General features: G+C 63.3%; 108 protein-coding genes and 1 pseudogene (2 of these 109 only partly in view). 49 read left to right on the forward strand and 60 right to left on the reverse strand.

What is annotated here, in order from left to right:
• The 9 genes from pqqC to F759_RS0100615 all read right to left on the reverse strand — a co-directional run.
• Positions 1-417, reverse strand: the 5' portion of a protein-coding gene (gene pqqC / locus F759_RS0100575; RefSeq protein WP_027798122.1) for a pyrroloquinoline-quinone synthase PqqC. Its footprint begins 336 nt before the window's first position; the window shows 417 of its 753 coding nt (coding positions 1-417); its start codon is at positions 415-417; the stop codon falls past the left edge of the window.
• A 42-nt stretch (positions 418-459) separates the two neighbouring features.
• Positions 460-1380: a pyrroloquinoline quinone biosynthesis protein PqqB gene (gene pqqB / locus F759_RS0100580; protein WP_027798123.1), complete on the reverse strand. Its 921-nt coding sequence runs from the start codon at positions 1378-1380 to the stop codon at positions 460-462.
• Positions 1377-2417: an alpha/beta fold hydrolase gene (locus tag F759_RS0100585; protein ID WP_084534176.1), complete on the reverse strand. Its 1041-nt coding sequence runs from the start codon at positions 2415-2417 to the stop codon at positions 1377-1379. Before F759_RS0100585 ends, pqqB begins: the two co-directional genes overlap by 4 nt.
• Positions 2414-2974, reverse strand: a complete 561-nt coding sequence (locus F759_RS0100590; RefSeq protein WP_027798125.1) for a cytochrome b — start codon at positions 2972-2974, stop codon at positions 2414-2416. Before F759_RS0100590 ends, F759_RS0100585 begins: the two co-directional genes overlap by 4 nt.
• A 15-nt stretch (positions 2975-2989) precedes the next feature.
• Positions 2990-3844 carry a formylmethanofuran dehydrogenase subunit C gene (locus F759_RS0100595; RefSeq protein WP_027798126.1) on the reverse strand — a complete coding sequence of 285 codons (855 nt, stop codon included), beginning with the start codon at positions 3842-3844 and terminating at the stop codon, positions 2990-2992.
• Positions 3841-4800, reverse strand: coding sequence for a formylmethanofuran--tetrahydromethanopterin N-formyltransferase (gene fhcD / locus F759_RS0100600; protein ID WP_027798127.1), 960 nt, complete (start codon positions 4798-4800; stop codon positions 3841-3843). Before fhcD ends, F759_RS0100595 begins: the two co-directional genes overlap by 4 nt.
• A 31-nt stretch (positions 4801-4831) precedes the next feature.
• On the reverse strand, positions 4832-6532 hold the full coding sequence (locus F759_RS0100605) for a formylmethanofuran dehydrogenase subunit A (RefSeq protein ID WP_027798128.1): 1701 nt from the start codon (positions 6530-6532) through the stop codon (positions 4832-4834).
• A complete protein-coding gene (locus F759_RS0100610) occupies positions 6529-7959 on the reverse strand; it encodes a molybdopterin-binding domain-containing protein (protein ID WP_027798129.1) in 1431 nt (476 codons plus the stop codon). The genes F759_RS0100605 and F759_RS0100610 overlap by 4 nt, the downstream gene beginning before the upstream one ends.
• Before the next feature lie 306 nt (positions 7960-8265).
• Positions 8266-9012, reverse strand: coding sequence for a HisA/HisF-related TIM barrel protein (locus F759_RS0100615; protein WP_027798130.1), 747 nt, complete (start codon positions 9010-9012; stop codon positions 8266-8268).
• Between the two features lie 13 nt (positions 9013-9025).
• Here F759_RS0100615 and F759_RS0100620 point away from each other — a divergent pair, with 13 nt between their 5' ends.
• From F759_RS0100620 to F759_RS0100630, 3 genes are all read left to right on the forward strand, one after another.
• Complete coding sequence (locus tag F759_RS0100620; RefSeq protein WP_027798131.1) at positions 9026-10213, forward strand: ATP-grasp domain-containing protein; 1188 nt, start codon at positions 9026-9028, stop codon at positions 10211-10213.
• Entirely contained in the window at positions 10210-11331 is a 1122-nt protein-coding gene (locus tag F759_RS0100625; RefSeq protein ID WP_027798132.1) for a hydantoinase/oxoprolinase family protein, read from the forward strand. Before F759_RS0100620 ends, F759_RS0100625 begins: the two co-directional genes overlap by 4 nt.
• A gap of 151 nt (positions 11332-11482) precedes the next feature.
• On the forward strand, positions 11483-12073 hold the full coding sequence (locus F759_RS0100630) for an amino acid kinase family protein (RefSeq protein ID WP_027798133.1): 591 nt from the start codon (positions 11483-11485) through the stop codon (positions 12071-12073).
• Positions 12074-12255: 182 nt separating this feature from the next.
• On the opposite strand, the gene F759_RS0100640 is transcribed toward F759_RS0100630, so the two are convergent.
• The 3 genes from F759_RS0100640 to pqqA form a co-directional block, all read right to left on the reverse strand.
• Positions 12256-13002: a (5-formylfuran-3-yl)methyl phosphate synthase gene (locus tag F759_RS0100640; RefSeq protein ID WP_027798134.1), complete on the reverse strand. Its 747-nt coding sequence runs from the start codon at positions 13000-13002 to the stop codon at positions 12256-12258.
• 70 nt (positions 13003-13072) lie between these two features.
• Complete coding sequence (locus F759_RS0100645; RefSeq protein ID WP_027798135.1) at positions 13073-13657, reverse strand: DUF447 domain-containing protein; 585 nt, start codon at positions 13655-13657, stop codon at positions 13073-13075.
• Between the two features lie 100 nt (positions 13658-13757).
• Positions 13758-13832 carry a pyrroloquinoline quinone precursor peptide PqqA gene (pqqA, locus tag F759_RS44765; protein WP_013342881.1) on the reverse strand — a complete coding sequence of 25 codons (75 nt, stop codon included), beginning with the start codon at positions 13830-13832 and terminating at the stop codon, positions 13758-13760.
• A 556-nt stretch (positions 13833-14388) separates the two neighbouring features.
• On the opposite strand from pqqA, the gene F759_RS0100655 reads away from it, so the two are divergent.
• The 8 genes from F759_RS0100655 to rpe all read left to right on the forward strand — a co-directional run bounded on the left by F759_RS0100655 (position 14389) and on the right by rpe (position 23654).
• Entirely contained in the window at positions 14389-15888 is a 1500-nt protein-coding gene (locus tag F759_RS0100655; RefSeq protein WP_027798136.1) for a ribulose-bisphosphate carboxylase large subunit, read from the forward strand.
• A 109-nt stretch (positions 15889-15997) separates the two neighbouring features.
• Positions 15998-16426 carry a ribulose bisphosphate carboxylase small subunit gene (locus F759_RS0100660; RefSeq protein WP_027798137.1) on the forward strand — a complete coding sequence of 143 codons (429 nt, stop codon included), beginning with the start codon at positions 15998-16000 and terminating at the stop codon, positions 16424-16426.
• Positions 16427-16495: 69 nt separating this feature from the next.
• A complete protein-coding gene (gene cbbX, locus F759_RS0100665; protein ID WP_027798138.1) occupies positions 16496-17581 on the forward strand; it encodes a CbbX protein in 1086 nt (361 codons plus the stop codon).
• Positions 17582-17606: 25 nt separating this feature from the next.
• On the forward strand, positions 17607-18722 hold the full coding sequence (locus F759_RS0100670) for a class 1 fructose-bisphosphatase (protein WP_027798139.1): 1116 nt from the start codon (positions 17607-17609) through the stop codon (positions 18720-18722).
• A 63-nt stretch (positions 18723-18785) separates the two neighbouring features.
• Positions 18786-19658: a phosphoribulokinase gene (locus F759_RS0100675; protein WP_027798140.1), complete on the forward strand. Its 873-nt coding sequence runs from the start codon at positions 18786-18788 to the stop codon at positions 19656-19658.
• Between the two features lie 59 nt (positions 19659-19717).
• A complete protein-coding gene (tkt, locus tag F759_RS0100680) occupies positions 19718-21778 on the forward strand; it encodes a transketolase (RefSeq protein ID WP_027798141.1) in 2061 nt (686 codons plus the stop codon).
• A gap of 110 nt (positions 21779-21888) precedes the next feature.
• Complete coding sequence (fba, locus tag F759_RS0100685) at positions 21889-22926, forward strand: class II fructose-bisphosphate aldolase (protein WP_027798142.1); 1038 nt, start codon at positions 21889-21891, stop codon at positions 22924-22926.
• Between the two features lie 14 nt (positions 22927-22940).
• Positions 22941-23654: a ribulose-phosphate 3-epimerase gene (gene rpe, locus F759_RS0100690; protein ID WP_027798143.1), complete on the forward strand. Its 714-nt coding sequence runs from the start codon at positions 22941-22943 to the stop codon at positions 23652-23654.
• 25 nt (positions 23655-23679) lie between these two features.
• Here rpe and F759_RS0100695 read toward each other — a convergent pair whose 3' ends face one another.
• The 3 genes from F759_RS0100695 to F759_RS0100705 form a co-directional block, all read right to left on the reverse strand.
• On the reverse strand, positions 23680-25062 hold the full coding sequence (locus F759_RS0100695; RefSeq protein ID WP_027798144.1) for a DUF6513 domain-containing protein: 1383 nt from the start codon (positions 25060-25062) through the stop codon (positions 23680-23682).
• Positions 25063-25213: 151 nt separating this feature from the next.
• Positions 25214-25792, reverse strand: a complete 579-nt coding sequence (locus F759_RS0100700; protein WP_027798145.1) for a flavoprotein — start codon at positions 25790-25792, stop codon at positions 25214-25216.
• Positions 25789-27906 carry a sigma-54-dependent Fis family transcriptional regulator gene (locus F759_RS0100705; protein ID WP_027798146.1) on the reverse strand — a complete coding sequence of 706 codons (2118 nt, stop codon included), beginning with the start codon at positions 27904-27906 and terminating at the stop codon, positions 25789-25791. The genes F759_RS0100700 and F759_RS0100705 overlap by 4 nt, the downstream gene beginning before the upstream one ends.
• Before the next feature lie 453 nt (positions 27907-28359).
• Between F759_RS0100705 and F759_RS0100710 the strand changes: the two genes are divergently transcribed.
• Entirely contained in the window at positions 28360-28911 is a 552-nt protein-coding gene (locus F759_RS0100710) for a dihydroneopterin aldolase (RefSeq protein ID WP_027798147.1), read from the forward strand.
• A 106-nt stretch (positions 28912-29017) separates the two neighbouring features.
• On the opposite strand, the gene F759_RS0100715 is transcribed toward F759_RS0100710, so the two are convergent.
• The 9 genes from F759_RS0100715 to F759_RS0100755 form a co-directional block, all read right to left on the reverse strand.
• On the reverse strand, positions 29018-29437 hold the full coding sequence (locus tag F759_RS0100715; protein ID WP_027798148.1) for a hypothetical protein: 420 nt from the start codon (positions 29435-29437) through the stop codon (positions 29018-29020).
• Between the two features lie 77 nt (positions 29438-29514).
• Entirely contained in the window at positions 29515-30024 is a 510-nt protein-coding gene (fae, locus tag F759_RS0100720) for a formaldehyde-activating enzyme (RefSeq protein WP_027798149.1), read from the reverse strand.
• A gap of 104 nt (positions 30025-30128) precedes the next feature.
• The gene (locus F759_RS36990) at positions 30129-31187 is read right to left on the reverse strand and encodes a triphosphoribosyl-dephospho-CoA synthase (RefSeq protein ID WP_084534177.1); all 1059 of its coding nucleotides are present in this window, start codon (positions 31185-31187) and stop codon (positions 30129-30131) included.
• Complete coding sequence (locus tag F759_RS0100730; RefSeq protein ID WP_027798150.1) at positions 31180-32226, reverse strand: ATP-grasp domain-containing protein; 1047 nt, start codon at positions 32224-32226, stop codon at positions 31180-31182. The genes F759_RS36990 and F759_RS0100730 overlap by 8 nt, the downstream gene beginning before the upstream one ends.
• On the reverse strand, positions 32223-33266 hold the full coding sequence (gene mch, locus F759_RS0100735; RefSeq protein ID WP_027798151.1) for a methenyltetrahydromethanopterin cyclohydrolase: 1044 nt from the start codon (positions 33264-33266) through the stop codon (positions 32223-32225). Before mch ends, F759_RS0100730 begins: the two co-directional genes overlap by 4 nt.
• On the reverse strand, positions 33229-34452 hold the full coding sequence (locus F759_RS0100740) for an ATP-grasp domain-containing protein (protein ID WP_027798152.1): 1224 nt from the start codon (positions 34450-34452) through the stop codon (positions 33229-33231). The genes mch and F759_RS0100740 overlap by 38 nt, the downstream gene beginning before the upstream one ends.
• Before the next feature lie 257 nt (positions 34453-34709).
• Positions 34710-35651, reverse strand: coding sequence for an NAD(P)-dependent methylenetetrahydromethanopterin dehydrogenase (locus tag F759_RS0100745; RefSeq protein ID WP_027798153.1), 942 nt, complete (start codon positions 35649-35651; stop codon positions 34710-34712).
• 254 nt (positions 35652-35905) lie between these two features.
• Complete coding sequence (locus F759_RS0100750) at positions 35906-36934, reverse strand: beta-ribofuranosylaminobenzene 5'-phosphate synthase family protein (RefSeq protein WP_027798154.1); 1029 nt, start codon at positions 36932-36934, stop codon at positions 35906-35908.
• A 368-nt stretch (positions 36935-37302) separates the two neighbouring features.
• Positions 37303-37710, reverse strand: a complete 408-nt coding sequence (locus F759_RS0100755) for a 4a-hydroxytetrahydrobiopterin dehydratase (protein ID WP_027798155.1) — start codon at positions 37708-37710, stop codon at positions 37303-37305.
• Positions 37711-38082: 372 nt separating this feature from the next.
• Here F759_RS0100755 and F759_RS42770 point away from each other — a divergent pair, with 372 nt between their 5' ends.
• The 12 genes from F759_RS42770 to F759_RS36995 all read left to right on the forward strand — a co-directional run bounded on the left by F759_RS42770 (position 38083) and on the right by F759_RS36995 (position 48987).
• Entirely contained in the window at positions 38083-38238 is a 156-nt protein-coding gene (locus F759_RS42770; protein WP_154670895.1) for a hypothetical protein, read from the forward strand.
• 47 nt (positions 38239-38285) lie between these two features.
• Positions 38286-40052: a methanol/ethanol family PQQ-dependent dehydrogenase gene (locus F759_RS0100770; protein WP_407668510.1), complete on the forward strand. Its 1767-nt coding sequence runs from the start codon at positions 38286-38288 to the stop codon at positions 40050-40052.
• Positions 40053-40239: 187 nt separating this feature from the next.
• Positions 40240-40659, forward strand: coding sequence for a c-type cytochrome (locus F759_RS0100775; protein ID WP_027798158.1), 420 nt, complete (start codon positions 40240-40242; stop codon positions 40657-40659).
• A gap of 30 nt (positions 40660-40689) precedes the next feature.
• Positions 40690-41604, forward strand: a complete 915-nt coding sequence (locus tag F759_RS0100780; RefSeq protein ID WP_027798159.1) for a substrate-binding domain-containing protein — start codon at positions 40690-40692, stop codon at positions 41602-41604.
• The gene (locus tag F759_RS0100785) at positions 41601-42419 is read left to right on the forward strand and encodes a hypothetical protein (RefSeq protein WP_027798160.1); all 819 of its coding nucleotides are present in this window, start codon (positions 41601-41603) and stop codon (positions 42417-42419) included. Before F759_RS0100780 ends, F759_RS0100785 begins: the two co-directional genes overlap by 4 nt.
• Positions 42420-42432: 13 nt before the next feature.
• Entirely contained in the window at positions 42433-43419 is a 987-nt protein-coding gene (locus F759_RS0100790; protein WP_027798161.1) for a LysR family transcriptional regulator, read from the forward strand.
• A gap of 52 nt (positions 43420-43471) precedes the next feature.
• On the forward strand, positions 43472-44491 hold the full coding sequence (locus tag F759_RS0100795; RefSeq protein WP_027798162.1) for an AAA family ATPase: 1020 nt from the start codon (positions 43472-43474) through the stop codon (positions 44489-44491).
• Between the two features lie 3 nt (positions 44492-44494).
• Entirely contained in the window at positions 44495-45454 is a 960-nt protein-coding gene (locus F759_RS0100800) for a DUF58 domain-containing protein (RefSeq protein ID WP_027798163.1), read from the forward strand.
• On the forward strand, positions 45451-46386 hold the full coding sequence (locus F759_RS0100805; protein ID WP_027798164.1) for a hypothetical protein: 936 nt from the start codon (positions 45451-45453) through the stop codon (positions 46384-46386). The genes F759_RS0100800 and F759_RS0100805 overlap by 4 nt, the downstream gene beginning before the upstream one ends.
• The gene (locus tag F759_RS0100810; protein ID WP_027798165.1) at positions 46383-47372 is read left to right on the forward strand and encodes a vWA domain-containing protein; all 990 of its coding nucleotides are present in this window, start codon (positions 46383-46385) and stop codon (positions 47370-47372) included. The genes F759_RS0100805 and F759_RS0100810 overlap by 4 nt, the downstream gene beginning before the upstream one ends.
• Positions 47369-47938 carry a hypothetical protein gene (locus F759_RS0100815; protein ID WP_027798166.1) on the forward strand — a complete coding sequence of 190 codons (570 nt, stop codon included), beginning with the start codon at positions 47369-47371 and terminating at the stop codon, positions 47936-47938. The genes F759_RS0100810 and F759_RS0100815 overlap by 4 nt, the downstream gene beginning before the upstream one ends.
• On the forward strand, positions 47935-48987 hold the full coding sequence (locus tag F759_RS36995; protein ID WP_051377027.1) for a vWA domain-containing protein: 1053 nt from the start codon (positions 47935-47937) through the stop codon (positions 48985-48987). The genes F759_RS0100815 and F759_RS36995 overlap by 4 nt, the downstream gene beginning before the upstream one ends.
• A gap of 188 nt (positions 48988-49175) precedes the next feature.
• Here the strand turns inward: F759_RS36995 and F759_RS0100825 are convergent, their stop codons facing one another.
• Together F759_RS0100825 and F759_RS0100830 are read right to left on the reverse strand one after the other, a co-directional pair.
• On the reverse strand, positions 49176-50081 hold the full coding sequence (locus tag F759_RS0100825; RefSeq protein WP_027798167.1) for an ATP adenylyltransferase family protein: 906 nt from the start codon (positions 50079-50081) through the stop codon (positions 49176-49178).
• Between the two features lie 98 nt (positions 50082-50179).
• The gene (locus F759_RS0100830; protein WP_209440468.1) at positions 50180-51001 is read right to left on the reverse strand and encodes a LysR substrate-binding domain-containing protein; all 822 of its coding nucleotides are present in this window, start codon (positions 50999-51001) and stop codon (positions 50180-50182) included.
• Positions 51002-51125: 124 nt separating this feature from the next.
• Here F759_RS0100830 and F759_RS0100835 point away from each other — a divergent pair, with 124 nt between their 5' ends.
• Positions 51126-51977, forward strand: coding sequence for an alpha/beta fold hydrolase (locus F759_RS0100835; protein ID WP_027798169.1), 852 nt, complete (start codon positions 51126-51128; stop codon positions 51975-51977).
• Between the two features lie 44 nt (positions 51978-52021).
• Here F759_RS0100835 and F759_RS0100840 read toward each other — a convergent pair whose 3' ends face one another.
• The 8 genes from F759_RS0100840 to F759_RS0100875 all read right to left on the reverse strand — a co-directional run bounded on the left by F759_RS0100840 (position 52022) and on the right by F759_RS0100875 (position 64216).
• Complete coding sequence (locus tag F759_RS0100840; protein WP_027798170.1) at positions 52022-53245, reverse strand: acyltransferase family protein; 1224 nt, start codon at positions 53243-53245, stop codon at positions 52022-52024.
• A gap of 109 nt (positions 53246-53354) precedes the next feature.
• Complete coding sequence (locus F759_RS0100845) at positions 53355-54356, reverse strand: glycosyltransferase family 2 protein (protein ID WP_027798171.1); 1002 nt, start codon at positions 54354-54356, stop codon at positions 53355-53357.
• A gap of 263 nt (positions 54357-54619) precedes the next feature.
• Positions 54620-55636: an ATP-grasp fold amidoligase family protein gene (locus F759_RS0100850; protein WP_027798172.1), complete on the reverse strand. Its 1017-nt coding sequence runs from the start codon at positions 55634-55636 to the stop codon at positions 54620-54622.
• 312 nt (positions 55637-55948) lie between these two features.
• Positions 55949-58195, reverse strand: a complete 2247-nt coding sequence (locus tag F759_RS0100855; protein ID WP_027798173.1) for an ATP-binding protein — start codon at positions 58193-58195, stop codon at positions 55949-55951.
• Positions 58196-58386: 191 nt separating this feature from the next.
• Positions 58387-59586 carry an acyltransferase family protein gene (locus F759_RS0100860; protein WP_027798174.1) on the reverse strand — a complete coding sequence of 400 codons (1200 nt, stop codon included), beginning with the start codon at positions 59584-59586 and terminating at the stop codon, positions 58387-58389.
• Positions 59587-59852: 266 nt separating this feature from the next.
• Positions 59853-61742 carry a feruloyl-CoA synthase gene (locus tag F759_RS0100865; RefSeq protein ID WP_027798175.1) on the reverse strand — a complete coding sequence of 630 codons (1890 nt, stop codon included), beginning with the start codon at positions 61740-61742 and terminating at the stop codon, positions 59853-59855.
• Between the two features lie 108 nt (positions 61743-61850).
• Positions 61851-63299: an aldehyde dehydrogenase gene (locus F759_RS0100870; protein WP_027798176.1), complete on the reverse strand. Its 1449-nt coding sequence runs from the start codon at positions 63297-63299 to the stop codon at positions 61851-61853.
• Between the two features lie 80 nt (positions 63300-63379).
• A complete protein-coding gene (locus tag F759_RS0100875; protein WP_027798177.1) occupies positions 63380-64216 on the reverse strand; it encodes a p-hydroxycinnamoyl CoA hydratase/lyase in 837 nt (278 codons plus the stop codon).
• 427 nt (positions 64217-64643) lie between these two features.
• Here F759_RS0100875 and mhpT point away from each other — a divergent pair, with 427 nt between their 5' ends.
• Genes mhpT through F759_RS0100890 form a run of 3 tightly spaced genes read left to right on the forward strand, consistent with a single transcriptional unit; the run spans position 64644 to position 68802 of the window.
• Entirely contained in the window at positions 64644-65885 is a 1242-nt protein-coding gene (mhpT, locus tag F759_RS0100880; RefSeq protein WP_027798178.1) for a 3-(3-hydroxy-phenyl)propionate transporter MhpT, read from the forward strand.
• 57 nt (positions 65886-65942) lie between these two features.
• On the forward strand, positions 65943-67085 hold the full coding sequence (locus tag F759_RS0100885; protein ID WP_027798179.1) for a porin: 1143 nt from the start codon (positions 65943-65945) through the stop codon (positions 67083-67085).
• A gap of 10 nt (positions 67086-67095) precedes the next feature.
• Positions 67096-68802, forward strand: a complete 1707-nt coding sequence (locus F759_RS0100890; protein ID WP_027798180.1) for a tannase/feruloyl esterase family alpha/beta hydrolase — start codon at positions 67096-67098, stop codon at positions 68800-68802.
• Positions 68803-68974: 172 nt separating this feature from the next.
• On the opposite strand, the gene F759_RS37000 is transcribed toward F759_RS0100890, so the two are convergent.
• Positions 68975-70177: a hypothetical protein gene (locus tag F759_RS37000; protein ID WP_027798181.1), complete on the reverse strand. Its 1203-nt coding sequence runs from the start codon at positions 70175-70177 to the stop codon at positions 68975-68977.
• A 452-nt stretch (positions 70178-70629) separates the two neighbouring features.
• Here F759_RS37000 and F759_RS0100900 point away from each other — a divergent pair, with 452 nt between their 5' ends.
• On the forward strand, positions 70630-71808 hold the full coding sequence (locus tag F759_RS0100900) for a GGDEF domain-containing protein (RefSeq protein ID WP_027798182.1): 1179 nt from the start codon (positions 70630-70632) through the stop codon (positions 71806-71808).
• A gap of 170 nt (positions 71809-71978) precedes the next feature.
• On the opposite strand, the gene F759_RS0100905 is transcribed toward F759_RS0100900, so the two are convergent.
• The 12 genes from F759_RS0100905 to F759_RS0100960 all read right to left on the reverse strand — a co-directional run bounded on the left by F759_RS0100905 (position 71979) and on the right by F759_RS0100960 (position 83535).
• Entirely contained in the window at positions 71979-72734 is a 756-nt protein-coding gene (locus F759_RS0100905) for an SDR family oxidoreductase (RefSeq protein ID WP_027798183.1), read from the reverse strand.
• 160 nt (positions 72735-72894) lie between these two features.
• Positions 72895-73905, reverse strand: a complete 1011-nt coding sequence (locus F759_RS0100910; protein ID WP_027798184.1) for a LysR family transcriptional regulator — start codon at positions 73903-73905, stop codon at positions 72895-72897.
• Positions 73906-74038: 133 nt separating this feature from the next.
• On the reverse strand, positions 74039-74920 hold the full coding sequence (locus F759_RS0100915; RefSeq protein WP_027798185.1) for an RNA polymerase sigma-70 factor: 882 nt from the start codon (positions 74918-74920) through the stop codon (positions 74039-74041).
• 192 nt (positions 74921-75112) lie between these two features.
• Complete coding sequence (locus F759_RS0100920; RefSeq protein WP_027798186.1) at positions 75113-75466, reverse strand: RidA family protein; 354 nt, start codon at positions 75464-75466, stop codon at positions 75113-75115.
• Between the two features lie 82 nt (positions 75467-75548).
• Complete coding sequence (locus F759_RS0100925) at positions 75549-76721, reverse strand: NAD(P)/FAD-dependent oxidoreductase (protein ID WP_027798187.1); 1173 nt, start codon at positions 76719-76721, stop codon at positions 75549-75551.
• Positions 76714-78120, reverse strand: coding sequence for an FAD/NAD(P)-dependent oxidoreductase (locus F759_RS0100930; protein WP_027798188.1), 1407 nt, complete (start codon positions 78118-78120; stop codon positions 76714-76716). Before F759_RS0100930 ends, F759_RS0100925 begins: the two co-directional genes overlap by 8 nt.
• Positions 78110-78505, reverse strand: a complete 396-nt coding sequence (locus F759_RS0100935; RefSeq protein WP_027798189.1) for a (2Fe-2S)-binding protein — start codon at positions 78503-78505, stop codon at positions 78110-78112. Before F759_RS0100935 ends, F759_RS0100930 begins: the two co-directional genes overlap by 11 nt.
• A 7-nt stretch (positions 78506-78512) precedes the next feature.
• Positions 78513-79661 (reverse strand): NAD(P)/FAD-dependent oxidoreductase, encoded by a 1149-nt coding sequence (locus F759_RS0100940; RefSeq protein ID WP_027798190.1) that lies wholly within the window; start codon positions 79659-79661, stop codon positions 78513-78515.
• Positions 79658-80455: an ABC transporter permease gene (locus F759_RS0100945; protein WP_027798191.1), complete on the reverse strand. Its 798-nt coding sequence runs from the start codon at positions 80453-80455 to the stop codon at positions 79658-79660. Before F759_RS0100945 ends, F759_RS0100940 begins: the two co-directional genes overlap by 4 nt.
• A gap of 16 nt (positions 80456-80471) precedes the next feature.
• The gene (locus tag F759_RS0100950) at positions 80472-81344 is read right to left on the reverse strand and encodes an ABC transporter permease (protein ID WP_027798192.1); all 873 of its coding nucleotides are present in this window, start codon (positions 81342-81344) and stop codon (positions 80472-80474) included.
• The gene (locus F759_RS0100955; protein WP_027798193.1) at positions 81331-82410 is read right to left on the reverse strand and encodes an ABC transporter ATP-binding protein; all 1080 of its coding nucleotides are present in this window, start codon (positions 82408-82410) and stop codon (positions 81331-81333) included. The genes F759_RS0100950 and F759_RS0100955 overlap by 14 nt, the downstream gene beginning before the upstream one ends.
• A gap of 57 nt (positions 82411-82467) precedes the next feature.
• On the reverse strand, positions 82468-83535 hold the full coding sequence (locus F759_RS0100960) for an ABC transporter substrate-binding protein (protein WP_027798194.1): 1068 nt from the start codon (positions 83533-83535) through the stop codon (positions 82468-82470).
• A 157-nt stretch (positions 83536-83692) separates the two neighbouring features.
• On the opposite strand from F759_RS0100960, the gene F759_RS0100965 reads away from it, so the two are divergent.
• Positions 83693-84646 (forward strand): LysR substrate-binding domain-containing protein, encoded by a 954-nt coding sequence (locus F759_RS0100965; RefSeq protein WP_027798195.1) that lies wholly within the window; start codon positions 83693-83695, stop codon positions 84644-84646.
• Positions 84647-84671: 25 nt separating this feature from the next.
• Here F759_RS0100965 and F759_RS0100970 read toward each other — a convergent pair whose 3' ends face one another.
• A complete protein-coding gene (locus F759_RS0100970) occupies positions 84672-85274 on the reverse strand; it encodes a UbiX family flavin prenyltransferase (protein ID WP_027798196.1) in 603 nt (200 codons plus the stop codon).
• 236 nt (positions 85275-85510) lie between these two features.
• On the opposite strand from F759_RS0100970, the gene F759_RS0100975 reads away from it, so the two are divergent.
• Positions 85511-87151: a UbiD family decarboxylase gene (locus tag F759_RS0100975; RefSeq protein ID WP_027798197.1), complete on the forward strand. Its 1641-nt coding sequence runs from the start codon at positions 85511-85513 to the stop codon at positions 87149-87151.
• A 197-nt stretch (positions 87152-87348) separates the two neighbouring features.
• Positions 87349-88440, forward strand: a complete 1092-nt coding sequence (locus F759_RS0100980; protein ID WP_027798198.1) for a porin — start codon at positions 87349-87351, stop codon at positions 88438-88440.
• Positions 88441-88539: 99 nt separating this feature from the next.
• Here the strand turns inward: F759_RS0100980 and F759_RS0100985 are convergent, their stop codons facing one another.
• The 3 genes from F759_RS0100985 to F759_RS0100995 all read right to left on the reverse strand — a co-directional run bounded on the left by F759_RS0100985 (position 88540) and on the right by F759_RS0100995 (position 91337).
• Positions 88540-89376, reverse strand: coding sequence for an ABC transporter ATP-binding protein (locus F759_RS0100985; RefSeq protein WP_027798199.1), 837 nt, complete (start codon positions 89374-89376; stop codon positions 88540-88542).
• Between the two features lie 78 nt (positions 89377-89454).
• The gene (locus tag F759_RS0100990; RefSeq protein WP_027798200.1) at positions 89455-90447 is read right to left on the reverse strand and encodes an ABC transporter substrate-binding protein; all 993 of its coding nucleotides are present in this window, start codon (positions 90445-90447) and stop codon (positions 89455-89457) included.
• Between the two features lie 98 nt (positions 90448-90545).
• Positions 90546-91337, reverse strand: coding sequence for an ABC transporter permease (locus tag F759_RS0100995; RefSeq protein WP_027798201.1), 792 nt, complete (start codon positions 91335-91337; stop codon positions 90546-90548).
• Between the two features lie 447 nt (positions 91338-91784).
• Between F759_RS0100995 and F759_RS0101000 the strand changes: the two genes are divergently transcribed.
• The 6 genes from F759_RS0101000 (at position 91785) to F759_RS0101025 (ending at position 98264) form a co-directional block, all read left to right on the forward strand.
• Complete coding sequence (locus F759_RS0101000) at positions 91785-92621, forward strand: alpha/beta fold hydrolase (protein ID WP_027798202.1); 837 nt, start codon at positions 91785-91787, stop codon at positions 92619-92621.
• A 57-nt stretch (positions 92622-92678) separates the two neighbouring features.
• A complete protein-coding gene (locus F759_RS0101005; RefSeq protein WP_027798203.1) occupies positions 92679-93572 on the forward strand; it encodes an FAD binding domain-containing protein in 894 nt (297 codons plus the stop codon).
• The gene (locus F759_RS0101010; protein WP_027798204.1) at positions 93572-95887 is read left to right on the forward strand and encodes a xanthine dehydrogenase family protein molybdopterin-binding subunit; all 2316 of its coding nucleotides are present in this window, start codon (positions 93572-93574) and stop codon (positions 95885-95887) included. Before F759_RS0101005 ends, F759_RS0101010 begins: the two co-directional genes overlap by 1 nt.
• Positions 95888-95889: 2 nt before the next feature.
• The gene (locus F759_RS0101015) at positions 95890-96390 is read left to right on the forward strand and encodes a (2Fe-2S)-binding protein (protein ID WP_027798205.1); all 501 of its coding nucleotides are present in this window, start codon (positions 95890-95892) and stop codon (positions 96388-96390) included.
• Positions 96391-96482: 92 nt separating this feature from the next.
• Positions 96483-97883, forward strand: a complete 1401-nt coding sequence (locus F759_RS0101020; protein WP_027798206.1) for an MFS transporter — start codon at positions 96483-96485, stop codon at positions 97881-97883.
• Positions 97884-97886: 3 nt separating this feature from the next.
• Positions 97887-98264 carry a RidA family protein gene (locus tag F759_RS0101025; protein WP_027798207.1) on the forward strand — a complete coding sequence of 126 codons (378 nt, stop codon included), beginning with the start codon at positions 97887-97889 and terminating at the stop codon, positions 98262-98264.
• Positions 98265-98274: 10 nt separating this feature from the next.
• Here the strand turns inward: F759_RS0101025 and F759_RS0101030 are convergent, their stop codons facing one another.
• Together F759_RS0101030 and F759_RS0101035 are read right to left on the reverse strand one after the other, a co-directional pair.
• Positions 98275-99888: a class I adenylate-forming enzyme family protein gene (locus F759_RS0101030; protein ID WP_027798208.1), complete on the reverse strand. Its 1614-nt coding sequence runs from the start codon at positions 99886-99888 to the stop codon at positions 98275-98277.
• 4 nt (positions 99889-99892) lie between these two features.
• Positions 99893-100858, reverse strand: coding sequence for a LysR substrate-binding domain-containing protein (locus F759_RS0101035; RefSeq protein WP_027798209.1), 966 nt, complete (start codon positions 100856-100858; stop codon positions 99893-99895).
• A gap of 365 nt (positions 100859-101223) precedes the next feature.
• Between F759_RS0101035 and F759_RS0101040 the strand changes: the two genes are divergently transcribed.
• From F759_RS0101040 to F759_RS0101055, 4 genes are all read left to right on the forward strand, one after another.
• A complete protein-coding gene (locus F759_RS0101040; RefSeq protein WP_027798210.1) occupies positions 101224-101661 on the forward strand; it encodes a PaaI family thioesterase in 438 nt (145 codons plus the stop codon).
• A 212-nt stretch (positions 101662-101873) separates the two neighbouring features.
• Positions 101874-103331, forward strand: coding sequence for a UbiD family decarboxylase (locus F759_RS0101045; RefSeq protein WP_027798211.1), 1458 nt, complete (start codon positions 101874-101876; stop codon positions 103329-103331).
• Positions 103332-103445: 114 nt separating this feature from the next.
• Positions 103446-104078 (forward strand): CoxG family protein, encoded by a 633-nt coding sequence (locus F759_RS0101050; protein WP_027798212.1) that lies wholly within the window; start codon positions 103446-103448, stop codon positions 104076-104078.
• Positions 104079-104159: 81 nt separating this feature from the next.
• Positions 104160-105575: an MFS transporter gene (locus tag F759_RS0101055; protein ID WP_027798213.1), complete on the forward strand. Its 1416-nt coding sequence runs from the start codon at positions 104160-104162 to the stop codon at positions 105573-105575.
• Between the two features lie 200 nt (positions 105576-105775).
• Here F759_RS0101055 and F759_RS0101060 read toward each other — a convergent pair whose 3' ends face one another.
• Positions 105776-106705, reverse strand: a complete 930-nt coding sequence (locus tag F759_RS0101060; RefSeq protein WP_027798214.1) for a LysR family transcriptional regulator — start codon at positions 106703-106705, stop codon at positions 105776-105778.
• Between the two features lie 172 nt (positions 106706-106877).
• Here F759_RS0101060 and F759_RS0101065 point away from each other — a divergent pair, with 172 nt between their 5' ends.
• A complete protein-coding gene (locus tag F759_RS0101065; protein WP_027798215.1) occupies positions 106878-107570 on the forward strand; it encodes an SDR family NAD(P)-dependent oxidoreductase in 693 nt (230 codons plus the stop codon).
• Positions 107571-107604: 34 nt separating this feature from the next.
• Here F759_RS0101065 and F759_RS0101070 read toward each other — a convergent pair whose 3' ends face one another.
• The 4 genes and pseudogenes from F759_RS0101070 to F759_RS0101085 all read right to left on the reverse strand — a co-directional run bounded on the left by F759_RS0101070 (position 107605) and on the right by F759_RS0101085 (position 110724).
• Entirely contained in the window at positions 107605-108000 is a 396-nt protein-coding gene (locus F759_RS0101070; protein WP_027798216.1) for a VOC family protein, read from the reverse strand.
• 257 nt (positions 108001-108257) lie between these two features.
• Positions 108258-108902: a TetR/AcrR family transcriptional regulator gene (locus F759_RS0101075; RefSeq protein WP_027798217.1), complete on the reverse strand. Its 645-nt coding sequence runs from the start codon at positions 108900-108902 to the stop codon at positions 108258-108260.
• A gap of 129 nt (positions 108903-109031) precedes the next feature.
• Positions 109032-109871, reverse strand: a pseudogene (locus tag F759_RS37005) (fatty acid desaturase); the annotation flags it as partial.
• 175 nt (positions 109872-110046) lie between these two features.
• Positions 110047-110724: an SOS response-associated peptidase gene (locus F759_RS0101085; protein ID WP_027798218.1), complete on the reverse strand. Its 678-nt coding sequence runs from the start codon at positions 110722-110724 to the stop codon at positions 110047-110049.
• An 85-nt stretch (positions 110725-110809) separates the two neighbouring features.
• On the opposite strand from F759_RS0101085, the gene F759_RS0101090 reads away from it, so the two are divergent.
• From F759_RS0101090 to F759_RS0101115, 6 genes are all read left to right on the forward strand, one after another.
• Complete coding sequence (locus F759_RS0101090; protein WP_152530556.1) at positions 110810-111121, forward strand: hypothetical protein; 312 nt, start codon at positions 110810-110812, stop codon at positions 111119-111121.
• A 1-nt stretch (position 111122) separates the two neighbouring features.
• Positions 111123-111320 carry a hypothetical protein gene (locus tag F759_RS0101095; protein WP_027798220.1) on the forward strand — a complete coding sequence of 66 codons (198 nt, stop codon included), beginning with the start codon at positions 111123-111125 and terminating at the stop codon, positions 111318-111320.
• Positions 111321-111381: 61 nt separating this feature from the next.
• The gene (locus tag F759_RS37010) at positions 111382-111612 is read left to right on the forward strand and encodes a hypothetical protein (protein ID WP_036023297.1); all 231 of its coding nucleotides are present in this window, start codon (positions 111382-111384) and stop codon (positions 111610-111612) included.
• Complete coding sequence (locus F759_RS37015) at positions 111609-112238, forward strand: ATP-dependent DNA ligase (RefSeq protein WP_244438764.1); 630 nt, start codon at positions 111609-111611, stop codon at positions 112236-112238. The genes F759_RS37010 and F759_RS37015 overlap by 4 nt, the downstream gene beginning before the upstream one ends.
• Before the next feature lie 336 nt (positions 112239-112574).
• A complete protein-coding gene (locus tag F759_RS37025) occupies positions 112575-112868 on the forward strand; it encodes a hypothetical protein (RefSeq protein WP_051377030.1) in 294 nt (97 codons plus the stop codon).
• A gap of 34 nt (positions 112869-112902) precedes the next feature.
• Entirely contained in the window at positions 112903-113271 is a 369-nt protein-coding gene (locus F759_RS0101115; protein ID WP_152530557.1) for a hypothetical protein, read from the forward strand.
• A gap of 184 nt (positions 113272-113455) precedes the next feature.
• Here F759_RS0101115 and F759_RS0101120 read toward each other — a convergent pair whose 3' ends face one another.
• Positions 113456-113845, reverse strand: coding sequence for a DUF1353 domain-containing protein (locus F759_RS0101120; protein WP_027798222.1), 390 nt, complete (start codon positions 113843-113845; stop codon positions 113456-113458).
• On the reverse strand, positions 113842-113946 hold the 3' end of the coding sequence (locus F759_RS0101125) for a hypothetical protein (RefSeq protein ID WP_027798223.1). The gene runs 348 nt beyond the window's last position; 105 of the gene's 453 nt are visible here — the last part of the coding sequence; its start codon lies off the right edge, out of view; its stop codon occupies positions 113842-113844. Before F759_RS0101125 ends, F759_RS0101120 begins: the two co-directional genes overlap by 4 nt.

The following is a 113946-nucleotide window of genomic DNA, read 5'->3' on the forward strand; positions in this document are numbered from 1 at the left end:
GCCGGGCGTCACATGCTTGAGCGACCACAGTTCGTCGCGTGAGAGGCCCACTGCATCGCCAAGACGCGCCCATGTTTCTATGCCGCCTTCTTCGCCGCCGTAGCCGTCGTGATCGAGAATGCGCAGCACCCAGCGGCGGCGCGTCTCGCGATCGGGACAATTCGACAGCACGGCCGCGTCTTTGAGCGGAATGTTGATCTGATAATAGAAGCGGTTCGCGACCCAGCCGCGAATCTGCTCGCGCGAGCAGCCGCCGTTATTCATCTTCACATTGAACGGATGATGAATGTGGTACGCCGTGCCCTTCGCGCGCAACTGCGCTTCGAATTCCTCGCGCGTCCAGGCCTCGTCGCCGGGCTTTTCGCCGCGCGGTGCAGCGTTGCGCGGCGCGGTGCTCAAGGTGTCTTTCGCGTTCATGCGATCTCCGTTTTTGCGCGGCGAGTGCTTCGTGCTCGCGCTTCATAGTTCGAACGTCATGCCGTCGTACGCAACTTCAATGCCGTGCTCCGCGAGGACGCGGCGCTCGGGGCCGTCTTCGACGAGAATCGGATTCGTGTTGTTGATGTGGATGAGTACCTTGCGGACCTGCTGCTCGCGAAGCGAATCCAGTACTTCGATCATGCCACCTGGGCCGGATTGCTGCAGATGACCCATATCCGCCGCGGTTTTCTTCGAGAGGCCGAGGCGAATCATTTCGTCGGCGGTCCACACCGTGCCGTCGACGAGCAGCAGATCCGCCTCGCGCATCGCATCGAGCACAGGTGTTTCGATTGCGCCGAGGCCCGGCGCGTAAAACACGCGCTTGCCCGTTTGCCGGTTCGTAATGACGAGCCCGATGTTGTCGCCGCGCTCCGGCGCGTTGCGATGCGGCGAGTAGGGCGGCGCCTTGCTCGACAGCGGCAACGCGTCGATCTGTACGCCAGGTAGCGCGTCGACGGCGAGCGGCGCGCCGTCCAGAGCGATGCGGCGATGCTCGACGCCGCAGTAGTGCGAGAGCATCGGCGCAATCGGGAAGCCGCTCGTCAGGTCTTGCCAGACGGCATCGGTCGCATAGAGCGGCAGCGGGGTGTCGCGCTCGCGCAGCATCAGCAGGCCGGTGACGTGATCGATCTGCGCGTCGATGACGAGCACCGCGGCGATGCCGCTGTCGCGCGCGCGTCGAGCCGGTTGCAGTTCAGGGTTTGCGGCAATCTGCGCGAGCAGATCGGGCGACGCATTGACGAGCAGCCAGTCCTCGCCGTTCGCGCTGACGGCAATCGACGATTGCGTGCGGCGCATCGCCTTCAACGTGCCGCGCCGCACGCCGTCGCAATTGCGGCAGTTGCAGTTCCACTGCGGAAAGCCGCCGCCCGCCGACGAGCCCAGTACCTTGATTTTCATGCCGCACGGCGCAACGTGCGCCCCTCGTGAGTAGATGGAAGGAACATGGTTGCGAGCGCATGAGCCACGCGTTCGTGCAAGGCGGGATCGCTTGACAGATGACCGGCGCGCACGCATTCGACCTGTGCGGTAGGCACGGCGTGCGCGAGCCGCCGCAGATTGTCAGGCGGACACACCGGATCGCGCGAGCCGTGTACCGCGGCGAGCGGCACGCCGGCCGCGGCGGCGCGGCGCGTGAGCGACAGCAGTCGTGTTTCGCCGAGCCAGCAGCGATGCATCAGGTAATGCGCCTGAATGCGGTACTTGCCGACCAGCTTGCGGCTGTCCTTGTGTGAAGCTCCGGCGGGCACGAGTTTGCGTCGCGCGCTCGCACTGGCAAGCACCGCGTTTTCGTAGCCGCGCCACGCGAGCGCGAGCGCGCGCTGCTGCGCGTCGCTTGCGCCGCCGCGTCGCAAGAGGGCAGCGCAGCGCGTCAGCAATCCGGCAGGCCGCGAGCAGCGCGCGGCGGCGCACAGCTTCGCCCATGCATGCGGTGCTCGTTTGCGCGACGTGACGAACAGACCGCGAACCTCGCGCGCCGATGTGAGAAAGAGGCCGCGCAGCACCACGCCCGTCACCGATTGCGGATGCTGTCCCGCATACGCGAGCGCGAGCGCCGCGCCCCACGAGCCGCCGAGCACGCCCCACCGTTCGATGCCAAGCTGCGCGCGCACCGCCTCGATGTCTTCGATCAGCCGGTCAGTACGATTGCGGCGCACGCCGCCGCGCGGCGTCGAGCGTCCGGTGCCGCGCTGATCGATCAGCACGACTCTGAAGCGCGTCAAGTCGAAGAGCCGCGTTGCGTCCGGCTGGCTGCCGCTGCCGGGACCACCGTGCAATACGACGACCGGCACGCCGTCGGCGGCTCCTGCAACCGTGAACGACACGCGCTGGGCGTCGTGCGTGCGCAGCGCATTCACGGTAGGCGGCCCGTGCGGCGAGCCGCGTGGCGGGCGTATCTGCGCGCGTGCGTGCGGGTTCGGGCGGAGCCGCGTCATGGCAGCATCCTCGCGAGCAGATTGTCACGGTCGATCCACTGATGCTTGAGCGCGCCCGCCACATGCAACGCGATCAGCGCGATCAGCACATAGCCGGTGACCTCGTGAATGCCGAAGAACAGTTCGCGCAGCCCGGCGTCGTCCCAACCCCACTTCGGCAGCGGGATGCCCCAGAAGCGCGTCCCATAGCGGTTGAACGACGAGCCGAGATAGCCCGACACAGGCATTGCCACCATTGCCACGTATAAAAGGCCCTGCGTAGTGCGCGCGGCGGCGCGTTGCCACGGTCGCATCGGCGGCAGGGGCGGCCGATGAAAGGCCACACGCGCCACGATGCGTAGAAGCACCAGCAGGAAAACCGTCAGTCCGATGGACTTGTGAACGTTCAGCAGCGTCGATTTGAGCGGCAAACCCTTCGGCAGCCCGACCATATAGAGCCCGAGCGCGAGCATGCCGATGATGCCGAACGCGATCAGCCAATGCAGCGCAATCATCGAGCCGGCATAGCGCGGCGCCGCACTGGCGCAAGGCGGCGCGGAAGAATGCGCGGTCGTCATCTCAGCCTCCTTCGGTTAGCCCACCACGAGTATCTCGCCGCGTCCGTCGACGGCGACATCGCCTGCATATCGGCGCGGGAGACTGGCCGCGCGCCACTGCGAGAAAGGCGCGATTTCGCCAGCGAGACTGCGCACGAGCAATGACCAGAATACGTCGAAACCACGGCCGCCGTCGGTGAAGGTCGGCGGCAACTTCGTGGGACGCTGCGCGAGCAGCAGGGTTCCGCGCCTCATCCCATACGCATAGTGTGCGCCGAGTTGACCGGCGATGCCGATGGTGCCCGCCACGAGCCGCGACGCCGCGAAGTCGCCGGCGTTGCCGCCGACCAGCACGAGCCCGCGGCGCATCCGGTCGGCGAGCCGCGCGCCGGCATTGCCGTGAATCGTCAGCGTGCCGCCCGTCATGCCTTCCATGTCGCCGGCGAGCGCGCCCGCCGCGAAATCGCCGCAATCGCCCGCCACTGTCAACCGTCCGCCGCGCATTTCGCAGGCGGTGAAGTGACCAGCGTCGCCATCGATCCGCAACACGCCGCCGGCCATCTGCAAGCCGCCCTGGTCGCCCACCGAACCGCGCACGATCAGGTGGCCTTGCGTCATGCGCGCGCCGATGCGGTCGAGCCAGGGTACGGCGTCTTCTATGACTAGTGCTGCTTCGGTCCCGTTCTGACTCGCCTCTTCGGACGCCGCCGCGTCGCCGCTGCGCGACACGTCGAACACATCGCCGACCGTGCAACTGTCGTTGCCCGCGGGCAGCACGATACGCGCGACGTCCCCGAGGGAAAGCGCCGCGACCGATGCGGGCAGCAACGCCGAGGCGTCGACGCGAAAACCCGGCGCGGTCTTGACGCGCAGCGTAGTCACGACACTCATGCGCTGCTCCCGCGGAGGACGGCTGCAAGTTGGTGAAGGTGAAAGTGATAAGGACCGAGCTTGCCGCCGTAATTGCCCGCCGAAATGCGCAGCAGGCCCGCCGCGCGTCCGAGTCCAGCGGCCGCGACGATGCCTGCTGTCATCGCCGCGCCGACGTCGGCTTCGGTGAGTCCGTCGATCACGATTTCGAGCACGCAGCCCACCTCCGCGCTCAGTTCGCTGCGCGCCGAGAGGCCCGCGAGCGTCGGACAGAACGCGTCGTTGGTGGATGCGGTCGCGCCTTTGTATTTCGAGCCGACCTTCGAACCGGAACGCACGACGCCGCCCGGAAACGGCATGATGACGTTCGGCAGCATGCTCATCGCGGCGACGGCTGCTTCGGCAGCGGCCAGCGCGGCGTCCATATCGCATGCGAGAAAAATCAGATTGCCGCCGCCTACGGCCTTCACAGTGGGCGCGTTTTCCTCGCAGACGAACTCGCCGTCCATCACCGGCACGCGCCAGTAACGCGTGTCGCCGAGCATCTTGGAGATTTGCCAGCCGTCGCCGAAAAAACGCAGGTTTTTGCCAAGCGGCGCGAGGTCCGAAAGCGGCGCGCGGCTCGTTTCCGGGTCGATGCCGCGATACACGGCCGTGGTCGGGCACGTGAGCACGCATTGCCCGACGCGCCGCTCGATCTGCTTGGCCAGTTCCTTCGACGACACCGCGAATAGCAGCACCGCGACGCCTGGCCGCCCGTCCGGCGTTTCGTCGCCTTCGAGTGTCCGCTCGATGCCTGCCTCGCAGCCGCAGCCGATCACCGAAGTTGCAAAACCGGTCAGCGAGCGCGCAGCGTTCATCGCCCACGCCGGCGTATGCGCGGTGATGACGAGCCGCGTCGCCTTCATCGGAAAAGCTTCCGCGAAGGTGGCGTCGATCGTGGTGCCGTTGATCTGCAGGGTCGCCGTGTCGCTCATCGTGTGCGGTTCGCCGTTCGGGTCAGCCATGTCAACCGTGCGCGAAGCATTCGACGGGCAGCAGCTTGCCGCCGCGGCAGCAGTTGCAGACTTCGTCGTCGCTGATCGCCGAGTGCGCGAAGTTGCTCGCGAGATTTTTTTCGCTGTACGCGCGTATCCGCTTCTCGATGCCGCGGTCGAATTCCGGCGACACGAAGTGAATGCCGCCCGTCGGTGTGGCGACGAGCGTGCCGTCGCGCGCCACCAGCTCGCCGTCCTTGAACACATACGCGGGCGATGTGAACATCCGCTCGCGGTCCGGATCGTTGCGATACACGGCGATGTCGGCCGCCGCGCCCACGCCGAGATGGCCGCGGTCGCGCAAGCCGAGCAGGCGCGCCGGTCCCGCGCGCGTGATGATCGCGATTTCGTACAGCGAGAACTCTCGCGTCAGTTGCGGCAAGGCGCTCGCCACTTGCGCGTCGGCATGGAGCTTCGCGAGCTGTTCGTCGCGAAACGATTTGTCCATCAAAAGACGAATCAGATGCGGATAGCTCGTGAACGGGCCGCCATTCGGATGATCGGTGGTCATCGCGACGCGCCACGGGTCGTCCACGAGCAGGAAAATTTCCAGCCCGATAATCCACTGCAACGCATTCACATAGCTCTGCTCGCGATAACGGAACGGCACCACGCCGCAGCCCGCATCGCATTCGATATCGCCGACCACCCATTTGTGCGGCCGGGCGAGCGGCGCGTTGCGGAACTGCATCATCGTGTCGCCGGAAGCCGTCACGGTCTGCCCGAAGATGATCTGGCCGACATCGATCGACACATTTGGCCGCGCGTTCACGGCCTCCGCGATCTGTCGCGCGCCCGACGAAAACTTCAGCGGCCCCTCGACGCCATAACTATGAAACTGGATATGCGTGAGATGAACCGGCAGACCGTCGGCGGCGTCCATCGTCGCGATGGTCGAATCGATGTTGCCGGGCACGCCGAGATTGCTCGCATGCACATGCAATGGATGCGGCACGCGCAATTCGGTCAGCGCGCGCGTCAACGTGTGCAGCACCTCGCGCGGCGTGATGCCGTAGTGCGCGTGCGGCTCATCGACATTCAACGAGCGCTGGTTGAACTTGAACGCCGAAATGCCGCCCGGATTCACGACTTTCACACCGAGCGCCTTGCTCGCGTGAATCGTCCAGCCGACGTAGTCGCGCAGACGCTCGAAGTCGTCGCGCGCGGCGAGCATTTGCAGGAACAGTTCGTCGTTGCCGAGCATCACGTACGCGCCGTGATCGATGATCGGCGTGTCGCCCATTTCGAGGTGCGTGTGACGCGCGTTGGAGGCGATCATCGCCGGTTCGAACGCGGCGGTGTAGCCCATTTCGGCGTAACGGTAGCCGGTTGCAAGCGTGCCCGGCGCGCAGACGCCGCAAGACGGTAGCCTCAGATAGCGGCCGTTCGCGTCCTGCACGGACTCATAGGCTGAATCGCGCACGGGATCGTCGCGATGATCCTCGGGCAGTAAAAGGCGCGACAGATTGGTTTTGCCCCCGCCGATATGCGAATGCATGTCGATGCCGCCCGCCATCACGATCATGCCGGTGGCGTCGTATTCGCGGTCGGCTGGCACATGGGCCGGCACGTCGACGATGCGGCCGTCGCGAATCGCCAGGTCGCGGCGCTCGCCGTCGACGCCGTTGACCGGATCGAAAACCGTGCCGCCTTTGAGCCGGATCAGCGTCATGGCCGCACCTGCGCGGCGGGCTGCGGGAACGGAGGCGCGCAGAAGGATGTGGAGAAAGGTACGGGCAGGCGCGCGGCAAGTTGCGCCGCCACCGTCGCGACTGGGAGAAGCGCCGCGCCGCGTGAGGCGACAAGCGGCATCACCACTGAACTATCGACCCGGAACAGATGCCCGCCGCTGTCGATGCCGGGCGTCGCGACCGGAATGAACACGGTGCGTTGGCCGCGCGCGGCTGCGGCTTGCGCGAGGGTGGGGTGGCCGAGCACGATCGCCGGCACGTTTTGAGGCAGTGCTCGCGGCCACGCGGGCGGCGCAAAGCTCGCGACCCACAGCAGCGCGTCGATTTCGCCATCGGCGAGCAGTCTTTCGGTGCGATAGCGATACGGATCGTGATCGAGCGGCGCGGTGCCCGCGGTGCGTGCCGGTGTCGAGACGCGAGTGCGGAGCGGCAGCCCGGATAGCCAGGTGACGGTCTGATTGACCGTCAACGCGCCGTCATCGCCGCCGAGCGCAAGGCCGCCCGCGCGCGAGGTCAGATTCGACGCCTTGACAATCCGGTTCAGCGCCTCGATCAGCAGTGCCGCATGCGGACCAGGCAACGAGGCGGGCTCATAGACGAACACCGTGTAGCGCGCCGCGGCAATGCGAGCCTGAAGCGCTTGTAAAACGGCGAGCGTCTGCTTCGTGTCTTGCGCATCGGCAATGTCTTCGGGGAATGCATTCGGCGCGCGCGCGTCGCTGATCGTGGACCACAGCGCGAGCGTATCGAACGGATCGGCGTCTGGCAGGATCGACTCGATACGCGTGTTAGGGAGGCTGCTTGCCACCGGGTCAGGCTCGCAGCCGATGAACACCAGCTCGCGCGCCGTCGCGGTTCCTTCAATCGTGCGTGCGAAAAAGCGTGGATAGCGACGCGACGGCTGACAGCCAAAAAATACCAGCAGATCGGCGCGTGAGCGCACTTCGGAAAGCGTCGTGAAGAACGAACCGCGGTCCTGCAAGGCGAGCGTCGCCGCGCTCATCGCGTCGCCATGCTGATGGTCGAGAATCGCGCCGCAGCCAGCAGCCAGCGTGTACAACGCCCGCGCGCCGGCGACATCGGTTGTCAGTGCGCCGAACAACGGACGCCGCGCCGACGACAGGATCCCCGCCGCTTGGGTGAGCGCCGCATCGAGCTCCACCACGTGTCCGTCGATGCTCGCACGGCATTGCGCATCCGCCGCGCCGTAGCACGCGAGCGCTTGCATGAGGCGCGGGCAGTCCGTGTTCAGCACGGCGAGCGTCGCGTCGCCATGCGATTCGATCGCGAGGTCATCGCATAGCAGCGGACAGAACGGGCAGGTCCAGTCGCGTGTGATCGACGCGGCGGACACGCTGGCCGCGCCCGATGCGCTGGGGGTCGACGGATCAGTGGACGAGAGGTGCATGGGCCGACTTTTAGCAAGCTCCATGCCGATGCGTTTGTGCGCCAAGCAGCAGCGCCTCGCGCGCAGTGCGCCGTGCTTATGTAACGTCCTGCTTAAAGGATCGTGGCGAGCGGTCGATGCGCGGCGTGCCGCGTCGATCGCGTTGCCGCTGCGCTGCGCCAGTCTTGCGCAGCGCACAGGTTGTGTGTCGTTCTGGAGCAGAGTGTCACGCGCGGCTCGTTAAAGTTCGCCAAAGCTCGATAAAGCTTGCCGTTTGTTTACCCGGATACGTCGTTCGCCGATTGGCATGGAACTTGTTTTGCTCGCCTACGTCGACGCGGCGAGCGGCATGCCGATGCGGCGGTCGTGCAGCGCGGACGCCACGAGCCACGCGGTTGCGCCAGTGCGGGCCGCCGCCTCCATGTCCTCGCGATGGCGAATGCCGCCTGCGCCGATCACCTCGGTATGCGCCGGAGCATTGGCGCGGATACGCTCGAAGGTGGCGAGATCGGGGCCGTCGTAGCTGCCGACCTGATCGAGCGTCATCGCGATGACTCTGCGCGGCCACCACGCAGGCGTGCGCTCCGAGCTTGCGGAATGTGCCGCGGCTCTCAGCAACTGGCCGGCGCGATGGTCGAGCGAGAGGATCGGTGAAAACCCGGCGGTTTCGGCGGCGCGCACTGCGTTTATGTCTTGCAGCGACTCGGTGCCGAACACCGGCACGAGCGTCGCGAGATCGCGGGGAGCGGGCCGGCTGCTTGCGTCGATACGATCGAAGAGCGCGAGCATCGAAGCGTAGTCGGCATACCCGGCGTCGAGCCAGATGTCGATGTCGGGCAGCGCGGCACGCAAGGTAGCGAGCGTTTGAACGTGAGCGCCTTGCTGAAGGATGGCGCCGAGGTCGGCGATATAGAGCGTGCGCGCGCCGCTGGCAGCAAGCAGCGCGCGGGCGATGTGAAGCGGCTCGCTGGTGGCGGCGAGCGACGAACGTATCGGCAGATAGGCCGTCCGTTCGCCGCGCACCGCGCGTACGACGTGGCCGTCGAGCAGATCGAGAACCGGTATCACCTGCATAGGGGCGCATCCTTTGACCAAGATCTTTGTGTTCGAGTATCTCACCGGTGGCGGCATCGATCCTGCGCTTGCCGGCGCGGGGAGCCTCGCCGACCTGAGCGCGCTGATCGTCGAAGGCCGCGTGATGCGCGATGCGCTAGTCGCGGATCTGCGCGAACTGGACGGCGTGGAGGTCAGCTTTGCAAGCTCGCGCTTCGAGACCGTGGACCCCGCGCTTGCTCATTGTATGGCGGCGCCCGGCGAATCGATGACGGCGTTCGTCGCGCGCGTGGCACGTGAGCATGACTACGCGTGCATCATCGCGCCGGAATGCGACGGCTTGCTGCTGCATCTGTACGACGCGGTCGGCGCGGCGCGCTGGCTCGGCTGCGCGAAGGAGGCGATTCGCGTTGCGTCCAGCAAGTGCGCGACGGCGGCCTGCCTTGCGGCGCACGGCATCGCGACCACGCCGGCGATCGAACCGGGCCAGGCAGTGATTCACACAGGCAACAGATGGGTCGTGAAGCCTGACGACGGTGCCGGCGGACTCGACACGTTCCAGTTCGACGATTTCGCGCAAGCTTGCGCCGAATACGACGCGCGCGCGGCCGACGCGCGCAATCCGGTGTTGCAGGAGTGGGTGGACGGCGAGCCGCTGAGTCTTTCGCTCATCTGCGATGACGAGCGCGTCGAACTCGTCAGCATCAACCGGCAGCAGATTGGCTTGAGCGGGAGCGAGGCGCCGGGGCAGCAGGCGCGCATCGTCGAATTCGACGGCGTGACGGTCAATCAAATCGACACGGCGGGTGATCGGGGCAAGACGCTTCGCGAGCTCGCAAAACGCGTCGCGACGGCGATGCCGGGGCTGCGCGGCTTTGCCGGGATCGATGTGGTGTGGCATCCGTCGCGCGGGCCGGTCGTCATCGAAGTGAATCCGCGGCTGACCGTGGCGTATGCGGGGCTGTCCGCTGCGCTTGGGGGCAATCTGGCGGCGGCGTTGCTGAGGGCGCATGGGGTGCGTGTTCGAGCGGAGGAACGGGGCGAACAAGGTAAGGCTTCACAAGAAGCGGAGTCGGGTGGATCGGGCGGATCACGCGAAGCGGGCCAAGCGGGCGAAGCGGGCCAAGCGGGTGAAACGGGTGGACTAGACGAATCTGGCGAACCGACGGCTGCGGCGGCGCGTGCTTTCGACGCCCGGCCTCTTTGCGGGGTTCGGCCATGAACGCGCCACTTCCGCAGTCCGCGGGCGCACCGGTATTCGGCTGGGACGTCGGCGGCGCGCACGTCAAAGTGTCGATGAGCGATGCGAACGGCGTCGTGCTCGACGTCGCGCAGTGGGCTTGCCCGTTGTGGCAAGGGCTCGAACATCTGGAGCGCACGATCGACCTGGTGTTCGAACGCTGGCCGGCCGCGAAAACCTACGCGGCGCGCCACGCCGTGACGATGACCGGCGAGATGGTCGACCTTTTCGAAGACCGCTCCCAAGGCGTGCGTGCGATCACCGCCGCACTCGCGCTGCGGCTCGGGCCGAGCGTCGCTTTCTATGCCGGCGAGGCCGGCTGGTTGACGGCGCAGGCCTGCGCGGGTGGCTGGCGCAGCGTCGCGTCGGCGAACTGGCTCGCGACCGCGCGCTGGGTCGCGACGCGCGTGCCGAATGCGCTGCTGATCGACATCGGGAGCACGACGACCGACATCATTCCAATTGCGAACGGCTGCGTCGTTGCGCGCGCATCGACCGATGCCGGGCGGCTCGCGACCGGCGAGCTCGTCTATCAGGGAGTCGTGCGCACGCCGCTTTGCGGCATCGCACAGCGCATCGAATTCGGCGGCGCGGCCGTCAACGTGATGAACGAATGGTTCGCAACCAGCGCTGACGTATACCGCCTCACGGGCGAACTCGCGCCGCAATACGACCTTTACCCGAGCGCCGATAATGGGCCGAAGAACGAACTCGCGAGCAGAAGGCGGCTCGCGCGGATGATCGGCCGCGACGCACATGAAACGGGCGCCGCCGAATGGCGCGCGTTCGCGCTGCGCTGGCGCGAGCTGCAATTGCGCGAGATCGGCGCGAACCTGACGCGCGTGACGGCGGCTCATCCAGCGCTCGCTGCGGCGCCGCTCGTGGGCGCGGGCTGCGGACGCTTTCTCGCGGCGGCGCTCGCGCGTGAGGAGGCGCGCGGTTACATCGATTTCGGCACGCTGGCGGGAGGCGCGTCCGATCAGTCGGACTGGGCCGCGACCTGTGCGCCGAGCGTGGCCGTGGGGCTGCTGGCGGCAACGCGCTATGCGCAGGCCGGCGAAGGTTCGGAAAGCGTTGACGCGGCTACGCGCGCGGCATGAGCGGGTCGGAGCGCAAGCGGGATTCGCGACACAGGTGGGACGAGCGCCACACGAGCGAAACAAGCGACTAGCCGGAGGAGGCCGGCATAAAAAACAACAGGCAGGCAAGCGGACAAGCAAACGAGGTTAATCGCAAACGAGGACAACGATCATGTGGGTGGTCAAGATCGGGGGCAGCCTGAGTCACGAGCCGGCGCTGCGCCAGTGGCTCATCGAGCTATGCGAAGTGGGGGGCGGGCGCATCGTCATCGTTCCCGGCGGCGGCGATTTCGCGGACAAGGTGCGGCAGTATCAGAGCGAGTGGTGCTTCGACGATCTCGCCGCGCACAACATGTGTCTGCTCGCAATGACGCAATACGCACTCCTCATGCAAGGAGTCTTGCCCGAACTCGTGCTTGCATCGAGCGAGGCAAAGATTCGCCGCGCGCTGCGCGACGGCCATGTCGCCGTGTGGGTGCCGACCGCGCTGATGCGCGACACGCCCGACGCGATGAGCAACTGGGACACGACCTCGGACAGCCTCGCCGCCTGGCTCTCGACGATGCTCAACGCCGAGCGGCTCATCGTCGTGAAGTCATGCCCGATCGCGGGAAACGAACGGCTCGATACGCTCGCGGCCGCGGGCGTGGTGGACCGCCGCTTTGTCGATTACGTGAACGAGGCGAACTACGTCGTCGAGTTGTTCAATAAGGACAATGTCGAACTGATGCGGGACCGGTTGCTGAATACGCCGGTGATCTGACTCGGCGGCTTTGCATATGCCGTTCATGCAGCCGGTACAGCCCATATAGCGCATTAGCGCATTAGCGCAGGTAGCGCAGGTAGCGCAGGTAGCGCAGGTAGCGCAGGTAGCCCACGTCGCCCACGTCGCGATACGGCCGAGGCAGCGCATCCAGTGCAGCAGCCCGCCGCACCGCATGCCCGTTACACGCGTACCCCACCCGCTGCAACGCCATCCGCCGCTATACCGGCAGCAGCGCCCACCCCGCCCGAGCCGCGATGCAGCGCATCCGCCCATTGCGCAACCCGCTGCGGATCGAGCCGTGAGCGCCGGCCATCGACGCACAACGCGGTGCGAAAGCCCGCCACATCCGGCGCAAGCGCGCGAATCTGTTCGAACTGCGCCCAGCCGAGCGAGCCGGCAACGCCGCACATCGCGCCGCGTTCGCGCGTGAGCCGCAGCCATCGCGCGAGCGCATCGCTGTCCACATGATCGAATAGCGTGCTGCCGTCCTTCGCCGAAGTGTCGAACATCACGCCGACAAAGCCGAGCGATGCCGCGTGAGCGGCCAGTTCGCCGTCCATGCCGCCATCGCATAACAGAACGGGGACGACCGCCGCGGGCAGACACGCCAGTTGTTCGAGGCACCGGCGCGCGGCGGGTCCAGGCGTCACGCCGACTTTTACATAATCGACGCCCGTGTCGCTCACCTCGATCACGCGCGCGGCAATTTCATCGAGCGCATCGGCCGGCAGATCGCCGATCGTCGCGCTGATCGGCTTGACAGGGTAGCGGGCGCGAAGCTCGCGCACGATCAGCGCGATGTCGCCGATCGCGAGCCCGCCTAACGCGCCCGCGCTTGGCTCCTTCAGGTCGATCAGGTCCGCGCCGGCGCGGGCGGCATCTAATGCTTCGTCGTGCGAGCGGACGCTCGCAAGCAATGCGGTCATCGGTGTTCTCCGAAAAAGCGGGAAAAGCGCGAGAAATGTGGACTAAGCACCACGGACTAAGCAGCACCGACTAGGCAGCCTGGCCGCCCGGCGATGCGAGACGTTCGCGGTGCCGCGCGATTGCGGCGGTGAGCCAACTCCACGCAGTGCGTTCGGCGTCGCCGGCCGTTTTATCGATGGCGATCTGCAGATACGCCATCTCGCGATCGACCTTGTCGGCCGGCAGCATGAAGAGCCGGCTTACGAGAATCGCGCCTTCGACCACTGCCGCCTGCGCGCGGTTGAAACCGGCAAATGGCGCATGCGTTTCGCGGTGCACGCATTTCATGCGCAGCACGGGGCGCTCGTTGTCGTCGCGCAGTTCATCGAGTTCGAACTCGGCGTGCGCGAGCGATTCCGCGAGCCGCACGCTCGCCACACGGCTTGCCGCGAGCGTCGGCCAATCGGTCGCGCAATGCGTGACGCAGCCGGCGAAAACGCGGACATCCGTGGTGAAATTGAGGACCGCCGCGCGCGTGGCGACGATATTGTCCAGCGTCACGGACGGACGAAAAGGCGACAGGATGACAAAGTCGCCCTCGTAACGGGCTCCCATCGGCGCGACATGAGGACGGCCATCGCACGCTGCCGTAGTGACGATCGTTTCGTGAATCATGGATGGGAACGCGTGTCCTGGCAGCGCTCTAGGCCGCCCATTCAGCTAACGATTAACAATCGATCCGCAGAGGGGCCGCATTACGCGGCCCATGCGGGCTTTAACGCGTAGCGATATACATCGTGATTTCGAAACCAAAACGCATATCGGTGTAGCTCGGAGTCGTCCATTGCATAAGGTGCTTCCTCCATCGGTTGATACAGCGTTGCGCCGTCGGCCCGACACGTTGCCGGACTGCATTGGCGTGATCGACTACGCAAGCTCCGTGCCGGAGCGGCAACGAGGGCTGGAGCAGCCTACGCCGCGCCGCAATACAGCGTTCGCCGAATAGCGGCGGCGGAAATTGCGCGCGCTGCATGAACGCCGCATCTGCGTCGTGCGCGCCGCACTGTTCCGATAATGCAGCAAAGTGTTCCACCACGCATGAAAGACCATGTTGCGCGTGTCAGTTACGACTGACGTCCACGCGGGCGGCGAGCTCTACTTCGCGCTCGTATCCAGGGTTCCATACAAAGGCTGATTGCTTACACCGGACTGAACATCCAGGCGAATGCACGACGAGCGCTCCGAGCGCACCACCCGAAACCGCGCTCCACGATGTGCGATCGATAACGGATCGATTAAGTCTGCCAAATAAAATCGTGAATTCTCATCGATGACGTCCTTGCATACAGTGCACTCAAGCGCTTCGTTCTTCCGGCAGCGCGCCTGTCCACAATCGAGGATACGTCATGAACGATTTCAGTCAACCGGTGATCGAGTCCCTCCACAAGCCGCGCGATGCGGGCAATGCTCGCGAGCGCTATGCCGCGGGCGTCATGAAGTATCGCGAGATGGGCTACTGGCAACCGGATTACACGCCGAAAGACACCGACGTGATCGCCCTTTTTCGCATCACGCCGCAACCGGGCGTCGAACCGGAGGAAGCGGCGGCGGCAGTAGCAGGTGAATCGTCGACGGCGACGTGGACCGTGGTGTGGACCGACCGGCTGACGGCGTGCGACATGTACCGGGCAAAAGCGTATCGCGTCGATCCGGTGCCCGCGTCGAACGCGGCCGAACCGCAGTACTTCGCGTACATCGCCTATGAACTCGATCTGTTCGAAGAAGGCTCCATCGCGAACCTGACGGCGTCGATCATCGGCAATGTGTTCGGCTTCAAACCGCTGAAAGCGCTTCGGCTCGAAGACATGCGCATACCTGTTGCTTATCTGAAGACCTTCCAGGGACCGCCGACCGGAATCGTCGTCGAGCGCGAGCGGCTCGACAAGTATGGGCGGCCTTTGCTTGGCGCAACCGTCAAGCCCAAGCTCGGCTTGTCGGGCAAGAACTATGGCCGCGTCGTATACGAAGGGTTGCGCGGCGGCCTCGATTTTCTGAAAGACGACGAGAACATCAACTCGCAGGCTTTCATGCATTGGCGCGACCGTTTTCTGTTTTCGATGGAAGCGGTGAACCGCGCGCAAGCTGAAACCGGCGAAGTCAAAGGTCATTACCTGAACGTGACGGCCGGCACGATGGAGGATATGTATGAGCGCGCCGAATTCGCGAAGGAACTGGGTTCATGCATCGTGATGATCGACCTCGTGATCGGCTGGACCGCAATTCAGTCGATGTCGCGCTGGGCACGCAAGAACGACATGATTCTGCACCTGCATCGTGCGGGACACAGCACCTACACGCGTCAGCGCAATCACGGCATTTCGTTTCGCGTAATCGCGAAGTGGCTGCGCATGGCGGGCGTCGATCACGCGCATGCAGGCACGGCGGTGGGCAAGCTCGAAGGCGATCCGCTGACCGTGCAGGGCTTTTACAACGTGTGCCGCGAGGCGCACAACGAAGTCGACCTGTCGCGCGGCATTTTCTTCGATCAGCCGTGGGCCGGCTTGCGCAAGGTAATGCCGGTGGCCTCGGGCGGCATTCACGCGGGACAGATGCATCAGTTGCTCGACCTGTTCGGCGACGACGCAATCTTGCAGTTCGGCGGCGGCACCATCGGGCATCCGGGCGGCATTCAGGCGGGCGCCGTGGCCAATCGCGTCGCGCTCGAGGCGATGGTGAAGGCGCGCAACGAAGGACGCGACATTCGTCAGGAAGGGCCCGACATTCTGGAAGCCGCGGCGCGCTGGTGCGGGCCGCTGAAGCAGGCGCTCGACACCTGGCGCGACGTGAGCTTCAACTACGCGTCGACCGATTCGCCCGATTTCGCCGCCACGCCGACCGCGGCCTAAGCGGCGCATCGAAAGATTCCCGGTGCAGGTTCGCAGCAGTGCAGACGCACTGCGCGGGAGACCGTGTGCGCCGTTTGAACGTTGCAGTCAATCAATCGCGAGGTACGTCATGCGTATTACACAAGGCACCTTTTCTTTCCTGCCGGAATTGACCGACGAAGAGATCAGTTTGCAGATCGACTATGCGCTGGGTCAGGGCTGGGCCTGCTCCGTCGAATTCACCGACGATCCGCATCCGCGCAATACGTACTGGGAAATGTGGGGCCTGCCGATGTTCGATCTGCACGACGCAGCGGGCGTGCTCCAGGAGGTGAAGGCGTGCCGCGCGGCGCGGCCGCAGCACTACATCAAGGTCAACGCGTTCGACTCGGTGCGCGGCTTCGAGACGATGCGGCTGTCGTTTATCGTCAACCGGCCGGACGACGAGCCGGGTTTCCGGCTCACGCGTGAGGATGGGCCGGGACGTGTGCAGCGCTATGGGTTGTCGGGCTACGCAAGCGACCGGCCTTCGGGCGAGCGCTACGGGTCCACGCGCTGAGACGGTGCCAACCAGGCGCCGCGGAACACCACGAAGCGCCGAGCACACGTAACGATCGGAGGAAAGAGCATGACCGAAGCTGCCGCCATTGACGTTGACGCCCCATCGTCCGCAACAACGAGCGATGTAACGAACGATGTAACGAACGATGTAACGAACGGCGCCGCCGCGCAGCGCGAAAACCCGGCGCTGCCGCCGCATATCGACCTCGCCGCGCTTTATCGCGATTCGGGCATCGGCGACGTCCTCGCGGAACTCGACCGCGATCTCGTCGGTCTCGTGCCGGTCAAGACGCGCATTCGCGAGATCGCCGCGCATCTGCTCGTCGAGCGGGCGCGCGAATCGCTCGGTCTCGCGAGCGGCGCGCCGACACTGCATATGTGCTTCTCCGGCAATCCCGGCACCGGCAAGACGACGGTCGCATTACGCATGGCCGAGGTGCTGCATCGGCTGGGCTACATCCGCCGCAATCATCTCGTCTCGGTGACGCGCGACGATCTGGTGGGCCAGTACATCGGCCATACCGCACCGAAAACGCGCGACGTGCTCAAGCGCGCAATGGGCGGCGTGCTGTTCATCGACGAAGCGTATTACCTTTATCGCCCGGAAAACGAGCGCGACTATGGTCAGGAAGCCATAGAGATACTGCTTCAGACAATGGAAAACCAGCGCGACGATCTGGTGGTGATACTCGCCGGTTACGCGTCGCGGATGGAAGTGTTCTTCGAGAGCAATCCGGGGTTTCGCTCGCGCATTGCTCATCACATTACGTTTCCCGATTACGGCGACGCGGAACTGCTCGATATCGCGGAACGCATGCTTGCGACGATGCATTACCGCTTCGACGCCGATTCGCGGCGCGCTTTCGCTGACTACCTCGCACTGCGCACCCGTCAGCCGAACTTCGCCAATGCGCGTTCGGTGCGTAACGCGCTCGATCGCTCGCGGCTGCGCCAGGCCAATCGTCTTTTTGCAGCGGCGATGCAAGGCGGCGCGCCCATCGACGCGCCCGCGCTGACACTGATCGCCACCGAGGACATTCGTGCGAGCCGTGTATTCGCCGAACCGCTTGCACCAGGCGCCGAGCCGCCCACGTCCTTTCATGCGTCCGGCGCGGATGCACCGCGGGCCGCCACGACGTCGCCGCCAGGCTGAAACAGAACAACCTCAGGAGATCGCCATGCAAGACGGACGCACGACCCTTTCAAAGTTTCTGATCGACACCCTCGACCGCCAGCCCTGTGCGGCGGCAACGGCGCAAAACGCCGGCCTCTCCGCGCTGCTGATCGATGTAGCCGCAGCCATCAAGTCGATTTCGGCGATGCTGACCAAGGGCGCGCTCGGCGGCAATTACGGGTCGGCGCAGAGTATCAATACACATGGCGAGGAGCAGAAGAAGCTCGACGTCGCCACCAACGAAATCTTCGTGCAGCAATGCGAGTGGGACGGGCTGCTAGCCGCGATGGCCTCCGAGGAAATGGAGAGCGTCTACACGATTCCGCAAGGCTATCCGCGCGGCGACTATCTGCTCGCGTTCGACCCGCTCGACGGCTCATCGAACATCGACATCAACGGCGTGGTCGGTTCGATCTTTTCGGTGCTGCGCAATGTGGATGATCGTTCGGCTGGCGCAGACCGACCGGTCGGCGAATCCGCGTTTCTGCGGCCGGGCCGCGAGCAGGTCGCGGCGGGCTACGCGATCTACGGTCCTTCGACCATGCTGGTGTTGTCGGTCGGCAACGGCACGCATGGCTTCACGCTCGAGCGTGAGATCGGCAATTTCGTTCTCACGCATTCGAACATCCGCATTCCGGAAAACACGGCTGAATTCGCGATCAACGCGTCGAACGAACGCTTCTGGGAGCCGCCCGTGCGCCGCTACGTGCAGGAGTGCAAGGACGGGCGCACCGGCTGCCGTGCGGAGGATTTCAACATGCGCTGGATCGCCTCGATGGTGGCGGAGGTGCATCGCATCCTGATGCGCGGCGGCGTGTTCATGTATCCGCGCGACTCGAAAACGCCGGTCATGGAAGGACGCCTGCGTCTCCTGTATGAAGCCAACCCGATGAGTTTTCTCATCGAGCAGGCGGGCGGTCTTTCGATCACGGGCCGCGAGCGCATTCTCGACGTCGTGCCGCGTGCGCTGCATGGCCGCGTGCCCGTGATTCTCGGTTCGCGCAACGAAGTGGAGCGCATTGGCCGCTATCACGGCGAATACGACCGTGGCGAAGATCAACCCTTCACGTCGCCGCTCTTTGGCCGACGCTCGCTTTTTCTGCCGGGTTTCACCGCGTAAGTGCAAGAAGCCCGGCCTCGCAAAAAGCGGCCGAATACAACACCACTATCCGGAGACAAGCGCATGTCAGTCAAACACCCGATTATCGCGGTGACCGGTTCGAGCGGCGCCGGCACCACGACCGTGATGAAGAGCTTCACCCATATTTTCCGGCGCGAGAAGATCAACGCGCAGATCGTGGAAGGTGACGCGTTTCATCGTTACGACCGCAACGGCATGCGCGAAGCGATGAAGCAGCACGAGCGCGACGGCGTGCCGAACTTCAGCCATTTCGGACCGGAAGCGAATCTGCTGGAAGAACTGGAGACGCTGTTCGCGAGCTATGGAGAGAGCGGCACCGGCAAGTTTCGCCACTACGTTCACGACGAAACCGAAACGCGGCTCTACAAACAGGATGCCGGCACCTTCACGCCGTGGGAAGACGTGACGCCGGACACCGATCTGATGTTCTACGAAGGGCTGCACGGTGCGGCGGTGACCGAGCGTATCGACATCGCGCGGCATGCTGATCTGCTGATCGGCGTGGTGCCGATCATCAACCTCGAATGGATCCAGAAGCTGCATCGCGATCAGACCATGCGCGGTTACTCGCACGAAGCTGTGGTCGATACGATCTTGCGGCGCATGCCGGACTACGTGAATTACATCTGCCCGCAGTTTTCCCGCACGCATGTGAATTTTCAGCGCGTGCCGACCGTGGATACGTCGAACCCGTTTATCGCGCGCGAGATTCCTCAGCCCGATGAGAGCTTCGTCGTGATCCGCTTTGCGCGGCCTAAAGGCATCGATTTCCAGTATCTGCTGACGATGCTGCACGACTCCTTCATGTCGCGCCCGAACGTGATCGTCGTGCCAGGCGGCAAGATGGGTCTCGCGATGCAACTGATCTTCACGCCGATGATTCTGCAACTGATCGACCGGCGCTCGCGGGCCTGAGTGTTTGACGCACGAGGTTGAAGTGGGACACCTGCTTTCAGTTTCGAAGGAGAGATTCGATGAGTGCCGTCGCAGAATCGATTGCATTACCTGAAACCCGCGTGATGGCCGACGCGTTGCGCATCCTCGCGATCGACGCCGTCGAAGCGGCGAAGTCGGGCCACCCCGGCATGCCGCTCGGGATGGCGGAAATCGCCGTCGCGCTGTGGGACCGGCATCTGAAACACAATCCGCGCAATCCGGCGTGGCCTGACCGAGACCGCTTCGTGCTGTCGAACGGACACGGCTCGATGCTGTTATACGGGCTGCTGCATCTCACGGGCTACGATCTTCCGATCGACGAGCTCAAACGCTTCCGTCAATTGCATAGCAAGACGCCGGGACATCCCGAAGTCGGCGTGACGCCGGGCGTCGAAACTACGACAGGCCCGCTCGGCCAGGGGCTCGCCAACGCGATCGGCATGGCGCTCGCCGAAGCGCTGCTCGCACGAGAATTCAACCGGCCCGGTCATGCAATCGTCGATCACCGCACGTATGTGTTTGCCGGCGACGGCTGCCTGATGGAAGGCATCTCGCACGAGGCGGCGTCACTCGCGGGCACGCTGAAGCTCGGCAAGCTCACGGTGCTTTACGACGATAACGGCATTTCCATCGACGGTCATGTCGCGCAGTGGTTCAGCGACGACACGCCCGCGCGTTTCGCCGCGTACGGCTGGCACGTGGTGCGCGACGTGGACGGCCACGACGCCGACGCGGTCGACCTCGCGTTGCATGACGCGCGCGCGGCTGGCAAGCCGACACTGATCTGCTGCCGCACGGTGATCGGCAAAGGTTCGCCGGCAAAAGCGGGTACGCACGATGTGCACGGCGCGCCGCTCGGCGCCGAGGAGGTTGCGAATACGCGGCGCGCGCTGGGCTGGCCGCATCCGCCGTTCTCCATCCCCGAAGAAGTCCGCGCGCAGTGGGATGCGAGCGGGCGCGGCGAGGCGGCAGAGGCCGACTGGAAGCGCCGCTTCGAAGTCTACCGCCAGCACTATCCGCATGAGGCTGCGGAATTCGAGCGCAGGACGCGAGGCGCGTTGCCCGTGCACTGGCGCGATGCGGTTCGCGCGATGCTGCGCGACGCCGACAGCGCCGCGCAATCCATCGCGACGCGCAAGGCTTCGCAGCAGACCATCGCCGTGCTCGCGCGCGCATTGCCCGAATTGCTGGGCGGCTCGGCCGATCTGACCGGGTCGAACCTCACCAACTGGCAAGCCGCCGTCGATATTCACGCGAACGACACCGGCCTGCACGGCGGCAATTATCTGCACTATGGCGTGCGCGAATTCGGCATGAGCGCGGCGATCAACGGGATCGCGCTGCATCGCGGGCACATTGCGTTCGGCGGCACGTTCCTCACTTTTTCCGACTATTCGCGCAACGCGCTACGGATGGCCGCGCTGATGAAGACGCGCTCCATCTTCGTGTTCACGCACGATTCGATCGGCCTCGGCGAAGACGGTCCGACGCATCAATCGGTCGAGCATGCAGCGAGCTTGCGGCTGATTCCCGGGCTCGACGTCTGGCGTCCGTGCGACACCGTGGAGACCGCGCGTGCATGGGCCAGCGCGATTGAACGCGAGGGCCCGTCATGCCTGCTGCTGAGCCGCCAGAATCTGCCGTTCGTCACGCGCGACGGCGAGCAGATCGACGCGATAGAGCGGGGCGGTTATGTGCTGCGCGACTGGCCGGATGCTGCAGCACCCGCATCTGCGGCCACGCAAGCTCGGGTGATATTGATTGCTACGGGATCCGAAGTTTCGCTTGCGCTCGACGCGCTTACGCCGCTCGCTGCATTGGGTATTGCTGCGCGTGTCGTGTCGATGCCGTCGACCAGCGTGTTCGACCGGCAGCCGGACACCTGGCGCGATGCAGTGCTGCCGCCGGGCTTGCCGCGCGTTGCGGTCGAAGCAGGCGTGCGCGCGTTCTGGCGTCAGTACGTGGGCCTGGAAGGCGGCGTGGTGGGTATCGACACCTTTGGGGAATCCGCGCCCGCAGCCGCGCTGTTCGATCATTTCAGGCTGACTGCGCAGGCCGTGGCGGACGAAGCGCGACGAGTCACGCAACGCGCGGCATGAGTTTCTGTTCGGCGGAAGCGGCATGAAGCGGCATAAAAGTGCGCAACGGTGACCGAGCAGTGACACAACGGCGGCACAACACAATCCGATTCGTCTTCGAGGAGTTTGCAATGGCCTTCATAGCACTGCGTCAACTATTGGACCACGCGGCCGAGCACGGTTACGGCGTGCCCGCGTTCAACGTCAACAACATGGAGCAGATTCACGCGATCATGCAGGCTGCCGAGGAGACTGCGAGCCCGGTGATCTTGCAAGCTTCAGCGGGCGCGCGCAAATATGCGGGCGAGCCGTATCTGCGCCATCTAGTGCTGGCCGCGCTCGAAGCGCATCCGGACATTCCGCTCGTGCTGCATCAGGATCACGGCGCGAGTCCGGCGGTTTGTCAGCAGGCGATCCGTTCCGGCTTTACATCGGTGATGATGGACGGCTCCCTGCTTCCCGATCAGAAAACGCCAGCGACCTATGACTACAACGTCGACGTAAGCCGAAGGGTAGTGGACGCGGCGCATGCCGTAGGCGTTTCCGTCGAAGGCGAACTCGGTTGCCTCGGGTCGCTGGAAACCGGCACGGCGGGCGAGGAGGACGGCGTTGGCGCGCAAGGGCAACTGACACGCGACGATCTGCTCACCGATCCGCGCGAGGCGCAGATTTTCGTCGACTCGACCGGCGTCGACGCATTGGCGATTGCGATCGGCACGTCGCATGGCGCGTACAAATTCAGCCGCCAGCCGACCGGCGATATTCTCGCTATCGACCGGATCGTGGAGATTCACGAACGGATTCCGAACACGCATCTCGTGATGCATGGTTCGTCGTCGGTGCCGCAGGAGTGGCTCGCGATAATCCGCGAATACGGCGGCGAGATTCCCACCACCTACGGCGTGCCGGTCGAGGAAATTCGGCGCGGAATTGCGCACGGTGTGCGCAAAGTCAACATCGACACCGACATCCGGCTCGCGATGAGCGGCGCAATGCGCAAGTCGATGGCCAATGCGCGCGCCGAATTCGATCCGCGCGCCGCGTTGAAGGCGGCGACGGCGGCTGCGCGCGCCGTCTGCGTCGAGCGTTTCGAGGCGTTCGGCTGTGCGGGGCAGGCGCCGCGCATCAAGCCGTTGCCGCTCGAAGCGATGGCGCGCCGCTATCACTGAGCAAGGAGAAAACCATGCGTGATTTTCTGATTGCTCCTTCGCTGCTGTCGGCCGACTTTGCGCGTCTTGCCGATGAGATTGGCGACGTCACCGCAGCTGGCGCGGACTGGATTCATCTCGACGTGATGGACAACCATTACGTGCCGAATCTCACGGTCGGGCCGCTCGTGTGCGCGGCAATCCGGCCGCATACGCGCGTGCCGATCGACGTGCATCTGATGACCCTACCCGTCGATCCGCTCGTCGTGAGTTTTGCGGAGGCGGGCGCGAACACGATCAGCTTTCATCCCGAGGCGTCGCTGCATGTGCACCGGACCATCGAACTGATCAAGACGCACGGCGCGCGCGCGGGACTTGCTCTCAATCCCGCCACGCCGCTCGCGCTGCTCGATCATGTGATCGAGCGGCTCGACGTGGTGGTGGTGATGTCGGTGAATCCCGGCTTCGGCGGCCAGGCTTTTATTCCGGAGACGCTCGCGAAGCTGCGTGCGTTGCGCGAACGCGTCGACGCAACCATGCAGCGCACGGGCCGCCCCTTGCTGATCGAGGTGGATGGCGGCGTGAAGGCGTCGAATATCGCGCGGATCGCGGAGGCGGGCGCTGATGTGTTCGTGGCCGGCTCGGCCGTGTTCGGCGCCGACGACTATGCGCGGGCCATCGGCGAAATGCGCGGCGAACTCGCGAAGGTGGACGAAGTCAGCGAAGGCGCGCTCGCAGAAGCGCGCTGAATGGGCGCCGCCGCTTTGGAGCGCTTTAACGCTTTTTCATCGTCTCGCCGGGCGCGCACCACGCCGACAGATCCTGCTCCGGCCGCTCGACTGCACAGCCCCAGTCGAGCGGCTGGTCCTGGTCGAAGCGCTTGCCGAGCCGCCACGCAATCTCGGCGCGGGCAAGCTGCACGCCCATATAGAACGCATGCCCGCCGTCCGCTTCCATACGAAGGTCTGGATAGAACTGAAACGGATCGCCGCCACGAAGATGTCCGTCGCGGTTGTAGACATGAATGCCCTCGGCGCTCACCTGCACGCGGAAGTTAGGGTCGCGCACGTCGCGCGCGAACTCGTCGATTTCAGCGGGACTGTATGGGAAAGGGCGCTTCGCATGGACGGTCGCGAGATCGCCGTCGATACCCTTCGGCAGCACCTGTGCTTCACGGGCGGCATGCATCACGCGGCGCGCGACATCGGCTTCGCGCACGGCACGGCGCGCGTGCAGGCTCACGGAGGTGGTCAGCACCGCGCTCACGCGAAGCTCTGCCGCCATGCCCAGCAGGATGGCGTTGATGCCGCTCGTGTCCGCTTCGGTCAGCTCGGTCACGTTGCCGATGCCCATCATGATGGCCACATCCGGATAGCGTTCGCGCAGCCCCACATAGCGTGCGATCGACGTCGCGAGACCGAACGGGATCGGGTCGAGAATCGGGTCGGCGAGAAACGCGCGGCCGCGCGCGTTGAAAAGCTCGATGGCTGCGTCGAGCGAAGCCGGGTCGCGCGGGTCGCGTGCGACGAGGATCGGCGTGGACGGCACTTCGTCCGCGATCCACAGCGTATCGAGGTTCAGGCTCATCAGGTAATCGGCGCCCGCGCGGCCGCCGCGCAGCAATTCGTCGGTGTGCATTGAATCGACACTCACACGATAACCTTCGGCCTTCAACCGGCGCACTGCGTCTTCGAGATGCGGAAACGGCGTTTCCGGCAGGCAGCCGATGTCGATCACGTCCGCGCCCTGCGCCGCATAATCGCGGGCACGCGCGGCAATGCCGTCGAGATCGAGGCGCGGCGCGTCGACGATCTCCGCAAAAATCTCGGTCTCGTAACGCGAGAGGTCGATCGGCTTCGCCTCGCGGCCGAAGAATTGCGGCAGGTCTTTCACTTCTTCCGGGCCGCGCTCGAACGGCACGCCGAAGTGTTCGGTCAACGCTGCGAGATCGCCACGGCAGCGCCCCGGCACGATCACGCGCTGCGCCGCGAGCGGAGTGGCCACGCGGCGGCGGATCATGTCGGCGGTCATCAGCGCGGCGACCTGCAAGCCGATCTCGCGAATCTCCCAACTGAACGGCGAGGGCGCCATGCTTTCGAGCACGCGGAGCAGGCTCCTTTCGGCGAGCCGGCCAGTCAGGAAGACGATATGCTCCATGTCAGTACGCGCCGGGCCGGCCGAAGCATCCCGACGCCCCGTTGGGCGGCAGCGAGCGCAGAGACCGTGGGGACTGTTTCATATCAGTACGCGCCGCACTGCCCGAGGCGTGCTCGTTGGGCGCGGCGACCGTAGAGAGCACAAGGGCCGTTCATGCCAGTTCAAGCGCTGCTACACGTTGGTCGAGCGCTGTCTTCAGTTCATCGAGCGAGCGGACGACCGTTGTGTGCTCGAAGCGCGACAGGCGCTCCACGTTGTCGAGTTCGATCGACCGCGGCCGCAATTCGACCCATTCGTTCGGGCTTTGCGTGACCACGGTCGGCTCCGTGTCGCATGCAAAGACGATGCCCGGAATGCATTGCTTGCCGGCCTGAGCGTACATGTTGGTCGGCAGCGTATCGGAGATGCCGAACGCGCATTTCGCCACGGTGTTGCTGGTGGCCGGCGCGATGATGACAGTGTGATACATGCCGTGATACAGCATGCCGACCGGCACACCGCTCGCGCTTTTGTCGCGGAACACGTTGAAGCGCTCACGCAGTCTGGGCAGCTTCCAGCCGTAAAGCGGCAGTACTTCTTCCGCGGCAGCGGATAGAAAAAGGTCGGTTCGCGGCAACGCGAGCGCGAGCTCGATCGACTCTTCGAGCAGATGGCCCGAGCCGGTCACGCACCACGCGAAGCGCGAATCGGGCTTGAAGTCCGCGAGTTTGCGAGCGGGCGCCTGGGTCATGCGGTGTGAGCGTGCGGCGATGCGTCGCCCGGCAGTCCGTCGGATGCCCCTGCGTCCGATGCCGACTCGTCGATCGCGTCTTCCGGCTCCGAGCCGTCCTGTCCCGAGCCGTCGTGCGACAGACGGATTTGCAGCCGGCGCATCTTGCGGTACAGCGTGTTGCGGCTGATGCCGAGTGCCTTGGCCACATTGCTGACGTTCCAGCGATTGTCCTCGAGCATCGCAAGCACGGTCTCGCGTTCATTCAGCTGGATTGCGTTCAGCGCGGACAGGTCGGCGGCGTCATCCTGATGCGGCACCGGCTGCGCCACTGCTTGCGGCGCGGCTGGCACCGCAATGTGCGGCTCGCGCTGCGTGACTTCCACGGGCAGGTCCTCGCAGCGGATAGGTTGTCCGTCGCATAGCGCAATCGCCATCTGCAACACATGGCGTAACTGACGGATGTTGCCAGGCCACGCATAGCTCAACAGCGCCTGCTCGGCTTCCTTTGTCAGTTCCGGTGGATCGTCGTCCGTCTCGGCCTCGAGCAGATGATGAATCAGCGGCAGCTTGTCGACGCGCTCCGCGAGCGGCGGCAGATTCAGCTCGACGCCCTTCAGCCGGTAGTAGAGATCCTCGCGGAATTGCCCGCTGTGCACCAGTTCGAGCAGATTGCGGTGGCTCGCGCTGATCAGCTGGAAATTGACCTTGACGGTGGTTTCCGCGCCGAGCGGCGTGACCTCGTGCTCCTCGATCACCCGCAGAAGCCGCGCCTGCAATGCGAGCGGCATGTCGCCGATTTCGTCGAGAAACAGCGTGCCGCCGTTGGCCTGCACGATCTTGCCGCGGCGTCCTTCGCGCTGTGCGCCGGTGAAAGCACCGGCACGATAGCCGAACAGTTCGCTTTCGATGAGGTTCTCCGGCAGCGACGCGCAATTGACCGGCACGAACGGCCCCGACGAATGCGGACTGATGCTGTGCAGCGCCTGTGCGAACACTTCCTTGCCGGTTCCCGTTTGTCCTCTAAGGATGATCGGGATCTTGCGTTGGACCACGCGCGCGCCGAGCTGGATCTGCGAGGCCATACGCGGGTCGCCGAACTCCAGATGCGCGATCTCGTCGAGCCGGGCCGGCGGCGGACGCTTTTCGGGCGCGCTCACGCGTTGAACGGGCGCCGTCACCGCGACCCGCGTGCCGCGTCCCGCCGCATTTTGCGCGGTCTGCGCGACGAGGAAGAAACGGTTCGTCGCGTTCGCGCTGTACACGGTCACAGGATGGAACGAGCCGCGAATGCTGCGCGCGATCATGTCTTCGAGCGATGCGTTGAACGCCTCCTCGATACGCCGACCGCGCAGTTCGCCGAGCGAGCGGAAGCCGAGCTGGAAAAGTGCGCTGCGGTTCGCGGCGAGCACGGTGCTGTCGTCTGCTACCGCGAGTTTGCCGCCATGCAGCGTGCCGACGAATTCCGGGCGGCTGTGAAAGTGGATCATGTTCGCGTGCCGGTAGCGCGCGTCGAGCAGACGGTTTTCGATCATCTGCCGCGACATGCCGACGAGCACCAGCGAGTGTTGCTGCAACAGTTTCGAGCGGCTCGTCACATCGAGCACGCCGGCGATCTCGCCGCTGTCGTCGAAAATCGGCGCGGCGGAGCAGGTGAGCGACGTATAACGCGGATAGAAGTGCTCGTGCTGGCAGACGGCGATGCAGTCGCGCTCGGCGAGACAGGTGCCCATTCCGTTGGTGCCGGCTTCGCGCTCGCTCCACATGGCGCCGACGCGGAAGCCGTCGGAGGCGACCGCTTCCGCGAAAGGCACCGACGAAACCTGATGGACGATCACGCCGCCCGAGTCGACCAGCACCACCGCGAGTTCGGGATCGGCCAGCTGTTGATAGAGCGTGGTCATTTCGAGCTTCGAACACGCGATCAGATCGCCCAGGGCCTCGCGGCGAGAGCTTAATTCGTACTCCGTCAGGATCGGCGGCGTGACGAAGCGGGACGGATCGAGCTGAAATTCGTTGACGCAGCGCGCCCACGATTGAGCGACGGGTTCGCTCGTCGGACGCGTCGCCAGTTGATGATTGACGACGTTGAGGATTTCACGGACGTGCATGGAGCTGTCAGCGAGCAACGACATGGGGTTTGTCTCCGTTGCGGCAATTCATGTGCGCTGGGTGTTGCCTGGCGTACTGCTGCATTCGCCTGGCTGCAGGTTGCGCGTCACGAGTGCCGCTTTATCGATAATGTCATCCCCTCGCGCCGCGGCTTCTGTGTCCGTATGCGCACTGAGTAATACACCTGATGCTTCTGTGCTGTTCCCGCGGTGTTTCCACGGTGTTTCCATGTACTGTCAGGCGTTGGCTTAAAACTCTACGCCCGATGTCGTTCGCGTTCAATAAGAAGTCGCATCAATAGTACATGGTGTGCCCGGTTTTTGCTTTTAATGAATTCATGCCCTTGCCGGGGTCCGCCGTTGCCTGCGGCGGTATTGCGCGGCACAGAGTGCTTCGCGCCCGGCTCATGCTGTACTGCTTTGCGTTTACCCGGGTTGCGTCTCTTAACTTGTTGCCGCTTTGCGGCGGAGTACATCATGGACCGTATCGATACCGTTCGCCTCGCCAGCTTCTGCGCCGCCGATGCGGGAACGTCTCGCGCAAGTGCGGCTTGGGGTGCGCCTGCGGACACGCCATCGGCCGGCACTCTGCCGGGGCGCATGGATATCGTGTTCATCGAAAACTTTATCGGTCAGACGATTATAGGTATCGACAGCAGCGAGCTGCACGTGCCGCAGTCCGTGCGGATGAACCTTGCGATCGGCGTTCCCGCAATTCGCGCGTGCACGACCGATCGTATCGAGGACACCATCAACTACGCGGCGGTGCGCAGCGCGTTGCACGCGTTGCTGGACTCGCACGACGTTCGTCTGCTCGAAGCGCTTGCCGAAGCGGTGGCGCGCCTGCTGATCAATGACTTCGGTGCGCACTGGGTACGCGTGGCGCTCGCGAAACCCGCAAAATTCGACGACGTCGCGGCCGTCGGCGTGCAGATCGAACGGCAGCGTAGCGATATGCCGCAGCCGGTTAATGAGCCTACGGGACTCGCCGGTTATGCGTCGCTTGGCGAGGGACTGATTCCGATCTAAGCCTGCCACGCGCCTCGACAACGCCGGACCGGGAGGGGCCGCGCGATAAGTGTCGCGGCGCCGAAACGGCATGCGCAGTGCCCGCGCCGCTCACCGGCCATGTCCGCTATTTCGACGCCGCCGTCTTATCGTTGCGGAGTCCGCAACTCCGGTAGGCGTCCGTCTGCAACGTGCGGAATTTCTTCGTTTGCGCTTTTGCGTGGTCGACCCGGAACTCGGAGCCGCCTTCGCCGCCGAGCGTTGCATATTTGGCGAAGGTGGACTGATTGACGAACTCGTCGTAAGGCAGCGCGGCTGCCATCTTGTCGATCACGCACGAGCATTTGTAGACGTTCGCGAAATCGTGTCCGTTGTCGTCCATGCAGGAGAGCACGTATTCGACGCGTCCCTGAGTCGGGTAGTTGTAGCCTCCGGCCGGGGCCGGGGCCGGCGCCGGCGCGTTGGGCGCGTCGCCGTCCGCCCAGGCGAGCGGCGCGGCGAGCGCGATGCAGGCACAGGCCGCCAGCGCACGACATCGTAGGGTCATCTCATGCCTCTGTGAGAGCAATTGCCGGATGGCATCATGCAAAGCCCGCGCGGCAGCGCCTCGCGGGCCGCGAGCCATCAGTTCGGGGCAAACGGATGCGCGACGCTGCTCTTCTTCGACACGACCTCGGCAGCGGTCGGTTCGCCTCGGACCGCGCGTTGGATCGCCTCGCGCGTCGCCTTGTAGTTGTACTCCTGGATCTTCTTGTCGTCCTCCGCCTGCCAGTGAATGAAGACGCCGACGCACAGGAACAGATCGTCCGCCTCGTCCTGCGGGATCGTGCCGTCCTCGACGCTGTCCGCCACAGCGAGCGCGACCGCATGCTGAGCCGGCCCGAACATCTGCACTGCCTGCTTCGCGCCCTTGATCGTCACCTTGTTGAAGAGGATCGTGTTGGGCTTGGTGAGCAGATTCGGCGCGACGACCGCGAGCAGCGATGTGAAGCCATCCTTATTGTTGGTGAGCGCATTGCAGAATGCGGTTTCCGCAGCGGAACCTCGCGGTCCCATCAGCAAGTCGATGTGTGCGACCTCGTTGCCGTCGCCGACGAGCGACTCTCCTATCAGGACGCGGTTGATCTTGGCCATGCTGTTCCTCCGATGAGTGGAATGGGGACTTGCCGACTGACTGACACGCCGCCTGTGACGGTCCTGGTCCGCGATCGCTTGGCAGCGGTTGATGCACGGTGGCACTAACTAACAGAATCCGTGCCAGTGCGCGGCGGGTCCGCCTCGCACGAGGCGTGGCTCGCGTCGCCCGGCTCTTCGAGGCACAGCGAGACGAACAGCGTGGCCACCGTCAGGTCCGCGCTGGTGCCGGGATTGATGGCGCTGGCCTTCATTCCGGCGTCCCATGCGTCGAGTGGCACGCCGGCCGCGCCCGGGCCGCTCTGCGCGAGTGCGCGGCGCCATTGGGCGTGCCGTTCGCGTGCCGTTCGCGTGACACTCTGCGCCACGGCGAGGCCCTGCTTACGCACAATGTGCGAGTCGGGCCACGTGCTCAGAAACGTGAGAAACGCGTTCAGCGTGGCAAGGCGCGGCTGACCGGCGGGCGTTTCGCGCAACGCCGCGAGGCCGGTTTCGAAGATGTCGCGAAAGCCTTCCGCATACTGGCGGGCGATGCTGTCGCGTGCGGTGGCGAGCACCATTGCCTCGCGCAGGCCGACTGTGGGGGCTGCATGAACCGATTGCTCCGGGGCGTCGCCAAGGCCGCCCGGATTCGCGAGCGCAATCGCCCGGTACGCGAGACGGGAGTCGTCGATGTCGAGCCGCGCGAGTACGCGCTCGGTCGCCGCACGCCACGCGGGCACCGACAGCGGGCGCTCTGTTTCTTCGAGCGCCGCAGCGAGCGGCGCGACGAGTAGCAGGATGCCGAGATTCGTATTGCAGCCGACCGCGGCGCGGGTGCGCGCGACCGCATCGAAGATCCGCTGGCCGACCGGCGCGCCGCGCGCGAGAAGCGCGTCGGCGGCTGCGTCGGCGCTCGCGATGAACTGCGCCGCGCTCATGCCGTGGCCTTCGCTATCGACGCTGACGTTGCCGGGCTTCGGCGTTTCGACGTCGAGGCGGCAGGCTGTCAGGAAAGCGGCGCGGGTGTGCTCGAAGGCGGCCGTGGATGGGGCATCATTGCAGTCGCCTGAATGGCCTGAATGGCCTGAATGGCCTGAATGGCCTGAATGGCCTGAACCGCCCGCTGCTGCATATCCGATACAGCTCGCCAGTTCCGTCAAACGCCCGCGCCGCTCAGCCATGACCATGCAGCGCCACCACGGCTGCCTCGCCGCTTTGCGCGAGCGCGCTGCGCTGCGCCGGCAGTTTGCGAAACAGCAGATCGTCCGCGAGCGCCGCTGCAACGTCGACAGGCGTCACCGATTGAAGGCCGCGCCATGCCGCCACCCCGTTAACCTCCAGCACGAGCGGCCGCGCGGCATCGTGCGGATCGGGAATCAGATCGACGCCCGCATAGTCGAGCCCGAGCGCTTCGGCGGCACGCACGGCAGTCTGCGCGAGCGGCGCATCCAGTTGCGCCGCCTCGCACGTCGCGCCCTGCGCGAAGTTATGAATCCAGCCCTTTCCGCCGATGCGCCGCATCGCCGCCACCGCGCGTCCGCCGATCACCAGTACGCGCCAGTCGAAGCCAGGCCGGCCGCCGTCGATATAACGCTGCAGATAAGCCACCTGGTTGTACGGCTTGAGCGAAGGCAGCGGCGCGAGCGCGCGAGGCGGTGTGCGGCGTGCGCCGAGCCGCTTGAGCCCATGACCTTGCGAGCCGAACAGCGGCTTGAGCACGACCTGGCGCCCGGCCGCGGCCTCGCGCATCAGCACGCGCTGCGCGAATGCCGCCGATTCGCCCGCCCATGTCGCGGGCGTAGGCACACCGTGGCGATGCAGCAAAAAGCTCGTCATCGATTTGTCGACGCTGCGTTCGATCGCGCGCGCGTCGTTGTAGACGGGCACGCCGCACTCGCGCAGCGCATGCAGAATGCCGAGCCGTAGTGTGACCTGCTCGAAGGTGCCGCCGGCGATGCCGCGTACGAACACCGCGTCCGGCAGCGCATGGCCGAAGCCGGGCAGCACGAGCCCATGCGGCTCCCATGTCGTGTCGATCCGGCAGTCGGCGAGATCGATGCAGCGCGCCTCGGCGCCGCGCGCGCGAAACGCTTTTTTAAGGCGTCCGGTGTGCCAGCCGGTTTCGTCGGTCATGATCGCGATGCGCAGCGGGGCTCGCGCGGCAGCGGTGTCAGTGTCGGCGTCCATGCCGGCCGAGGCGAGGGGCGACGGCAGGCTCATGGCTTGCCGCTCCATTGGCCGTGCAGCAAATCCGCGTCGACGCCGCCGCCGTGATATGTCGCGCCGCTTTCGAGGCTGCTCACCCACACTTCGGCTGGCGCGAACAGCGCGGGGTCGATCTGATAGAAGTCGTAATTGAACGACGTGAAGATGTCCGCGAACGGGCGGCCGTGGTCGCGCGAAGTCGAGGCGGGCAATTCGGCGGCGAGCCGCCGCGCCACTGCATCGTGCTTCACCGTGAGATGCACGCGGCCGCCGTACAGGATTGCGTCGTTGGTGCGGCCCATCGCCTGAATGCCGTCCGGCGCGGGCGGCGGCAACGGCGCGGAGCCGCCGGCTTCCACCACTTCGTCGAGCGCGACGCCAAGCACATGCGTCTTGTGCATGGCGACCTCGACGACGCGCGCCACGACCTGCACCGTTCCCGCGACAGACTGTGTCGGCGTGGTGACAAGTGTCAACCGCTCCGGCGCGAGGCCGCAGTCATGCAGCACCTTGTCGATGACGACCTGCGGCGGCAAACGGTCCACTTCGAGTACCAGCACGCCGCGCTCGTGATGGTCGCGATAGCCGAGTTCGGCGAAAAGCGGCTCCTTCACAGCAAGCGCGCGCGCGGGGCCCGAGCCGAGGGAAAAGAACTTCTTGCCGCCGGTCTGCTCCTTCGTCGCGGCGAGGCTCCACCCTGCGTATTGACTGCCGAGGCAGGCGAGCACCGGCCACGAGGTGCGCACTTCGATCGTGCTGGGCCACAGCGGCCTCGCATCGAGGCTCTCGCGCACGGTCACGTGGCCGAGGCCGCCCATGCAGATGCGCGCGATCAGCACGCCCGCCGCGACGCTGCCCGGCGCGCTCACGCCCGCGTCGACCAGCACGGTGCCGTTCTCCGTGCGGCTGACGGCGGCGCCGAAGCGCGGCGCGTCGTCGACGAGACGGGCGACGAGACGTTCGCTGAGCGCGTTGACGCTCAGCGCGGCGGCATCCGCGAGCGGCGGCCGGGATTCGTCAGGAGTGGCAGTGGATGAAGGCTCGGTCGGGCTCATAGCAGGGCTCATGGCAGGTTTCGATTCGTTGCAGAACCAGCGTGTGCTGCGCGTCGAGCGTTTGCCGCACGGCATCCAGCGAAGCTGCGCGCACGAGCAGCGTGCAGACCGGCTGGCCCGCTTCGACCGAGGTGCCGGGCATCGGCACGTCGCGGCAGCGCGGATCGCGCATGCAGGCGTCGCTGAACGCCTGCGAAACCACGAATGGATGCGGCGCGAACAGCACCTGTTGACCGGCGCGCCATGTTGCGGGCGCGTGCTGCGCCGGCAGGCGGCCGTGGCGGCAGGCGTCGATATGACTCGCGACGAGGCCGCGCGGCCAGGCATCGGGCGAGGCGGTTTCATAAAGCGTTATCGTCGATGACGGGCGCGTGTTGATTTCGAGCAGTTCGAACGAATCGCCGTCAAGCAGAAAGTCACAGCTATTGATGCCGGTCAGGCCGACGCGCGCGCATAGCGCGGCGATCGCCGCTCGCACACGGACTTCGACGGCAGGCGACAAGTCGATCGGGCCAATCGAGCCCGCGTGGACGAAAGGCAGGCTGCCCATCCGGCACGTCAGCTGTTGCGCGAAGCCGAGCACGCGTGCGCCGCCGCGCGCGGCGATAAAGAGCGCCGACATTGCGCGGCCCCGGCTCTGCCGCTGGAAATAGACTTGCGCGGGAACGTGCGTATCGGCGAAAGGCGCGAGCGCTGCGAGCGGCTCGACGTGCGTCCCGCCGCAGCCGTCCGCGCGTTTCATGAGCCAGCCCCGCGGTGCGGCGGGGCGCATGAAGGCGACCGGTGGATGCGGGATCTGGATCTCGTCGAGCAGTGCAAAGAAGCGCCGCGGATCGCGCACGGCGGCGCTTGTGTCGACGGGATTGCCTATAAAGCGCGGCAGGGCCGGCGCACTGCACAACTGCGCGACGAACGGCTCGAGCCCGCTGCCGTCGATCCAGCCGATCATGCCCGGCAGGCGTGCGCTGCGTTCGAGCGCGTCGGTGAGCCGCGCGGCATCGATCGACAATGGTCCGCCGCCGATGTCGAACCACAGTTCGGAGGCCTCGCGCGTGTCGCGGTCGCCGAATACGTCGAGGGCGACGACGCGCAAACCCGCTCGCGCGGCGGATTGCGCGAGCATTCGTGCGGACAGTCCTGCCACCGCGACGAACGGCGCATGCGACGGAGATGGACGCGAGATCATGGCTGCTCCGGCAACGGCGCGATGCCGCTCGGGTAATGGGTGGTGCGACGGGTCGGGCAATGTGTCACAACGGGTGCCTCGCAATGTGCTGCAGGTTTCACTGGAACTGCCACGGTACGTGTCACACGATGTGTCACCACGGGCTCCTCACAAGGTGCCCGCCAGGCGGCCAATCGAGGTGCCACGTCGGTCTGGCCGCGTCAGTCGCCATGTCCGCCCCATGCCACGCATGCCGCAAGATCCGCACGGCCCGCCGCTCAACCGAGGCCCGCCGCGACGGCGCGGGCCTCGTCGAACGCTTGCGGGAAACTCAGGTAGACAGGCTTGCCGCCCGTGCGCATCCGCGTAAAGAGCCGGTGTTCCACCTGATATTTGACGTTGCCGATCGCCAGTGCGCCGATGCCGATGGCGCCGCCCGCGGTCGGCACGCCTTCGATCGGCTTGCCGTCGTTCATCACGTTGACGCCGGCAATGCCTTCGGGCGGTACCGCGTTGACATCGGCGGCGATCAGCAGATGGCGCGCATGTTCGAGGTCTTCGCGGCTCACCACCTGCACGCCGGCGATGGCGGTGGCGAGCACGATCTCGGCCTCGCCGAGCACCGCGCGCAGTTCGGCGGGCGTCGCGGTGCCGACACCCTTGGTCACAATGCCGAAGCGCTGATTGAGATCGTCGCTGACGCGCACCGCGCGCGCCTGGTCGGTATGGCTCGCAATCGACACGTCCGCGCCCAGCGAAGCCGCCATCGCCGCCGCGACGCGCCCGACGGCGCCGGTGCCGCCGAGAATCAGCACGCGCTTGCCGCCCAGTTCCATGCCGTACGCCTTGCTCAGATGCCGCTCCGCCAGCGCGACCAGCGCGGCCGCGGTGGTGTACGCGCCGCTTGGATCGGCGAACACGGACACTTCGAACGGCGGGACCATTGCTTTGCGAGCGATGTCGAGCATGTCGGCGGCGAGCATGACATCGCGTCCGCCGATGAAGATGCCGGTGCGCGCCACGCCTTTCGGCCCGCGCGAGAAGATCGCGTCCTGCGTGAGATTGGCGACCATGCCGGCGTCGACATCGCAATATGGCACGATGATCTGGTAGCCGGCGTCGGCGGCCATGTTGACGTCGAACGGACTCATCTGCGGCGTGGCCGTGAACATGTGCAGGACGTAGGGCCTTTCGGCGGGTTTTTCAGTGGTGTCGGACATGGCAAGGGGCTCGTTTCAGTGGCGATGTCGTGGGCTGCGCAACGGAAGGGCTGACGGTTGCCGCGCGTGAGTGCGTGGGTACAAAGGCCGTGCGTCGGATCGATGTCGCGCGTGCGACGTGTTCCGCGTGTTCCGCGCGTGCGGTCTATGGGTGAACCGCCCTTTCGCGAGCCGCCCGATCACGTGCGACCCATCTCCACGCGCTGGTTCGTCGGCTGCCCGATACGCGGCCCGCGGCACGGAGTAAAGGCACTTCATGCCGCGTCGATGCGCCGGTGCTGGCGCCCTTCGGCGGAGCGCACGGTCGCACCGCGATTGCGTCCGGCAACGATTGCGCATTCGATATGCGGCATGCCGCGCGTGGCCTCGCGTGCTGCGGCGAGCGCGCCTTCGGCGTCGCGCGCGCTACCGACGATTGCAAAGCCCGTCGGTCCCCACGAACTCTGGCCGATTCCCGCGGTGCGCTGCGCGGCGACGGCGCGCAACGCGCGCTCGACGCCGGGGCTCGCGAACACGCCGCCCTGCACGGGCGCGAAGTATTCGCCGATGGTCTGCTGCATCTCCGTCAATCCATGTGCGAACGGCACGATGTTGCGCTCGGCGGCGCCCGGCAGAATCTTCATCAGCACGAGGTGACATAGATGCGCGGCGAGTTTCTGCGGAAACGGCGCGAGCGCCGCAAGGCCGCGCCGTTCGTCGGCGCCGTGCAGACCTTCGCGGGCGTTGTCGCTGACGAGCAGCACGCGCCAGTCGTCTGGAAACGGCTGGCGCGCGAGCAGCGGCGGCACACCGGCATGCAGGTCGCCGGACGGTCCGCCGTCCACCAGCAGGCCACCCGAATCGAAGCCGAGCACGCCGATGCCCGAGCGCGCGCCGCGCCCCAACAGGCTCGCCAGTTCGGCGCTAGTGGCGACGTGCCCGAAGAGCCGCACGAACGCCATGCCGACCGCGAGCGCGAGTTGAGTCCCCGAGCCGAGTCCGGTGTGCGCGCGGGGTGTCTGCGTGACCTCGATCGCGACGGGCGTCGGGTCATAGGCCGCATGCAGCCGTTCGAGACAGACCGCGATGCGCTCGCGCTCCGCATCGCTGAGCGCGCCGCCGACGTGGTCGCGTTCGGCGAGCCGGGCTTCGACGCGCGTGCCGCCGCTGTCGATCACAAGTCCGACGCTGCCGAATGCGCGTCCGAGCGATGCATTCGGGTCGAGAAAGCCCAGATGCAGCCGCGCGGGCGCATCCACGGTCACGGTGGCATCGGGCGGAAGGCGGCGAACGTGAAGCTGCATCGCGAGTGTCCTTGTTCGTGCGTGACTCGGTGTTGCCTCGGTGTTGCTTGAGCAGAGTGAACCGCAAGCGCCGCCATGACGATGAGGGGCGCCGTGGCGCGGCGATCGGCGCAGGACGTCAAGCGAAAGCCGTACCAGGCCCATACTGGAGCGTCCGGTTTTGGCGGCGCCCGGTGAGCGGCGCCTCGCTTTGTCCGAGCGTGGTTTCAGCTGGCGGCCCGTTTTCAGCCGCCATCGGTCTTGCGGTCGCCGTTCCAGCCGCGCCTTGTTTCAGCCGTGCTCGTTCCAGGGTCCTCGTTCCAGCCGTCCTCGGTCGCTCGGCGTGAGCCCCGCATCGTTTGAGCCACTCGCGCTTCAGTGGCCCCGCTTCACCCACCCTCGGCCGCTCCGCCCGCTTTCGGCGCGTCGTACTTGATATAGCGAAAGCGCTGGTCGTCGCTCGGCGTGCCTTCGAGCGGACCGCCTTCGGTTGCCGGCTGCCACTGGATGAACGACTCGATCTTGCTGGCGAGCGCGAAGTCCTTATCCGTGATGCCCTTCGCCGAGTGCGTCTTGAGTTTCACGATCACGAATGCATAGGAGACCGTTAGATCCGGGTGATGCCACGCGGCTTCCGCGAGATGACCTACTGCGTTCACCACCATCAACGTTCCCTTCCAGCCTTCGGTGCGGTATTTGCGCCGCAGCCAGCCGTCCTCGATATACCAGTGCTGAAGCGGACCGACGAGACGTTGCTGGATCTCGTCGTCGGAATAGACCTTTTCGGTGTTTGCCATGATCGCTGCTCCGCGGATGTTGGTTCGATCGATAACACTCATGTTGCGCTGCAAATGATGCGCCATCCGACGCGCCACACGGCGGGCGAATCGCATGGGCCGCCGTGGCGAAGCGGTTCTGCGCTGCATGCCTCGCGACGGACACGCTTCGTATCGGGCTATGACACAGTATGTGCCACATGCCGCGTTCAGGTGGTGTCACGGCGTGACACTGCCGAACGGCATCTCGCACTATCGCCGTTTCATGCAGCCGTCACACAGTGAGGTCAACGGCGCCCGAGGCGCGGCGCGCGGCGTGGTTCAGTGTGCCCGCGCGGCGTTTGCAGACCGGCTTGTGGCGGCGGATACGGTTAGTGCCGCCGCGAGACCGGCATGGAATATGCGTTGGCCGTCATGCGCCGCGAAACCCGACAACGATTGGGAATGGCGCTGATCGTTACCCTGCATCCGTGGAGGGCGCGCCCGGTGCGGCGAGGTAGCGTGGTCATTCGTGAGTTGAACAGCAAGACCATTCTGGAGGAGACATGAACTTACGCACCACGGTTCTTGGGCTCGCGATCCTCGCGTCGGCAGCCATGAGCTCTATCGTTGCACAGGCCGATTCGCAGCTCGACGGGCTCATTAAAAGTCCGTCGAACTGGGCGGCGCAGGCAGGCGATTATGCGAATCACCGCTACAGCCCACTCAAGCAGATCAACGAAAACAACGTCGGAAAACTACAGGTCGCGTGGACCATGTCGACCGGCGTGCTGCGCGGCCACGAAGGCTCGCCGCTCGTGATCGGCGACACCATGTATATACACTCGCCGTTCCCTAACAAGGTGATTGCGATCAACCTGAAGGATCAGACTTTCCTCTGGCAATACCAGCCGAAGCAGGATGAATCGGTTGTCTCCGTGATGTGCTGCGATACCGTCAATCGCGGACTCGCCTATGGCGACGGCAAGATCTTCCTGCAACAGGCCGACACCAAGCTCGTCGCGTTGAACGCGAAAACCGGCGACGTCGTATGGACCGCGCAGAACGGCAACCCGAAAGCCGGCGAAACCAACACCAATGCGCCGCACGTATTCGGCGACAAGGTGCTCACAGGCATTTCTGGTGGCGAGTTCGGCGTGCGCGGACGCCTGATCGCGTATGACGTGAAGACGGGCAAGCCGGTCTGGACCGCTTACAGCACGGGTCCCGACAAGGATATGCTGATGGACCCCGACAAGACGATGACCTACGCCGACGGCAAGATGGTGCCGGTGGGCGCGGACTCGTCGCTGAAGTCCTGGAAGGGCGATCAGTGGAAGCTGGGCGGCGGCACCACATGGGGCTGGTATGCGTGGGATCCGAAGCTCAACCTTGTCTACTACGGCACCGGCAATCCGGGCACATGGAACCCGACGCAACGTCCGGGCGACAACAAGTGGTCGATGTCGATCATGGCTCGCGATCTGAATACCGGCATGGCGAAGTGGGTCTATCAGATGACGCCTCACGACGAGTGGGACTACGACGGCGTCAATGAAATGATCCTGTCGGATCTGACGATCGACGGCAAGAAGGTGCCCGCCATCGTTCACTTCGACCGTAACGGTTTCGGCTACACGTTGAACCGCGAGAGCGGCCAGTTGCTGGTTGCCCAGAAGTTCGATCCGGCGGTGAACTGGGCTGACAGCGTCGACCTGAAGAGCGGCAAGCCGATTCGTAACGCCGCGTATTCGACGCAGGCAGCGGGCTCGGACCACAACGTGAAGGGCATCTGTCCGGCAGCGCTCGGATCGAAGGACCAGCAGCCCGCAGCGTTCGACCCGAACTCGAGCCTCTTCCTCGTGCCGACCAATCACGTTTGCATGGACTACGAACCGTTCGATGTCGACTACGTGTCCGGTCAGCCGTATGTGGGCGCGACGCTGTCGATGTATCCGGGTCCGAACGAGAACAACGCGATGGGCAATTTCATCGCGTGGGATGCCTCGAAGGGCAAGATCGTCTGGTCCAAGCCGGAGAAGTTCTCGGTATGGTCGGGCGCGCTCGCTACCGCCGGCGGCATCGCGTTCTACGGCACGCTCGAAGGCTACCTCAAGGCGGTTCGCATCAAGGACGGCAAGGAATTGTGGCGCTTCAAGACCCCGTCGGGGATCATCGGCAACGTGTTCACCTACCAGTATCAGGGTAAGCAGTACGTCGGCGTCTATTCGGGCATTGGCGGCTGGGCCGGCATCGGCATGGCGGCCGGACTCGAGAAGTCGACGGAAGGCCTTGGCGCGGTGGGCGGTTATCGCGAACTCGCGAAGTATACGGCGCTCGGCGGCACGCTCTTCGTGTTCGCCATTCCCGGCGGCAACAGCTGATCGCGGGGTAGTCCGAATCGCGCGGCCGGTTCGCTCCTGGTGAAGCACCGGGGGCGGCTGCCGGCACGTGCGGTTGGGTCAAATCAGGTCAATGCGGTTCAACCACGAGTTGCATACGAGTTACCGGGTCCGCGCTGTTGCACAGATGCAGCGAGGCGCGGCCCTATCATCAGGAGACATCTGTATTATGAAAGGCCGATCAATCTTGTTGCGGGCGGCGCTGCCCGTAGTATTCGTCGTGCTGCCTGTCACGTACGCCCAGACCAATCCCGCGATTGCCCAGGTGGCGTACAAGGTGGTCGACGGCAGCAAGGTGGACAGCAACACGTTGCAAGGATGGAAGACCTGGCGCGCGCTTGCCTGTGAACGCTGCCATGGTGCGCAGCAGCAGGGCATGGTCGGACCGTCGCTCGTCGAAGCGTTCAAGACGCTCGACAAGAACGAGTTTCATCGCACGGTATTCGGCGGGCGGGTCGACAAGGGCATGCCTGACTTCAGTTCCAGCCAGATGATGCAAAAGAACTGGGAGAACCTTTACGCCTATCTGAAGGGGCGCTCGGACGGGCAGATCAAGCCCGGCGATCTGCAGGCCATCGACGCGAAATAACGCCGGCGGCACAACTTCAGGAGGTGATCGATGCGTGATCGCAAACTAATGCACGCGCACGCCGCACTGGTGGCAGGCGCGCTTTGTTACGCGGCGCTCGCAAGCGGCGCGGTGCGCGCCCAGGGCGAGGCGGCGCTGCCGAACAACGACGGCGCCGACGGCGTGCTGCGAGTCTGTGCGGACCCGAACAACATGCCCCTGTCGAACAACAAGGGCGAGGGTTACGAAAACCGCATCGCAAGCCAGATGGCGAGCGACTTCGGCTACAAGCTCGAATACACGTATTTTCCGCAGCGCATGGGCTTCGTGCGCCACACGTTGCGCGAGAAGGTGCCCGACAGCGAGCGCTACAAATGCGATCTGATCATCGGCGTGCCGAAAGGCTACGACATGACTTCGACGACGCAGCCTTATCTGCGCTCCACCTATGCAATGGTGTTCAAGAAGCGGCCGGAACTCGCCGGCATCAATACGCCCGACGATCTTCTGAAGCTGCCGCCGGACCAGTTGCACAAGCTGCGCTTTGGCATCTTTACGCAGACGCCGGCAGTCGACTGGCTGCTCGGTCATAACCTGATCGATCAGGCGGTCTCGTATCAGGTGCAAAGCGGCGACCCGCAGGAATATCCCGGCCAGATGATCGAAAGAGATCTTCAGGCGGGCAATGTCGACGTCGTGTTTCTGTGGGGACCGATTGCGGGCTACTTCGCGAAGCGCTCCGGCGATTCGGTGAAGCTCGTGCCGTTCCCGGCCACGCCCGGCATCCGCTTCGACTATACGATCTCGATGGGCGTGCGTTACGGCGAGAAGGCGTGGAAGGACAAGGTCGATCAATGGATCGGCGCGAACCACGACAAGATCGATAGCATTCTCACGAGCTATGAAGTGCCGCTTCTGAAGCCCGTCGATGCGCCGGCCGGCAAGCCTGCGGACGCATCGCCATGACGGCGGTGCGAGGCGGTTTGCGCCGCGAATGGCGGCGCGTGCTCGCGGTGTGCGCCGCGAGTATCGCGTGCTCGACATACTTGACATGCTTCATCGGCGACGCGCATGCGGCCGCGCCGGCCGCCGGCAGTAGCGAGATCACGCCTGCAGAACGGCTCATCTTCACGACCGATCATCTGCATGGCGTTGCGCAGCAAACCGAACTCGACTACGCGCTGCTCACTTCCGATCCGCCCGCGCACGGCACCGACGTCGTCAAGGTGCTGGTGACGAGTCAGGACAACGCAAAGGGTGACGCGCAGGTGTCCGATCACAGCGGAGCCGTGCCATTGCCGAACGGCGGCTTGCAGTGCAACCCGGTGATCATCTATTTCCTGGAGCGCGACATTGCAGAGATGGAGCGGCTCACGGGCGGACAACGGCGCTATTTCCAGCAGCGGCTGCGGCTCGCGCTTGCCGCCGGCCCGAAGATCGAAACGGTGACGAGCCAGATCGACGGTAAGCCGGTCAAGGCGCAGCAGATCGTCGTGCAGCCGTATCTCGACGATCCCAACGCCGAACGTTTTGCTCAATACACCGCGAAACGCTATACGTTCCTGATCGCCAGTACCGTGCCGGGCGAAGTCGCGCTGATTCGCACCGAGGTGCCCGGCGCGAACAACGATTTCGCGCATCCGCTGCATAGCCGCACGCTGAGTTTCCAGGCCGCCTTGCGCAAGTTGCCGGCGCCGGGGAATGCACCCAACGCACCCAACGCGCCGCATTCGCCGAACGCGCCCGTCAAGCCGTCGAACGCGCCGCGCGCGAGCCGGTAGCGGGCGCGCGGCCGTGAACTTCATCCGCTCGCTCACGCTGCGTCAATTGCAGATTTTTGTCGTGGCGAGCCGCTATACGAGCTTTGCGCGAGCCGCCGAAGAATTGCATCTGACGCAGCCCGCGGTGTCGATGCAGATTCATCAACTCGAGGAGGCCGTCGGCCTGCGTCTCTTTGAGCGGATCGCGCGCAAGCTCGCGTTGACCGAAGCCGGAGAGAAATTCAGCCATCACGCGAGCCGGATTCTCGGCGAGATCAAGGACGCCGAGGATGCGATGAGCTCGCTCAAGCAGGCCGATAGCGGCTCCATCGCGGTGGGTATCGTCAGTTCCGCGACGTATTTCGCACCGAAGCTGCTCGCGATGTATTCGCATCTTTACCCGAAAGTCGATGTGCACTTTTCGGTCGGCAACCGCGACGCGCTGTTGCGTCTTCTTCAGGACAATGCAATCGACCTCGCAATCATGGGACGCCCGCCGCCCGAACTCGATACGACAACGGAGCCGCTTGCATGGCATCCGCAAGTGGTAATCGCGCCGGTGGATCATCCGCTTGCGGGCGCGCGGCGTTTCGACTTGCAGGAGTTGCGCGGCGACACGTTTCTTCTACGCGAGCCCGGCTCGGGCACCCGCATGGCCGCGGAGGAAATGTTCCGGCAGCATCTTTTCGCGCCGGCGAAAGTCGTCACGCTCGGCAGTAACGAAACGATCAAGCAGGCGGTAATCGCGGGCATGGGCGTGAGCCTGATTTCGCTGCATACGCTGCTGCTCGAATTGCGTACCGGGGAACTTGCATTGCTCGATGTAAACGGCACGCCGATCGAGCGCACGTGGCAGATCGTGCATTTGCGCGCCAAGCAGCTTTCGCCGACCTGCATGATTTTCCGGCAGTTTCTGCTCGAACAGGCCGCAGCTTATCTGGAGCGCGAGTATGCGGTGTTCGTAGCGTCGCCCGGCAAGCCCAAGGTTCTCGTGCCCGCAGTCGACGATGCTTCCGCATGACACGCACGTTTTCTGGCGGCGCAATGTGTGCCAGCCATAGGAGATTGCACCGATGGGTTCCAGCGAACAGCTTCAGGACTGGCGTCTGCACGCACTGCAAATCGAGGAGGAAGTCGCGAGCGCGGTGATTGGCCAGGCGCAGGTGATCCGGCTCATCACCGTCGCATTGTTTGCGCGCGGGCATGTGCTGCTTGAAGGCGGCGTCGGCGTCGGCAAGACCACCGTGTTGCGCGCGTTTGCGCGCGTCGTGGGCGGCGAGTTCGAGCGCGTGGAAGGCACGATCGACCTGATGCCGGGCGATCTCGTCTATCACACATATGTCGATGCGGAAGGCAGGCCGCGTATCGATCCCGGCCCGCTTTTGCGGCACGGTGAGGGCCTCACGACGTTCTTCTTCAACGAAATAAACCGCGCGCGTCCACAGGTTCAGTCGCTACTGTTGCGCGCGATGGCGGAGCGCTCCGTGTGGGCGTTCGACCGGGAATACCGCTTCCCGCATATGACGGTGTTCGCCGATCGCAACAAGGTGGAGAAAGAGGAGACGTTCGAACTGGCGTCTGCGGCGCGAGATCGTTTCCTGTTTGAACTCGGCATGCCGACGCCCGACGACACCGACGTGCGGCGCGCGCTAGTGTTCGATGCGGATTATCACGACGTCGACCGCCTGCTCGCGCGGCTTTCTCCGGCTATCGTGCCGTGGGAACAGTTGAACCAGGCCGGTGCGGCCATTCAGCACAGTGTGCAGTCGAGCGAGACGATCGAACGTTATGTGCTGGACATCTGGCAGGCAACCGAGACGCCGCAGCGCTTTGGCATCGCTCTCGATGGCGTGGACATGGAGCGGCTTATCCTCGCGGGAGCGAGTCCGCGCGGCATGAGCGCGCTGTTGCGCGCGGCGCGCGTGGTGGCATGGCTCGCGGGCCGCTCGCATCTGATTCCCGAGGATATTCACGCCGTGCTGCTGCCTGCGCTCGGGCACCGCGTGTTCTTCACGCCGATCTACGAATTGCGCCGGCAGGAACTCGCGGAAGCGCTGACCGCGCAGATCGTCGACAGGCTTGCCGTGCCCTGAGCCATGAACGAAATTGCGGAATTCCATTACCGTTTGCCGATGCGTGCATCGGGGTTTCGTCCCGGCTCCCATCGTGGATCGAGCTTTGGCGCCGGACAGGAGTTCGCGATGCACGGCCGCCTGTTCGACTATCCAGATCCGCGTCGCCTCGATCTGCGAGCTAGCGTGCGCGCCGCCCGTTCCGAATGGCTCGTGCGGGTGCATTTGCAACGCGCGGCAGTGCCGGTGCAGGTGCTCGTCGATGTGTCGGCGTCGATGCGCTTCGGCACGCGCCAGACCAAGTTGCAGGTGGCCGCGGACTTCGTCGAAGCGTTGGGGTATAGCGCTTTTCGTGTCGGCGATCCGTTAGGGATGCTTGCGTTCGACACGCGCGCGCGCGACGACCTCTTCATGCCGCCGCGCTCAGGGCGCGGTATCGGCAATCTGCTCGCCACGATGCTGCGCGATAGCACGAGCACTGGCGCGGGCACCGGTAGCAGCATGGCGTCGCGCACGAGCAGCAACACCAGCAACGATACGAGCACGAGCATGGCGTCGCGCACCGGCACCAGCCCCGCCTCGCCCAGCGGCAGCGTTGAAGCGTTGCAGCGCATTGCGTCGACGCTCGCGGGCCGTCAGGCGCTCGTCTTTGTCGTCTCCGATTTCCATTGGCCGCTCGCAGCGTTGCCAACCGTGCTCGATCTGCTGGTGCATGCGTACGTAGTGCCCATCGTCGTGTGGGACGCCGCCGAGATTGTGCCGCCTGCGGGCGGGCCGCTGCTTGCGGTGAGCGACGCCGAGTCCGGCGCGCGGCGCACTCTCTGGTTGAGCGCTAGCGCGCGTGAACGTTGGCATGAAGGCGTTGCGCGACGCCGCGCCGAACTCTCGCGGATGTTCGGCAAACGCGGCATCCAGCCGTTCCACATCGAAAGCGCTTTCGATCCGGAGGCGATGTCACGCTACTTTATGGAGGCGGTCGCATGAGAGCAGTGGGTTCGCTGCGCCGCATCCGGGTCGCGCTCATCGTCGCTCTTTCGCTGATCCCGGCGCTGATGCCGTCCACTCACATCGCAGCCGCGAGCGGCGCGGCCTTTCAGCCCGTGGTTCAGGAGCCGCGCGCATTCGGCTATCTGCTCGGCGATGTCCTCACGCAACGCATTCTGCTCAAAGATGGCGACTACGATATCGGCTCGGTGACGCCGCCTTCGCTCGGCCGCACCGATGCCTGGCTCGAACGCCGGCGGATTCGCAGTGAGACGGACGCCGACGGACGCCGATGGATGGCGATCGACTATCAGGTCGTCAACGTGCCGACGACGCTCACGCAAATTGCGTTGCCCGCGTTGTCGCTGGCTTCGTCTTCGGGCGCGACGCTACAGGTTGGAGAGTGGCCGCTCAGCATCGGCCCGGCGACGCCCGCCAATCCCTTCAACGCCGGCGAGCTGCAAACGATGCGTCCCGACCGGCAGGCTCCTGCGGTGCCTACCGCGCCGCTGCGACGACAGGCGGGCTTCGCGCTTGGCTTGCTATTGTTGTGCCTGCTGTCGTGGGCGGGCTGGTGGTTCTGGCGCAACGCGCGCGAGTCGGCGCGTCTGCCGTTTGCGCGCGCGTGGCGGCAGCTGCGGCGCGTGCAGCGCATGTCACCACCGAGCGAGCCGCGCGCGGACGCATCCGCGGATGCATGGCTTTGCCTGCATCGCGCGCTGAACGAAACGGCGGGCCACGTAGTGCATGCGGGCGCGCTGTCGGGCCTCTTCGTTCGAGCGCCGTATCTGCAACCGTTGCGCGCGCAGCTGGAGCAGTTCTACCGGCAATCGGCCGAGCGCTTCTTCACGCCCGCGTCGACGGACGACGCCTACCCGCTGCGGACTCTGTGCGAGGCGCTGTATCGCGCGGAGCAGCGCCACCAGCGATGAACGATATGGCGCTCGACTTCGCTCATCCGTGGCTGCTCGCCTTGCTTCCACTCGCGTTGCTGCCGCTGTTGCCGAGACGCGCCGACACACTCGCGTTCTCGTGGATCGCATGGCTGCCCGACGATCGCGCCGGGCGATGGATCGGCGCCGTCGGGCAGGGCGGTGCGGTGCTGGCGATGCTCGCAATCATCATCGGTCTGGCTGGTCCTGGACGCTCGCATCGGGAGGTGCTGCGCACAGGCAGCGGCGCGCAGATTCTGATCTTGATGGATCGCAGTGCGAGCATGGACGAGCCGATGAACAGCAAAGGCGTTGAGGTAAGCGCGGGTGAATCGAAGAACAAGGTGGCACGCGCTTCGTTGACGGAGTTCGTCGCGCAAAGGCCGAACGACCGGCTCGCATTCATGATGTTCGGCACGAGCCCGTTGCTCGCCATGCCGTTTACCTACGACCACCGCGCAATCGACGCGGCCGTCGCGGGCACTGCGGTAGGCCGCGGCATGCCCGACACGCAACTCGATCTGGGGCTGCTCACGGCAATTGGCGAGTTCAATCAGCAGCACTCGTCGAGCCGCCGCGCAATTGTGCTCGTCTCCGACGGCGGTGCGAAACTCGACGCGCGCGTGCGGCAGCTAATCGAGGAGGGCCTGTTGCACAACCAGATCGCGCTTTACTTCATCTACCTGCGCAGCAGCATTTACAGCCCCGACCTGAATGCGGCTGTACCTGCGAGTGAATCGTCGGCGGAAGCTGAGTTGCACCGTTATTTCCTGTCGCTTAAGACGCCTTATCGTTTGTTCCAGACCGGCAATGCAAAAGCAATGAGGGACGCGATGGCCGAAATCAACCGCCAGCAAAATGCACTGACTACGTTTATCGAGCGTTTGCCGCGCGAGGACTTCAGCCCGTACTGCTTCGCGGTCGCGCTTGCAAGCTGCGCGCTGCTGATGGCGTTGCGGCTCTTTCAGGTGCGGGTGTGGTCGTGAAGCGCTCATCGGTACATATCGTCTTCGGGGCTGTTGCGCTGTTCTGCGCGGCAGTGGCAGCTTATGACTGGCTCGCATTGCAGCGCGCGGAGCAGATCAATCGAACCGTTGCGACGACCGTTGCCGCGAACAAAGCCGCCGCGTCAGACGCACAGCGCAGCGTTCGCAGCACCGACGACGCCCCGCAAATCAGGCTCGCGCGTGCAATCGCGCTGTCGAAAAAGGGCGCGTACGATGCGGCGGGGCCGCTCTTCGAATCGCTGATTCGCGAGCAGCCGCAAGGCGAAGTCGGACGTGCGGCGCTGTTCGATCTCGGCAACCTGTACTTGCGCCAGGGAATCGGCCATAGCCCTTCGGGCGCGATCGAATCGCTCGCGATGGTCGAGGAAGCCAAGGCGCGCTACCGAAGCTTGCTGCGCATTGCACCGGACGATTGGGATGCGCGCTACAACCTCGAACGGGCGTTGTGGCTCGCGCCCGAAACGCGTTCCGGGTCCGATGCGCCCGACGTCAAGGAGCAGCACGACGTCAAGGTGCGCGATCCCGAAAGCAAGGATTTGCCGTGAGCCTCGGCGCACAAACGCGCGGCTTTTTCGCAGGGCGTCACTGGCTGACGCCGGCCGCACTCGTGCTGCTGATCCTCGCGCTCGCGTTGCCGCCTGTGGCGTTGCCGCGCAATACGTCGAGCTATATAGTCACGTTCGACATTACGCAGAGCATGTATGTCGAGGACGTCGTGCTGAACGGCGCGCCAGTGAGCCGGCTCACGTTTGCGCGCGCGGCGATGCGCGATGCGCTCGGGCAATTGCCGTGCGGATCGAAAGTCGGCTGGAGCGCATTCACCGGGCAACGGAGTTTTCTGCTGCTACCGCCCGTCGAAGTTTGCGGCAACTATGACGCGCTGCTGTCGTCGCTCGACCGGATCGACTGGCATATGCGCTGGACGAACTACAGCCGTATTGCCGAGGGCGGCGTGTATTCCGCGGTTCGTGTGGCGCAGCAGATTGGCGACAGCACGGCCGTCGTGTTTCTCACGGATGGACAGGAGGCGCCGCCGCTGCTGCCCTCCGATGCGCTCAAGCAGGATATCAATCCCGCTCACGTGAAGGGCTGGCTGATCGGCGTCGGCGGCGATCAGCCTGCGCCCATTCCGCGCAGCGATGCTCGCGGCAACCGCATCGGCTACTGGCAGGCGGACCAGGTGGTACAGGTCCCGCAGATGCATGCGTCCGCGAGTCATGCGGCGAGTCACGAGGAGTTGTCGGCGTTGCAGGGGCACTATCTCGCGTCGGTAGCCGAGCAGGTCGGTTTCGGTTATGGGCGCCTCGCCGACGCCGCCTCGTTGCGCGATGCGATGCTCGATGCGCGGCTCGCCCACCACGAAAGCGTGCCGACCGATTTGCGCTGGTGTCCCGCTGTGCTGGCGTTGCTGCTGCTCGTCTGGCGCTTCATGCCGGATGCTGCTGTTTCTTCCGTGTGGATGCGCTTTCGCGCGCGCCTTGGCGTTCGCGTTTATCGTTCGGCACAACGCGCTCCCGCAAACAGGCCACCGCTTGCTGGCAACGCGCCGATAGCGGCCACTCGCAGCGATGGATCAACCACAACGTATCCATGACAGGTGCGCCGGCATGTAACCACGGTTGTCGCTTCGGGATATGCATACGCCGTCCGCGCGACGAACTCGAGAATCAACCGAACCTGATTGCTGAAGCCGTGAAAGGCTCTGCACGTGCCGCACAGATCCACGATACGTGTGCAAACGATGGCGCAGCGTGCTCGGTCACTGAGTGCGTTCTTATAGACCTAAGCTGCGAAAGTCCCCGCGACTCGTTGCAGCACGCTCATCGGACCGAGCTTCCTGATCGTGTCCATTTGTGTTTCGTTCCGAACGAAAAGCGATCCGGCAAAACCCAGCGCGTTGATCGAGATACCCTCGCTGCGTTCGGCGCAACGAGGCACGAGCATCATCCATCGCGTGGTGATCAGCAGGTTATAAGGTGCCGATTGCAGCGGTTCGCCGTTAACGTCGACGGCGTGCAAGCCGGCCGCACCAAGCAGTGACACGTACCGCTCGAATGCACTGCGCGCCAGTTCCAATGGACGGGTTGCAAGTGCGGGATCGAAGCCGACAAACGCATGCGGAAAGCCAAGCCCGGGCACGGTGCAGACGGAGCCGTCCATGCGTGCCGCCGCAAGCAGCGGTTCTATCGGCAGATGTGGCGCAGTTTCATCGAGCGGCAGCGGCACGATCTGCAAATGCTTATGAGGCTGACTCGCGCCGGCGGCCGCACCGCCGTTGTAGAAACCGAGACTATCGAACTGAGTCATGCAACTGAACAGCGCACTGAAATCCGCGAGATTCAGCAATGCTTCCTGTCGTTCGAAGCGACGCGTGACGATGAGAATGTGATGATCGATCACGTTGAACTTGTTGAGCAGCACGAGATGCGTGTCGGAGACGTCGGCGACGAACAGATCCGGGTCGTAGGGCAGGAAGGGGTTGAACGCCCCCGCTTTACGCTGCTGCTCGTGCTTCTCTTTGCGGGCAAGGCTGGAGATTTGCCGCACCACGAAACGCACGCCGCCGTCCTCGATTATCGCGCGGCTCGTTTCTATCGGGACTAGCGCACCGCGGTCCAGCGCATGCGCGGTTTGGCGCACGATAGCGGGCCACAAGCGGCTGGACGATTCGGAAGGGGACGTGTTCATCGAAACAGGCGAACGAGGTTTTGCACTACCCGTAACTTTCTTTATACACTCAGCCGATCCGCGACGCAGCTTGCCGCGTTCGCCGCTTTTGCTACGACCTAGCGCCTCAGTTCGGCAATGATCTTCTCCGCGAGAAAATCGCATGGCGGGCGTTTTGATGCCGTGCTTCGCGCGAGCACCACTTCCAGCGCCGCGATTTCGGGCAAGCCCTGCGCCTGGCCGAGCAGTGCGAAGTGCGCGGGTACGGCGCATTGTGCGAGTGGAACGATGGCAAGGCCGGCCTCGGCCATCGACACGAGGCCCATCAGGCTCGGACTTTCATACGAGGTCCGGTAGCTGATCTTTGCGTGTTCGAGACTGCGGATCGCGTTCTCACGCGCGACGCTGCCGGGCAGAAACACGGCGATAGGCAACGGTCTTTCTCGCCAGATGTCATGTGCGCTCGGCGACGCAGCCCAGACCATCGGCTCGAGCCGCAAAAATTCTCCCGACAATCCCTTGACGCGTGTCGCGCAGACGAGATCGACGGAACCCTCCTTCACCATTGGCGCGAGCGCGACGCTCGGCAGGCCGACAACCCGGATCTCGACCTTCGGATAAGTTGCGGAAAATTTCTTGAGGATCGGCGGCAGCAGCGACGATGCGTAGTCGTCCGGCACGCCGATGCTGACGCGGCCGGTGACGTCGGGCCGAACCACGGCGGCCCAGGCTTCGTCGCGCAGCGCCAACATGCGGCGGGCGTAAGCGAGCAGCACTTCGCCGTCCTGAGTCGGCACCACGCTTCTCGGTTTACGTACGAAAAGCGGCTTGCCCAGCGCGGTTTCGAGCGTCTTGATCTGCATGCTCACCGCCGATTGCGACCGGTGCACGACTTCCGCCGCGCGGCTGATATTGCCGGCGTCCGCAACGGCGACGATCATCGTCATTACATCAAGGTCGAGTGCTTTCAAGGGTTGGTATCAGAAAATCGAATGGATTCCATCAATATTACGCGATTTTCTTAAATATTGACGTGCGGCATAGTGCTGGCAAAGGAGCTAGTGTATGAACGCCCGAACCGATTTCTCCCTGCTTGCCGTGCCGGAACTCTCGTTTGCGACTATCGCATCGGGCATTTGCGTGCCGTACGTCGAATGCGGACAGGGCGAGCCGCTCGTTTTCGTGCATGGTTCGCTGTGCGACTACCGTTACTGGAGCGCGCAGACGGCGGCGCTGTCCGAGCATTTCCGCTGCATCTCGGTGAGCCTGAGTCACTACTGGCCCGCAGCCGAGGCGTGCATTCAGGGCGAATTCGGCTGGCAGACGCATGTTGCCGAACTGGCCGAATTCATCGAGGCGCTCGACATCGCACCTGTGCATCTGGTTGGGCATTCGCGCGGCGGCTGCGTGGCATTTAACGTGGCGCGCGAGTACCCGCGACTCGTCAAGACGCTTACGCTTGCGGACCCGGGCGGTCCGTTGCAGATAGACGGCATGCCGGACGCGTCGCTGCCGACTGCGACGAATGCACTGCGCGCGCGCGTCGTTGAGTTGATAGAAGCCGGCGAAATCGATGCGGGTCTTGAACTCTTCGTCGACTCGGTAAGCGCCCCCGGCTCATGGCGCAAAAGCTCAGCCGCCTTTCGCACAATGGCCGCGGACAACGCAGCCACCTTACCGAAGCAGCTGCGCGACCCGTTGCCCGCATATTCACGCGACGCGGCACGCGGTGTGAAATGCAGAACGCTGCTGATCGAAGGACAACGCAGCCCTCGTATGTTCCGCAACAACGTCGAAAAACTCGCGGACTGGATCGACTACGCGGACAAGCAGACAATTGCGGGCGCGTCACACGGCATGAATGTGTCGAACGCCGGAGCTTTTAATCGGCTCGTGCATTCGTTCGCGAGCTTCTGACGGCGCCTGCCTGGCAGTAAGCCGCCTTTTTACTGTGCAAGTCCTCAAACGCTTCCGCGCTCTGCTGCCGGCGCCCTCCGCTTTGCTCCGAGGAACCTGTCGCGAATCCAATCCCTTAACGGAGCGACCAGCCGCTCCTGGAAATACACGGCCGCAATCATGGTTCCGATCAGATACAGCGGATAAGTTGCCATACTCGGTATGACTTCTTTCGAAGCGGCGGCGCACTCGGAAAAGTGCGAAGCGCACCACATCGGCGATTTCCCGATAGAAAGCAGCTTCAACACTTTGATCAGCACGAGGAAGATCGGCCCATGAATGACAAAGATCGAGAGAGCCGCGTTGCCGAGGCGAGTCGATAGCGCCGCGAATCGGGAAGGAATCGCAAGACCGGCGAAGACGAGAACGAGCAGTACCTCTGCGGGCATCAATGCACCGTTATGAATGAGGTAACGCGTATCGATGGGGCCGTGCGACTCGAGCCACGCAGCGGCAACGAACGATCCTGCAAAGACGAACAGGGCCGCAGCGAGCTTGATGCCGCTGCGGTGAAGGTCGTTCAGATGCCCCTCGCGAAACAGACCATACAGCACGATTCCGACCAGGAATTCCGGCAGTCGCAGCACCGGATTGCGGCTGACGATACCGACTGCGGCGGGACCGTACCAGTGCATCGCGGTGGCAAGCACAGGCGGAATTAGATAAAGTACCCACAGGGCCGCCAGAAGCCGGTATTTGTTGCGGGCCTTCAGAAGCCGCGGTGCGAAGAACGGAAACGCGAGATAGAAGAAAAGTAACGTTGCAAGCGACCAGGACGACGGATTGATTGATCCGTATAGCGGATACCATACCTGCAGCAGGAACAGGTTCAGCACGAAATTGATGGCGGTTTCGGTGGGGCCGAGCGTAACGAAATGTTCTGCGTCGTCGAGCGTCATGAGCGCGAACTGGTGATATCCGCGCGTGCCTGCCACCGAGACGAGAAGCGCCAGGGCAAGCGCGATAAGATGCATCGGGTAAAGATTGGAAAGGCGCTTTACGAAGAACTCACGTGTGCCGCCTCGCAAATCCGTTGTGCGCCCAAAGTACACGTGGGCCAGAATGAAGCCCGACAGAATGAAGAAGGAACTGGTGGCAAATCCGCCCAGGTTGGCCAATTCGACGAACGGCAGCGTCGCGTACTGCGGATACTGGTGTATCGAGTGAAAAACCATCAAATATATGGCCAGCGCAAAGCGGAGCACGTCGAGGCCAACGAACTTGTTCATCATTGAGGTTCATGCGGAGTGGTTGCGCGGACACCAGGCGCAACGCACCAGGCATGCTTCGGAGAGTCGAACAAACCATGAACGACGATTGGCAACGTGTTTCGGATCACTAAAGGCGGCGCCGGGCAAGAGGATTGGCAATATAACGAACGGCGAAATCGGAAAGCGTCGAAAAAGGTAACAGGCAAAGACTCGACAAAGCGAGTGTGCCTATCTTTTTCTTGTAGCTCCAGAATGGATTTCCGACGATTGAACGAAAGTAACTGTGCGACTGGCGGCTAACCCATCGCCAGCGCTTCGTGAACGGCGCCTGATAAACCGCAGAGCAGAAATACGCCTTCTCTAACGAGAAATCATAAAACGACAGCGGAAGCTCGATGCCCAAACGCGCGCGTGCCATTTGCCGCAGAATGGCCCAGCGTTTCGTTAGTGCCTTGGGCGCCTTGTCGCTACTTTCGGAGTTCGCAAAATCGATCCCCGAGTTTTCAGTGCGGTGCACGCGATATGCGCCGAGCGATTCGGGAATCGTTGCGACCGCTCCAAGCAATGCGACGCCATAAATGGCATAGAAGTCTGCGCCGTAACGATTGATGTCCGCCTCCGGCACAGGGAAGATCCTCTTCAATGCGCTTGTCCGGTAAGCGTTGCCCGACGCCGGCGGCGATGGATACAGCCAGCCTTGGCGCAGCGGGCCGCCGCAGTCGCATGGGGCTGCGGAATGCGGCACGTAAGTACCGGAGGGCTTACCTGCCGGATCGACTACATCGAGCCGGAATTGAACCTTGACGAAGTCGCCGCCTTCGAACGCGTGCATGACTTTCGACACCGCATGCGCATACAGCAGATCGTCGGAATCGAGCAGGATGACGAATTCCGTGTCGATCATATTCACGGCGTCGTTATAGGCGGAGACCTGGCCGCCATTCTGCTTATAGAGTGCTTTAATGCGGTGACCATAACTTTCTATGATTTCGCGGGAGCCATCGGTCGATCCGTCGTCGATAACGAGAATCTGCGTGGCGGGGTAGTCCTGCGCAAGCGCTGAGTCGATTGCCGTGGAGAGGAAGCGGCCATAGTTGTAGTTGCAGATGACGATCGTCACGTTTTGCATATTTGTTCACCACTGTCATGAACCCGAATCGCCGCGTATGGCGGACAACCGCCCGCTGCGGCGTTCGGGTTTCATAGGCCTTTTTGGAACCAGCACAAATCAATTTACCTTTCCGTTCGTTGCACCGCCAACAAACGGTAATGCGATATGTGCGGTCGATAACACAGTTGGCCGCGACTCGAGCGTACTTCGGTAAAAGAGGAATTGAGCGCCGATGCGTGCGGCCTCACCCGACAAACTTGCCGACAGGAAATCGGCAAACGTTACGCTTGTCGGGCTGACGGTATCGGTAAAGGCGGCCTCGTCGACAGGAACGCGTCGGGCACGAGTTGTCCCCACTCGTAGTCGATCCTGTCCGGTGTGAAGGGTAGTACGCCAGCTCCGGGTGTGAACGTCAGTTCGCCGAAGTAGACCCGGTTCTCGGGCGCATACAGATCCACGCGAACATAGTCGAAGTCGCCGCATAGCTTCATGGCAGCGTTCAGAATGGCGTCCAGGTTTGCGGGACGAGGCGCTGGCTTCGGGCTGGGTTTGTAGGCGCCAATCGCCATGTCAAGGTGGTTCCAGTTCGCGTCGTATATGTCGCCGCGCGTGTTCTGGCCGAATCTGTCCGAGATCACCAGGATATAGATGATCGGCTGTCCGCTTCGTCCGCCGAAGCAGTGCAGTTTGTAGTCGGCGGGAATCTGGCCGCTATCGTCGAGCAGCAGATGCTCGAAGAAAATGCGCGGCTCGATCTCGCGGTAATGTCTTTCACGCGCGATCTTGTAGAAGTCGAGCGACAACCAGTAATTCGCCAGATCCCGCAGTTCTTCAAAAGATCGTGCGGACTTGTCTCTGACCACCTCAACGTAGGTGCTGCCGTGATTGGCCTTCATCACGAACGAGCTCGGCAGAGCATCGAACACTTCTTTCGTAAAGACGTCTGGAGCGGCGATGAGCGGTATGACGTGCTCTTCGCCGAGCTTTTGCGCGACATAGTTTCTAACGGTAAGCTTGTCGGTCAACTCCGCAAACCAGGGGTCTGGCCGCAAGCTTTTTTGCAGGATCTTCTCATTGAAGGTAGTGGGGCGAAGCAGGTTCGGGTAGCGGCCTATTTCCTTATGATGCAGCAGGCTCAGGAACACCGGCGCGGGCAATAGCGACTTGGCCGCTTCTTTCACTTTTCGCATAGCCGATTGCCGGCGCAGTGGAACAGTACTTTGGGACACTTTTGCTTGTTGTAGCGGCACTGAACTGCCCGCTTCACCCGGAAACTGAACAGAGTTGGTCGTCGTCATTTTTCGAATTCCCGTAAGTTATTCTCGCCACATTGAGTACCCGGCCAAGCTTGTCGATGTGTCAGGAGCGAGGTTAACGTACGAAAGTCGTCGCGATTGACGGCGTCGCTAAACGAAGGTGTTTTGGCCCAATCCCATGAGAGCGACCGTTTGTACCGGCCACCTTTACCGACAGTCTTATTTAACGCGCATCATAACGCTCGGAAAAGCTAGTGCGCTTTCGCGATGTTTGTGAATCGAAAGGAAGTGGCCGAAGCGAACGGTTTCGAACGGCGGATTTGTGCGGCTCGGAGTGCATCGGCAGCGTGCCGATCATTTTTCGCATGAAGCGTCGGCTGATAATCGGTCTATTACTGCGAGCAGGTCAGCTGGCCTCAGCGGTTTGACGAAATGATGATCGAAACCGGCGGCATGGCTGCGTTCGCGGTCGGCCTTCTGACCGTAGCCGGTGAGTGCGACGAGCACGCATTGCCAATTGCCCGATCTCGCGCGCAACTGGCGGGCGAGTTCATAGCCGTCCATGACAGGCAGTCCGATATCGAGTACCGACACAGCAGGCCGGAAAGTGTCCGCCTCTACGAGCGCCGCGGCCGCGTCGTACACGGTCCTCACCGAGTGTCCATAGCTTTGCAGTAATTCCGCCAGTGCGTCCGCGGCATCGACGTTATCGTCGACAAGCAGAATGCGCCGTTGCCGCGCGCGAGTGCCGGGCTTTTCGGGAGATGTCACTACAGGCGCTGCTGGCGAGATGCAGATTTGTGTCTTCGCATCGCCGGCCATTGCATCCGATGGCGCACGCGGCAGCACGATCGTGAACTGGCTGCCACGGCCGGGACCGCCGCTCGTTGCGTCGACGCGCCCGCCATGCAGTTTCACGAAGTTCTTGACTAGGGCGAGCCCAATGCCGAGCCCGCCTTCGGCGCGATCGATTGTTTGCCTGCCCTGGTAGAAGGTATCGAAAATGCGAGGCAGTACGTCGGGTGCAATGCCAATACCGTTATCGCACACGCGTATGCACATCGTGCCGGCGTCGATACCCGCTGCGCTGACTGTGATTTCGCCACCCGCTTCCGTATATTTCGCGGCGTTGATCAGCAGATTGGCGATCACTTGCGCGATCCGCATCGGGTCGGCCAGACACTTTAGTGTGTGATCTACTTCGACGTGCAACTGGTGAGAGCGTTGTTCCATGAGTACGGTCGTCATCTCTACGGCCTTCATGACGACTTCATGCACCTCGACCCGCTGCTTTTCCAGTTCGATATTGCCGCGGATGATGCGCGAAACATCGAGCAGATCGTCGACGAGATGCACGAGGTGATCGACGTGACGCTGGATGATCGCCCGCTCGCGCGTGGCCGAATCATTGCCGCGCAGCGCCATTAGCTCAAGAGCGCTGACGATGGGCGCAAGCGGATTGCGCAGCTCATGTCCGAGCATCGCGAGAAATTCGTCTTTTGCGCCGTTAGCCTTGTGCAGTTCCGCAAGCAGAACTTCGCGGTCGGCGCGCGACTTTTCGAGCGTCTCGCGGGCGCGCACGTATCCGGTGACCTCGACTGCGCTGAGAATGACTCCGTCGATTTTCCCCGACGCTGCACGCAGCGGTTCGAAGTGCAGCGTGTACACGCGGCTTGACAGTCCATCGCCGATGTCTTTAAGCCGGTACTCTTCGTGGACGATAGGCAGGCCATGCATGGATACCTGCTCGAGTGCGGCGGCGATGGGCCCGCCACGCTCGTGGGGGAAGGCGTCGAGATATGCGCGGCCGATCAGATCATCGCGGCTCACCAGATCGAGATAACGTGGGTTCGCGAGTTGGAACGTATGCTTGTCCCCGAGAAGAAGCGCCGACGCAACCGGGGAATTCATCAGTACCGCGTCGCGCTGATGCTCGGCGGTTCTTCGACGGTTCATTTCATCTTCGAGCGACCTCGCGCGCTGCTCGGCCAGTGCCAGCCGCAGATGTAGTTCTTTATTGCCGGCCTCGCGCAACGGGCTTCCCGGCAGCACATGCTTATGCGCGTGGCAAATGTGGCGAAAGAGCTGCGTGTGCTCCGCGCCTGGGAACGCGCTGCCAGGATAAGCGCAGAAGAGCGAGAATCTGTAGCTTTCGGCGAGGCGGTTCCATAGTTCCTCGAGCTGTAGCGCCGCTTCGCCGAGCCCCTGCTCGCAGAGAACCGCAACCATTTCTCCGAACGCGTGCAATGGCTGGCCGGAGCACGACGCGCTGGCGACGACCGCCCCAACCGTCGATGCGAACAGTGCCTCGTCCGGCCAACCGTCGACCATGAAACGTTCTAGCGTGGCGTGGGCGTCGAGCAGAATGAGCGCGTCGCGCTTGTCGCGTTGCGTGGCTGCTCCATGCCGTGCATCGAGCCATGAGGTCAGCGACGCGAGGTGATCCGACGTGGCGATCACAATCGCACTGCCGCCCGCGTTGAGTGCTCGCAACAGAAAGACGCCCACGTCTTCCGTCAAACCCGCGTCGGATTCGTAGAACTGGACGAAATGATCGCCGTCGTGCGCAATATCGAACGGGGGGTCTGTGCTAGTGAGCATCTTTGACTGCCATGACGAGATCATTCCCTTGCGAAACTTACTCGCCGTTGTAACGCTGAACGCGGGTTGCCAAATGCCACGGTGCGCTGGGGATCGGCGCGCTCACAGCTTGACCGCAAACAGTCGGCACTCCCTGTGAACGCGGTGCCGACTCAAAGTGCATGTGGAGCAATGCGCGTGCCCGGCCCCGCTCACTCGCCGTGTGCCTTCCGATGAAAGCGCGCGTCGAGGTGGGCGAGAAGGCTGCGCGACAGACGCGTCGCCCGGTTCTGGATCACTCGCTCAGAGATGCGCGAGAAGCCATACGACGCAACCAGTACCCCTAGCACCGTCGCAACGAACAATACGACGGACGTGTCGCGGCCGCTTCGCCCGAACACGCCCTCGAAAAAATGCAACGTCCCGTAGACGCAGACGAAGTGCCACAGATAGATGCCATAGCTTTCGCGGCCGAGCGCGTCGGTGCAGCGGCGGATGAGCATGCCGCCGGATTCGCTGGCGGTGCGCTTGCCACCGCACGCGCCGCTGCGCGAGCAGACCAGCAGAAGAAACGCCACCGCGCTGCAAGCGGCGAAGACCGGCGCAAGTTCGTGCGCCTTCGCAAGCCACACGCCGAGCGCCGCCGTGACAAGCGACAAACCCGAAGCCAGCACAAGCAGCAGGCACGCCGTGCGCCTGCTAATGGCCGCTGTGCCGGTCAGGTGCGAGCGGAACGCATACCAGGCCCACATTCCGACGATGAAGCAGGGCGCTTGCACCGGCGGCCAGAAATAGCCGAACGAGTTGTTGTTCACATGACAAACGAAACCGTCGTGACACCCGCTATTCGACAACGCGACGACCGACAACGCGAGTAACAACACCGTTGCGATCAGCAGGCGCATGCGGTTCATCGCGACGAAGAAGAGCAGCGGCGCGATCAGATAGAACAGCATCTCTACGCCGATCGACCATCCTCCCGGCACGACGTTATTGATCGCGGTGGGCGACAGTGCATGCAGGAAAAGTACGTTGAGCAGAATATCCGTTGCGCCGTGTGTGCCGAGTACCCACGCACGCTCGTAGCCCGACTGCGCCGCGCCATAACTGATGAATCCGTACACTGCAATCGCCGCGTAGTACATCGGGGCAATGCGAAAGAAGCGCTTGGTATAGAAGCGTAACGTAACGTGCGGAGCTCCGGTGCAACGAGCGGACTCTGCTTCGAGTGTCATGAAGATGGTGATCGCGCTGATCACGAAGAATAGCTGCACGCCGTATTGACCCATGCGCGCGAGCATCGCGACGCCGTGCGGCAGATGCGGGAATTGAAACGACAGGTGTACGGCAACGACCCCGACGATCGCGAGCGCTCGACCGAGATCGAGTGCGGCAACGCGTCCTTCTTTCATTGGATACATCCTCCTCGACGTTCGAGGCCGCCCGGTTGGCGACCGCGACCACCGTGGACAGGATGCGTTTTGCCGAAGTTCCTGCTTTTTTTCTGAAAGCGTGCGGCTCTTGCCTCGCGCGGCAATCGTCAGCAGCGGCATCAGGCGAGGACGCAGGCCGTCCCGAGCCTTTGCGGATCTGCTACTACGAGCTTCTCGCGCCCGTGGCCGCCCAGAAACAAGCGCTCAGGCCGCTTGTCGCGGCCCGCGCACCGGGTTGCCCGGCTTCAGGCCCAGACATGCGGCGCGTAGATCATGGCAGGATCCCGCTGGATCGGGTCGTGCAGCGCCTCTACGAGATCGGCGCGATGCGTAAGCACGGCACGCTGGTTGATCGAGCCTTTATCGGTGATTTCGCCGAGATCCAGCGAAGGCGCGACGTCGAGCAGCCGCATTCGCGCGATCGTGGTCGCGCTGCCCGTCGATTCGCGATTGATCCGACCGAGCAATTCGACGAAGAACTGCCGCACGGCAGGTGCGTTGACGATCTCCGATGCACTCGCCGACGAAGGCAGTTGCGCGAGCCGCCGGCAGTCGTCGAGTCTGGGGAACACCAGCAGGCCCACGTCGTCGCGATTCAGTCCTGTGACTACCGCGTCCTGCACATACGGCGCGCCGGCCGAAATGATCCGGGCCCGCATCGGCCCCACGCTGACAAACGTGCCAGAGCTCAGCTTGAAGTCTTCGGCAATGCGGCCGTCAAACATCAGGCCCAGTTCGGGCTGCTGTGGGTCGACGAATTTAAGCGCGTCGCCGCTGCAGTAATAGCCTTCATCGTCGAACGATTTCGCGTTGGAGGCATTGTCCATTCGCCAATAGCCGCGCATGACATGCGGGCCGCGAAAGCGCGCCTCGAGCTTGTCGGCAACGGGCACGAGCTTTACTTCACAGCCCGGCGCCGGTACGCCCACATAACCCGCGGCCATCGCGGGGAGGGTCGTGAAGAGGCACGACGGTGAAGTCTCGGTCATGCCGAGGCCCGCCATGATGCGGATGCGCTCGCCGCAAAAGCGCTCGGTAAGTTGCTGCAGACGGTCCCACGCAGCTTGCGAGAGCCCGGCTCCCGCGAAGAAATACACCTTCACGCGCGAGAAAAACGTCTCCCGCAGTTTGGCGTCGGTTTCTAGCGCGCTCGTCAGTTCTTCCCAGCCCTTCGGCACGTTGAAGTAGATGGTCGGTGCGATCTCGCGAAGATTGCGCAGCGTTTCGTCGAACTTCTTGCCGACGGGCTTGCCGTCGTCGATATAAAGGGTGCCGCCGTTGTAGAGTGCGATGCCCGCGTTGTGACTGCCGCCGAACGTGTGATTCCACGGCAGCCAGTCGACGAGGACGGGCGGCTCGTCGGCGAACTCGGGAAACGTTTCGAGCAGCATCTGCTGGTTGCTGCACAGCATGCGATGCGTCGTCGGCACGGCCTTGGGCAGCATCGTCGAGCCCGACGTGAAGAGGAATTTGGCTATGCTGTCCGCGTCGATCGCTTCATGCGCGATATCGACAGTAGTGGGGGTAGTGTCGAGCAGCGCCGACAGGTTCGTCACGGCGCGTGCGCATGAACCCGTGGCCGCCACGACTTCGACATCGGCGGCAACCGTTGCGTCGATTGCAGCGGCGAATGCGCTGGCATCGGTCGCGAAGACAAGACCGGGTGTGAGCAGATCGAGCGTATGCCGCAGTTTGCCAAAATCGCTCGAAACGAGCGAATAGGCTGGAGAAATAGGCGCGTACGGCACGCCGGCCCACATTGCACCAAGCGCGACCATCATATGTTCCAGGTCGTTGCCTGAGAGGATCGCGACGGGCCGCTCGGCCGACAGCTTGCGATCGAGCAGCGCCTGGCCGATCGAGCGCGCGCGTTGCAGCATTTGCGCGTAGCTGATGCCTTGCCATTCACCGTCGGGGCCGCGGCGCGCGACGAGCCAGCGGTCCGGATGCGCACGCGCGCCGCCCGCGAGCCGGTCGGTCAGGCGCTTCGGATAGGCGCCGGGCGACGCGGCGGACTCCATGTACCACACGTCGCCGTCACGGCGAACGCGTGCGGGAGCCGAGCCGATCCGCACATCGCGATAGCGCACGGACGTCTGTCTGTCGACACTGGATTGCGTCGGCTGCGAATTCACTGATTGTCTCCTTCCTGCCGTCTCCGTCCGATGCAAAGCATGCCGGACGCGAATAATGCCGCTGAACGGCGTGCGTTTTCAGATCGGGACATTGTTGATCGACGCGTGTCAGATCGGATAGTGGCGCGGACCTGTCTGGATCGTAATCCAGCGCAGATCGGTAAACTCCGCAATCGATGCCTTGCTGCCGAAACGGCCGTAGCCGCTACCCTTCACGCCTCCGAACGGCATCTGGGCTTCATCGTGGACAGTCGGTCCATTGATGTGGCAAATGCCTGACTCGACGCGCTTCGCGACGCTCATTGCGCGTGCAATATCGCGGCTGAAAACCGCGGCGGACAAGCCGAACTCGCTGTCGTTCGCTATTTTCACGGCTTCGTCGTCGCTGTCCACGCGCAGCACGGTCACGACCGGCGCGAACGATTCTTCGGCGTAAAGCTTCATCGCCGGGCTCACATCGTCGACGATGGTCGGCTGCATGATCGCGCCAGCCAGTGCACCGCCGCCGAATATCCTTGCGCCGTGGTCCCTGGCGTCCTGCACAAGCGCCGTTGCGCGCTGCGCAGCTTGTGCGCTGACCATCGCACCGAGCACGGCGCCGTTAGCGGGTGCATCGGCAACCAGTTTGCGCGCTTTTTCAGCGAGCCTGTCGACGAGCGCATCCGCCACGCTCCGATGCGCGATCACGCGTTCCGTCGACATGCAGATTTGCCCTTGATTGAAGAATGCGCCGAACGCTATCGCGTCCACGGCCGCATCGAGATCCGCGTCGTCCAGCACGAGAACCGGCGCCTTGCCGCCTAGTTCGAGCAACGCGGGCTTCAGATGCTTTGCCGCGTGCATCGCGATGATACGGCCCACGTGCGTCGAACCTGTGAAGTTCACGCGCCGCACGGCGGGATGCGCAATCAGCCGTTCGACGATTGCAGGCGCATCGTCGGGCGCGTTCGTCACGACGTTGATAACGCCGTCTCCGAGTCCCGCTTCATGCAGCACGCTGCCAATCATTCTGTGCACGGCCGGACACGCTTCCGATGCCTTCAGCACGACTGTGTTGCCGCACGCGAGCGGCATCGCGACCGCGCGTGTGCCGAGAATCACCGGCGCATTCCACGGCGCAATGCCGAGCACCACGCCGCACGGCTGGCGAACCGCAAGGGCAATGTTCTCAGGCGTATCGGTCGGAATCACGCTGCCGTCGATCTGTGTGGTCATGGCCGCGGCTTCGCGCAACATGTTGGCCGCGAGATGCACATTGAAGCCGTACCAGTTGGCCATCGCGCCGGTTTCGGCCATGCCGCACTCGATGAATGCGCCGGCTCGCGCGTCCATGATGTCGGCGGCTTTCAGCAGGCGCGCACGGCGCTCGGTCGGCCGTAACGCGGACCACGCGGGAAACGCAGCGGCGGCGGCTTCGACAGCGGCATCCGCGTCGGCGAGCGTGGCGGCAGGCGCGCGCGAAGCCGCGCTGCCGGTGACCGGATTCATCCGCTCGAAAGTCGCGCCGCTCGACGCCGGACGGTCCTCGCCCCCGATCAACATACTTACTTCGTTCACGATGGCTGTCTCCTTTGCATGCTTTTTTCCGTGCTCCGCGCAAATGCAGGCGGAGCACGGGACTCATGTTCATCCAATGATCATTCGGTGCGCTTGTACGCCTGAAGACCAGGTTTGATCGACTTCTGGTCGAGGAACTGGCGCAATCCTTCTTCTCGTCCTTTCTCGGGATCGCGCAATTGCGCCTGGTCGAGCTTCGCATACAGATAATCTTCGTTCTGCTCCCACGTCAGTTCGCGAGAACGCTTGAAGCCATGCTTGGCGGCGCGCAGAACGACAGGGTTCTTTTCGAGCAGCTTCGCGGCCAACGCGACTGTTTCCGCGCGCAGCCGTTCGCGCGGCACGCTGCTGTTGACGAGGCCCATTGCGGCGGCTTGCGCGCCGTCGAACGTGTCGCCCGTCATGATGTAATACAGCGCCTGACGATGCCCGACCGTATCGGCCATTGCCTTGCTGACCAGATTGCCGGGCGGAATGCCCCAGTTGATTTCGGACAGACCGAACACTGCTTCGTCGGCCGCGATTGCGAGATCGCATGCAACGAGCGGCGAGAAGCCGCCGCCGAAACACCAGCCGTTGACCATTGCAATGGTCGGCTTCGAGTACATGCGCAGCAGTTTCCATTGCCATTGGCACGCATCGCGGCGAATCTTTTCCTGCAGGATTTCCGGGCCGGCGTCGACTTCGCGGAAGTACTCCTTCAGGTCCATGCCTGCGGTCCATGCGTCGCCTGCGCCCGTCAGCACCAGTACCTTCGCGTCCGCGTCCAGTTCGAGCGTCTCGAGTACCTGGACCATTTCGCTGTTGAGCGTGGGGCTCATCGCGTTGCGCTTCTCAGGACGATTGAACGTCACCCATGCGATGCCTTCCTGGACCTTTACGTCGACCGTCGTCCAGCGACCCTCATAACTTGCCATGTTCGTAGCTCCAGCGCGCCTGTGCGCGTATCAATGTTTATGGTGATGTGCGAGCACCCGATAGCGGTTGTGTCAGCGCTTCGATGCGCGTTTCGTATCAGGTAGCCTGATACAAGTCTAGTATCAAGCGGCTTTCAACACAATCGCCGCGTGATCGGGGAAAACCCTTGCGTCGCATGCACCTGGGGTATTCACCCAAGACGCGTATCTTGTTTTGTCAGGTCGCCTGATATTTAATATGCTCCATCGCGATGACCTTTGGCGCGTTCGCATGAACGCGCTTTTGTTCATCCATGATGTCAGGAAGCCTGATATATAGTGAGCGATATCGATGCATCGGCGGCCATCGAAACAATAAGCAGCAATCAACTTGCATGGAACCGGAGCAACGCGCTAAAGCGTTGACCCCGGCCGACAGGAGACAGACATGAAATCCACCAGAACAGCACTGCCCGCAGACGGCATAGCGCAATCCACTGCGCGAACGGGCGCCGTCATGACGTTGAGTCTTTGTTTTGCCGTTGCCCTCCTCGAGGGCCTGGACCTTCAGTCGGTAGGCGTCGCGGCGCCGCGCATGGCGCGTGAATTCGGCCTGAGCGTCGCGCAAATGGGGCTCGCGTTCAGCGCGGGAACCTTCGGCCTCTTGCCGGGCGCGATGTTGGGCGGACGGCTCGCGGATCGTATCGGCCGCAAGCGGATACTGATTCTATCTGCATGCGTATTCGGTCTGCTGTCGATTGCGACCGCGCTCGTCAGCAGCTTCGGCATGCTGGTTTTCGTGCGTGTGTTGACGGGCATTGGCCTTGGCGGCGCGTTGCCGAACCTGATCGCGCTGTCGTCCGAAGCGGTATCGCCGAAGTCGCGCAATACCGCGGTTAGCGTGATGTATTGCGGCATTCCCTTCGGCGGAGTGATTGCCTCTATTGTCGGCATCGTCAGTATGGGCGATACCGAATGGCGTCATATTTTCTATGTTGGCGGCGCCGGGCCACTGGTTCTCGTGCCGCTGCTGCTTGTATTCCTGCCGGAATCCACGGCGTTTCGCCGGGCGTCGCACGATATGAACGCGAAGCCTGCGCCAATCGGCGAGGTGCTGTTCGGCGCGAACCGCGGGCTCTCGACGCTGCAAATCTGGATCAGCTACTTCTGCACGCTGATCGTTCTGTACTTCCTGCTGAACTGGCTGCCGTCTCTCATGGCGGCACGCGGACTCGCGCGGGCTGAAGTGGGTTACGTGCAGATTTTCTTCAACATCGGCGGCGGCCTGGGCGCGCTTTTCATCGGCATGTTGATGGACCGCTTGCGTGGAGGCGTCGTGGTGTCGGGCATGTACATCGGCATTATCGCGTCGCTCGCGGCGTTGTCGATTGCGCCTGGCTTCGCAGCGCTGACGGTATCGGCGTTCTTCGCGGGGATGTTTGTGATCGGCGGGCAATCGGTGCTGTATGCGCTCTCCGCTGCGTTCTATCCGACGGCGATGCGCGGCACCGGTGTAGGCGCAGCGGTCGCGGTCGGCCGCGTGGGATCGGTGGTTGGGCCGCTCGCGGCGGGCCAGTTGCTGGCGATGGGCCGCAGTTCCTCGACGGTGATCGGTGCGAGTATTCCCGTCACGCTGATTGCCGCGGCGGCGGCTCTGCTGCTGATCCGCCGTCCGCGCGCAAACGACTGATTAGCCATCCTTAACAGAAACCCTGAAAAACAAACACAACGTTTGGAGACGACAACGATGCAAACAGTCACGACCCGCCTTTTGCTATCCAGCGCCCTGTGCGCGATAAGCACGACTGCGCTCGCGCAATCGAGCGTCACGCTGTACGGGATCATCGATACGGGTGTCGAATACGTATCGCATGCCAACGCCGCGGGCGGCCATGTGTTTCGCATGCCGGCGGTAACGGGCGAGCTGCCTTCGCGTTGGGGCCTGCGCGGCGTCGAGGATCTCGGCGGCGGCTATAGCGCCGTCTTCACGCTCGAAAGCGGGTTTAACGTTCGCGACGGCAGTTCCGGCCAGGGCGGCCGCCTGTTCGGACGGCAGGCATTCGTCGGCCTGAAGGGGCCGTATGGGACCGTGGCATTCGGCCGGCAATACACGATGACGTATCTCGCGCTGCAAGGCGCCGACATCATCGGACCGGACATCTACGGCATGGGTTCGCTCGACGCGTACGTGCCGAATGCGCGCGCCGACAATTCGGTGACCTACATGGGCACGTACAAAGGTTTTACGCTGGGCGCCGGCTATTCGTTCGGACGCGATTCCGCCGGCACCGGCAATTCGCCGGGGCAGGGCACATGCGCGGGTTCGGTGGCGGGCCACCCGACCGAATGCCGCGACTGGTCGGTGATGCTCAAGTACGACGCGCCGAACTTCGGCGTTGCCGCTTCATATGAGGAGCAGCGCGGCGGCACGAATGCGCAGGGCAACTTCTTCGACGGTGTCGCGCCCACGCCGCTCGGCAATGGCGCCGACAAGGACGCTCGAACGCATGTCAGCGCCTATGCGCAGTACGCGGGCGCGAAGCTCGGTGCCGGCTGGCTCGGCCGGCGCGTGGTGACCGACTCGCCCGCTGTGCCGAATGTGCGCTCCGACCTCTTCTTTGTGGGCGCGTCGTACTTCGTGACGCCCGCGTTTCTCGTCGACGGAGAAGTGTTCCGCATCGTCAACAGCGCGCACGATTCGCGCGCGACGATGGGCACGCTGCGCACCACGTATCTGCTGAGCAAGCGCTCGTCCGTGTATGCGCAGGCGGCCTATCTCGCCAACAGTGCGAAGGCGCGCTATTCGGTGAGCGGCGGCGGTGGCGGCACCACGCCTGCGGCCGGCATCGGACAGACAGGTGTGATGGTCGGTATCAAGCACGCGTTCTAGGAGACATCGAATGAGAAAATCTGTGATTGCGGTATGCGTGTCGGCGACGCTTGGAGCATGCGGCGGGTCTTCCGATAACACATTGACGTTGCCCCACCTGAGCGCGGCGGCACCCGCGACGCTTGCGGGAAGCTGCGCGACGCTGGCGAGCAAGTTAACCTTCGCGAATACCACGTTCAGTTCCGTGCAGGACGTACCCGCCGGAACGCTGACAGTGGCGGGCAAGCCTATCGCGGAACATTGTCTCGTGCGGGGGCAGATGAATCAGCGCGTAAGCGCCGTCGACGGAAAGACCTACGCGATCGGCTTCGAGATGCGTCTGCCCGTTGCATGGAACGGGCGGTTCTTTTATCAGGCCAACGGCGGACTCGACGGCAACGTGGTGACCGCAACCGGCGAAATCGGCGGGGGCGGGCCGCTTAACGACGCACTGAACATGGGATTCGCCGTGATCAGTTCCGACGCGGGACACTCGTCGTCGCAGGTTCCGCTCTTCGGTCTCGATCCGCAGGCGCGTATCGATTACGGCTACAACGCCGTGGCAACACTCACGCCGATGGCCAAGCAGGTGATCCGCACCGCCTACGGCAAGGCGCCGGATCGCAGTTATTTCGAGGGTTGCTCGAACGGCGGACGTCACGCGATGGTGGCGGCTGCGAGGTCGTCGGCGGAGTACGACGGGATCATCGCGGGCGATCCGGGCTTTCATTTGCCGAAAGCGGCAATCGGCGAAATGTGGGGCGCGCAGCAATTGGCAAAGGTTGCCACAGCGACAACCGCGAATGGCCTGCCCGACATCAAGACCGGTTTTACTGCCGCTGAACGGCAACTAGTGGCGTCGCGGATCATCGCGAAGTGCGATGCGCTGGATGGCGTAGCCGACGGCATGGTGCAAGGCATTAAGGCATGCCAGGCGAACTTTAATCTTGCCGCCGATGTGCCCACCTGCTCGGGCAACGTGCGCGATGGCACGTGCCTCACTAGCGCACAAAAGGACGCGATCGGCAACGTATTCTCTGGCGCACGCAACAGTGCGGGCACCGCGCTGTATGCAAGTTTTCCGTACGACGCGGGCGTGAGCGGCGCGGGCTGGGCGGCATGGAAGCAGAGCAACTCCATTACGCTCGATCCCGCTGCCGCCGCATTCACGTTCACGACGCCGCCGCAAAGCGCTTCATTGCTGAGCCAGTTGTCGTCGTATGCGCTGAACTTCAGTATGGACACCGATGCGCCGAAAATTTTTGCGACGAGCGGTGCGTATACGGAATCGTCGTGGTCCTTCATGACGCCGCCTGATGAGACGAATCTCAACGCGCTCAAGCAGCGGGGCGCAAAGCTGATGGTGTATCACGGTACGAGTGACCCGGTGTTTTCGTCGAACGATACGACAGACTGGTATCAACGGGTGATGACGGCCAACGGCGGCGATGCGAGCAGCTTCGCACGGCTCTACACGGTGGCGGGAATGAACCATTGCGCGGGCGGTCCCGCTGCCGATCAGTTCGACATGCTCACGCCGATGATCGCGTGGGTCGAGCAGGGCAAGGCGCCCGACAGCGTCATCGCCACCGCACGCGATGCGAGCAACGCGATTCCGAACAGCGAAGTGCCTGCCGACTGGGGCGCGGGCCGCACGCGGCCGCTGTGTCCGTATCCGAAGGTCGCGCGTTACAAGGGCGGCGACGTGAATTCGGCTGCGAGTTTTTCGTGTAGTTGATGCTCGCGTGAGCTCTCCCGGCATGCGTCTTCGGAACACGCGCCGGTTCGGCGAATACATGCAGTGGCGGGCTCGTAGCGGCTTGATGCTACAAGCCCGTCTCATGCGTGGTGTTAGTGGTCTTGCCCCCGCCGCTAGCCCTTACCCGCCGCACATGCCGCCGTCTTTTCAATCACTGCGGCTCATACCACGAGTACGTCGCAAGCGTGCTTATCGGCGGCGTGCCGATCTGCAAGGTGATGTCGCGCAGCGAGGTCAGTTCGATGTTGCGCAGGTCGCCCATGTAGCGACGCGAATCGCCGTTGTCGTTGATATACGCCACCACGTTTCCGCTAATGCCCGCGACATTCGTGCTGGACAGCGGCTGACCCCAGATGTCGAAGAACTGGCCTAGCGTGAACGTCTTCACGTTCGGCGTTTCGATATGGATGATGCCGGTCTGGTCGTGCGTATGCATTTCATAATTGCACTGCGAAAGAATGCCCACGTTCGCCGGCAGCGCGAGCCATTGGCCGTCCTTGATGATCGCGAGATGCGCGTGCACGTGGTACAGCTCGCTCATTCCGGCGGCACAGATCAAGCCGTCGACCGCAGCACCGGTGCCGCCCGTCGATGTATTGCCGTTCGGCCAGTACGCGGTGCCCACCAGGCCTCCGTATGTGAGAGTGATCGGCTTGGGGTCGAAGGGCGGCGGATCGGTCCATGCGTAGGTCGGAATCTGGGTCAACGGCGTGCCGATCATGATGGTGACCTCGCCATGCGGCGGAAGCACGAGACTCGCGGGATCGCCTTTGTATTGCGAAAGCGCGCCGCCATCGTTCACGTAGATGGTAACGGGCGATCCGCTCACGCCGGCGACGTTCGACGTGCCGAGGGTTTCGCCCCAGATCTGGAAAAACTGGCCGAGCGTGTACGACGCACCCGTGGTCGTATCCATACGGATCTTGCCGCTCGCATCGACGGTATGCAGCGGATAGGCGCAACCGGTCTGCGCGGCGAGAGTCGGGCCAACCGTGCCGATGTTGGCTGGCACCGCGAGCAGGCGGCCATTCTGATAGATCGATAGATGCGTGTACGTATAGGCGGTGCTGCGCAACGCGCAGTTCAGCCCGCTCACGGGCTGCCCGAGTCCGCCTGAGGACGTGGAACCCGTCGGCCAGTTCGCGTCGCCAAGCGTCGTGCCGTCTATTACGGGAGTTGCGGCGGCCAGGGTTGGTGTCGTCGTGCTCGTGTCCGACGCGCCGGATGCCGGCGCCGGTGCCGCCGCGCCGTTGGCGCCGGCATTCGTGGCGCCGCCGCCGCCTCCGCCGCCGCAACCCGCGAGGATCAGGAAGACGCCAATGGCGACGAATCGTGAGCCCAGCCGTTCCAACATCGCGTACTCCATGCCGTGGTTGAAGATGGATACGTAGAAATGCGTAGAAGCAGACATCGCGCTGACTTCGCGGCGTGCGTGGTTTCGCTGCTGGGACCGGCCGCAGCGGAATGCCGCGGCGCAGCCGGCGCATGCGCGCAAGCCCGCACGAAATCGGCAGATTCAGGGTAGCAGATGCGATCGAGAAACGAACCCGATGAATCACAACCTTTTGCGACTATTTATGTCGCATTTAGGGGTGTCGGCGGCGGCGTGAATGCGATCCGGGTTGACATGCGCCCCGGCTTCAACCGCACTTCGCCGAATGCTTCGTGGGCGCGGTCACCGCGCATTGAACGGTCCGCATATGTCGAACAACGGACGTATGCATCGGTTAAAGCGGCAGATCGTTCCGATACAAGTAAAATGCCGCTGTCGCCGCACCCTGCTGGCGTCGAACCCTTCCGTCAGCGATGCATGTCGATCTCCTCACGCTTTACCTTCTTATAATCGGAACGCTTTTCGCCAGTTCCGGCATGACGCTTTGGGAGCACCAAAGTCATCCCAGGCGAAGCAAGGAGTTGAGAGCACTGGCAGCGGCATACGCGACGCTCGCGACCGGCTGCGCGGCGGCGGTGTTTCGTCACGGTCTGCCCGGGGCGTGGGGCTCCGCGCTGAGCAACCTGGTCATTCTGACCGGTTACCTGTTGGTCCTGCACGGTGTCGCGTTGCTAAGCGGCCGACGATACCGGACCGCTTCGCTCGGGCTGCTCCTTGTCATGGCGCTGACGTGGGCAGTGGCCGGCGCGCGGTGGGAGAGCGCCGTGTGGGCGTACGTGAGCGCGCTCCCGATCGCGGTGGCGAGTGGCATGACGTCCCGCGAACTGCTTCGAAGCGATGACTTCAAAGCCTTCCAGTCGCGGCGTATCGCCGTGGCGGTGACGGGCATCCACGCACTCTTTTATGCCGCTCGGGCACTTGTTTTGCCGTGGCTTGCTGCGCGGTACGGAACGGGCCTGCTGTCGAGCGCCGGCGCAATCACGATGTACGAGGGCGTCCTGTATTCGGTCGTTTTGCCGATGACCCTGCTCAAGCTGATCCGCGAGGAAACGCATGGCCAACTCCTGCAGGAATCGCAGACCGATTACCTGACCCGTCTCGGGAATCGTAGATGGTTCTTCGAGGAAGGGGCGCGCGTCATCAGCAAAGTTGACGAAAGCCGACCTGTTTCGCTCCTTGCCCTCGACCTCGACCACTTCAAGAAGCTCAACGATCGCTACGGTCACAAGACCGGCGACGAAGTGCTCAAGTCGTTCGCGCAAGTTGCCCGCAGCGTGGTGGGGAACGAGGCCGTGCTTGCCCGAATCGGCGGGGAAGAGTTCGCTGCGCTATTGCCTCGCCATGACGAACTTCGCGCGCAAGAGGTGGGCGAAGCTATTGTCAGGCGCTTTGCACAGACTGTCTCGCACAGGGTGGACGGTGCCGAAATCCAGGCGACGGTCAGCGTCGGCCTCGCACATTCGGCAGATGCCGGTCAGTCGCTTGCCGAACTGCTAGCCGCAGCCGACGTGGCGCTATACCACGCCAAGTCGTTAGGCGGGAACCGGCTCGAAGGGGCGCAGAATGGCGCGCGCCTGAAAGTCGTCAGATAGCGGGTCGCACTGTCGCGGCCTGCGCATCAGGTAGCCGATGCCACCGTGCCGTTCGTGCCTGCGCACTAGCTCTCGCGCCTCGGTTCTTCGTCAACGGCAACGTGCCGAGAAGCCGCGTAGAGACAGACGATGCGTTTCATCGAGCACCTGTTGTTTCGACGGACACGGAATCAGGCTGCGGCCTGCGACCGCTCGAGCCATTCGTCGAGACCGATGCGGCCGAAACGCGCCTCGCCTAATGGCACTAGCGAAAGCTCCTCGACGCGGCCGCCGAAATAGCGCGCCTCCGGATCGCGCACGACCTCGCGCGGATCGCCGATCGCCTTCAGATAGCGCGCGATGATTTCGTCGAACGGCGCGCGTTGCGGACCCGCGATCTCGACGATGCCGTTGCGCGGCGCAGCAAGCGCGACATCGGCCACGATCGCGGCGACGTCGTCGGCCGCGATGGGCTGAAAGAGTCCCGGCGAAAGCCTGACCGTATTGCCTTCGACGCTCGACGCGGCAATGCCGCCGAGGAATTCCAGGAACTGCGTCGAACGAATGATGGTGTACGGGATACCCGAGGCCTCGATCAGCTTCTCCTGTGCGACCTTGGCGCGGAAGTAGCCGTTCTCCGGCGTCCTGTCGGTTCCCACGATAGAGAGCGCGACATGATGGCCGACGCCCGCAGCGGCCTCCGCTGCGTGAACGTTGCGGCCGGAAGCCTCGAAGAATTCGAGCACCGCCGTGTTTTCGAACGACGGCGAATTGGCGAGGTCGATCACCACTTGCGCGCCAGCGAGTGCCTCCTGAAGCCCTTCGCCGGTGATCGTGTCGATGCCGCATCTGGGCGACGCAGCCAGCACGTCGTGACCGGCGCCGCGCAGAATCGTGACGGTCTTCGAGCCGATCAGGCCGGTGCCGCCGATAACAACGATCTTCATGATCCACACTCCTTATGTCGTTAGCGGCAGGACGCCGCATCAACTCATGGTAGGCGGACGCCACGTGTCGCGGTAGGCACATGCGCGGACTCGCGGTGTTGTCTTTGCTGCATCAATCGCAATCCGGCCGCGGCGTGCATTTATCCGACGAACGCACAGTTCACTCGATGGCCGATAAAGCCGGCGCCGCCGTCACCACGGTCACGCATTGCGGATTCATCGCTCGCGTTTGCTCGGTCATATAGTCGACGAACACGCGGATGCGGGCGGGAAGGTGCTGGCGGCTCAGATAGCAGATGTAGTGACCTTCATCGTCGGGAGCATGCTGCGCGAGACAACTCAGCAAACGCCCCTCGCCGAGCAGGTCGCGCACCTGGTAGCCCGGCAACTGTGCGATGCCAAGACCGTCGAGCACCGCCTGCAGGATCAGATCGGGGTCGTTGAACGTGTGCTGCGCGGCGGGCTGATGCCGCTGTGGGCGGCCGTCCACCTTGAACTGCCAGCCCCTGACGCGACCCGAGGCGGTGCGCAGGTTGATGCAGCGATGATCCGCAAGCTCGACGACGTGGCGCGGCAAACCGTGAAGGCGCGCATAGGCGGGCGACGCGCAGACGATCATCTGCATCGCAATGAGCTGCCGCGCGACGATCCCGCTGTCTTCCATGCGCCCGTCGCGAAACGATACGTCGACGCGGTCGGCGGTGAAGTCGGCGGGACGGTCGTTCAGCAGCAATTCGAGCGTGATGTCGGGATAGCGCGAGTGAAAGCCGCGCAGCAGCGGCGCGACGATCCTGCGGCCGAAGCCGGACGTCGACGCAATGCGCAAATGCCCGCGCGGCGGCCCGCTGCGCAGCTCGCGCATGCCGTCGAGTGCCGCCACGATTTGCTCGATGCCTGGCTGGCAGCTCTCGTAGAAAAGTTCGCCCTCGCGCGTGAGCGACGTGCTGCGCGTGGTGCGCAGGAACAGGCGCACTTCGAGTTGCGCCTCGAGCTTCTGCACATTGCGGCTAACCGACGAGCGGCCGATGCCGAGACGGTCGCCCGCGCGGGCGAAGCTGCCTTCATTGGCGACGGCCAGAAATGAAACGACGCCGGCATACGTAGTCGCGAAGCTGCTGGAGAACGGGTCATGACTGCCGGTGACAGGGCGATTCGAACGGTAATCTGACATGCGGGCGCGAGTCGTGGAGTCCAAAACCGGCTAGACGTATCAGTACCGCCATTTGTGACGTTGCCTGCGGTTTTTGCGGCGCGGGCGCAGGCGCTGGCGCATGCACAGGCGCCGCGGTGCGTCGCATGCAGGGTCAGCCGTTCGCGTATGCCGCGGCAATGCGCGCGAGCTTGTCGGGATTACGCTGCACGAGGATACGGACAATACGTTCGTTATCCGTCTCGACCGATTGTGCCGATTCGAGTCTGCCTTCGATAAAGCGCAGCAGCGCCCACTGCCCGTTGAGCACCGCGAGCCTGACGCTGACTTCACTGCCGTAACGCCGCGATCCGGCGTAGAACAGTTGAGCGATCCTGCGGCCGCCGATCATCGGCTTGGGCACGCTCGGCACTTTGCCGCCGCCGTCGCCGATCAGCATGGCGTCTTCCGCAAGCAAGGCGTTGATCGCAGCGAAGTCGCCGCGCTCGACGGCCTGCGCGAACATCCGCAGCAGGCGATGATGCGTCTCCTGCGGCACGGCATAACGTGGCCGCTCGTCGCGCAGTTGCGCTTTAGCACGACTCACGAGCTGGCGGCAGGCCGCCTCGGTCTTGCCGATCGCATGGGCGACTTCGTCGTAATCGGCATCGAACACTTCGCGTAACAGGAATGCAGCACGCGCTTCCGGTGTCAGCCGTTCGAGCAACATCAGGAACGCGACGGAAACATCGTCGCTGCGTTCGACCGCTTCTTCCGGGGTTGCGTGCCAGCCGGTGATCTGCGGTTCGGGCAGCCAGGTGCCCGTATAGTGTTCGCGCTGTGTTTTGGCGGTGCGCAAACGGTCGATGCACACGCGTGTCGTGACCGCGACGAGCCACGCTTCCGCGTTGTCGATGCTTTCGCGGGCCGCCGTGTGCCAGCGCAGCCAGACGTCCTGCACGATATCCTCGGCTTCCGCTACCGACCCGAGCATCCGATAAGCGATTTTCTGCAAGCGCGGGCGGAGCCCGTTGAAGGCGCGCGCGTCCTCGTCCATGAACTGACATTCCGTTGCGTTGATACACGCCTCGCTCGACGAGCGGGCCGGCAACCGCATATTGCCACGGACAGGTTGCAGTGCGAGCAGCAAGCTGAAATGCCGGGAGACCCCGGGAGGACCGGGGCGCGTATCGGCGCGTGCCCGATGCGGCAGCCGCACCCACGCGCCGCGTGACGAGACGTCGCCCGTTCAGCCGAGCGCCACCACGGCGATCTCCACCAGCAACTCCGGCGCGGCAAGCTGCGCTTGTACCGTCGCGCGCGTGGGCGCGCAGCCTTGCGGAACCCACGCGTCCCATACTTCGTTCATGCCGGCGAAGTCGTGCGCGATATCCGCGAGCCACACCTGCGCGGAAACGAGCCTTGTCTTGTCGATGCCGGCTTTCTCCAGAAAGCCGTCGATTTTCTCCAGCACTTTCGCGGTCTGGACTTTCACGTCGGGCGTGTGATCGGCGGAAGTCTGGCCGCCGATGAATACGAGGCCGGCAGCCTTGACGACGCGGCTCATACGTTGACTGGTTTCGATGCGGACGATATCGGTCATGACAATGTCTCAGGTTGAGGTCGAACGAAGCCGCCGCGCGCTTTCATCCAAAGGCGCGACAGAGCAGAAAAACAGAAACGGCTTAGTGCGTCGCGAGATGCGCAGCGCACGTAGGAGAAGACGCCACCTTGCGCTCGAAGCGGTCGATCGCGAACGCATCGAGCGAAATGGACGGCGTGCCGTCGAGCATCAGTTCGGACACGAGCTTGCCGCATCCGGGTCCGAGCTGAAAACCGCTGCCGCAATAGCCGAACGAGTAATACAGATTCGACGCCTTGCGGCTCGCGGAAATCACCGGCAGTTCGTCTTCGGTGAACGCTTCGACGCCGGCCCACGCGCGGTTCACGCCGAGATCGCGCAGATGAGGAAACAGATCGGTCACGGTGCGCGCGCTGCGCACGAGGCGAGCGAAATCGACTTCGCCGTGACGGTTCGTCAGATCCGCGAGGCCGATCAGCTTTCCGCCGATCACCACCGTGCCGTTGTCGAACTGCTTGAAGGACAGCGGCCGGCCCGTTGCACCGAGCGTCGCACGACAGAAGGGCGCGACGCGATGCGTGACCATCAGCATCAGACCTTCGGGATGCACGGGCACAGGTTCGCCCACCTGCCTGGCCAGTTCGCCGGACCACGCGCCCGCGGTGACGAGCAACTGGTTCGCGCTGAAGGTGCCGCGCGGCGTGGTGGCGAACCAGCGCGTGCCGCGCTGTTCGATGTGGCGCACGGCCGTGCCTTCCAGAAAATGCGCGCCAAGCCGCTGCGCCGCGAGCCGGAACGCAGTGGTAGTTCGATAGGGCAGCGCGTAACCGTCGCGCTCGACCCAGATGCCGCCCGTCACATGCCGCGCGAGCGCGGGTTCGAGTTCGAGCACGCTTTCGCGGTCGATCACTTGCTCATGCGTGAATCCATGCGATTCGAGCAGCGCGACGCGCTCGCGGCATGCTTGGAGTTCGTCATCGGTTTCGGCGATCTTCAGCTGACCGGAAGGCACGAAGCCGCCATCCTCGCCGAGCAGATCGGTCATGCCGTGCCAGATTTCACGCGACATCAGCGCAAGCGGAATCTCGGGCAATGGACGGCCCAGTGTGCGCACGCCGCCCGCGTTCACGCCCGACGAATGACGCGCGACATAATCGGCCTCGAGCACGATCACCTTCGCGCCGCGCCGCGCGAGATGAAGCGCGCTGCTCGTGCCATGCAGCCCGCCGCCGACCACGAGGACATCGGCTTCGCGGATGTCGGTCGTGTCATTCACCGGCGAGTTCTCCGAGCGTGAGCGGCTTGATCGGCGGACGGATGCGGTAGTAGCCGACTTCGGCGGGCGAGACGCGGCGCGCGTCGGCGATCACTTCCGTCACCGTCAGACCGCACATGCGGCCCTGACACGGACCCATGCCGCAGCGTCCGAACGACTTTGCCTGATTCGGTCCGACGCAGCCAAGCTCGACGAACTTGCGCAATTCGCCCGCGGTCACTTCCTCGCAACGGCATACGATGGTCTCGTCGCGCGGAATGCGGTTGATGTCGCGCGGGCGGTAAAGGCTGTCGAGAAACGGCCGGATACGCATGACGCCCGCCAGCGCGCGGCGATGCTCGACGGCTTCGGCATCGCGCGAGGCAGCGGTGATCGCGCCGAGTTGCGCGGCCACGGCGAGCCCGGCGAGCGTGCCCTGCAAGGCCGCTGCCTGTGCGCCGCCGATGCCCGCGCCATCGCCCGCGACAAAAATGCCGGGCACGTCCAGCTCGCCCCAGGCGTCGAGGGTCGGGGTGAAGCACAGTTGGCTGTTGTCCCAGCGGTGCGACGCGCGCAGCGCCTGCGTGAATTGCGTGTTCGGCACCACGCCCTGATGCAGCAGGATCACATCCGCTTCGAGACGATGCGCGGTGCCCTGGGTCGTGAAATGAAGCGCGGCGGCGCGCTCCACATGATCGGTGCCGATGCGCGCTTCGACGCGCAGATCGTCGGCTGCCTCGAAAATCGGCACGCCCGCATTGCGCAGCGTGCGGATCAGTTGCAAGCCTTTGCTCAGGAACGGCCACGCGCGCAGCGCAGCCAGCATGTGACGCTTCGCGCGCCAGCGGTCCTCGTGGCGCGTGGTGTCGACCAGCGCGCGGATCGGCACGCCGGCGCGCACGTACTGCCAGCCGAGCAGATACAGCAGCGGTCCGCAGCCGGCGAGCACCGGCGGCGCGGCGGGCACTTCGCCCGCACTCTTCAGCAGGATCTGCGCCGCGCCTGCGGTCAGCACCCCAGGCAGCGTCCAGCCGGGAATCGGAAAGGGCCGCTCCAGCGCGCCGCTCGCCAGGATCACGCATTGCGCGTCGAAGCTGCCGATCTTGCTGTCCCTCAGATAATTGACGCCGCGCTCGCGTGTGACCTGCCACACCGTTGCATTCGTCAGATGGCGCGCGCCCGAGGCGGCGAACGCATCGGCGATGGCCGCTCCCGCCGCGTAGTCGGGTCCTAGAATCTCCTTGCGGCGCGCATCGGCGCGGCCGATGCTGCGATAAATCTGGCCGCCCACGGCGTCCTGTTCGTCGATCAACACGGTCTTCAGGCCGGCGCGCGCCGCGCGCGTCGCCGCGCTCATGCCCGCGGGACCGGCACCGATTACGACGACGTCGACCGTTTCGGGAGCGAAATCAGCGGCCATGTGCGTTCTCCATCGGTGCGTCGGTCAAGTTCGCGGGCGGCAGGTCGCGCGCGCCTTCCTGCGAGCGGATTCGCATGCCCGCCTTGACCTCGACCATGCAGGCCTGGCGGCTCGGCACGCCGTCGATTTCGACAAGGCATTCGAAGCATGCGCCCATCATGCAGAACGGTGCGCGCGGCGCGCCGGAAACCGGCGTCGCGCGAAAACGCGAGACGCCCGCCGCAAGCAGCGCCGCTGCGACGGAGCGGGCATCGGGCACGGTCAGCGGCTGATCGTTGAACCAGATCGCGACGTTCGCGCCGGCCGCCCCTTGGGCGCCGGCCAGCGGCTTGAAAAGGGTATGAGTTGGCGTCTGAGTTGGCGTCTGAGTCGATTGAGTAGTCATGTCGAATTCAATGGGCGGATGTCAGTTCGCTCGCGTGCTCGAAGCGTCGCGCGGAGAAGGTGGGCAGTTCGTCGGGCATCGGCGCGCCCATGATCCACGGCGCGACACGCAGCGCATGCGCGGCCGCGAGCGTCACGCCGCTATGGCAGGTGACGACAAACGCGCCAGGGTGAGCCTCGGACTGGTCGTAGATCGGAAAGCCGTCGGGACTGTAGACGCGCAAGGCGGCCCACATACGCACGAGCCGCACGTGTTGCAGCATCGGAAATGCACGCACGCCGCGCCGGGCGATGTCGGCAAGGACCTGCGTGGTCGTGAAATCGTTGAAGCCGACTTCTTCCATTGAATCGCCGAACTGCACGCTGCCCTCGTCGGTCTGGCGCACGTTGAGCGTCGGATAGTCGAGAAACGGCGCCACGCGCTCGCTCACCAGCACCTGGCCGCGATTCGGTGCGACCGGCGCGTTAAGCCCGACGAAGGGCGCAAGCGCGCGATTGCCGAGGCCCGCGGCGAGTACGACCTTTGAAGCGCGATAGGTTCCGCGTTTCCCGTGCACGACGAAGCCGCGCCCTTGCGCTTCGATGCGTTGCGCCCGTTCGTCCGACACTAGCCGCACGCCGCGCGCCTGCATCGCGGTATGCAGCGCGCGCAGCAGCTTGAGCGGATTGACGTGACCGTCCATCGGCGTATAACTCGCACCGATCACCGCCCGGCCGACTTGCGGAATGTGCGCGCGGACATCGGCGGCATCGAGCATCCGATACGGGTAATCGCCCAGTTCGGCTTGCAGGGTAGAGAGGCGCTTGTCGCGTTCGGCGAGTTCGTCGTCGTTGAAGCAGAAGTGAAAGCCGCCCGGCTGTTTCAACGCCACGTCGATGCCGCTCTCCTGCAGCAACGTCTGCGCGAGTTGCGGCCAGCGCGTGGCCGAGCTGCGGGACCAGCGTGCATACGGAGACAGGCCATAGCCCTTGCCCTGAATCCAGACGAGGCCGAAGTTGCCGCGCGACGCGCGAAAGCCGCCGTCGTCCTCATCGAGCACGGTCACTCGCGCGCCTTCGCGGGCGAGTCCGTAGGCCACGGCGGAACCCACGAGGCCGCCGCCTACGACTATCACGTCCGCGAGCGCATCGGGCCTTGCGGTGCTTGTCAATGTCATCGGGCTTCTCCGATCAGAATGCGGTCGAGTCCGACCATGCGGTCGAGCAAAACCATCAGCACGACTGTGCCGACGATCAGCACCGCCGACACCGAAGCGACCAGCGGATCGATCGTCTGCGCGATCTGGTTGTACATGGCGACGGGCAGCGTAGTGGTGCCGGGCGTGGCGACGAAGATGGTCATCGTCAGTTCGTCGAAACTCTGGATGAACGAGAGCACCCAGCCGCCCGCCACGCCGGTGCGGATCATCGGCAGGACCACGCGGCGAAACGCGGTGAAACGGCTCGCGCCGCAGGAGAGCGCTGCGCGTTGCGCATCGCGATCGAGGCCCACGGCCGACGACAAGGCGAGCCGCAGCGCATACGGCAACACGATGACGACGTGCGCGCACACCAGCGACCAGAACGAGCCGGACAGGTGCAGCAGCGACAGAAAGCGCAGAAACGCGATGCCGAGCACGACGGCGGGAATCATCATCGGCGAGAGGAAGAAGCTCGTGAGCGCGGCGCGGCCCGGAAAGCGATAGCGCGCGATGGCGAGCGCGGCGGGCACCGCGAGCAGCACGCCGATGGTCGCCGCGGCGAACGCGAGCCGCACCGACAGCCAGAACGCCGAGACGATGTCGCCGTTCTCGATGATCGCGCGGAACCAGCGCAGCGACGCGCCATCGAAAGGCATCGAGATAAAGCCCTTGTCGGTGAATGCCACGAGCATTACGACCACGAGCGGCGCAAGAATGAAGCTCAGGAAAAACGCGTTATAGACGAGGCCAGCCATGCCGTTCTGTTTCATGATCGCTCTCCTTCGCTCAATCGAAGATGTGCCGGAAGCGGCGTTCGGCTAGACGGCTGCAGCCCGTCACGATCGCGACGTTGGCGATCAGCAGCAGTACGGCGATACTCGCGCCAAGCGGCCAGTTGAGCGTGCCGAGGAACTCGTCGTAGGCGGCCGTGGCGACGACCTTCAGGCGCCGCCCGCCGATCAGCGCGGGCGTGGCGAACGCCGAGGCCGACAACGCGAACACGATGATCGAGCCCGACAGGACGCCCGGCATGATCTGCGGCAGCACGACACGGCGAAACACCGCGAACGGCGAGCCCCCGAGCGAGCGCCCGGCCCATTCCACTTGCGGGTCGAGCTTCTGCATGGTCGCCCAGACCGACATCACCATGAAGGGCACCAGCACATGGGTCAGCGCAATGATCACGCCGGTCATCGTGAACACGAGGCGGATCGGCTCATCCGTGATATGCAGCGACTGAAGCACGTTGTTCAGCACACCGTTGTTGCCGAGCAGAATCTGCCAGCCGAGCGTGCGCACCACGACGGAAATGAGCAGCGGCCCAAGCACGACCAGCAGGCACAGCGACTGCCACGGACGCTTCATCCGCGCGAGCACGATGGTTTCCGGCACGCCGAGCACGATGGACAGCAGCGTGACGGCGAACGCGAGGCCGGCAGTACGCAGGAAGATCGTGCCGTAATACGGGTCGCTGACCACTTCCCAGTAGTTCGTGAGCGTATAGGCAGAAGTGACGCCCGCCGTATCGCTGAACACGCGGAATGACAGCATCAGCGTGAGCAGCAGCGGCACCAGCAACAGGCCGACGAAAAGCAGCAGCGCAGGCCCCGATAGCAACCACGGCGCGGCGCCTGGGCGGTCGTCGTCAAGCGTGGCCATGTGCGCCCTCCTGACCGTCTTGCGTGAGCACGCGCAGGTCGTCGTCGGTCCATGCGAGGCCGACTTCGTCGCCTTCGTCGGGCGGCGGCGCGCCGTGGTTCGGCTGCGCGACACGCAGCTTGCCGAGTTCGGTGTCCACTTCGAGCAGCCATTGATTGCCGACGAACACACGCGTCGCGATGCGGCCGCGCAAACGCGCATCGCCGTTCGCAAGATGAACCTTTTCCGGGCGGATATAGACATGCACCGCGCCGTCGACATGCCGGCCTTCGTGCGGGACGTGCAGTGTCGTGCCCGCGACGTCGACCTCGGCGCAACGCGGATTGCGGCGCAACACTTCGCCGGAGAACGCATTGGTGCGGCCGAGGAACGTCGATGCGAACGGCGTGGCGGGACGCTCGTAGGCGTCATACGGCGTGCTCAGTTGCGCAATGACGCCGCGATGCATGACCGCGATCCGATCGCTCATGGTCATCGCCTCGACCTGATCGTGCGTGACCAGAATCGTCGTGATGCCGAGGCGCTTCTGGATCGCGCGCAGTTCGATGTGCATCTCTTCGCGCAGCTTGGCGTCGAGGTTGGACATCGGCTCGTCGAGCAGCAGCAGTTCGGGCTCCATCGCGATGGCGCGCGCAATCGCCACGCGCTGCCGCTGGCCGCCCGACAGCTCCTTCGGATAGCGATGCCCTAGGCCCTTCAGGCGCACGAGAGACAGCGCTTCGGCAACCCGCTCTTCGCGCTCCTTGCGCCTGACCTTGCGCATCTCCAGCCCGAAGCCGACGTTGCCCGCCACCGTCATGTGCGGAAACAGCGCGTAGCTTTGAAACACGACGCCGATGCCGCGCTTTTCGGGGCGCTCGTTGGTAATGTCGCGGCCATCGAGCAGAATGCGGCCCGTGGTCGGCGCGACGAAGCCCGCGACCATTTGCAGCGTCGTGGTCTTGCCGCAGCCGGACGGACCCAGCAGCGCAAGCAGTTCACCGCGTTCGACGTCCAGATCGATGTGTTCGATCGCCGTGAAATCGCCGTAGCGTTTGGAGATGCCTTGCAAAGTCAGAAAGGCCATACGCCTCGCTCCTTCATCAGATCGCGCGCCGCGCGGGGAACTTGCCGGTGCCGCGCATCAGCGCTCGACTGAACGGTTCCAGCGCTCCGTCCATTCCGTGCGATGCTGGTTGATCGTCGCCCAGTCCATCGCGGTCAGCTTCGAGATCTGGTCGGGGCCGTACGGCACGCGTGCGGCGACTTCGGGCGTCAGCTTCACCGTCTTGTTGACCGGGCCGAGACCGATGCCTTGCGCCTGCAATACCTGCACTTCCGGGGTCAACAGGTACTGCACGAACTGCTGCGACAACTGCGGCTGCGCATTTTCGGCGACCACGCATGCCGCTACCTGCAACGCAACCGCACCTTCCTTCGGGTAGACGAACTTGAGCGGAAAGCCGGTGTTCTGCAACGCGACCGCGCGACCGCTGCCATACGGCGCGAGAATCACGTCGCCGGATTGCATCTGGCCGTCCATCTCGCCGGGCGTCGGTGCCCAGGACAGCACGTTCGGCGCGACCTGTTTCGTCATCGCGGCAAAGCCCGGATCGATGTTCTTCTCGCCGCCGCCGGACAGACGTGCGAGCATCACGAGCGTATGCAGGCCATACGTGTTGGTGATCGGCGGCACCCCGAGCTTGCCCTTGATGCGGCTGTCGGTAAGCGACTTCCACGAATCGGGCGGCGGCAGGCCCGCCTTTTTGAACGCCTCTTCGTTGTAGCCGATGCCGGTCGCCACCATGCCGACGCCAATCGAGGTCGGGCCGAGCTTCGCGAGCGGGTAGACGTCCTTCATCACGGGCGCGTCGTCGAGCTTTGCGCATAGATTGAGTTGCATCGCCTGATACATGGGGCCATCGTCCATCACCGCGACGTTGATCTGCTGGTGGCCTTTCTGCGCCTGGAGCTTGGCAAGCGTATCGCTTGAATTTCCCGCGACGTAGACGATCTTGACGTTGTGCGCCTTCTCGAACGGCGGAATGATTTTCTGCCGGTAGACCTGCTCGTTGGAACCGCCGACGTTGGCGACATAGAGCGTCGTCTCGGCCTGCGCGACGAGCGGAGCGGCAAGGCTCAAAGCGAGGGAGAGGGTCGCGATGGCGGTACGGGACGGGGCGGGTAGGCGGCGATGCAACGCTCTTTTCATGACGACGATCTCCAGTTCCGGTGTGTGGGGGCGGGCTTCCCGGCCCGTCGGTGAAAAGCAGTGTCGCGCCGGCTGGTCATGTCGTCCAATACGAATAAAATACCTATCCATGCATGGATGATATGGATTCAAAGGCATTCGCCTGGGGAAAACACGCATGAATCTCAAGCACATCGAGGCGTTTCGCGCGGTGATGGTGTCGGGGTCGATGACCGCCGCGGCCAAGGCGCTTTTCACGTCGCAGCCGAACGTGAGCCGGCTGATCGCGCAGCTGGAGCGCGATACGGGCCTGCAACTTTTTCAGCGCAGCGGCGTGCGGCTGATTCCGACGAGCGAGGGCGAGGCGTTCTTTCGCGAAGTCGATCGAGCTTTCGTCGGCTTGCAGGGGCTGGCGAATGCGGCCGCGCAGATTCGCAACCTCGGCAGCGGGCGTTTGCGCATCGCGGCCATGCCTTCGGCGGGCATGACGCTGGTGCCGCATGCGATCAAGCGCTTCGTCGAGCGGTTCCCTGATGTGACCGTGTCGCTTCACGTGAATACGTCGGCTACGGTCAATCATTGGACGGCCTCGCAGTTTTGCGACCTCGGCGTAGCGGTGTACGTGAGCGAGGCGTCCGATTGCGAGGTCGAACAGCTATCTGACGTGGCTGCGGTTTGCGTGATGCCGGCCGCGCATCGGCTCGCGGCAAAGCGCAGCATCAAGCCCGAAGATCTGGAGGGCGAGTCGTTTATTTCGCTGTGTCACGGCGACGGCACCCGCGCGTTAATGGACGAAGTGTTTCAGCGTGCGGGCGTGCAGCGTGTGCTGGCAATTGAGGCTCAGTACACCGCGATGTGCTGCGAGATGGTTCGTCACGGCATGGGCGTGACGCTCGCGCATCCTATCGTCGCGCGCGACTATGCGGGCCCGGATATCGCGATTCGTCCGTTCGTGCCGGCGACGCGCTTTCAGACCTATCTGCTGTTTCCGCCGCATAGGCCGCGTGAGCGGCTCGCGTTGGCGTTCGTGGAAGTCTTGCGCGGGTTGCATGATGAACTGCTGGCGGAAGTCGTGCCGCCGGCGCGCAGTGGCGCGGCTCGCGGGCGGGCGAAGCCGCGAGTGGGGGCTTAAGGAGATTCGCTTTCAGGCGCGCGGGTCAGCCGTTCGCCACGCTCACAAGTTTCTGACTGGCTTCGCCGGTCCAGCGCTTGACTGTGCCCGCGTCGATATCGAACAGGTCCAGCACGCGTCCAAGCGTGTGGTCGATCATCGATTGCAGATTGTCGGGCCGCGCGTAGAACGCCGGCACCGGCGGATAGATGATCGCGCCCGTTTCGGTTGCGGCCGTCATATTGCGCAGATGCCCCAGATGCAGCGGCGTTTCGCGCACCATCAGCACGACTCGCTTGCGCTCCTTCAGCATCACATCTGCGGCGCGCGATAGCAAAGAACCCGTATTGCCGGTCGCTATCTCGGCCAGCGTCTTCATCGAACACGGCGCGACGATCATGCCGTCGACGCGAAACGAACCGCTCGAAATCGCCGCGCCGATATCGGCGTTGGGATAGTGCTCATGAGCGAGCGCCTGCACGTCGGCTGTGCGCAGGTCCGTTTCGTAGGCGAGTGTCATTTGCGCCGAGCGGCTCATGACCAGATGCGATTCCACATCGAGCGCGCGCAGCATTTCCAGCAGCCTGACGCCATAGACGACGCCGGAAGCGCCGCTGATTCCCACCACGATACGTTTGCGTCGGTCCATTTCATCGTCTCTCGTTGATCCGCAGTGCGGCATGTTCGTGTGTCTGCGCGTTCAGGTTGCACGAGATGCGCCGCGTCCATCAAACGAAATCTGTTCATGCGTGGCATGAGGCCCGTTCATTGTCCGTGGATGAAATCCGTTCATGACGTACATGAGAAATCAGCGTTTGCGAGGGGAGGGCGTTCTGCCTCAGTCTGCGCTCACCGTCGTTCCCCTTGATCATTCACCGGACAGTCATGAAAAATTTCCCTTCTTTCCAGACACATTTGCAGGCCCTGGATGAAAAAGGCCTTGTCGTCCACGTACACCGCGAAATCAACAAGGACACCGAACTCCATCCGCTCGTGCGCTGGCAGTTGCGCGGCGGTATTCCCGAGTCGGATCGCAAGGCGTTCATATTTCATAACGTCGTTGATAGCAAGGGACGCCGGTATGAGCTGCCGGTCGTAGTGGGGGCGTTGTCGATCAACCGCGAGGTGTACTCGATCGGCATGGGCGTGCCCGTCGATCAGATCGGCAAGAAGTGGCAGCAGGCGAAGGGCAATCCGATCGCGCCCGTCGTGGTGCAGGAAGCGCCGTGCCAGGAAGTGTGCTTTATCGGCGATGAGCTCGACGTCGACGGTCAAGGCCTCGAACATCTGCCGATTCCGATCTCGACCCCGGGCTTCGACAACGCGCCGTATACCACGTGCTCGCAGTACATCTCCGTCGATCCGGAAAACGGCGTGCAGAACATGGGCACGTATCGCGGACAGATCAAGGGCAAGCGCCGTGTCGGCTGCAATCCGTCGATCGAGATGGGGCAAGGCATCTATCAGCATTGGCTCAAGTACAAGGCAATGGGCCAGCCGATGCCCGCAGCGCTCGTGATCGGCGGTCACCCGGCAGTCTCGTTCTGCTCGGTACAAAAGCTGCCTATCGACGTCGATGAACTGGGCGTGGCTGGCGCGATTCTAGGCGAACCGCTGCGCGTGGTGAGGTGCAAGACCAACGATCTGCTCGTGCCTGCCGACGCCGAAATCGTGATCGAAGGCTTCGTGCCGACCGATACGCTCGAACCCGAAGGGCCATTCGGCGAATCGCACGGTCACGTGAATCTGCAGGAATTCAATCCGTACATGAACGTCACCGCGATTACGCGGCGCAAGAACGCGCATCTCGTGTCGATCATCAGTCAGGTTACGCCGAGCGAAAGCTCGCTCGTCAAGAAGGTCGCCTTCGAGCCGCTGTTTCTCGACCATCTGAAGAATTCGCTGCGAATCGCGAGCGTCGAGAAGGTCGTGATGCACGAGCCGCTGACCAATTTGCGCAAGCTCGTCATCGTCGTGTTCAGCGAGAAGGCAACGGAGACGGAGATCTGGCGCGCGCTGATGGGCGCGGCGTCGTTGCAGCCGGCCGTCGGCAAGCTGGTCGTTGCTGTTAGCAACGACATCAACCCCGAAAACAGCGACGCAATCTTCTGGTCGATGAGCTACCGGATGAACGCGATCAAGGACGTACAGATCCTGCACGGCCGCGACACCGGGCATGGTCCGCGCACGTCGGGCGCGGAGCGCGGCGACGACGCAGTGGATGGCGTGATCCTGATGAACGCGACACGCAAGGAGAAACTGCCGCCGCTCTCGCTGCCCACACGTGAGTACATGGAAAACGCGAAGGCGATCTGGGAAGAACTCGGCCTGCCGGCGCTGCGGCCCGAATGGCCGTGGTACGGCGTGTCGATGGGCGACTGGGACGAGCGCAACGAGGCGATGGCGCAGCGCGCCGTGAAGGGCGAGTACTTCGAGACTGGCGAGGAACAGACGCGTCAACGCGTCGGGCCCGAGTGGATCAACAAGGACTCGGACTGGTTCTTCGCCGAAAAGAAGGACATGTAAGGCGCCGCTGTAGCGGCCTTTTCCCGAAGCAGTAAAGGAGTGTCTCGCGCGGTGCGGGCGGCCTGCGGTTTTCCAACCGCAGGCCGGCGCACGTCGCTTCGAGCGGGATGCTTCTGTACACCCGCGGTGGACGGCGCAGGAAGCGTCACGTCCTGCACGTCCCGCCATATCAATAGAACGACATCGATGGAGGAGATATGCACGAAAAAGGAGGAGTAGTCCCCGCTCAACGCGTAGGCATTTTGACGCGCTCGCTCGCAGCACTGACCTTGCTGGGACTTTCGAGCGGCGCGGCGTATGCGCAAAGCAGCGTCACGTTATACGGGTCACTGGATGGCGGCTTGCGCAATCTCGTGAACGGAACAAAAGCAGGCGGCGCTGCGCTGACGATGGCGTCGAACGGCGTCTACAATTCGAACCGCTGGGGCCTGGAGGGTAAGGAAGATCTGGGAGGCGGCTATTACGCGCGCTTTAATCTGGAAGCAGGCTTTGTACTTTCGACCGGTGCGAACAACAACACGAATAATCAGATCTTCCAGCGCACGTCGACCGTCGGTATCGGCGGACCGTTCGGGCAGATCGACATTGGCCGGCAATATACGTTGCAGCATTTCGTGGTCAAGGACTTCGAGCCGTTCGACTTCCATTACCTCGGCATTACCGAGTCTACTGCGGTGTCGGGCGGCAATACCGGACGCGATGACAACGACATCAACTATCGCGGCATTTTCGGACCGTGGGTGGTTCGCGGCGAGTACGCGCTGGGCGGCGTGCCCGGCAGCGCCGCACATGGTTCCACACTCGCCGGCGGCCTGAATTATCGTAGCCGCACGCTCAAATTGGGCGCGGGCTACACCCACAAGTCGAATCCGCTGATGGCGACCTCGAGTGAATATTTCAGCAACGAGCAATACACCGCAGGCGGCACAGTGACAGTGGGGCCAGTCGATGTAATGGCCGGCTATTCGCTGGATTTGCAGGACACGCCCGCCTCCGCGCGCAGCATGACGCGCAATCAATACCTGTGGGGCGGCGTGCGCTATCAGGCCACGCCGTTTTTCAGCGTGACGGCCGCGTATTACGACAATAAGAACAAGACCGGCGGCGTGGACGGCAGAAAAGATGTGGCGATTATCGGCATCGACTATCTGTTGTCCAAGCGCACCGAGCTTTATGCGGACATCGACTACACGCATTTCACCGGCGTTTATGTCAGCAATTCGACGTTGAACGCGTCGGGCCACCAGAAGCAGACGGGTATCTCTTTTGGTATGAACCACTGGTTCTAGCAGTACTTTGCTTTCCAATCGACGCAACTGGAAAAACCGGTTGGAACCTCGCAGGTTTCAACCGGTTTTCTTCTTGCGCGCAAAGTAGGTAGTGCCTACTCAGTGATCGTCGAGCGATCCTTGCGCATTGAAGTGCGAGCGAATGGTCTTCGTGTAATGCAGAAATGCGGGCGTGGCCATCACTTCGAGTGAACGCGGACGCGGCAGATCGATGTCGTAGATCGCGGCAATCGAGCCCGGCCGCTCCGACATCACCAGTACCCGGTCCGATAGAAATACCGCTTCGGGAATGCTATGTGTAATGAGCAGCACGGTTTTCCTCGATTCGAGCCAGATACGCTGTAGTTCCATATTCATGCTTTCGCGCGTCATTGCATCGAGCGCGCCGAACGGTTCGTCCATCAACAGAACCGACGGCTCATGCAGCAGCGCGCGGCAGATCGAGACGCGCTGTTGCATGCCGCCGGAAAGCTGCCACGGATACTTTTCCTCGAAGCCCTTGAGACCCGCCATGTCGATCAGCCGCATCGCCTTTTCGCGCGCCTCGCGCTTCGGCATGCGGCGCATTTCCGCCTGCAACAGAATGTTGTCGAGCACGTTGCGCCACGCCAGCAGTACGGCGCTCTGGAATACGATACCTACGTTCTTTTGCGGCCCGCGAATCGGCTGACCGGACAGGGTCATCGTTCCCGATGAAATCGCCTCAAGCCCGGCGACCATCTTCAGTAGTGTGCTTTTGCCGCATCCGGACGGTCCCACGATCGAGACGAACTCCTGCTCGCGAATCTCGAAGTCGAGCGGTTTCAACGCTTCCATCATGCCCTGAGCGCTGCGATAGCTCTTGGTCACGCCGCGCAGTTCTATCAGCGGCCTGGCAGGCGCGGGCGCGGAAAAAGATCGGTGGTGCTTGTCGTCAAGCTTCAGTACGGTGGTCATAGCGGGCCGGTTTCAGGTGAACGGGGAACGATGCGGCGGCCTTATCGCCGCTCATGTGGCTCATGTGGTTCATGCAGATCACGGAACGAATGCGCCGGTGTAGTACTTCGCGGGCGCGTTCGCTGCGGGGTCGAGCTTGCTGTACCGCACGATCGCGGCCACGGAGTCGTCGATATTCTTCGTGCTGACGTGGAAGATCGGCGCCTTCTCCGTTTCCGGCGTGCGATAGAAGGGGATCGTCGCCTTGAGCGTGCGGATCATCGTGTCGCGTGAACCAGCGGCGGGCAGCGTTTTGAGCAGCGCATCGACGGCCGCGGCCGGGTCTTTTTCGCTGTCGTCCACCGATTTCGCCGTCGCGCGCATGAAGCGTTTCAGCAGATCGGCATGGTCCTTGATCGTGTCGTCGCGCGCGATAATGCTAAGCGTCGCCACATTCACGTTGTAGTCGGCGAACAGAATGGCGCGTGCGGGTTTCTTCGTGGCCTGCTCGACAGAGATAAGCGGGATCGTTGCGAAGCCGACCAGCAGATCGGCCTGGCCGGTGATGACGGCGTTGATGGTGGTCTGCGGATTGCCCGTAATGGTCTTGAAGTCCGAGTCCTTCAGGCCCACCTTGTTCATGAACATCGTCCATATCTGCGACGACGCATCGCCGGGCGCAACCGCTACCGTTTTGCCCTTGATGTCCTGCGGCGTTTTGATGTTCTTCTCCGCGAGGCCCACCACGGAGGTCGGGTTTTCCTGCATGAGAACGCCGATCGCCTTCACGGGTGCGCCCATTGCAGCGACCTTGACCATCGTGCTGAAGTCCGCATAGCCAATATCGACGTTATGCGTCGCCACCGCCTGCACGGTCGGTCCCGAACCATGTCCCTCCATCAGCTTGAGGTCGATGCCTTCGGCGTCGTAGTAGCCTTTCACCTTGCCGAGATAGAACGGCGCCACCGCGCCGTTGACCGTGTAGTTGAGCATCAACGTCAGCGAATCTTTCGCGTGGGCGACATTGCTTGCGCAGCAGACCGCGGCAAAACTCAGCGCGGCCGCCATGCGCGTCGGCTTTCGTGATTTCATGGTGTCTCCTTCCTGTGCCCGATGGACTGGGTACTGCATGCTTATTGATGTGGATGGTCAAAGCGCAAGCGGCGCATGCGTGACGTGCGTTACGTGCGTTACGTGCGTCCGAGCAGACGCGAGCGATGCGACGCATGCCACGGAATAGCGATGCGCTCCAGCATGTCGATTGCGACGAACAGCAGCGCGCCGATCACCGACAGCACGACCAGCGCCGAGAAGATCAGAGGCTGGTCGAAGTTGCCGTTTGCACGTTGCAGCACGAAGCCGAGCCCCGAGTTGGCCCCGACGAATTCGCCGACCACCGCGCCGACCACTGCAAGCGTGATCGACACTTTCATGCTGGCGAAAATCGCGGGCAGCGCGTGCGGCAAGCTGATCTTGAAGAAGGTTTTCACGGGCGAGCTGCCCATCGACTTCGCGAGATCGATCAGATCTTTTTCGACCGATTTGAAACCCAGCACTGTCGACACCACGACCGGAAAGAAGCCGAGCAGGAAAGCAACGAGCATGCGCGGAAAAAGTCCAAAGCCGAACCAGACGACGAACAGCGGCGCAATCGCCACTTTCGGAATGCTCTGTGAAAACACGACGAGCGGATACAGGTAGCTCTCGATCAATGGCGACGCGGCGACCAGCATCGCGATCGGCACGCCGATCAATACCGACAGCGCGAAGCCGCCGAGCGTCGCGTACAGCGTCGGCAGCGACTCTTCCAGCAGCATCGACCATTGCGCGGCCATCTGATGCAGGATCGATTCGGGCGTGGGCACCAGATACGGTGGAATCTTGAAGACGCGTATGACGAGATCCCATGCGAGCAGGATCACCACGATCAGCAGCAGCGGACGGACCCACTGCGAGTTCAGGAATTTCCTGGTGAAGTTCACGGCATTCGACCTTTGTGGTTGGGAAGCTGGAAAAAGGCGCGCAATCGCGCGATCGGCTAGAGGCCAGGCCGCGGCGGCAGTACGTGCAACCGGCAAGGCGCGCCGTTCTCACACGCCTGTTGCGGTATTGCAGTGTTGCGCCGACATATGCAGGCATGCGCCGGCGCGCTGTGCCACGCTGCTCGCAGCAAGATTGACGGCGAGCCAGGCGCCGGGCAAACGCTAATTGTTCATGCCGCATATGAGAGAAATTCATCCGCTGCCACATGAGCGGCGCGAAGCGCGCGGAGTCGCTCATGTCATGGAACGCTCGTTCGCAGCCGATGAATTGTTTTCATGCTTTACATGAAAGATCGTCGTTTGCCGGGCCTGTGGGTAACCCGCAATATCCGGCTGCGGGCTCGATAACCCGAACTCGAACCCATCCGACAGCCAGTGGAGTACGCAATGAATCAACCGACCCATCCCGACGTCGTGTCGTCGCACGTTACCGTGAGGGACAGCACGCGAATCGGCTACAACCTCTACGGCGCGAAGGAAAACACGGTGCGCGTGGTGCTCGTGCATTCGCTCGCAATGGACCGTCACTTCTGGACGCCCGTCGTCGAGCGTCTGCTGCCACGGGCTTCCGTGCTTGCCATCGACGCGCGCGGGCACGGCGCGTCGGACAAGCCGACGGGCCCATACACCGTGTCGCTGTTTGCTCAGGACGTGTACGACGTGCTGCGCGCGACGGACTTTCGCAACGTGCTGATAGCGGGCGCCTCGATGGGCGGGTGCGTCGCGTTGCAGTTCGCGGCCACTTGTCCCGACGCGATCGCCGCGGGCCTGATCGACACGACCGCATGGTACGGCGAAAGCGCGCCGCAAGACTGGAACGTGCGCGCCGAAAAAGCCGAAAGCGGCGGCCTCGCGCCGCTGGTCGGCTTTCAGACGACACGCTGGTTCAGCGACCCGTTCCGCACCGAGCATCCCGACGTGGTGCAGCGCTGCGTCGATACCTTCTTGCGCAATGACGTTGCTGCGTTCGCCGCGACGGGCCGCATGCTCGGTTCGTTCGACGGCCGCGCGCTGATGAAAGACGTCAAAGTGCCGACATGCGTGATCGTCGGCGAAGAGGACTATGCGGCGACGCCTGCGATGGCGCGCGCACTTCACGCGGGCATTGCCGGTTCGACGTTCACGGAGATCCCGAAAGCGCGGCACCTTACGCCGCTGGAGACGCCGGACATCGTCGCTCGCGAACTGCACACGCTGCTCGATCGCGCAGGCTGTGCCCGTTAGATCGATCGACAAACGCGCAGAAACATGCAGAAACACGCGCAACAAGGAGTGCTTTAGATGATTCCGTTTGAGCTCGCGAGGCCGCGGTCGCTGAAGGAAGCGATCGCGCTGCTGGATCCGGAAGACCCGGATATCCGCCCGATGGGCGGCGGCACGGCGGTGATGTTGATGATGAAAGCCGGCGTGTTACGGCCAACGCGCCTCGTCAGTTTGCGCGATATCGAGCCGCATTATGCGCAGGTTCACGCTGGCGAAAACGGCGAGTTGCGCATCGGCGGTTTGACGCGACTGGCGACGCTCGAGCATTCGCCGCTCGTGAAGGAACGCTGGCCGCTTATCGCTCGCACTTTGCGCACGCTGTCGAATGTGCGGGTGCGCAATGTCGCGACGATCGGCGGCAATCTCGGTCACGCCGATCCTCATATGGACATGCCGCCGGTGCTTACGTCGCTTGGCGCACGCGTAACCATCACGGGTCCGTACGGCGAACGCATCGTGCCCGTCGAGGAATTGTGCACCGGTTACTACGAAACGGTGCTCGCTCGCGATGAACTGATCTCCGAAGTGATCGTGCCGCCGCAAGCAGGGCGACCCGCTGCGTACATGAAGGTCACGACGCGCGCGGCGCACGACTGGCCCGCGCTCGGCGTCGCGGTCGTGCTCGACATGCAGGGACAGCGCATTGGTCGCGCGAGCGTGATCGTCGGCGCAGCAACGGATCGGCCGACGCGGCTTACGCAAGCCGAGGCGCTGTTGCGCGGCGCATTACCCGACGACGCGATTCTGCGAGAAGCAGGTGAGGCCGGCGCGGCGCAACTGGACATCGTCGGCGATCCTCATGGGTCCGCGAGCTACAAGAAGCAACTGCTTAAGGTCTATCTGGGCCGTGCGGTGCGCACGGCGCTGGCCGCCGCTAGCGGACACGCCGCTCAATTCGAGGGGCACGCGTAATGAAGATCGACAAGACGCTGGAAGAACAGCCGGCAGGCAAGCAGGTAGGCCGCGCATTGAACCGGCTCGAAGCGCGCTCGAAAGTGACGGGCCGCGCCGAGTACATTCACAACCTCGTGCTGCCGCGCATGCTGTACGGCAAGATTTTTCGCAGCACTGTGGCGCACGGCAAGATCGTCAATATCGACACGAGCGCCGCGCGCGAAATGGAAGGCGTATTCGCGGTGTATACCGGCGAAGATATCCGCAAGGTGATTCCCGAGCCGTACTATGGACCGGCGTTTCACGATCAGCCGATTCTCGCGTTGGACAAAGTGCGCTATATCGGCGAGCCCGTTGCCGTCGTGCTTGCTGCCGACCCGCATGTCGCCGAAGAGGCGACGCATCTGATCATGGCGGAGTACCAGGAGTTGCCCGCGGTGTTCAACGAAGTGGAGGCCGCGCGATCCGATGTTCTCGTCCACGACTTCCTGCGCCCGGCCGGTACGTTCCCCGATCTGAAGCATCTGGCGGGCCGCAAGGGCACGAACGTGGCGCTCGACTTCCAGTTGCGGCGTGGCGACGTCGAAGCGGCCTTTGCAACCGCTGCGCATGTATTCGACGATACGTTCACGACGCAACAGGTCATGCATACGCCGCTTGAGCCGATGGTGTCGCTTGCCGAGTCCGATCTCGGCACTGGCATGCTGACGGTGCACACGGCTTCGCAGAGCCCGTCGTTTGTGCGCATCGAGATTGCGCGCCTGCTCGGCTGGGACGAGAATCGCGTGCGCGTGAAGTCGGCGCTGCTCGGCGGCGGCTTCGGCGCGAAGCTCTATATCAAGCTCGAAGCGCTCGTCGTCGCGCTTGCACTGCTGTCGCGGCGCAGCGTGAAGATTTCACTGACGATGGAAGAGCAGTTCTTCACGATCACCAAGCATGCGACGACGTTCCGCATGAAAACCGCCGTGAACGAAGAAGGCCGCATTACGGCACGCAAATGCGAGGTGTGGTGGAACGGTGGCGCGTATGCGGATATAGGGCCGCGCGTCACGCAGAAGTCGGGCTTCACGGCTTCAGGCCCGTACGATATCGAGAACGTATGGATCGATTCGTATCAGGTCTACACGAATCTGCCGCCCGCCGGCGCGTTTCGCGGCTTCGGCATTCCGCAGATGGTGTGGGCATACGAGAGCCATGCCGACATGATTTCGCGCGCGCTTTGTATCGATCCGCTCGAATTCCGCCGCCGCAATATTTTGCGCGAAGGACGTCCGCATGCAACCGGCACACCGATGCATGACGCGGCGATCGACCTCGTGCTCGAACGGGTCGCCGGGCGGATGAACTGGGCGGCCCCGTTCGAGCGCGGCACAGGCACGCTGCGGCGCGGGCGCGGCATTGGCGTCGGCTTCAAGGCGCTGGTTGCGCCGACCACGTCGATGGCAATGGTGAGCCTCGCGGGTGACGGGAGTTGCACGGTCTATTCGAGCACGGTGGACATGGGGCAGGCGTCGGAAACCGCGATTGCACTGATGGCCGGCGAAGTGCTGGGCATTCCCGCCGAGCGCATCCGCGTGATGCGGCCGGATACGGACGTAACGCCTTACGACATGGCGACGCTCGGCTCGCGCTCCACATTCCACATGGGCCACGCCGTGCGCCTCGCCGCCGAGGACGTGAACCGCAAGCTCGCCGAACTGGCGAACGAACTGGGCGTGCCGGCCGCGCCGGCAAGCCGCGCGGGCGAACTGCTGCGGCGCAAGTATGGAATGCAGGCGGGCAACATCGTCGGTATCGGCAGCTTCATTCCTTCGTACACGTCGCCGGAACACGAGACGGGCCAGTCCGAGAACATCACGCCGAACTGGATGGTGGGCGGCTGCGGCGTCGAAGTCGAAGTCGATACGGAGACGGGCCACTTCAAGCTGTTGCGCTTCGAGCATGTGGTCGATTGCGGCACGCCGATCAATCCGAAAGTGGTCGATACGCAGATTTCCGGCGCGGCCATCATGCAACTCGGTATTACGCTCTTCGAGCGCATGGAGTTCGACGAGGTCGGGCAGCTTCGCAATGCGTCGTTCGCGGAGTACAAGATTCCGGGCATTCACGATATTCCGGCGACTATCGGGCGCGAGACGGTGGACTCCGTGCAGAACAACGGACCGTTCGGCGCGAAGGGCGTTGGCGAGAGTTCGACTTTCGGCGTCGCGTCGGCAATCGCGGAAGCCATCGAGGACGCGGTCGGTGTGCGTCTGAAGTCTTTGCCGCTCACGCCTGAGAGTGTGTACCGCGCGCTGTGCGCCGCGCGCAATGAACCGCTATCCGAGGAATAATCATGAGCGCTACTTCCATCCAGATTCATTTCACGCTGAACGGCGAGCGCGTCAGTGCCGAGATCGAGCCGCATCACACGATTCTGGAAGTGTTGCGTCAGCAATTCGCGCTGTATGGCGCCCGTGAAAGCTGCGGTCAGGGGCTGTGCGGGTGCTGCACTGTAATCGTCAACGGCGAAAGCGTGTCGGGCTGCCTTTATCTCGCTGCGATGGTCGACGGCGGCGAGGTCAGCACCGTCGAAAACCTCGACGCCGACGGCGAGCTCGACGCGGTACAGCAGGCGTTTATCGAGTGCGGCGCGTTTCAGTGCGGCTTTTGCACGGCAGGCTTCATACTGATGAGCCGCCAGTTGCTCGAGCGCAATCCGGACCCGAGCGAAGCGGAGATCCGGCATTTCCTGTCGGGCAATCTTTGCCGTTGCGCCGCGTATCCGGAGATCATCCAGGCCGTGAAGCTCGCCGCGCAGATGCGCAAGTCGGCGAGGACCGCCGCTGCGGTGTAAAGCGCCCAGACGCCTTTGAAGCCAACGCAGTAACGCGCGTCTGCAGAACAACAGACGACATGGCGCGCGCAATGACATCGAGGAGACAGTCGATGCAGCAACCTCTGGAGGAGAGGCCCGGCGGCGGCACACGCGGCTTGCGCGGGGACGCTCGCGTTGCCGGAGATGTCGCGACGGAAGCAGTGTGGTATCGCTCGATCAACCGGCAGCAGTGGAGCGCGCTTATCGCGTCGAATCTCGGCTGGTTCTTCGACGGATACGAAACCTATGCACTCGTTCTCACCGTGGGCGGCGCCCTGGGCCAGTTGCTCGCGCCGTCCGAGCACGCGCAGATCCCGTTCTACGCAGGGCTCGTGATCGCGTTGACGTTGCTGGGGTGGGGTATCGGCGGATTGATCGGCGGGATTCTCACCGACTATATCGGCCGCAAGCGGATGATGATGTTCGCGATTCTCGCGTATTCGCTGACCACGGGCTTGAGCGCACTGTCATGGGACTGGGCGTCGTTCGCGGCGCTGCGCTTTATCGTCGGTCTCGCGATGGGTTCCGAGTGGGCGACGGGCACCGCGATGACCGCCGAGATCTGGCCCGACCGGCATCGCGGCAAGGGTGCGGGGCTCATGCAATGCGGACTCGGTACGGGTTTTTTCGTCGCTTCGCTGATATGGCTTTTCATGAGCGGCGCGGGTGAGCATGCGTGGCGCTACATGTATCTGATTGGCGTGCTGCCGGGTCTCGCGACACTGTGGATGCGTGCCGGTATTCCCGAGTCGGAGCAGTGGCAGCGCGTGAACAAGGAGCGCAAGGCGACGCTTGCGCGCAGGAAGTCAGGGGCCGCGCTCGACGAGCGCGAACAGGCGCTTGCACGCTTTACGCTCGTCGATCTGCTCGCCGATCCGAAACTGCGCCGCCGTACGTGGATCGCCGTGCTGATGTCGCTCAGCACGACGCTCGGCTGGTGGGGCATCTCGACATGGGTGCCGCCGTACATCGGCTCGGTCGCCGCGCATGCGGGGCTGCCTGCGGCCTCGTGGGCGAGCTTCGCGGGCATGGCGTATAACGTCGGCGCGATCAGCGGCTATATCGGTCTCGGTTTTCTTGCTGATGCGTATGGCCGTAAGCGCATCACGTGCCTCTTCTTCGCGATGGCGTTCGTGTTGACGCCAGTGCTCTTCATGTGGACCCACAACGTTGGCCTGCTGCTGGCGGTCGCCTGCGTGGCCGGTTTTTTCAGCCTCGGGCAATATACGTGGATGCCCACATGGCTGCCGGAGCTTTATCCGACGCGCGTGCGCGGCACTGCCATCGCGCTGTGTTTCAACGTTCCGCGCTTTCTTGCATGGACGGGGCCGCTCGTCGCCGGCACGCTGATTACCCGCTTCGGCGGCTACGGTCACGCGGCGGTCACGGTCGGTTTTGTCTATCTGGTAGGCCTTGCGCTCGCGCCGTGGCTACCGGAAACACGTGGCCAACCTTTACCTGAAGAGATCTGAACCATGAATTTCATCTTTACCGACAAGGCGCCGGCTCCGGGCGGCCACTATTCGCAGGCCGTGCAGGCGGGCGGCTTCACGTTCGTGTCCGGCATGCTGCCGGGGCCTGGCGTGGCCACTGACGGTCCAGACAACTTCGAACGTCAGGTGCGCGCGACGCTCGCCCATTGCCAACGGGTACTGGACGAAGCGGGTTGCGCGCTGACGGACGTCGCGCAGTGCACCGCGTATATCGTCGATGTGAAGAACTGGCCGGAGTTCAACCGGCTCTACGCGGAGTATTTCGGTGCGCATAAGCCCTCGCGCGCGGTTGTGCCCGTGCCCGAGTTGCATCACGGTTTTCTGGTCGAATTGCAGATGGTGGCCTATCGCGCTGAATAGGCGCGCTGCTCTACTCCCGCTCCGGCTCCGACAAATCCGGCCGCGAGTTGACGATTCCCCACCACTGTTGACGCAGCGCGTCGCGCAGAAGCTTGCCGCGCGCGCTGCGCGGCAGTACTGCAACCGGATAGATGTCCTTCGGCATCTTTTCGCGCGGCAGTTGACGGCGGCAGTGCGCGCGCAATGCTTCCGGGTTCGGCGTAATGCCCGGCTGCAAGACCACGAAACAGACAGTTTCCTGCCCGTACACCGGGTCGGGCACGCCGAGCGCCGCGACGTCCTGCACATGTGAATGCGTGCGCATCACGTCCTCGATTTCCTGCGGCACGATTTTCACGCCGCCGCGAATGATCAGGTCGTCCATGCGGGCCGCCATGCGCACGAAGCCGTCGGTATCGCATGAAGCGACGTCGCGCGTGAAAAGCGGCGCGCCGCGAATCGGCAGCAGAGAGCCGTCCTGTTGCAGCACGCCGAGCGCGAGCTTTTCGCCGTCGACCACAACCTGGCCTTCGACATCCGCGGCGCAGGGCATGCCGTTGGCGTCCACGATATCGAAGCGGATATGCGCGGCCGGATAGCCGACCGTCCCGAGCTTGCGATGTTGCAGCCGGTTGCCGCACATCCATCCCGCTTCCGATGAGCCATACAGGTTCAGGATGCGAATGCCGTACAGCTTTTCGAAGCGCCTCCATTGAACGGACGATAGCGGCGCGGTGCTGCATGTCATCGCGCGTAGCGACGCGAAGGTGTCGGCGCTTACATCGAGCGGTGCTTCGAGAAGCATGTTCAGAACCGTGGGCACGCCCGCGCAAATGGTGATCCGCTGCTCGCGAATCCACTCGCCGAACTGGCTGCGCGAGAAACGGCGCGCGACGCACAGCGTCGAACCGAGTTGCAGGAACGGGATGAAACTGAGTATCTGCGCCGAGTACCAGTCGAACGAACGGTACTCGAGCATGCGGTCGTCGCGGCTCGATCCGAGCAGGTCGATGCTGTCGAGGCCGTTCAGCCAGTACGACTTGTGGTCATACACGACGATTTTCGGAATGCCCGTCGTGCCGGAGGTGCAGCACATCGACGCAATGTCGCCAGGCGTGCATATCGTCGCGCCGTCCGGCAACGGCGTGGCGTCATGCGCTTTTTCCTGCAATGAGATCGTGTCGCTGCCGACGCCGCCATGGTCGTGATCGACGCAGGCCCATGGAACGAAACGCACGGCCCGCACGTTCGCACCCGCGACGGAGGTATCGGCGGCGTCGGCGGGAAACACAATCAGTTTTGGCCGGATCGTGTCGAGCAGCTTGCGCGCGGTCTCTTTGCCGACGAAGGGCACGTCGAGCGGACACACGATTGCACCGAGGCGCCACGCGCCGAGCCACAGCAGCAGCTTGTCGGGCGCTTCGCAGTCGGCGAGCACGACACGTGTGCCCTTAGTCACGCCGCGCTGCGCGAATTGTCTGGCGATCGCGTCGACCGAGTGCGCCAGTTCTTCGAAGCTCATGCTCACCCGCCGTTCCACATCGACGATTGCGGGCTTGTCAGGCGTTGCTCGCCGATGCTGGTCGAGCAGGGCAGCGACGCTGCGAAAGGGCGGATCGGTCGTGGGCTGATGGGTGCTGGACATGAACTCAGCAGGGCTCGGGCACGGAAGGCGAGGCCACCTCGAATTGCGTCGCATCGCTGTCGCGATCACGGTTTTCGCCAAGCCGCGCGAGCGCCCACTCGCGAAAAGCTTCGACCTTCTTCGTGCGCGCCTTGTCGTTGGGCGACGAAACGAAATACGCGGAATTCGACGGCACGCGCACGTCGAATGGCGCAACCAGTTTGCCGCTCGCCAGATCGCCGTTCACGAGAGGCGTGCGGCCGATCGCTATGCCAACGCCGTCAACCGCCGCTGCGAGCGACGTGAGCTGCAGATGGAACACGGACTCGCCGGCGAACTCGATCGGCTCGCGCACCGCCGCTTCGAGCCATCCGGGCCAGTCGTCCTGATACATCGAATAAAAGTACGTGCGTATCTGTCGCATGCGCGAAAGCGCTTCCCCTACCGATTCGAACTTGCCGGCTTCCTCCAGCACGGCGGGCGAGCACACGGGGAAAAATTCCTCGCCATGCAGGCGGTCCGAGCGCGCGGACGCCCAACGCCCCGAGCCATAACGGATCGCGACGTCGTAGCTGTTGCGGTCGAACTCGTTGAACGTCGAGCTGGTCGCCACGTGAACCGTAATGTCCGGGTGAGCGCGCTGGAACTCCGGCAGCGCGGGAATCAGGCATTTGACCGCGTAAGTCGGCAGGCAAGTAACCGTGAGCACGGTGCTCGGTTTTTTCTTGCGCGCATGAGCCGTGGCGATGGACAGCAGATTGATCGCCTCATGCACGGAATCCAGATATTCGCGTGCGGCCGGAGTCAGCGTCAGGACGTTGCGGCGGCGCACGAAGAGCTTCACCTCGAGCCGGTCTTCCAATGTCTTGATCTGATGACTGATGGCCGTTTGCGTCAACTCGAGTTCCTGTGCTGCGCGGGTGAAGCTTAAATGCCGCGAGGCGGCTTCGAATGCGAGCAGGCTTTGAAGCGAGGGAATGTAGGGTCTCATCTGATGTCAGCGCAATGCAAGGACGCCTGGTAGTGGTCGTAGCGAGTCTCATCGGTGCGTTCGGCGCCTGGCACGGGCGCGTGGGTACTTGTCGGCGGCCCAGGCGGAAAGCTGCACGAATGCCTGGATGATCGGCTGGTTACGGACCCCGAGGAAATGAAACTTTTTCATGCCGGCATGAGAAAAGTTAGTTTGCGCGCGTCGAAAGCGCTCATGCACTCTTGGACCAGTCGAGCGAAGCGTCGTCTATCGGCGCACATTAATCAATCGTTACAAACCCGGAACGCGAACAGGCCGGGCCGCGCATGAACAACGGAAACCGCTGGCAGTACGGCCCGTTCAAGCGCGCAAGGGAGAGAACAAGAGTGGATATCGATGTGCTGGAAAATCCGTTTCTCGCCAGCCTCGGCATGTCGCGCACGGCGTGGCGCGATGGCTATGCGGAGTTTCGCCTGCATTTGCAGCCTGAATTGCTGAACCGGCAACGGGTGCTGCAAGGCGGCGTGGTGGCGACGTTGCTCGATGCGGCCTGCGGCTACGCAGGCCTTTATAGCGCCGATCCGCAGCGGCCGATACACGCGGTGACGCTTTCGTTGACGCTGAACTTCCTCGATAAGGGCGTGGGCGAGACGTTGATCGGCAAGGGCTTTCTGGAACGCAAGGGCAGGTCGGTGTACTTCGCGCGCGGCGAGGCGTGGATCGATTCGAAGACGCTGATCGCCACCGCGCAGGGCACGTTCAAGTATGCGGGCGGTTATGGACGGCGCGAGCTGTCGGGCGCCTCGCCTGGCGAGCTCGATTGAGATGAGGCGTTCGCATCGGGGCGATTCCCGTCTGGGTGCGCCATCCTGGCTATCCCATGAATCCTTCTCATCCCTGTCATGAACGATGGTCGTTTGCGTGCGGCGCCGGGTTGCTTCAATGTGGCGGTCAATCAGTGAAGAGGCGCTGCGCGACGAGGACATGCGCAGCCCCTGCATGAGCAAGAATCACGAAACTATCGGAGACACACGACGTGACAGAGAGTTCGACTTCCCATTCGCTCGATCTGCGAGCATGGCTCGACGAGGCGCGCGCGCTCGGCGAATTGACCGATGTATCGGGCGCAGACTGGAATCTGGAACTCGGCGCGATCAGCGAGTTGAACGTGAAGAAGGAGCGGCCTTCGGCGCTGCTCTTCGACGATATCCCCGACTACCCGAAGGGGCATCGCGTGCTGACGTGCAGCACCGCGAGCCCCGCGCGACTGTCGTCGATTTTGCGCGTGGGGCCTCAGGCAACGCATCGCGCGCTGGTCGAAACACTGCGTGGCAGGCCGAAGCAATGGCAGGCACACGCGCCCGAATATGATCCGGTGCCGGTTGCGGACGGCCCTGTGTTCGACAACGTCCAGTCCGGCGAGGACGTCGACCTGTTCTCGTTTCCTGCACCGCTGTGGCATGAAAAGGATGGCGGTCGATATATCGGCACCGGCTGCATGGTAGTAACGAAAGACCTCGACTCCGACTGGATCAATGTCGGCACTTACCGCGTGATGATCCACGATCGCAACCACGTTGGCCTCGACATGATTCCGGGCAAGCACGGCGCGATTCAGTACGACAAGCACATGAGAGCGGGTAAACCGTTTCCGGTCGCAATCGTGATCGGCTGCGACCCGCTCGGCTATCTGATTTCGGGCATCGAAGTGCCCTTCGGCATGTGCGAATACAACTACATCGGCGCGATCCTGAAGAAGCCTGTTTCGGTGGTAACCGGACAGCTGACCGGCCTGCCGTTTCCGAGCGCGTCCGAGATCGTGATCGAAGGCTATGCGCATCCCGGCGACGTCAGGATAGAAGGGCCCTTTGGCGAATTCCACGGCTATTACCCCGGTAAAGCGGAGACGGCGCCGGTTGTGACCATCGAGCGCATCTATTACCGCGACAACCCGATCATCATGGGCAGCCCGCCGGCAAAGCCGCCGAACGACTACTCGTATTCGAAGGCCGTGATGCGCTCGGCGCTGCTCGTCGACGCGTTGCAGGCAGCGGGCGTGCCCGATGTCGCCGGCGTGTGGGCGCACGAAATCGGCGGCGCGCGCATGTTCAACGTGGTGTCGATCCGTCAGCGCTACGCGGGGCACGCGCGGCAGGCAGCACACATTCTCAGCCAGTGCGGCGTGGGCGCATACATGTCGCGCTATTCGATCGTGGTCGACGACGACATCGATCCCGCCAATCTGCAGGAAGTCATGTGGGCGGTCGCGACGCGTACCGATCCGGACATCGATATCGACATCGTCAAGCGCGGCATGGGTTCGAAGAACGATCCCATGTCGATTGCGAATCCGTACAAGGCGCCGTTCAACTCGAAGGCCATTATCGACGCCTGCCGTCCGTTCGATTTTCTCGCGGAGTTTCCGCAGGTAGCGGAGGCGAGTAAGGAACTGCAGGACAAGACGCGCGCGAAATGGGACCACATTCTCGGCTGACGCGTTTGCAATGCAATGCAACGTGACAGCCGGATCAAACATCATGCGAGCCGCCGTTTATGACCGGGCGCAGTCGAGCTCAACGGTGAAGGCGGCCGACAAGGAGAGTTGTACATGGAACTGACAGGCGAACAGATTCTGCCGTTGCCGCGCGAACGCGTGTGGGCTGCGTTGAACGACCCCGAAATACTCAGGGCCTCGGTGCCCGGTTGCGAGTCGTTCGAACGCGTCGACGACAACCAGTTTCAGATGGTGATGGCCGCATCAGTCGGCCCGATCAAGGCACGTTTTAAAGGCAGGATGACACTCACCGATTTGCAGCCGCCGCAGTCGTATTCGATGACCTTCGAGGGATCGGGTGGCGCGGCGGGGTTCGGCAAGGGCGGCGCGCATGTCGACCTGCTCGCCGATGGCGGCGGCACGCGGCTCGTGTACCGGTCGCATGCTCAGGTGGGCGGGCGTCTCGCGCAGGTGGGCGCGAGACTGATCGACGGCGTCGCGCGAAAAATGGCGGAGGACTTCTTCGGGCGCTTCACGGCTGCTGTCGTCGGGCCGCAACCCGCGGTGGTGAACGGCGCGGCGTCGCTGCATGAAGCGGAACCGGACCCGGCTACAGCATCGAGCGAAGCTCGCGCGGCCACTCCCGCAGCCGCGGATACCGCATCCGGCGCTGGCGCAAGAAACCTGACATGGGCGCTGGGCGTGGTGGTGGTCCTTGCGCTGATCGCAGTGTACGCATTGCATTGATAACAACGACGGGGCGCTGGAGCAAGGTGTGGGGCGTTGCCGCCCGAACGCCGCACAGCGCACTCGCAACAGGAGACGACGATGCACGAAGGCAATGCGCTGCAGGGCGCGGTAAGACGCGAGGAAACGCAAACGGCAGCCATCGACGCGGCAGTGGATGCTGCAAGCGCGGCGCTCATTCGCCGGATAGAGAGCGTGCCGTTTTCGCGCTGGCATACGAAGGCGCGGATCATCGTCGGCAGTGCGACGTTTTTCGACGCATTCGACGCGCTGTCCATCGCGTTCGTGCTTCCGGTGCTGATCGGCTTGTGGCATATCGAGCCGCTAGAGATCGGCGTGCTGATCGGCGCGAGCTATGTGGGACAGTTCATCGGGGCGCTCACGTTTGGCTGGTACGCGGAGCGGCGCGGGCGGATTCGCAGCGCGACCATCGCCATCGCGATCATGTCGGTGATGAGCATGGGTTGCGCGCTAAGCGGCAGTTTCGCGATGCTGCTCGTGTGCCGATTCATTCAGGGAATTGGCGTCGGCGGCGAGATGCCGGTCGCGGCGACCTATATCAGCGAGCTTTCCAACGCACATGGTCGCGGCAAATATTTTCTGCTGTACGAACTGATCTTCCCGGTCGGTTTGATGGCGACCGGACAGATCGGCGCCTGGCTCGTGCCCGTCATCGGCTGGAAGATCATGTTCTGGATCGGCGCGGTGCCTGGCCTTTTGATTACGCTGCTTATCGCGCGTCTGCCGGAATCGCCGCGCTGGCTGATCTCGAAGGGGCGCTTTAGCGAAGCGGAAATCGTGGTCCGGGATATGGAAGCGAGCACGGACCGCCGCATCGAACCCGGCCGACACCAGCAGCCCAACAAGGGCGTGGTGAATGCGCGCGCGGGCTGGCGCGAACTGCTTTCGCCGTTCTATCGCGGCCGCACGCTCGTCGTGTGGGTGCTGTGGGCCACTGCGTTTTTCATTGCGAACAGTCTGAACAACTGGCTGCCGACGCTGTATCGCTCGGTTTATCACCTGCCGCTGCAAACCGCGCTGCGCGCTGCGTCGATGACTAACGTCGCGCAGGTCGCGCTGCTGCTTGTCTGCGCGTATGTGATCGATCGGGTCGGCCGCCGTAACTGGACGGTGTCCGCTTTCTGCCTGGCCGCAGTCCTGTTTGCGTGCCTCGGCCTCTTTGCGGCGCACGACGTGTGGAGCGCAATGGTGCTCGGCACGCTGAGTTATGGACTGATCGGTTCAATTGCCGCGGTGCTGTACCTGTACACGCCCGAGGTCTATCCCACCAGGATGCGTGCGACTAGCACGGGGCTAGCGACATCGTGGTTGCGGCTTGCTTCCGCAGTCGGTCCTTCGCTTGCCGGATTGCTTCTGCACAAGAAGGGGATTGGCTCGGTCTTCGTGATGTTCGCCGTGGTTGCGGTGGTCGGCGCGATCTGCGCATTGAAGATGACCGAGACGCGCGAACGAAGTCTCGAAGAGATTGCACCATGAAAATGGGGCGTTTCGTGCGCTGGCCGAGCAACGGTTGGCGCGAAAGCGGCCGTGATCGTTATTCACGGACCGCATACCGCAGTTCTTTTGTGTGAGCCGTGGCTTCGCGTTGTTTCCCGCTCTGCCCGTGCGCTCGCTGGCGCGGCTCGCCAGGACCTCAGCCGCTTTGAAATGAGCGTCCAGGTGCCGCATTGCGCGATTCACAGCGGCACCTGCCTGCGACAAACCGATAACACGAGTTGCCTCAACCAACGATGAACCGGGTCGACCTCAAGACGAGGGTGCCACATCTGCGATACGGTGATTTTCTCCGTCGCGACAGGTAGTTCGAACGCGTAGATGTCGTCGTATGCGGCAAGTGCGCGGTGCGCTGTCTGGGCGTTCACGAACGAGGCCGGCACCAGCGCGATGAGATCGGATGTTCGAGCCACGGCGAGCGCGGCGGGAAAACCCGGGACCACCGCGACGATGGTTCGTTCGAGTCCGACGAGTGCCAGCGCGTCGTCGACCGGTCCGCTTGCACGCGCTCGCCGTGAAGCCACCACGTGGCCGAAAGCGACGTATCGTTCGGCGGTTATTCCTCCGTCCAGTTCGAGCGGATGGCCTTTCCTGACTACGCCCATGAAACGATCGCGGAAAAGCGCCTGCACGCGCACTTCCGGGCCCATCTCACCCAACACGCCAATTTCCAGGTCGGCCGAACCGTCTCTGAGTTGCGTCGCGCTCTTCTCGGCTTTGGGTGCGAAGCGCAAGCGTACATGAGGCGCAACTTCCGTTGCCGCCGCAATCAGCGACGCGCCGAAGGCTTCCACGAAGCCGTCGTTGGCGCGAATGGTAAGTGTCTGCCGGAGCGTCGAAAGATCGGCTTCGGTTTTCGACGGACGAAGAACGGCACGCGCCTCATGAAGCGCATTCCGGGTGCGTTCGCGCATTGCTTCGGCGTACGGCGTCAATACCATCTGGCGACCCGCACGAACAAGCAACGGATCGCCGGTCTCAACGCGAAGCCGGGCAAGAGTCCGGCTCATTGCAGACGCACTCAGGCCTAAGCGGCGAGCCGCGCCTGCAACGCTTCTATCGGCCAGAAGCGCCTCCAGCGCAATCAGCAGATTAAGGTCGGGTTGGGGCATGCCCGATCGTAACATCAGCTGGCCAGATAAGGCGTTCCGTGCATGTTATGAGTGCGGCCGTTGCGTCTTCCGCCATCTCTCGGGCGTCGATATATTGTCTGAATCGATTCGCTAACGACGCACTTCGTTCGTACCTGTCCGGACACGCGTCATTCAGGGGAGAAAAGCTCCGATGCAAACCGCACATCCGCAGAAAACCGTCCTTCTCGTCGGGGCGTCGCGTGGTCTTGGACTGGCGATGACCGAGGAATACCTGAAGCGCGGCTGGCGCGTGATCGCCACCGGCCGCCCCAACTCGATGGACCGGCTTCGTAGGCTCGATGGAGCGCTCGAAGCCGAGACGCTGGACATAACGCTTGCCGGGCAAGTCGCGGATCTGCGCGCTCGCCTGGCAGGCCGACGCCTGGACATGCTCTTCGTGAACGCTGGCGTCAAGAACGACGATCGCGAAACGATAGCCGATGTCTCGACCGACGAGTTCGTGCGCGTCATGGTGACCAACGCGCTGAGTCCAATGAGAGTGATCGAGGCGTTTCAGGATCTCGTGCCAGCGAGCGGGACCATTGGCGCAATGTCATCGGGCCAGGGCAGCGTCGCAAACAACGTCAACGGGAGTTACGAGGTTTATCGGGGCAGCAAAGCCGCGCTGAACATGTTCATGCGCAGCTTCGCAGCACGTCACGCCGACGATCCCCGAACCTTGCTGCTGATGGCGCCGGGCTGGGTGCGCACGGACATGGGCGGCCCCGAAGCCCGTTTGAGTATCGAAGAAAGCATCCCGAAGCTGGTCGATACGATAGAGGCCTACGAGGGCCGCTCAGGGCTGCATTACCTGGATTATCTCGGGCGTGTCGTGCCGTGGTGAAAGGCAGCGGGTCATCACGAGCATCGTACGCAGGCTAAAACAGCTTGCGCCATTGCTCCTGCATGTCCGCGCGCGTGTTCACTTCGATCAGCAGGCCGCCCGGCGCACGACAAAAGAACCGCGATCCGCGCGTGTTGTTGAAGACGCCCGTTTCCATCTGCACGCCGCCCTTCATGAATTCGTCATGCAGCGTGTGGAGGTCGTCCACACTGGCGACCTCGAAACCGAAGTGAAAATTTTTCGGCCATACGGGCGTTTCTTCTGTGACGTGCTCCAGAACAATGTCGAATCCGTTGCGCTTGAGCAGACGGTGCTCGCCAGCGACGACGACTTCGCAGCCCAGGTATTTTTCGAAAAAGACAGCGGTCTCGGCTACGTCGGTAGTGGGGAAGCTCAGGTGGTTCAGCTTCGCTTCTTTGTGAAGATTCATGATGGCGCTCGCAGAAAACGTTAAAGGTGTCGTGGAGGGATGACGCCCGATTGGCTGATATCGAGGCTGACATCGGACCGGCATCCTGCATGGGTCAGCCATGCTGTTTCCACGGAACCTATTTTGCGAGCGATCGCTCAGTTTTAAAACTCGCATTGCAGAGCGTGTCTTTACGACGACCAGATCCATAAACGACGGGCATTTGATCGCGATAGTGCGCTGACGATCTGAACGCCTGCTCGCATTCCGCAGCTTGCCTATTTGCTGCGGATTCGCGACTTTTGAGGCTGCTGATCCACGATCCCGAGGTAGCCAGACAATGCCCGCTCGACGCGTCTTTGCAGACCTGCGCGGTCGGATTCTCCACGCTCTCCCGCGCCGTCTACGATTGCACGAATGATTGCAACGAGATCATCGGTGGTGATCTCTATGTCGGGCTGCGGCGGGATATCGTCACGCGCCAGAATCTGCTGGATCACCTCGCGAAAGGCTGCTTTCGATTTCGCCAGTTCCCTCGCAATGGCAGGACGGTTTTCTTCGAAGTCGAGCACGCGGGCGAGCGCGGGACGCCGCAGTTGCTGGCGGACTGAGACGACGATCAGGTGCTTCAGTGCCGTTTGACCCGTGGGTTCGTTCAACGCGCCTTCGGCTTCTGCAAAGAATACGGCCAACTCGCGTTTGCTGAGCGCAACGATAAGCGCGTCCTTGTTGGGGAAGTACTGATACAGCGTGCCGACACTGACACCGGCGCGCTGCGCGACCAGATTGGTGTTCAGGCCGTCCGACCCTCTGGATTCGAGAACAAGGGCCGCCGCTTCGAGAATCGTGGCGACGGTTTGTTGGGCGCGCGATTGCTGCGGCACCTTGCGTGGCTTCAATGACTGGCGCCTGTTTGTCTTCACGATGCGAGACCTGATAAAAAACGAGTGATGACTCGGATTTTACCGTGTGCTCGGAGACGGGCTTTCAAACGACCCAACAAAGCGGGCGCGGCCGTCGGCGCCAATCGAGGCTAGCGCGCAAGCTAACCGTTAGCGGCCTTTGAATTCTTCGCACGATGCATCGACGAAGAGCGCGTTGCTTACGTAAGCCGCGTTTGTCGTGGATGCAGGCTCGAAGCGGCGCGATCCATCATGCACCGGATTCTCAGCCGGCGTGAACGCGTAGCGCGTCAGCCATTCGCCATAACCGGCGACGAGAAAGCCGCCGGATCGCTCGATGTACTGCGCGCGCGACGCCTCATAAACCGCCTTCAGCGCGAACCACGGCACATGCGGCAAGTCATGATGAACGAGATGAAAATTGTTATTCAAATAGAGGAGACGCCAGAGCGCGGCTGCCTCGTTGACAACCGTACGATGCTCGCAATCATGCGCGGCGCGGTGCTCGCGGAATGAGCGAATCGAGCCAAGCGACATCGACCCATACCCCACGCCGACGATAAATACCCACGCCGGAATGGAGCACACGTATCGCAGCCACGCGGTGAGCGCCGCCAACGCGATCAGATGTGCGAGCCACGCGGGTACATCGCGCCAATCTCCGAGTTTTATCTTTCGCAGCGCATCGACGCCCGTTGCCGCGATGGCGAACGCGGGTCCGACCAGCAGGCGGCCGGCAAATGTGTTGCGCCATGTGAGCAACGCGCGCATCGCCCAACCGGCGCGTTCCCATACATGGCTGTGGACGAAGTAGCTTTCCGGATCGCGCCCGGGTTTCGTCAGATGCGTATCGTCGTGATGCAGGAGATGCGAGTCGCGATAGATGCGATACGGAAACCACACGGCTAGTGGCGCAAATCCAAGCAGTGCATTCAAGTGCGGCGAGCGCGTGGGATGCCCGTGCAGCAGCTCGTGCTGCAACGGTATGTGACGCAGTGGCGAATATTATCAAACGAATCATGCACTTAGGCTATTAACGAGCCTCGAAAATACCTGCAAAAAGCTGCAGACCAGACCCAATGAAATCAATCACTTACGTAGTGGTTTTAAACAGGGTGATCGCCGGGAAAGGATGGACCGGGCCGCCATCTGAGAACGCGCATCGTCAATCGATCAGCGAGCCCGTCATAGAGTCGTCGACCTTAGGCTTCCGCGGCGGCAACGGATACGCCTCGGCCCTCATCTCGTCAGCCGGATACAGGTTCAGAAACGACCGCGCCTCGTTGGTCGATCGTGACCCTAGCCAATCGTCGTATTCCTCCGGCCGCAGTATCACCACTGAGCGCTTCTCAGCGCCGGGCCGATGAAATCGCCTCATGAGCGGATGGTCTTCAGCGTTGACCGTCAGCATCGTGAACGACAGCGACACGCCTTCTGGGTCTTCCCATGCACGCCACAGCCCTGCGATCGCAAGCGCCGGCCGATCCTTCACTCCGATGCGCCAGCGCACGGGCTTGCCCGTCTCATAGTTCGGTTCGAAAAACGACTGGCAGGGGATCAGGCAGAGTTGCAGCTTCTTCCATGCGCCGCTAAAGCTCCGCTTCTCACCGATTGACTCGGAGCGCGCGTTCATCGTGTCGAACACCTTCACTCCTGGCGGTATGTGCTTGCGCGGCACCAGTCCGAATGTGGCCGGGTCCGTGCGCTTCTCGCCTTCCTTGAGTCTCAGGATCGGCGCAACGTAGTCCTTGTAGGTCTCGCGTCGATAGTCAAAGTTCGGGACAGGAAAGTCCGTGAAGGCTTCGAACAGATCGCTTTGGGCTGGCTCGTAGTTTGTGCACATAGAGTCTCCTGAAAACCTCCCATGATAGTGCCAGATGCAAAGCGCGAGAACCTGGCTATACTGTACATATATACAGTACTTTGCCATGCGACACCTGCCGCCCCTAACCGCCAACCAGCTTGCCGAAATTTACGATCGCGAGCCTACGGAAACGGTACGACGCCTGTTATTCGAGATTCATCGGCTGCGCGCCACGATCATGCGGGCCGACCAGATCCGGAAGATGATCGGCAGCGGCGGCAGCGCTTACGTGGCGGGAACAGTGTGGGAGTGCTTCGAGCGTGAGCTCGACGCCGAGCCGTGCATTACCGATCGGCCGACGCCGAGGCAACAGAAGCGCATTGATCAGCACATGTACAGGCTGGACGAGTGGAGGAAAAATGGCCGGAAGAGTTGATATGAGCCTGGACGATTTAAGGGCGCTCGGAATTGTCGTCGGAACAATTGTGGACGCCGAACTCGGGCACAAGTCGATAGCCTGCGTCGGGACGGTGACCGCTGGTGGCATCAAGTCGAACGACGGTCAGTTCTGGATGGGCGACGGTGATCTGGAAGCCGCGATGCGCTGCTACGAGGCGCTAGATATGACGAGGTAATAGCCGTCTGCCGCTCAATGATGGGCATGATGGATGCTCGACGTCCGGCAGGAGGCCTATCATGGAAGAACCCACTTTTGACCCGTTCGAGCAGCCGCCCTTGGTTCAGGCGTTGCTCGTCGCGCTGCACACCCTTGTCGTTCACAACAGCATGGAAGTGACTAGCGAGGGTGAGACCTGGACACTGGATTTCATTCCTCAGATCCGGCAGATTGAGGCAGCGCTGAAGACCGCAGGGATCGACGCGACGAAGCCGATGCTGGCGCCGGTGAGATGGGCTGACGATGAATGATTGACGCGTCCGACCTAATGCTCGCCACACTTCACGGTCGACCGTTCTCCGATCCCGACTGGCTGTTCGAGCTCAAGTACGATGGATTCAGGTGTTTGATCGTCAAGGCCGGCGAGGACGTGAAGCTTTGGAGCCGAAACGGGAACCTGTTCAATGGATCGTTCCCTGACGTGGTTGCGGCGGTCTCCGAAGTGCCGGGCGACTTCGTTTGGGATGCAGAGCTGACCGTCGACGACGACACGGGGCGATCGGACTTTGACAGGCTCCGGCAGCGGGCTGTCACGAAGACGCCGAAGAATGTCAGAGCCGCGGCGAAAGCTGATCCGGCCCGGCTGTATATCTTCGATGCGCTGTCGATCGGCAGCGCTGATCTGCGGGAATTGCCACTCACTGAGCGGAAGCTATACCTGCGAGACTCCTTCGATAATACCGGCACACTGATTTACGCGAGCGGTATCGAAGAAGAGGGACGGCTGGTATTCGAGCACGTCCAAGAGTTAGGCTTGGAAGGGATGATCGCGAAGCGGATGGACTCAGCGTATCAGCGCGGCCGGTCCAGAGATTGGTTGAAGATAAAGGATCAGAATTACGGACGGCCTGCGGCTTTGGGGTGGGGAAGGAAGTAACTGACGCGCTGCGTGAGCAGGCGGGGAGAAGGGGATGACGCCGGAAGAAGCAAAATGGTTCGAATTCACGGAGCACCCAACCGAGGCAGATCAGGTTAAATGTCCGGCATGTAAAACATGGTCGCCATTCACAGCTTGGCAGCTAGGCTACGATGAGTGCGATACCTGCGGATGCGTTGAGGTGATGATGTGTCCAGAATGCGAAAGGCCGATCAGCATTCACGTCGGCTACAGTGATCCTTTGAAGGTTGCACCCCTTGATCCCTATGCGTGGATTTACAAAGACGCGCCGCAGTCTACGGGCAATTGAGTGGCGCTCACAGCCGGGAGGAAGGCATGACGCACGACGAGCTACACCAGCGACTGACTGAGCAACTGCAACACATGCCACTAGGCACTTCCGCCGACATCACGGACTTCGCAATCGCCTATTGGGACGGGCACAAGGTTGTGTACGCGTTTTTGCGGGATGAAGGCTGCGGGCGCGTCGAAGAAGAGTTCGATTTCACGGATCGCGAGTTCGAGCAGTGGGCGGATGAGTTGGTGGAATGGGAGAAGGAGCCGAAATTCTCGGTGCGACCGGAGATTCTGGAGTGGTTGAAGGATGCGCCGCCGTTTGAGGCGGGCTGATTGATGTGCGCTTATGGGCGCGGGAGAAAGACCTGTGACAATTGTGGAAGACTATGTTATTCCCCCAGATTGGCTGACCTTCTGTGAAATTGATTCGTGGCACCCGTCGACCAACTACTATCCTTGGTCTGGCGCCGCGAAGGTCGAAGTGGTGGACATTGAAGACATCCAACCGCCCCGGCGCAACCCGGGCATCGAAGCGTTCCGGAAGTATAAGTTGGTGCCAGTCCTGTTGGCGTTCATATCACCGGAGTGCGCGCTGCCGCCGGTGACACTCGAACTGTTACCCAATGCCTCTGGCTTCAGATACCGCGTGACGAATGGCTTTCATAGGTTCTACGCCAGCCGCGCTGTGGGTTACGTCAGTATTCCAGCCATCATCAATGAGGCATTTGAGTTGTAGGCATCGGCAGGACCGAATGAACAGTGGCTATGCCTAGGCCTTCATCGGGACCGCGGCCAACTTCTCAATCCGAGCAAAATCCGTATCGATGCCGCGGTCTAAAAGAGGGGCGTGGCGGTCGCCCCCGTGAGCGCCGCCGGGTACAGAAATCGGCCTGTAACGGCCGTATACAACTTTTGGGCTGTTACGCCGAGATCGGTTTCGAGCCCCAATGCGACCAGCCGAACGCGCGGACGCCCCAATACATCAGAGCCGCACGCCAGGGCGGAACACCAGTTACAAGCGATGCCTCACGCAAGACCGCATCCGCGATGTCACGCGGGACCGCGTGCTCGGAATAGAGCCAGTCATGCAGGGCAGATGCCTCGTGAGCGCTATCAGCCGTCAGCAGGAAAGCGACCGGCGTCCGCGGTACTGAGGCGAAGTCGGTTTCGAATCCCATCGGCACCGTGAGCGTCTTGTCCGCCACATCGGAGCGATAGATCAGCGGAGCGATAAGCCGCCACGTGCCTCGCCCGCTGTTCGTCGCATCGCTGACGAGCTCAACTTGAAGCTCGGACAGGAAGGCGCTCATTGCAGCGGCGCACCAGCAAGCGGAGTTGATGCGGCGACCGAAGCAGTAGCCGTGACAGCCGGCGCAAGACTGATCGCGATGTTGAACGCCAGCACGCCAGT

Origin of the sequence: Paraburkholderia dilworthii (assembly GCF_000472525.1) — a bacterium.
In the GTDB taxonomy this organism is placed as follows: domain Bacteria; phylum Pseudomonadota; class Gammaproteobacteria; order Burkholderiales; family Burkholderiaceae; genus Paraburkholderia; species Paraburkholderia dilworthii.

Coding starts and splice junctions, on each gene's coding strand:
- pqqB (WP_027798123.1), bottom strand. CDS start 1,380: ATGAAAATCAAGGTACTGGGCTCGTCGGCGGGCGGCGGCTTTCCGCAG.
- F759_RS0100585 (WP_084534176.1), bottom strand. CDS start 2,417: ATGACGCGGCTCCGCCCGAACCCGCACGCACGCGCGCAGATACGCCCG.
- F759_RS0100590 (WP_027798125.1), bottom strand. CDS start 2,974: ATGACGACCGCGCATTCTTCCGCGCCGCCTTGCGCCAGTGCGGCGCCG.
- F759_RS0100595 (WP_027798126.1), bottom strand. CDS start 3,844: ATGAGTGTCGTGACTACGCTGCGCGTCAAGACCGCGCCGGGTTTTCGC.
- fhcD (WP_027798127.1), bottom strand. CDS start 4,800: ATGAGCGACACGGCGACCCTGCAGATCAACGGCACCACGATCGACGCC.
- F759_RS0100605 (WP_027798128.1), bottom strand. CDS start 6,532: ATGACGCTGATCCGGCTCAAAGGCGGCACGGTTTTCGATCCGGTCAAC.
- F759_RS0100610 (WP_027798129.1), bottom strand. CDS start 7,959: ATGCACCTCTCGTCCACTGATCCGTCGACCCCCAGCGCATCGGGCGCG.
- F759_RS0100615 (WP_027798130.1), bottom strand. CDS start 9,012: ATGCAGGTGATACCGGTTCTCGATCTGCTCGACGGCCACGTCGTACGC.
- F759_RS0100625 (WP_027798132.1), top strand. CDS start 10,210: ATGAACGCGCCACTTCCGCAGTCCGCGGGCGCACCGGTATTCGGCTGG.
- F759_RS0100630 (WP_027798133.1), top strand. CDS start 11,483: ATGTGGGTGGTCAAGATCGGGGGCAGCCTGAGTCACGAGCCGGCGCTG.
- F759_RS0100640 (WP_027798134.1), bottom strand. CDS start 13,002: ATGACCGCATTGCTTGCGAGCGTCCGCTCGCACGACGAAGCATTAGAT.
- F759_RS0100645 (WP_027798135.1), bottom strand. CDS start 13,657: ATGATTCACGAAACGATCGTCACTACGGCAGCGTGCGATGGCCGTCCT.
- F759_RS0100655 (WP_027798136.1), top strand. CDS start 14,389: ATGAACGATTTCAGTCAACCGGTGATCGAGTCCCTCCACAAGCCGCGC.
- F759_RS0100660 (WP_027798137.1), top strand. CDS start 15,998: ATGCGTATTACACAAGGCACCTTTTCTTTCCTGCCGGAATTGACCGAC.
- cbbX (WP_027798138.1), top strand. CDS start 16,496: ATGACCGAAGCTGCCGCCATTGACGTTGACGCCCCATCGTCCGCAACA.
- F759_RS0100670 (WP_027798139.1), top strand. CDS start 17,607: ATGCAAGACGGACGCACGACCCTTTCAAAGTTTCTGATCGACACCCTC.
- F759_RS0100675 (WP_027798140.1), top strand. CDS start 18,786: ATGTCAGTCAAACACCCGATTATCGCGGTGACCGGTTCGAGCGGCGCC.
- tkt (WP_027798141.1), top strand. CDS start 19,718: ATGAGTGCCGTCGCAGAATCGATTGCATTACCTGAAACCCGCGTGATG.
- fba (WP_027798142.1), top strand. CDS start 21,889: ATGGCCTTCATAGCACTGCGTCAACTATTGGACCACGCGGCCGAGCAC.
- rpe (WP_027798143.1), top strand. CDS start 22,941: ATGCGTGATTTTCTGATTGCTCCTTCGCTGCTGTCGGCCGACTTTGCG.
- F759_RS0100695 (WP_027798144.1), bottom strand. CDS start 25,062: ATGGAGCATATCGTCTTCCTGACTGGCCGGCTCGCCGAAAGGAGCCTG.
- F759_RS0100700 (WP_027798145.1), bottom strand. CDS start 25,792: ATGACCCAGGCGCCCGCTCGCAAACTCGCGGACTTCAAGCCCGATTCG.
- F759_RS0100705 (WP_027798146.1), bottom strand. CDS start 27,906: ATGTCGTTGCTCGCTGACAGCTCCATGCACGTCCGTGAAATCCTCAAC.
- F759_RS0100710 (WP_027798147.1), top strand. CDS start 28,360: ATGGACCGTATCGATACCGTTCGCCTCGCCAGCTTCTGCGCCGCCGAT.
- F759_RS0100715 (WP_027798148.1), bottom strand. CDS start 29,437: ATGACCCTACGATGTCGTGCGCTGGCGGCCTGTGCCTGCATCGCGCTC.
- fae (WP_027798149.1), bottom strand. CDS start 30,024: ATGGCCAAGATCAACCGCGTCCTGATAGGAGAGTCGCTCGTCGGCGAC.
- F759_RS36990 (WP_084534177.1), bottom strand. CDS start 31,187: ATGGCTGAGCGGCGCGGGCGTTTGACGGAACTGGCGAGCTGTATCGGA.
- F759_RS0100730 (WP_027798150.1), bottom strand. CDS start 32,226: ATGAGCCTGCCGTCGCCCCTCGCCTCGGCCGGCATGGACGCCGACACT.
- mch (WP_027798151.1), bottom strand. CDS start 33,266: ATGAGCCCGACCGAGCCTTCATCCACTGCCACTCCTGACGAATCCCGG.
- F759_RS0100740 (WP_027798152.1), bottom strand. CDS start 34,452: ATGATCTCGCGTCCATCTCCGTCGCATGCGCCGTTCGTCGCGGTGGCA.
- F759_RS0100745 (WP_027798153.1), bottom strand. CDS start 35,651: ATGTCCGACACCACTGAAAAACCCGCCGAAAGGCCCTACGTCCTGCAC.
- F759_RS0100750 (WP_027798154.1), bottom strand. CDS start 36,934: ATGCAGCTTCACGTTCGCCGCCTTCCGCCCGATGCCACCGTGACCGTG.
- F759_RS0100755 (WP_027798155.1), bottom strand. CDS start 37,710: ATGGCAAACACCGAAAAGGTCTATTCCGACGACGAGATCCAGCAACGT.
- F759_RS42770 (WP_154670895.1), top strand. CDS start 38,083: ATGGAATATGCGTTGGCCGTCATGCGCCGCGAAACCCGACAACGATTG.
- F759_RS0100770 (WP_407668510.1), top strand. CDS start 38,286: ATGAGCTCTATCGTTGCACAGGCCGATTCGCAGCTCGACGGGCTCATT.
- F759_RS0100775 (WP_027798158.1), top strand. CDS start 40,240: ATGAAAGGCCGATCAATCTTGTTGCGGGCGGCGCTGCCCGTAGTATTC.
- F759_RS0100780 (WP_027798159.1), top strand. CDS start 40,690: ATGCGTGATCGCAAACTAATGCACGCGCACGCCGCACTGGTGGCAGGC.
- F759_RS0100785 (WP_027798160.1), top strand. CDS start 41,601: ATGACGGCGGTGCGAGGCGGTTTGCGCCGCGAATGGCGGCGCGTGCTC.
- F759_RS0100795 (WP_027798162.1), top strand. CDS start 43,472: ATGGGTTCCAGCGAACAGCTTCAGGACTGGCGTCTGCACGCACTGCAA.
- F759_RS0100800 (WP_027798163.1), top strand. CDS start 44,495: ATGAACGAAATTGCGGAATTCCATTACCGTTTGCCGATGCGTGCATCG.
- F759_RS0100805 (WP_027798164.1), top strand. CDS start 45,451: ATGAGAGCAGTGGGTTCGCTGCGCCGCATCCGGGTCGCGCTCATCGTC.
- F759_RS0100810 (WP_027798165.1), top strand. CDS start 46,383: ATGAACGATATGGCGCTCGACTTCGCTCATCCGTGGCTGCTCGCCTTG.
- F759_RS0100825 (WP_027798167.1), bottom strand. CDS start 50,081: ATGAACACGTCCCCTTCCGAATCGTCCAGCCGCTTGTGGCCCGCTATC.
- F759_RS0100830 (WP_209440468.1), bottom strand. CDS start 51,001: ATGATCGTCGCCGTTGCGGACGCCGGCAATATCAGCCGCGCGGCGGAA.
- F759_RS0100835 (WP_027798169.1), top strand. CDS start 51,126: ATGAACGCCCGAACCGATTTCTCCCTGCTTGCCGTGCCGGAACTCTCG.
- F759_RS0100840 (WP_027798170.1), bottom strand. CDS start 53,245: ATGAACAAGTTCGTTGGCCTCGACGTGCTCCGCTTTGCGCTGGCCATA.
- F759_RS0100845 (WP_027798171.1), bottom strand. CDS start 54,356: ATGCAAAACGTGACGATCGTCATCTGCAACTACAACTATGGCCGCTTC.
- F759_RS0100850 (WP_027798172.1), bottom strand. CDS start 55,636: ATGACGACGACCAACTCTGTTCAGTTTCCGGGTGAAGCGGGCAGTTCA.
- F759_RS0100855 (WP_027798173.1), bottom strand. CDS start 58,195: ATGCTCACTAGCACAGACCCCCCGTTCGATATTGCGCACGACGGCGAT.
- F759_RS0100860 (WP_027798174.1), bottom strand. CDS start 59,586: ATGAAAGAAGGACGCGTTGCCGCACTCGATCTCGGTCGAGCGCTCGCG.
- F759_RS0100875 (WP_027798177.1), bottom strand. CDS start 64,216: ATGGCAAGTTATGAGGGTCGCTGGACGACGGTCGACGTAAAGGTCCAG.
- mhpT (WP_027798178.1), top strand. CDS start 64,644: ATGAAATCCACCAGAACAGCACTGCCCGCAGACGGCATAGCGCAATCC.
- F759_RS0100885 (WP_027798179.1), top strand. CDS start 65,943: ATGCAAACAGTCACGACCCGCCTTTTGCTATCCAGCGCCCTGTGCGCG.
- F759_RS0100890 (WP_027798180.1), top strand. CDS start 67,096: ATGAGAAAATCTGTGATTGCGGTATGCGTGTCGGCGACGCTTGGAGCA.
- F759_RS37000 (WP_027798181.1), bottom strand. CDS start 70,177: ATGTTGGAACGGCTGGGCTCACGATTCGTCGCCATTGGCGTCTTCCTG.
- F759_RS0100900 (WP_027798182.1), top strand. CDS start 70,630: ATGCATGTCGATCTCCTCACGCTTTACCTTCTTATAATCGGAACGCTT.
- F759_RS0100905 (WP_027798183.1), bottom strand. CDS start 72,734: ATGAAGATCGTTGTTATCGGCGGCACCGGCCTGATCGGCTCGAAGACC.
- F759_RS0100910 (WP_027798184.1), bottom strand. CDS start 73,905: ATGTCAGATTACCGTTCGAATCGCCCTGTCACCGGCAGTCATGACCCG.
- F759_RS0100915 (WP_027798185.1), bottom strand. CDS start 74,920: ATGGACGAGGACGCGCGCGCCTTCAACGGGCTCCGCCCGCGCTTGCAG.
- F759_RS0100920 (WP_027798186.1), bottom strand. CDS start 75,466: ATGACCGATATCGTCCGCATCGAAACCAGTCAACGTATGAGCCGCGTC.
- F759_RS0100930 (WP_027798188.1), bottom strand. CDS start 78,120: ATGGCCGCTGATTTCGCTCCCGAAACGGTCGACGTCGTCGTAATCGGT.
- F759_RS0100935 (WP_027798189.1), bottom strand. CDS start 78,505: ATGACTACTCAATCGACTCAGACGCCAACTCAGACGCCAACTCATACC.
- F759_RS0100940 (WP_027798190.1), bottom strand. CDS start 79,661: ATGACATTGACAAGCACCGCAAGGCCCGATGCGCTCGCGGACGTGATA.
- F759_RS0100945 (WP_027798191.1), bottom strand. CDS start 80,455: ATGAAACAGAACGGCATGGCTGGCCTCGTCTATAACGCGTTTTTCCTG.
- F759_RS0100950 (WP_027798192.1), bottom strand. CDS start 81,344: ATGGCCACGCTTGACGACGACCGCCCAGGCGCCGCGCCGTGGTTGCTA.
- F759_RS0100955 (WP_027798193.1), bottom strand. CDS start 82,410: ATGGCCTTTCTGACTTTGCAAGGCATCTCCAAACGCTACGGCGATTTC.
- F759_RS0100960 (WP_027798194.1), bottom strand. CDS start 83,535: ATGAAAAGAGCGTTGCATCGCCGCCTACCCGCCCCGTCCCGTACCGCC.
- F759_RS0100965 (WP_027798195.1), top strand. CDS start 83,693: ATGAATCTCAAGCACATCGAGGCGTTTCGCGCGGTGATGGTGTCGGGG.
- F759_RS0100970 (WP_027798196.1), bottom strand. CDS start 85,274: ATGGACCGACGCAAACGTATCGTGGTGGGAATCAGCGGCGCTTCCGGC.
- F759_RS0100975 (WP_027798197.1), top strand. CDS start 85,511: ATGAAAAATTTCCCTTCTTTCCAGACACATTTGCAGGCCCTGGATGAA.
- F759_RS0100980 (WP_027798198.1), top strand. CDS start 87,349: ATGCACGAAAAAGGAGGAGTAGTCCCCGCTCAACGCGTAGGCATTTTG.
- F759_RS0100985 (WP_027798199.1), bottom strand. CDS start 89,376: ATGACCACCGTACTGAAGCTTGACGACAAGCACCACCGATCTTTTTCC.
- F759_RS0100990 (WP_027798200.1), bottom strand. CDS start 90,447: ATGAAATCACGAAAGCCGACGCGCATGGCGGCCGCGCTGAGTTTTGCC.
- F759_RS0101000 (WP_027798202.1), top strand. CDS start 91,785: ATGAATCAACCGACCCATCCCGACGTCGTGTCGTCGCACGTTACCGTG.
- F759_RS0101005 (WP_027798203.1), top strand. CDS start 92,679: ATGATTCCGTTTGAGCTCGCGAGGCCGCGGTCGCTGAAGGAAGCGATC.
- F759_RS0101010 (WP_027798204.1), top strand. CDS start 93,572: ATGAAGATCGACAAGACGCTGGAAGAACAGCCGGCAGGCAAGCAGGTA.
- F759_RS0101015 (WP_027798205.1), top strand. CDS start 95,890: ATGAGCGCTACTTCCATCCAGATTCATTTCACGCTGAACGGCGAGCGC.
- F759_RS0101020 (WP_027798206.1), top strand. CDS start 96,483: ATGCAGCAACCTCTGGAGGAGAGGCCCGGCGGCGGCACACGCGGCTTG.
- F759_RS0101025 (WP_027798207.1), top strand. CDS start 97,887: ATGAATTTCATCTTTACCGACAAGGCGCCGGCTCCGGGCGGCCACTAT.
- F759_RS0101030 (WP_027798208.1), bottom strand. CDS start 99,888: ATGTCCAGCACCCATCAGCCCACGACCGATCCGCCCTTTCGCAGCGTC.
- F759_RS0101035 (WP_027798209.1), bottom strand. CDS start 100,858: ATGAGACCCTACATTCCCTCGCTTCAAAGCCTGCTCGCATTCGAAGCC.
- F759_RS0101050 (WP_027798212.1), top strand. CDS start 103,446: ATGGAACTGACAGGCGAACAGATTCTGCCGTTGCCGCGCGAACGCGTG.
- F759_RS0101055 (WP_027798213.1), top strand. CDS start 104,160: ATGCACGAAGGCAATGCGCTGCAGGGCGCGGTAAGACGCGAGGAAACG.
- F759_RS0101060 (WP_027798214.1), bottom strand. CDS start 106,705: ATGCCCCAACCCGACCTTAATCTGCTGATTGCGCTGGAGGCGCTTCTG.
- F759_RS0101065 (WP_027798215.1), top strand. CDS start 106,878: ATGCAAACCGCACATCCGCAGAAAACCGTCCTTCTCGTCGGGGCGTCG.
- F759_RS0101070 (WP_027798216.1), bottom strand. CDS start 108,000: ATGAATCTTCACAAAGAAGCGAAGCTGAACCACCTGAGCTTCCCCACT.
- F759_RS0101085 (WP_027798218.1), bottom strand. CDS start 110,724: ATGTGCACAAACTACGAGCCAGCCCAAAGCGATCTGTTCGAAGCCTTC.
- F759_RS0101090 (WP_152530556.1), top strand. CDS start 110,810: ATGCGACACCTGCCGCCCCTAACCGCCAACCAGCTTGCCGAAATTTAC.
- F759_RS0101095 (WP_027798220.1), top strand. CDS start 111,123: ATGAGCCTGGACGATTTAAGGGCGCTCGGAATTGTCGTCGGAACAATT.
- F759_RS37010 (WP_036023297.1), top strand. CDS start 111,382: ATGGAAGAACCCACTTTTGACCCGTTCGAGCAGCCGCCCTTGGTTCAG.
- F759_RS37015 (WP_244438764.1), top strand. CDS start 111,609: ATGATTGACGCGTCCGACCTAATGCTCGCCACACTTCACGGTCGACCG.
- F759_RS37025 (WP_051377030.1), top strand. CDS start 112,575: ATGACGCACGACGAGCTACACCAGCGACTGACTGAGCAACTGCAACAC.
- F759_RS0101120 (WP_027798222.1), bottom strand. CDS start 113,845: ATGAGCGCCTTCCTGTCCGAGCTTCAAGTTGAGCTCGTCAGCGATGCG.